General features: G+C 72.4%; 106 protein-coding genes, 1 pseudogene and 1 riboswitch (1 of these 108 cut by a window edge). Of the genes and pseudogenes, 33 read left to right on the forward strand and 74 right to left on the reverse strand.

The genetic code is table 11. The annotated features are described in order from the left end of the window. Window positions 1–600 (forward strand): transposase (locus A4R25_RS27285; protein ID WP_197494978.1); only part of this gene is annotated, 600 nt, incomplete at its 5' end. Window positions 601–695: 95 nt separating this feature from the next. Here the strand turns inward: A4R25_RS27285 and A4R25_RS27290 are convergent. The 7 genes from A4R25_RS27290 to A4R25_RS27315 all read right to left on the reverse strand — a co-directional run bounded on the left by A4R25_RS27290 (window position 696) and on the right by A4R25_RS27315 (window position 9,380). After that, window positions 696–1,640: a thiopeptide-type bacteriocin biosynthesis protein gene (locus tag A4R25_RS27290; protein WP_064448552.1), complete on the reverse strand. Its 945-nt coding sequence runs from the start codon at window positions 1,638–1,640 to the stop codon at window positions 696–698. Between the two features lie 13 nt (window positions 1,641–1,653). Further along, window positions 1,654–2,730, reverse strand: a complete 1,077-nt coding sequence (locus A4R25_RS27295; protein ID WP_064448553.1) for a lanthionine synthetase C family protein — start codon at window positions 2,728–2,730, stop codon at window positions 1,654–1,656. After that, window positions 2,727–5,468: a lantibiotic dehydratase gene (locus tag A4R25_RS27300; RefSeq protein ID WP_064448554.1), complete on the reverse strand. Its 2,742-nt coding sequence runs from the start codon at window positions 5,466–5,468 to the stop codon at window positions 2,727–2,729. Before A4R25_RS27300 ends, A4R25_RS27295 begins: the two co-directional genes overlap by 4 nt. 68 nt (window positions 5,469–5,536) lie before the next feature. Next, the gene (locus A4R25_RS30875; RefSeq protein WP_082159628.1) at window positions 5,537–5,674 is read right to left on the reverse strand and encodes an FxLD family lanthipeptide; all 138 of its coding nucleotides are present in this window, start codon (window positions 5,672–5,674) and stop codon (window positions 5,537–5,539) included. Between the two features lie 23 nt (window positions 5,675–5,697). Further along, complete coding sequence (fxlM, locus tag A4R25_RS27305; RefSeq protein WP_043330488.1) at window positions 5,698–6,936, reverse strand: methyltransferase, FxLD system; 1,239 nt, start codon at window positions 6,934–6,936, stop codon at window positions 5,698–5,700. Between the two features lie 432 nt (window positions 6,937–7,368). Further along, window positions 7,369–7,911 (reverse strand): flavoprotein, encoded by a 543-nt coding sequence (locus A4R25_RS27310; protein ID WP_046569670.1) that lies wholly within the window; start codon window positions 7,909–7,911, stop codon window positions 7,369–7,371. Beyond that, window positions 7,908–9,380, reverse strand: coding sequence for a helix-turn-helix transcriptional regulator (locus tag A4R25_RS27315; protein ID WP_051611166.1), 1,473 nt, complete (start codon window positions 9,378–9,380; stop codon window positions 7,908–7,910). Before A4R25_RS27315 ends, A4R25_RS27310 begins: the two co-directional genes overlap by 4 nt. Before the next feature lie 346 nt (window positions 9,381–9,726). Here A4R25_RS27315 and A4R25_RS27320 point away from each other — a divergent pair, with 346 nt between their 5' ends. Beyond that, window positions 9,727–10,074 (forward strand): hypothetical protein, encoded by a 348-nt coding sequence (locus tag A4R25_RS27320; protein ID WP_091113588.1) that lies wholly within the window; start codon window positions 9,727–9,729, stop codon window positions 10,072–10,074. A 5-nt stretch (window positions 10,075–10,079) separates the two neighbouring features. Further along, a complete protein-coding gene (locus A4R25_RS27325; RefSeq protein ID WP_157539168.1) occupies window positions 10,080–10,556 on the forward strand; it encodes a hypothetical protein in 477 nt (158 codons plus the stop codon). Between the two features lie 422 nt (window positions 10,557–10,978). On the opposite strand, the gene A4R25_RS27330 is transcribed toward A4R25_RS27325, so the two are convergent. Continuing rightward, window positions 10,979–14,431 carry a M28 family peptidase gene (locus A4R25_RS27330; RefSeq protein WP_373888020.1) on the reverse strand — a complete coding sequence of 1,151 codons (3,453 nt, stop codon included), beginning with the start codon at window positions 14,429–14,431 and terminating at the stop codon, window positions 10,979–10,981. A 287-nt stretch (window positions 14,432–14,718) separates the two neighbouring features. Here A4R25_RS27330 and A4R25_RS27335 point away from each other — a divergent pair. Then, window positions 14,719–17,373, forward strand: a pseudogene (locus A4R25_RS27335) (LuxR C-terminal-related transcriptional regulator); the annotation flags it as partial. Here the strand turns inward: A4R25_RS27335 and A4R25_RS32270 are convergent. From A4R25_RS32270 to A4R25_RS27345, 3 genes are all read right to left on the reverse strand, one after another. Further along, window positions 17,359–17,478 (reverse strand): IS3 family transposase, encoded by a 120-nt coding sequence (locus A4R25_RS32270; RefSeq protein WP_223201434.1) that lies wholly within the window; start codon window positions 17,476–17,478, stop codon window positions 17,359–17,361. The pseudogene A4R25_RS27335 and the gene A4R25_RS32270 sit on opposite strands and share 15 nt — an antisense overlap. Window positions 17,479–18,118: 640 nt before the next feature. After that, on the reverse strand, window positions 18,119–19,270 hold the full coding sequence (locus A4R25_RS27340) for a hypothetical protein (RefSeq protein ID WP_064448558.1): 1,152 nt from the start codon (window positions 19,268–19,270) through the stop codon (window positions 18,119–18,121). Window positions 19,271–19,276: 6 nt separating this feature from the next. Next, entirely contained in the window at window positions 19,277–19,588 is a 312-nt protein-coding gene (locus A4R25_RS27345) for a hypothetical protein (RefSeq protein WP_231915649.1), read from the reverse strand. A 61-nt stretch (window positions 19,589–19,649) separates the two neighbouring features. Here A4R25_RS27345 and A4R25_RS27350 point away from each other — a divergent pair, with 61 nt between their 5' ends. The 4 genes from A4R25_RS27350 to A4R25_RS27360 all read left to right on the forward strand — a co-directional run bounded on the left by A4R25_RS27350 (window position 19,650) and on the right by A4R25_RS27360 (window position 21,946). Next, window positions 19,650–20,330 carry a hypothetical protein gene (locus A4R25_RS27350; protein ID WP_231915650.1) on the forward strand — a complete coding sequence of 227 codons (681 nt, stop codon included), beginning with the start codon at window positions 19,650–19,652 and terminating at the stop codon, window positions 20,328–20,330. Then, the gene (locus tag A4R25_RS31940) at window positions 20,327–20,635 is read left to right on the forward strand and encodes a helicase (end) (protein ID WP_082931159.1); all 309 of its coding nucleotides are present in this window, start codon (window positions 20,327–20,329) and stop codon (window positions 20,633–20,635) included. The genes A4R25_RS27350 and A4R25_RS31940 overlap by 4 nt, the downstream gene beginning before the upstream one ends. A gap of 94 nt (window positions 20,636–20,729) precedes the next feature. After that, window positions 20,730–21,296 carry a hypothetical protein gene (locus A4R25_RS27355; protein ID WP_064448560.1) on the forward strand — a complete coding sequence of 189 codons (567 nt, stop codon included), beginning with the start codon at window positions 20,730–20,732 and terminating at the stop codon, window positions 21,294–21,296. Between the two features lie 2 nt (window positions 21,297–21,298). Beyond that, complete coding sequence (locus tag A4R25_RS27360) at window positions 21,299–21,946, forward strand: nucleotidyl transferase AbiEii/AbiGii toxin family protein (protein ID WP_064448561.1); 648 nt, start codon at window positions 21,299–21,301, stop codon at window positions 21,944–21,946. Between the two features lie 831 nt (window positions 21,947–22,777). On the opposite strand, the gene A4R25_RS27370 is transcribed toward A4R25_RS27360, so the two are convergent. From A4R25_RS27370 to A4R25_RS27415, 11 genes are all read right to left on the reverse strand, one after another. Next, complete coding sequence (locus A4R25_RS27370) at window positions 22,778–24,217, reverse strand: alpha/beta hydrolase (RefSeq protein WP_158559964.1); 1,440 nt, start codon at window positions 24,215–24,217, stop codon at window positions 22,778–22,780. 340 nt (window positions 24,218–24,557) lie between these two features. After that, entirely contained in the window at window positions 24,558–25,790 is a 1,233-nt protein-coding gene (locus A4R25_RS27375) for a hypothetical protein (RefSeq protein ID WP_064448564.1), read from the reverse strand. After that, the gene (locus A4R25_RS27380; protein ID WP_043330679.1) at window positions 25,777–26,310 is read right to left on the reverse strand and encodes a SigE family RNA polymerase sigma factor; all 534 of its coding nucleotides are present in this window, start codon (window positions 26,308–26,310) and stop codon (window positions 25,777–25,779) included. Before A4R25_RS27380 ends, A4R25_RS27375 begins: the two co-directional genes overlap by 14 nt. A 237-nt stretch (window positions 26,311–26,547) precedes the next feature. Further along, complete coding sequence (locus A4R25_RS27385) at window positions 26,548–28,035, reverse strand: glycosylase (RefSeq protein WP_064448617.1); 1,488 nt, start codon at window positions 28,033–28,035, stop codon at window positions 26,548–26,550. Continuing rightward, on the reverse strand, window positions 28,032–29,057 hold the full coding sequence (locus tag A4R25_RS27390) for a hypothetical protein (RefSeq protein ID WP_043330681.1): 1,026 nt from the start codon (window positions 29,055–29,057) through the stop codon (window positions 28,032–28,034). The genes A4R25_RS27385 and A4R25_RS27390 overlap by 4 nt, the downstream gene beginning before the upstream one ends. A gap of 23 nt (window positions 29,058–29,080) precedes the next feature. After that, entirely contained in the window at window positions 29,081–30,217 is a 1,137-nt protein-coding gene (locus A4R25_RS27395) for a glycosyltransferase (RefSeq protein WP_064448565.1), read from the reverse strand. A 119-nt stretch (window positions 30,218–30,336) separates the two neighbouring features. Continuing rightward, complete coding sequence (locus tag A4R25_RS27400; RefSeq protein ID WP_064448566.1) at window positions 30,337–31,350, reverse strand: glycosyltransferase family 4 protein; 1,014 nt, start codon at window positions 31,348–31,350, stop codon at window positions 30,337–30,339. Continuing rightward, entirely contained in the window at window positions 31,347–31,520 is a 174-nt protein-coding gene (locus tag A4R25_RS31600) for a hypothetical protein (protein WP_176722769.1), read from the reverse strand. Before A4R25_RS31600 ends, A4R25_RS27400 begins: the two co-directional genes overlap by 4 nt. A gap of 51 nt (window positions 31,521–31,571) precedes the next feature. After that, window positions 31,572–32,372, reverse strand: coding sequence for a SigB/SigF/SigG family RNA polymerase sigma factor (locus A4R25_RS27405; RefSeq protein WP_082931161.1), 801 nt, complete (start codon window positions 32,370–32,372; stop codon window positions 31,572–31,574). A gap of 128 nt (window positions 32,373–32,500) precedes the next feature. Next, window positions 32,501–33,232 (reverse strand): GAF and ANTAR domain-containing protein, encoded by a 732-nt coding sequence (locus tag A4R25_RS27410; RefSeq protein ID WP_043330684.1) that lies wholly within the window; start codon window positions 33,230–33,232, stop codon window positions 32,501–32,503. Between the two features lie 97 nt (window positions 33,233–33,329). Next, on the reverse strand, window positions 33,330–34,310 hold the full coding sequence (locus A4R25_RS27415; protein WP_197494979.1) for a GAF and ANTAR domain-containing protein: 981 nt from the start codon (window positions 34,308–34,310) through the stop codon (window positions 33,330–33,332). A gap of 280 nt (window positions 34,311–34,590) precedes the next feature. Between A4R25_RS27415 and A4R25_RS27420 the strand changes: the two genes are divergently transcribed. Further along, on the forward strand, window positions 34,591–34,893 hold the full coding sequence (locus tag A4R25_RS27420) for a lipopolysaccharide assembly protein LapA domain-containing protein (protein WP_197494980.1): 303 nt from the start codon (window positions 34,591–34,593) through the stop codon (window positions 34,891–34,893). Window positions 34,894–34,973: 80 nt separating this feature from the next. Here the strand turns inward: A4R25_RS27420 and A4R25_RS27425 are convergent, their stop codons facing one another. From A4R25_RS27425 to A4R25_RS27460, 9 genes are all read right to left on the reverse strand, one after another. Next, window positions 34,974–35,402 (reverse strand): STAS domain-containing protein, encoded by a 429-nt coding sequence (locus A4R25_RS27425; RefSeq protein ID WP_043326971.1) that lies wholly within the window; start codon window positions 35,400–35,402, stop codon window positions 34,974–34,976. A 135-nt stretch (window positions 35,403–35,537) separates the two neighbouring features. Next, window positions 35,538–36,599 carry an acyl-CoA desaturase gene (locus tag A4R25_RS27430; protein ID WP_043326973.1) on the reverse strand — a complete coding sequence of 354 codons (1,062 nt, stop codon included), beginning with the start codon at window positions 36,597–36,599 and terminating at the stop codon, window positions 35,538–35,540. Between the two features lie 360 nt (window positions 36,600–36,959). After that, entirely contained in the window at window positions 36,960–37,517 is a 558-nt protein-coding gene (locus tag A4R25_RS27435; protein ID WP_051611247.1) for a DUF5994 family protein, read from the reverse strand. Window positions 37,518–37,798: 281 nt separating this feature from the next. Beyond that, complete coding sequence (locus A4R25_RS27445) at window positions 37,799–37,990, reverse strand: hypothetical protein (protein WP_043326977.1); 192 nt, start codon at window positions 37,988–37,990, stop codon at window positions 37,799–37,801. A gap of 347 nt (window positions 37,991–38,337) precedes the next feature. Next, window positions 38,338–38,475, reverse strand: coding sequence for a hypothetical protein (locus A4R25_RS31605; RefSeq protein WP_197494984.1), 138 nt, complete (start codon window positions 38,473–38,475; stop codon window positions 38,338–38,340). Further along, window positions 38,459–38,593, reverse strand: coding sequence for a hypothetical protein (locus A4R25_RS32040; protein ID WP_255358612.1), 135 nt, complete (start codon window positions 38,591–38,593; stop codon window positions 38,459–38,461). The genes A4R25_RS31605 and A4R25_RS32040 overlap by 17 nt, the downstream gene beginning before the upstream one ends. Window positions 38,594–38,677: 84 nt before the next feature. Then, complete coding sequence (locus A4R25_RS27450) at window positions 38,678–38,959, reverse strand: hypothetical protein (RefSeq protein ID WP_043326979.1); 282 nt, start codon at window positions 38,957–38,959, stop codon at window positions 38,678–38,680. A 226-nt stretch (window positions 38,960–39,185) separates the two neighbouring features. Beyond that, window positions 39,186–39,389, reverse strand: coding sequence for a cold-shock protein (locus A4R25_RS27455; protein WP_016815249.1), 204 nt, complete (start codon window positions 39,387–39,389; stop codon window positions 39,186–39,188). A gap of 415 nt (window positions 39,390–39,804) precedes the next feature. Continuing rightward, window positions 39,805–40,101, reverse strand: a complete 297-nt coding sequence (locus A4R25_RS27460; RefSeq protein ID WP_043326983.1) for a helix-turn-helix domain-containing protein — start codon at window positions 40,099–40,101, stop codon at window positions 39,805–39,807. A 697-nt stretch (window positions 40,102–40,798) separates the two neighbouring features. Here A4R25_RS27460 and A4R25_RS27465 point away from each other — a divergent pair. Further along, entirely contained in the window at window positions 40,799–41,290 is a 492-nt protein-coding gene (locus A4R25_RS27465) for a DinB family protein (RefSeq protein ID WP_157539173.1), read from the forward strand. Between the two features lie 17 nt (window positions 41,291–41,307). Here the strand turns inward: A4R25_RS27465 and A4R25_RS27470 are convergent, their stop codons facing one another. Both A4R25_RS27470 and A4R25_RS27475 read right to left on the reverse strand, forming a co-directional pair. Continuing rightward, window positions 41,308–41,877, reverse strand: a complete 570-nt coding sequence (locus A4R25_RS27470) for a nucleotidyltransferase family protein (RefSeq protein WP_064448569.1) — start codon at window positions 41,875–41,877, stop codon at window positions 41,308–41,310. A gap of 14 nt (window positions 41,878–41,891) precedes the next feature. Continuing rightward, window positions 41,892–42,512: a TetR/AcrR family transcriptional regulator gene (locus A4R25_RS27475; protein ID WP_064448570.1), complete on the reverse strand. Its 621-nt coding sequence runs from the start codon at window positions 42,510–42,512 to the stop codon at window positions 41,892–41,894. Window positions 42,513–42,623: 111 nt separating this feature from the next. On the opposite strand from A4R25_RS27475, the gene A4R25_RS27480 reads away from it, so the two are divergent. Together A4R25_RS27480 and A4R25_RS27485 are read left to right on the forward strand one after the other, a co-directional pair. After that, on the forward strand, window positions 42,624–43,310 hold the full coding sequence (locus A4R25_RS27480; RefSeq protein WP_064448571.1) for an SDR family NAD(P)-dependent oxidoreductase: 687 nt from the start codon (window positions 42,624–42,626) through the stop codon (window positions 43,308–43,310). A 28-nt stretch (window positions 43,311–43,338) separates the two neighbouring features. Continuing rightward, complete coding sequence (locus A4R25_RS27485) at window positions 43,339–43,992, forward strand: NADPH-dependent F420 reductase (protein ID WP_064448572.1); 654 nt, start codon at window positions 43,339–43,341, stop codon at window positions 43,990–43,992. A 9-nt stretch (window positions 43,993–44,001) separates the two neighbouring features. On the opposite strand, the gene A4R25_RS27490 is transcribed toward A4R25_RS27485, so the two are convergent. Beyond that, window positions 44,002–44,199: a hypothetical protein gene (locus tag A4R25_RS27490; protein WP_064448573.1), complete on the reverse strand. Its 198-nt coding sequence runs from the start codon at window positions 44,197–44,199 to the stop codon at window positions 44,002–44,004. Window positions 44,200–44,393: 194 nt separating this feature from the next. Next, window positions 44,394–45,779, reverse strand: a complete 1,386-nt coding sequence (locus A4R25_RS27495) for a glycoside hydrolase family 6 protein (RefSeq protein WP_064448574.1) — start codon at window positions 45,777–45,779, stop codon at window positions 44,394–44,396. A gap of 153 nt (window positions 45,780–45,932) precedes the next feature. Between A4R25_RS27495 and A4R25_RS27500 the strand changes: the two genes are divergently transcribed. After that, window positions 45,933–47,201 carry a GAF domain-containing protein gene (locus tag A4R25_RS27500; RefSeq protein ID WP_064448575.1) on the forward strand — a complete coding sequence of 423 codons (1,269 nt, stop codon included), beginning with the start codon at window positions 45,933–45,935 and terminating at the stop codon, window positions 47,199–47,201. Window positions 47,202–47,206: 5 nt separating this feature from the next. Here the strand turns inward: A4R25_RS27500 and A4R25_RS27505 are convergent, their stop codons facing one another. The 6 genes from A4R25_RS27505 to A4R25_RS27530 all read right to left on the reverse strand — a co-directional run bounded on the left by A4R25_RS27505 (window position 47,207) and on the right by A4R25_RS27530 (window position 53,982). Beyond that, window positions 47,207–48,274: a DUF2855 family protein gene (locus A4R25_RS27505; protein ID WP_064448576.1), complete on the reverse strand. Its 1,068-nt coding sequence runs from the start codon at window positions 48,272–48,274 to the stop codon at window positions 47,207–47,209. A 96-nt stretch (window positions 48,275–48,370) separates the two neighbouring features. Further along, on the reverse strand, window positions 48,371–50,503 hold the full coding sequence (locus tag A4R25_RS27510) for a radical SAM protein (RefSeq protein WP_157539175.1): 2,133 nt from the start codon (window positions 50,501–50,503) through the stop codon (window positions 48,371–48,373). Between the two features lie 10 nt (window positions 50,504–50,513). Then, window positions 50,514–51,911 carry a TfuA-like protein gene (locus A4R25_RS27515; protein WP_064448578.1) on the reverse strand — a complete coding sequence of 466 codons (1,398 nt, stop codon included), beginning with the start codon at window positions 51,909–51,911 and terminating at the stop codon, window positions 50,514–50,516. Continuing rightward, on the reverse strand, window positions 51,904–53,070 hold the full coding sequence (locus tag A4R25_RS27520) for a YcaO-like family protein (protein WP_064448579.1): 1,167 nt from the start codon (window positions 53,068–53,070) through the stop codon (window positions 51,904–51,906). Before A4R25_RS27520 ends, A4R25_RS27515 begins: the two co-directional genes overlap by 8 nt. A 30-nt stretch (window positions 53,071–53,100) precedes the next feature. Next, window positions 53,101–53,475 carry a hypothetical protein gene (locus tag A4R25_RS27525; protein WP_043327003.1) on the reverse strand — a complete coding sequence of 125 codons (375 nt, stop codon included), beginning with the start codon at window positions 53,473–53,475 and terminating at the stop codon, window positions 53,101–53,103. Between the two features lie 144 nt (window positions 53,476–53,619). Beyond that, window positions 53,620–53,982 carry a hypothetical protein gene (locus tag A4R25_RS27530; protein ID WP_124778775.1) on the reverse strand — a complete coding sequence of 121 codons (363 nt, stop codon included), beginning with the start codon at window positions 53,980–53,982 and terminating at the stop codon, window positions 53,620–53,622. Window positions 53,983–54,349: 367 nt separating this feature from the next. Between A4R25_RS27530 and A4R25_RS27535 the strand changes: the two genes are divergently transcribed. Further along, the gene (locus tag A4R25_RS27535; protein ID WP_158559965.1) at window positions 54,350–55,096 is read left to right on the forward strand and encodes a MerR family transcriptional regulator; all 747 of its coding nucleotides are present in this window, start codon (window positions 54,350–54,352) and stop codon (window positions 55,094–55,096) included. 7 nt (window positions 55,097–55,103) lie between these two features. Here A4R25_RS27535 and A4R25_RS31610 read toward each other — a convergent pair whose 3' ends face one another. The 7 genes from A4R25_RS31610 to A4R25_RS32130 form a co-directional block, all read right to left on the reverse strand. Beyond that, window positions 55,104–58,136, reverse strand: coding sequence for an ATP-binding cassette domain-containing protein (locus A4R25_RS31610; protein WP_197494981.1), 3,033 nt, complete (start codon window positions 58,134–58,136; stop codon window positions 55,104–55,106). A 24-nt stretch (window positions 58,137–58,160) separates the two neighbouring features. Then, window positions 58,161–60,344 carry an NHLP family bacteriocin export ABC transporter peptidase/permease/ATPase subunit gene (locus A4R25_RS27545; protein ID WP_064448580.1) on the reverse strand — a complete coding sequence of 728 codons (2,184 nt, stop codon included), beginning with the start codon at window positions 60,342–60,344 and terminating at the stop codon, window positions 58,161–58,163. Further along, complete coding sequence (locus A4R25_RS27550; protein WP_064448581.1) at window positions 60,341–61,150, reverse strand: HlyD family efflux transporter periplasmic adaptor subunit; 810 nt, start codon at window positions 61,148–61,150, stop codon at window positions 60,341–60,343. Before A4R25_RS27550 ends, A4R25_RS27545 begins: the two co-directional genes overlap by 4 nt. Next, window positions 61,147–62,652 (reverse strand): SagB family peptide dehydrogenase, encoded by a 1,506-nt coding sequence (locus A4R25_RS27555; protein ID WP_064448582.1) that lies wholly within the window; start codon window positions 62,650–62,652, stop codon window positions 61,147–61,149. Before A4R25_RS27555 ends, A4R25_RS27550 begins: the two co-directional genes overlap by 4 nt. A 35-nt stretch (window positions 62,653–62,687) precedes the next feature. Next, complete coding sequence (locus A4R25_RS27560) at window positions 62,688–64,964, reverse strand: TOMM precursor leader peptide-binding protein (protein WP_064448583.1); 2,277 nt, start codon at window positions 64,962–64,964, stop codon at window positions 62,688–62,690. Between the two features lie 140 nt (window positions 64,965–65,104). Next, complete coding sequence (locus A4R25_RS27565) at window positions 65,105–66,130, reverse strand: hypothetical protein (protein ID WP_157539176.1); 1,026 nt, start codon at window positions 66,128–66,130, stop codon at window positions 65,105–65,107. 151 nt (window positions 66,131–66,281) lie between these two features. Further along, window positions 66,282–69,146, reverse strand: coding sequence for an AAA family ATPase (locus tag A4R25_RS32130; RefSeq protein ID WP_082931165.1), 2,865 nt, complete (start codon window positions 69,144–69,146; stop codon window positions 66,282–66,284). 494 nt (window positions 69,147–69,640) lie between these two features. Here A4R25_RS32130 and A4R25_RS27575 point away from each other — a divergent pair, with 494 nt between their 5' ends. Continuing rightward, window positions 69,641–70,801: a peptidoglycan DD-metalloendopeptidase family protein gene (locus tag A4R25_RS27575; RefSeq protein WP_064448586.1), complete on the forward strand. Its 1,161-nt coding sequence runs from the start codon at window positions 69,641–69,643 to the stop codon at window positions 70,799–70,801. A 39-nt stretch (window positions 70,802–70,840) separates the two neighbouring features. Continuing rightward, window positions 70,841–71,281, forward strand: coding sequence for a hypothetical protein (locus A4R25_RS27580; protein ID WP_064448587.1), 441 nt, complete (start codon window positions 70,841–70,843; stop codon window positions 71,279–71,281). A 7-nt stretch (window positions 71,282–71,288) separates the two neighbouring features. Here A4R25_RS27580 and A4R25_RS27585 read toward each other — a convergent pair whose 3' ends face one another. Genes A4R25_RS27585 through A4R25_RS27605 form a run of 5 tightly spaced genes read right to left on the reverse strand, consistent with a single transcriptional unit; the run spans window position 71,289 to window position 76,407 of the window. Continuing rightward, window positions 71,289–71,999 (reverse strand): ABC transporter ATP-binding protein, encoded by a 711-nt coding sequence (locus A4R25_RS27585; RefSeq protein WP_064448588.1) that lies wholly within the window; start codon window positions 71,997–71,999, stop codon window positions 71,289–71,291. Beyond that, the gene (locus A4R25_RS27590) at window positions 71,996–72,964 is read right to left on the reverse strand and encodes an ABC transporter ATP-binding protein (protein WP_064448589.1); all 969 of its coding nucleotides are present in this window, start codon (window positions 72,962–72,964) and stop codon (window positions 71,996–71,998) included. The genes A4R25_RS27585 and A4R25_RS27590 overlap by 4 nt, the downstream gene beginning before the upstream one ends. Next, window positions 72,961–73,827 carry an ABC transporter permease gene (locus A4R25_RS27595; protein ID WP_064448590.1) on the reverse strand — a complete coding sequence of 289 codons (867 nt, stop codon included), beginning with the start codon at window positions 73,825–73,827 and terminating at the stop codon, window positions 72,961–72,963. The genes A4R25_RS27590 and A4R25_RS27595 overlap by 4 nt, the downstream gene beginning before the upstream one ends. Further along, window positions 73,820–74,812 (reverse strand): ABC transporter permease, encoded by a 993-nt coding sequence (locus tag A4R25_RS27600; protein ID WP_043327026.1) that lies wholly within the window; start codon window positions 74,810–74,812, stop codon window positions 73,820–73,822. Before A4R25_RS27600 ends, A4R25_RS27595 begins: the two co-directional genes overlap by 8 nt. Beyond that, window positions 74,809–76,407, reverse strand: coding sequence for an ABC transporter substrate-binding protein (locus A4R25_RS27605; protein ID WP_064448621.1), 1,599 nt, complete (start codon window positions 76,405–76,407; stop codon window positions 74,809–74,811). Before A4R25_RS27605 ends, A4R25_RS27600 begins: the two co-directional genes overlap by 4 nt. A 143-nt stretch (window positions 76,408–76,550) precedes the next feature. Between A4R25_RS27605 and A4R25_RS27610 the strand changes: the two genes are divergently transcribed. Beyond that, window positions 76,551–77,819, forward strand: coding sequence for a PP2C family protein-serine/threonine phosphatase (locus A4R25_RS27610; RefSeq protein WP_197494983.1), 1,269 nt, complete (start codon window positions 76,551–76,553; stop codon window positions 77,817–77,819). Here the strand turns inward: A4R25_RS27610 and A4R25_RS27615 are convergent. Together A4R25_RS27615 and A4R25_RS27620 are read right to left on the reverse strand one after the other, a co-directional pair. After that, window positions 77,799–78,140, reverse strand: coding sequence for an STAS domain-containing protein (locus A4R25_RS27615; protein WP_231915651.1), 342 nt, complete (start codon window positions 78,138–78,140; stop codon window positions 77,799–77,801). The two genes, A4R25_RS27610 and A4R25_RS27615, sit on opposite strands and share 21 nt — an antisense overlap. A gap of 104 nt (window positions 78,141–78,244) precedes the next feature. Then, entirely contained in the window at window positions 78,245–79,525 is a 1,281-nt protein-coding gene (locus tag A4R25_RS27620; RefSeq protein WP_064448591.1) for an MFS transporter, read from the reverse strand. Between the two features lie 108 nt (window positions 79,526–79,633). Here A4R25_RS27620 and A4R25_RS27625 point away from each other — a divergent pair, with 108 nt between their 5' ends. The 4 genes from A4R25_RS27625 (at window position 79,634) to A4R25_RS27640 (ending at window position 84,114) form a co-directional block, all read left to right on the forward strand. Beyond that, window positions 79,634–81,052 (forward strand): PLP-dependent aminotransferase family protein, encoded by a 1,419-nt coding sequence (locus A4R25_RS27625; RefSeq protein ID WP_064448592.1) that lies wholly within the window; start codon window positions 79,634–79,636, stop codon window positions 81,050–81,052. 87 nt (window positions 81,053–81,139) lie between these two features. Beyond that, entirely contained in the window at window positions 81,140–81,649 is a 510-nt protein-coding gene (locus A4R25_RS27630) for a SigE family RNA polymerase sigma factor (protein WP_043327033.1), read from the forward strand. Next, a complete protein-coding gene (locus A4R25_RS27635; protein WP_064448593.1) occupies window positions 81,646–82,485 on the forward strand; it encodes a hypothetical protein in 840 nt (279 codons plus the stop codon). The genes A4R25_RS27630 and A4R25_RS27635 overlap by 4 nt, the downstream gene beginning before the upstream one ends. Before the next feature lie 36 nt (window positions 82,486–82,521). Beyond that, complete coding sequence (locus A4R25_RS27640) at window positions 82,522–84,114, forward strand: DUF4139 domain-containing protein (RefSeq protein WP_064448594.1); 1,593 nt, start codon at window positions 82,522–82,524, stop codon at window positions 84,112–84,114. Window positions 84,115–84,186: 72 nt separating this feature from the next. On the opposite strand, the gene A4R25_RS27645 is transcribed toward A4R25_RS27640, so the two are convergent. The 10 genes from A4R25_RS27645 to A4R25_RS31955 all read right to left on the reverse strand — a co-directional run bounded on the left by A4R25_RS27645 (window position 84,187) and on the right by A4R25_RS31955 (window position 95,520). Continuing rightward, window positions 84,187–84,456, reverse strand: coding sequence for a GlsB/YeaQ/YmgE family stress response membrane protein (locus A4R25_RS27645; RefSeq protein WP_043327037.1), 270 nt, complete (start codon window positions 84,454–84,456; stop codon window positions 84,187–84,189). A 110-nt stretch (window positions 84,457–84,566) separates the two neighbouring features. After that, window positions 84,567–85,493, reverse strand: a complete 927-nt coding sequence (locus A4R25_RS27650; protein ID WP_043327039.1) for an ion transporter — start codon at window positions 85,491–85,493, stop codon at window positions 84,567–84,569. 132 nt (window positions 85,494–85,625) lie between these two features. Continuing rightward, window positions 85,626–86,732 carry a magnesium and cobalt transport protein CorA gene (locus A4R25_RS27655; RefSeq protein WP_064448595.1) on the reverse strand — a complete coding sequence of 369 codons (1,107 nt, stop codon included), beginning with the start codon at window positions 86,730–86,732 and terminating at the stop codon, window positions 85,626–85,628. 58 nt (window positions 86,733–86,790) lie between these two features. Then, window positions 86,791–87,471, reverse strand: coding sequence for a response regulator (locus A4R25_RS27660; RefSeq protein ID WP_064448596.1), 681 nt, complete (start codon window positions 87,469–87,471; stop codon window positions 86,791–86,793). Then, a complete protein-coding gene (locus tag A4R25_RS27665; protein ID WP_064448597.1) occupies window positions 87,468–90,014 on the reverse strand; it encodes a DUF4118 domain-containing protein in 2,547 nt (848 codons plus the stop codon). Before A4R25_RS27665 ends, A4R25_RS27660 begins: the two co-directional genes overlap by 4 nt. A gap of 81 nt (window positions 90,015–90,095) precedes the next feature. After that, on the reverse strand, window positions 90,096–90,977 hold the full coding sequence (locus A4R25_RS27670; RefSeq protein WP_064448598.1) for a potassium-transporting ATPase subunit C: 882 nt from the start codon (window positions 90,975–90,977) through the stop codon (window positions 90,096–90,098). After that, window positions 90,977–93,151, reverse strand: coding sequence for a potassium-transporting ATPase subunit KdpB (gene kdpB / locus A4R25_RS27675; protein ID WP_064448623.1), 2,175 nt, complete (start codon window positions 93,149–93,151; stop codon window positions 90,977–90,979). Before kdpB ends, A4R25_RS27670 begins: the two co-directional genes overlap by 1 nt. A 20-nt stretch (window positions 93,152–93,171) precedes the next feature. Continuing rightward, complete coding sequence (gene kdpA / locus A4R25_RS27680; protein ID WP_064448599.1) at window positions 93,172–94,827, reverse strand: potassium-transporting ATPase subunit KdpA; 1,656 nt, start codon at window positions 94,825–94,827, stop codon at window positions 93,172–93,174. Beyond that, window positions 94,827–94,916, reverse strand: coding sequence for a K(+)-transporting ATPase subunit F (gene kdpF / locus A4R25_RS27685; RefSeq protein ID WP_036343797.1), 90 nt, complete (start codon window positions 94,914–94,916; stop codon window positions 94,827–94,829). The genes kdpA and kdpF overlap by 1 nt, the downstream gene beginning before the upstream one ends. Before the next feature lie 184 nt (window positions 94,917–95,100). Beyond that, window positions 95,101–95,520 carry a hypothetical protein gene (locus tag A4R25_RS31955; protein ID WP_223201253.1) on the reverse strand — a complete coding sequence of 140 codons (420 nt, stop codon included), beginning with the start codon at window positions 95,518–95,520 and terminating at the stop codon, window positions 95,101–95,103. A gap of 172 nt (window positions 95,521–95,692) precedes the next feature. Between A4R25_RS31955 and A4R25_RS27695 the strand changes: the two genes are divergently transcribed. Then, the gene (locus A4R25_RS27695; protein WP_157539178.1) at window positions 95,693–95,947 is read left to right on the forward strand and encodes a hypothetical protein; all 255 of its coding nucleotides are present in this window, start codon (window positions 95,693–95,695) and stop codon (window positions 95,945–95,947) included. An 8-nt stretch (window positions 95,948–95,955) separates the two neighbouring features. Here A4R25_RS27695 and A4R25_RS27700 read toward each other — a convergent pair whose 3' ends face one another. Further along, window positions 95,956–96,174 carry a hypothetical protein gene (locus tag A4R25_RS27700; RefSeq protein WP_030503492.1) on the reverse strand — a complete coding sequence of 73 codons (219 nt, stop codon included), beginning with the start codon at window positions 96,172–96,174 and terminating at the stop codon, window positions 95,956–95,958. Between the two features lie 84 nt (window positions 96,175–96,258). Here A4R25_RS27700 and A4R25_RS27705 point away from each other — a divergent pair, with 84 nt between their 5' ends. Both A4R25_RS27705 and A4R25_RS27710 read left to right on the forward strand, forming a co-directional pair. After that, window positions 96,259–97,014: a cyclopropane-fatty-acyl-phospholipid synthase family protein gene (locus A4R25_RS27705; RefSeq protein ID WP_064448601.1), complete on the forward strand. Its 756-nt coding sequence runs from the start codon at window positions 96,259–96,261 to the stop codon at window positions 97,012–97,014. A gap of 38 nt (window positions 97,015–97,052) precedes the next feature. Next, window positions 97,053–97,478 carry an ATP-binding protein gene (locus A4R25_RS27710; RefSeq protein WP_043327055.1) on the forward strand — a complete coding sequence of 142 codons (426 nt, stop codon included), beginning with the start codon at window positions 97,053–97,055 and terminating at the stop codon, window positions 97,476–97,478. A gap of 15 nt (window positions 97,479–97,493) precedes the next feature. Here A4R25_RS27710 and A4R25_RS27715 read toward each other — a convergent pair whose 3' ends face one another. Then, on the reverse strand, window positions 97,494–98,336 hold the full coding sequence (locus tag A4R25_RS27715) for a DUF3152 domain-containing protein (RefSeq protein WP_082931167.1): 843 nt from the start codon (window positions 98,334–98,336) through the stop codon (window positions 97,494–97,496). Window positions 98,337–98,474: 138 nt separating this feature from the next. On the opposite strand from A4R25_RS27715, the gene A4R25_RS27720 reads away from it, so the two are divergent. The 3 genes from A4R25_RS27720 (at window position 98,475) to A4R25_RS27730 (ending at window position 101,374) form a co-directional block, all read left to right on the forward strand. After that, window positions 98,475–99,665, forward strand: a complete 1,191-nt coding sequence (locus A4R25_RS27720; RefSeq protein WP_064448602.1) for a DUF2786 domain-containing protein — start codon at window positions 98,475–98,477, stop codon at window positions 99,663–99,665. 99 nt (window positions 99,666–99,764) lie between these two features. After that, on the forward strand, window positions 99,765–100,127 hold the full coding sequence (locus A4R25_RS27725) for a YciI family protein (RefSeq protein ID WP_205796229.1): 363 nt from the start codon (window positions 99,765–99,767) through the stop codon (window positions 100,125–100,127). Then, on the forward strand, window positions 100,124–101,374 hold the full coding sequence (locus A4R25_RS27730; RefSeq protein ID WP_064448603.1) for an RNA polymerase sigma factor: 1,251 nt from the start codon (window positions 100,124–100,126) through the stop codon (window positions 101,372–101,374). Before A4R25_RS27725 ends, A4R25_RS27730 begins: the two co-directional genes overlap by 4 nt. 64 nt (window positions 101,375–101,438) lie before the next feature. On the opposite strand, the gene A4R25_RS27735 is transcribed toward A4R25_RS27730, so the two are convergent. From A4R25_RS27735 to A4R25_RS27750, 4 genes are all read right to left on the reverse strand, one after another. Beyond that, the gene (locus A4R25_RS27735; protein ID WP_043330702.1) at window positions 101,439–101,612 is read right to left on the reverse strand and encodes a CsbD family protein; all 174 of its coding nucleotides are present in this window, start codon (window positions 101,610–101,612) and stop codon (window positions 101,439–101,441) included. 67 nt (window positions 101,613–101,679) lie between these two features. Continuing rightward, the gene (locus A4R25_RS27740) at window positions 101,680–103,932 is read right to left on the reverse strand and encodes a cation-translocating P-type ATPase (protein WP_064448604.1); all 2,253 of its coding nucleotides are present in this window, start codon (window positions 103,930–103,932) and stop codon (window positions 101,680–101,682) included. 17 nt (window positions 103,933–103,949) lie between these two features. After that, window positions 103,950–104,906 carry a hypothetical protein gene (locus A4R25_RS27745; RefSeq protein ID WP_064448605.1) on the reverse strand — a complete coding sequence of 319 codons (957 nt, stop codon included), beginning with the start codon at window positions 104,904–104,906 and terminating at the stop codon, window positions 103,950–103,952. A 35-nt stretch (window positions 104,907–104,941) separates the two neighbouring features. Further along, window positions 104,942–105,148 (reverse strand): heavy-metal-associated domain-containing protein, encoded by a 207-nt coding sequence (locus A4R25_RS27750; RefSeq protein WP_064448625.1) that lies wholly within the window; start codon window positions 105,146–105,148, stop codon window positions 104,942–104,944. A gap of 80 nt (window positions 105,149–105,228) precedes the next feature. Between A4R25_RS27750 and A4R25_RS27755 the strand changes: the two genes are divergently transcribed. The 4 genes from A4R25_RS27755 to A4R25_RS27770 all read left to right on the forward strand — a co-directional run bounded on the left by A4R25_RS27755 (window position 105,229) and on the right by A4R25_RS27770 (window position 108,626). Beyond that, window positions 105,229–105,528: a metal-sensitive transcriptional regulator gene (locus A4R25_RS27755; protein WP_013283780.1), complete on the forward strand. Its 300-nt coding sequence runs from the start codon at window positions 105,229–105,231 to the stop codon at window positions 105,526–105,528. Window positions 105,529–105,653: 125 nt separating this feature from the next. After that, entirely contained in the window at window positions 105,654–105,863 is a 210-nt protein-coding gene (locus tag A4R25_RS27760) for an SHOCT domain-containing protein (protein WP_043327065.1), read from the forward strand. A 164-nt stretch (window positions 105,864–106,027) separates the two neighbouring features. Beyond that, window positions 106,028–107,311 (forward strand): YibE/F family protein, encoded by a 1,284-nt coding sequence (locus A4R25_RS27765; protein WP_064448606.1) that lies wholly within the window; start codon window positions 106,028–106,030, stop codon window positions 107,309–107,311. Between the two features lie 154 nt (window positions 107,312–107,465). Next, window positions 107,466–107,597, forward strand: a riboswitch (cyclic di-AMP (ydaO/yuaA leader). Window positions 107,598–107,600: 3 nt separating this feature from the next. Further along, complete coding sequence (locus tag A4R25_RS27770; protein WP_043327069.1) at window positions 107,601–108,626, forward strand: hypothetical protein; 1,026 nt, start codon at window positions 107,601–107,603, stop codon at window positions 108,624–108,626. A 61-nt stretch (window positions 108,627–108,687) separates the two neighbouring features. Here A4R25_RS27770 and A4R25_RS27775 read toward each other — a convergent pair whose 3' ends face one another. Then, on the reverse strand, window positions 108,688–109,347 hold the full coding sequence (locus tag A4R25_RS27775; protein WP_043327072.1) for a carbonic anhydrase: 660 nt from the start codon (window positions 109,345–109,347) through the stop codon (window positions 108,688–108,690). Window positions 109,348–109,506: 159 nt separating this feature from the next. Between A4R25_RS27775 and A4R25_RS27780 the strand changes: the two genes are divergently transcribed. Together A4R25_RS27780 and mycP are read left to right on the forward strand one after the other, a co-directional pair. Beyond that, complete coding sequence (locus A4R25_RS27780) at window positions 109,507–109,848, forward strand: MarR family winged helix-turn-helix transcriptional regulator (RefSeq protein WP_043327074.1); 342 nt, start codon at window positions 109,507–109,509, stop codon at window positions 109,846–109,848. A gap of 56 nt (window positions 109,849–109,904) precedes the next feature. After that, window positions 109,905–111,143 (forward strand): type VII secretion-associated serine protease mycosin, encoded by a 1,239-nt coding sequence (gene mycP, locus A4R25_RS27785; protein WP_231915653.1) that lies wholly within the window; start codon window positions 109,905–109,907, stop codon window positions 111,141–111,143. Between the two features lie 112 nt (window positions 111,144–111,255). Here the strand turns inward: mycP and A4R25_RS27790 are convergent, their stop codons facing one another. Further along, complete coding sequence (locus A4R25_RS27790; protein WP_043327076.1) at window positions 111,256–111,537, reverse strand: WXG100 family type VII secretion target; 282 nt, start codon at window positions 111,535–111,537, stop codon at window positions 111,256–111,258. Between the two features lie 28 nt (window positions 111,538–111,565). Further along, window positions 111,566–111,868, reverse strand: the 3' portion of a protein-coding gene (locus A4R25_RS27795) for a WXG100 family type VII secretion target (RefSeq protein ID WP_043327078.1). The gene runs 6 nt beyond the window's last position; the window shows 303 of its 309 coding nt (coding positions 7–309); its start codon lies beyond the right edge, outside the window; its stop codon occupies window positions 111,566–111,568.

The raw sequence follows: 111,868 nt of genomic DNA on the forward strand, positions 1-111,868 counted from the left end.
ATCCTGCACGCCAAACAGCACGGCACGTGGGTGCCCGCCCTCGACACCGACGGCGAACCCCGCGACGGCGCCCACGTGGCCGAACTGACCGGCCTGGTCCCCGCCGACGGCTTCCCGGCCGGAACCCGGTTCATCGTGCGCCGCGAACGGCCGCATCCCGGCGCGCAACTGAGCCTGTTCGACAGCATCGAAGGCATGCGACACCAGGTCCTGGCCACCGACACCCCACCCGGCCACGGCGCCATCCAGTACCTGGAGGCCCGCCACCGCGGTCACGCCCGCGTCGAGGACCGCATCCGCTGCGGCAAGGACACCGGCTTCGGCCGATTCCCCTCCCGCGTGTTCGCCATCAACGCCGCCTGGCTGGAAGTCGCCCTCACCGGCATCGACCTGCTCGCCTGGACCCAACTGCTACTTCTGGACGGCGAACTTGCCGCAGCCGAACCCAAGAAGCTGCGCTACCGGCTACTCCACGTCGCCGCCCGACTCACCCGCTCGGCCCGCCAGACCCGGCTACGCATCGCCCAGCACTGGCCCTGGGCCGACGACCTCGTCACAGCGTTCAACCGCCTCGCCGCGCTACCCCGACCGATCACCTGAACCCGACACCCCGACCCGCCGAGCACCCTCGGAGGAACCCGGCCACGCGCCGGGCCACCACCATGCCCACACCACCACGGGCCATCCCGAGAAGATCAACAGGACGCCGACAAGCCTTGATCAACAATTAGCGAAAGACCGAGGCTAGCCCCCTCTGTGAGGAGTCTGCTGTGTCTTGAACTTGCAAGCGCCGCGCGACTGGGCGCATCGACCTCTGTTGGCGGTACCGCAGATGGTGGTACGGGTTCGACCGGGCGTGGCCACTGCTCGCCTGGCGGCACGGGGGCACGGCCGAAGATGGCTTCCGCGGCTGCTTGGGCGAGGACGGCCTGGGTTGTGGCGGGTATCCCGATCCGGTTCCAGTGGAAGATCACGTGCTCTGCGATCACGGCGCGTAGCCCACGGGTGAGTTTTCCTGTGTCGCGTAGGTGGCGGAGGGCTGTGCCGGCGTTCTCGAAGGCGGTCTGCCAGTCGCTGGTGGTGCGGGTGGTGCCGAGTTGCAGGTGACGGACCTTGCCGGTGAAGGCTTCCCAGGTGGCGGGGTCGGCGGCGGGGGGCCAGGTGCGGTGTTCCAGGCGGTGTCGGGCGACTCGCGCCCATACGTCGCCTTGTTCGTTGAGGTCGAGTCCGGTGGCGCGCATGAGTGCCGTGCACAGGATGAGGGAGCGTTCCCGTCGGTCTGCCGGCTGATGGTGAAGGTAGGTGAGGAGGTGGCGGCTGTCGTGGTGGAACAGGGTGTGTGCGGTGTCCATCGCGTCGGGGCCGCCGAAGGCGTGGATCTCGGGTTCGTAGATGTCGCTGGTCCAGGCGCGCGTTCCGGTGAGCAGGTCGTGTACCGGGCCGGGGTCGGTGTCGGGCGTGGTGGGCAGGTAGCGGATGCGCCACGGTCCTTTGCGGATGAACCACCAGGAGGTGATGAGGCCGGCGGTCTCGGCGGCGGGTAGGACGCGGTGGAGGTGGGGTATCGCGTGTTGTTCGCGTTCGTGGCGGCTCTGGCCAGGGTAGGTGATGTTCACCTGTTGCCAGGGGGTCTCCTTCATGGCGGGCCTTTCGTCAGCTGAGTAGGAGGCAGGCGTCCCACGAGGTTGAGGTTGTGGAGGCTGCGGCCAGGGCGTGACCGGCTGTGCCGTCAAGTAGTCCGGTGGGTTCGTCCGCGGCGGGGGTGGCGTGCAGGTGGAGGCGGGTCAGTGGGGCGAGGGGTGTCGGGGTGAGTGCGTCGGCGGCGATGCGCCGGCCGGTGGCGAGGAGGCCGGCGGTGCCGTGGCAGAGGCTGCGGTCGGTGAGACGGCGGATCTGTGCGGGGTCGTTCACGCAGGTGGTGAACGCCGTCTCGGCGAGGAGCTGCCGGGCGGTGTCGTGCAGGGCGAGGGCGGCCAGTTGTTGGGCGCGGGCGATTCCGGGGGTGCCGTAGCACCAGGAGGGGCGTAGTGGGTGTTGTTGTGCGGGTGCGCCGTGGTGCAGGTCGTCGAGGGTGAGGGTCTGCGGCCACCAGATGGTGTCGGCGGTGTGCTGCTGCCAGGTGTCCAGCCATCGGCATATCCGCAGGATCGCCTCGGTGTGTCCGTCGACGGTGATGCCGGCGCGGTGGGTGAGGGCGAGTAGCGCGAGTGGGCCGGTGATGCCGTGGGCGATCCCGTGGTTGGCGTGGCCTCCTGGTGGTGGTGGCTGGTGTCGGTCGGGTCCGTTCGCGCACCACCAGCCGGGGAGGTCGTTGACCGGTTCGGTGAGCCGGACCAGGTAGGTGAGTACCTGGCGGAGCAGGTCGTGGTCGCCGAGGCGGTGCAGGGCGACGCCGAGGCCGGTCAGGCCGCGGATGAGGTCGTACTCGGCGTAGTGGGGCCGCTGGTGGGAGTCGATGCGGCGGTGGGCGGCGTGCAGCCGTCGGCGGGTGACCGTGGCGGTCCCGGTGGGGGCGATCGATCGTGCTCGGGTGAGGCCGGGTTGGTTGGGGGTGGCGAGGACGAAGGCGAGTGCGGGTGCGCCGTAGAAGAGGCTGGCGCCTGCGGTGATGCTGACGCCGTTGGCGGTGGCGGCCCGCAGTGCCGCGTGGGCGGCGGGCCGGTTGCCGGTTTCCAGGTGTAGAAGGGCGACGCCGGCCGCCCCTTCGGCGAGGGACTGTGCTGCGGTCACGGCGTCGCCTGGCGGGTGCGGGCGACGGCGCGGGCCAGGCGGAGGCAGTGCCGTTCGGAGGCGGGGTCGACGCCGATCATGCGGGCGTGGTGCAGGTGCAGAATGTCGGTCAGTACCTGGTCGAGGTCGAGGTTGTCGGCGTGGGCCAGTGTCCGGTAGGTGGCCAGTGCCTTGTCCAGGTCGTCGTCGCGGTAGGGGGTGCGGGCGAGGTCGAGCTGGACGGGTTCGAGTCGGGGGCCGCGGTGGTGGGGGACGTGTTCGGCGAGCCAACGCGGCCCGTCGCCGGTGAAGGCGTCCGCGATGGCGATCATCGTGGCGGCGGTGCTGGCCTGGCGGTCGCCGGTCAGCCGCTGCAGGGTGGCGCGGGAGTCAGCGGCGAAGACCGCTTCGGCGGCGGTGAGGGTGGGGCCGGTGCCGTGGCGGGTCTCGGGCCGGTAGGTGCGCAGGCTGTAGTCGTGCAGGACGCGTTTGTGCTCCAGTTGTTGCGCCCATTCGGCGAGGCATGCGGCGGTGGCAGCGAAGGTGGTGTCCTGGAGTGGGATGCGTAGCCGCAGGTGGGGCTCGGGGTCCGGGTACCGGAGGAACCACCAGCCCGCCGCCGGGAGGTTGCCGGTCCGGTGGGCGAGGTCGGTGAGGATGTCGTCGGCCCGGCCGTACAGGCGGGCCTCCAACCACGGTGACTGGCCGGGCCGATGCTGTTGTGCGGTCACGGCCCGCGCTGGTCGGCTCGGGTGGGTGGCCGGACGGGTGTGCGCGAGGGTGAGGAGGAGTTCGGCGGGTCGGCCGCCGATCCAGCCGGCCGGGCCGGGAGCCTCGGTGAGGGTGGTGCGGGCGTGCCGGTCGACGTGCCGGCGCAGCACTGCCAGGTGGGTGTTGTCGTTCAGGTCCAGACGTACCTGCACGTCGTCGGCGCCGACCAGGACCTCGTCCGGGAGCCGGTGCTGTTCACGGTATCGCTGCCAGGCGTCGCGCCAGTGGGACCATGCCAGGGTGCGGGCGGGGAGCGCGGTCCGGTCGATGGTCCAGCGGGCGGGGTGCACGATGCTGCGTCCGCGTCGCAGGCGTGGCAGGAACGGCAGGCTACGCGCGTGCCCCCAGTCGAATCGGCTGCACGGAGCCGTCCACGCCGTCCAGATCTCGGTCAGGAACCGCATCAGGGGCTGCTGGAGGTCGGGTAGCAGCACGCTGTTGAGCAGCAGCGGCTCGACCGGTCGCCCGGAGGTCCGCGACACCAGCCACAGCCGCTGGCCGTCGCCGGTCACCGCGAGGTCCGCGAGCGTCCACGGCGGGTCCGGGTGGAAGTCGCCGACGGGCAGGACGGGCAGCACCGCAGGTGTCCGGGCGACCGCGGCCAAGCGGGCATCCAGCGGCGGGCCGGACAGTTGCACCGTGTCCGCGCCGGGCAGGGCGGTCGGCAGGTTCCGGTAGACGTGCTGGAACGACGCCAGCTCGGCGGGAGAAAGCAGGTGCAGGAACCGGCCGGCGGCGACCCCGGCGTGGCGGGCTCCGCTGACCACCGTCAACGTGAACGCGCCTCGGTCCAGGTCCTGTGGGGTCGCGGCGGCGAGGGTGAACCGTAGTTCGGTGTGTGGGATCGGCGGCCGGTCGTCATCTCCTCGTAGGCGGCCTGTCAGCTCGTCGTCGAGGATCACCTCCGTACAGTCGTTCAGCGCCGACTGCTGGGCGAGCTGCGCGAGGAGCCGGTCGCGGGCGGTGAACACCGCAGGTACACGCCGGGTGGAACCCCGGTATCCGGCGGGAAAGCCCAGAACGTTCAGGACGTCGCGTAACGGCACGGCCGCGCCCGGGCCCCACCGCTGAATGAACGCGCCGTGGTATTCCGCCCATCCCGGCAGGGGCGCTGCCACCGCCACCAGCGTCGACGCGGCACGGGCCGCCTCGTGGAGCACCGCCGGTGGCAGCGTCACCGAGGCGTCGACACGCAGGTCGACCGCGACCCGGTCGCCGGGATCGGGCATCGGGACGTGACGGGCCAGGTGGGAGGCCGGGTCGGTGACAGTCGTCGCCGGCCGCAGCGCCGACAGCAGGACACCCGCCTGGACGAGCGACGCCAACATCCGTTCGGCCGCCCCGGTAGCGGCGGGCAGCGGCCCGGCGACCCGGGCGGCGAGGTCACCGAACATGACCGGGGAACGCGCCGCGCGGATCGCCGCCCGCACCGGCCTGGTCAGACGGATCTCTATGTCCCACCTGCGGTCGCCGTCGCCGCGCAGGCAGGGCAGCACCCACACCTCGCCGCGCTGGTACCCCACCGAGTTCGTCACCACCGCGACGTCGCGCAGCGCCGCCAGGTCCTGCTCGGCGCGCCCGGTGTGCTCGGCGACGAACGTCCCGTCAGGGCGGGTCACCACCTGATGCGCCTCGCCCCACCGAACCGATGCGCGGGCGCCGAACTCGACCGGAGCCACCCCGGCGAAGGTGCCGAACGGTGTCGCCCGGGTGGTCCACCTCAGCAGGTACCGGACCGTCGAGTCGACCATGCGCCCGAACCGGCGGTCGGTGGTCGGCGCACTGGCCACGGTCCGGGTGATCTGTTCGGCCAACTGGGGTGTGGCAGCGGCGACGGCGGTGGCGAATCCCGGCAGCGCCCACACTGCGGCCAGCCACTGCCGCCACTGCTCGGGCTGATCCGTCGTCAGGTCGGGCCACGCGGGCAGGGTCAGACCGCTGGGGTAGGCGGCAACTCTGATCAGCGCCGCACCGGCCGTGGGGAACATGAACGCACCCTCGAAGACGGGGGCCCGGCGCTGGAGACGCCGGGCCCGGGGTGGATCGTCAGGGACGGTTACTTGCTGCCGCCGGAACAGGCGTTCGAGCCCGTGTTGCCCGAGCCGCAGCCGTCGTCGGTGCTGGTGGCGTACCCGCTGGCAGCGGGGCCGGCGTCCACCAGGGTGATGTCCAGGTCGAACTCCTCGAGTTCCATGGTCTCCACTCGCGTGTTCCTTCCTATGCGGAGGTGAAGGTGAGGACGAGGCGACTGTGTCGCTTGTCCAGCACCGTCCCGGCCGGCAGGGCGCCGTCGGGAGTACCTGCGGGTAGGACGTGCAGCACCGGAGAGGGCTCGCCAGCGTCCACCCACGCGCGCATGTGCCCGGCCATCCGTCCCGCCGCCGCGGCGGCGTCGGGCCCGTGAGCGCAGGCGCCGAGGTCGAACGTGTCGTCGGTCCAGCGCAGCGTCGACCGGTAGGAGAACGTCCCCTCGTGCAGGGCGGCGGGCGTACCGAACCGCCAGGCAGGGGCGACGATGCCGGCGTCGACGGCCTCCTGCTGCGCCGAGAGCACCACGAACTGGTCGACCTCATCGGCGAGGCGGGCCGCCAGCCACAGGTCCAGGTCGGCCAGGACGCTACGAGGCGGCAGGCCCACCCCTGCCCATGCCTGCTCCTGCGGCTGCGACAGCAGCCCACCGACCGATTCCGGGTCGACCTGCTGGCCCTCATCCAGCCGCAGGTGGACACCGGCGGCGATGTCGACATACCGCATCTCGTGGGCTCCGGTGCCCCGCATCGCCACGAACCCGCAGAGGCGCTGGCTGTGGCTGACCAGCCGGTCACCGACCCGGCGCAGCGCCCACGACCGGGTCATCCCGAACGTCCGTAGCGGCACCACCAGCACGCCGTCCTCGGCGAGCTGCGCGATCCACGCCGCGGGGATGTCCCACGCCCCGGCCGTCACGATGATCAGGTCGTAGCAGCGCCCCAGGTCGATCGGCTGCTCCGCGTCCGCGCACACCACGCTGACATCGCCGTAACCTGCCACCGCCAGACACGCCACCGCCCGCTCGGTCACCTCCGGGTCGATGTCCACGGTCGTGACCGAACCCGACGGCCCGACCAGCTCGCGCAGCAGCGACGCGTTGTAGCCGCCCGATCCGATCTCCAGCACGTGCCGGCCGTGCAGGCCACCGGTGAGGGCGTCAGCCGCCTGCCCGAGCATCTCCGCGATCAGCCACGGCGCGGACACCGAACTGACGGTCTCATCACCGAGCCGCTTGGTGACGACCGCGGTGTCGCTGCGGTACGCCTCCTCCATCGGGACACCCGGCGTGTACAGCTCGCGGGGAACCACCCGCAGTGCCGCCTCGACCTCGGGCCGCATCGTCAGCCCCTTGGCCGCATGGTCAGCGACCAGCTGGTCGACCATCGCGTCACGGAGGTCGTCGCTGCTCATCGTGTCGACGCTCATGTGCGCGTCACTCTCCTGTTCGTCAGGACCGCCGCCGTTGCGGACGGCCCGCACTTTCCGTTATCCGCCAAGGACGAACACGGCCTCAGACGCCCGAGGACTGTTCCCCTGCTGGGCAGGACGCAGGCCGAACTCACCGGGTGCCCAACCGGCAAGGCGACGCAAGGCGGCCCGGGTTCGATCAAGCCGCAGTCAACGTGAGGTCCGAGCCGTCCCGGCCACCAGCGGTCCCGGATTCCTCGGCAGCGGCGAGAAACTGCGGTACAGGGTCACACGGATCAACTCCCCTCGGGTTGGGCGGTGCCGGGGACCCCTGAGCGGCGGGCGCCGAGCGGTCATGTCCACCACTCAACGCCGGTCTGACCGTGTCGAACACCCTCGACACGGGATTTCGACACGGTCAGACCGGCCCCAGCGCCTCTCGGGGGCCGACTACGACAGGCGGGCGGACAGCCTGTGGAGTTCGTCGAGGATCACGTTCCAGCGGAAGGGCTGATCGTCGTGAGCTGGTCGCAGCGCCTCGGTGGCGGTGAGGCGTACGCCGTGGTCGGCGAGGAGCCGCAGGTGGGCGTCGAACGCGGGGTGGCGGGCGAGGGTGGGTTTGACGTACGGGGAGACGATGATCGGCATGCCTGCGCCGAGAGCTTCGTTGAGGATGCCGAGGGCCAGACTGTCGTTGATGCCGGTGGCCCACTTGTTGATGGTGTTGAACGTCGCCGGAACGACCGCGACGGCATCGGCGCGTGGCAGGACGCTCGGTTCGTCAGGATGCCGCTGCCGGTAGCTGACGGGCCTGCCCGTAACGGCGGCCAGCCGATCGTTGGGAAGCCAGGTGTGCGCGGTTTCGGTCGCGATGACGTACACATCCCAGCCGTCGCGCCGCACCGCCTCGACCAGCTCGACGATGCGGCGGGCCGGTGGCGCGGCACAGACCACCAGGTAGAGCAGACGGGCATTCGCGGATCCGGACGTCACGCGGCGATTCCGGCGCGTTCGGCGAGTGCCCGCAGGCCGGGGGTGACGGCGCGCCGCTCACGGGTGAGCAGGTCGCCGATCAGATGGCGCGTCCGGCCGTGCACGTGCACCGTCTGCGGCGCGATGCGTTCGGCTTCGAGCAGGTGCAGCACGGCTGCGGGATCGTTGCCGGGCGAGCAGGCGTAGGCGGCGGCGAGGTCGAGGTGGACCCGGGCGCGGCGGCTCACCAGGGCCGCCGGCAGCGACGAGGTGTCGAGCTGTTCTCCAAGGTGGATCGCCAGCTGAGGCTGGTCCGTTCGGGCGGCGATGCTGATGCGGTGGATCATCACGTTCGTCGGACCGAACCCGGTCCACAGGTCGTTACGATCGGCGCCGAGCCGCCGGGCCAGGGCGTTCGCGTCGTCGAGGTGCCGCTCGACAGCGGCGGGCTGGGCCTGCCGGGCGGCGATCAGCGCCGCGAGCAGAGTCAACGCCCCGTGGGCCGACAGGACACGCGGACCCGTCGACGCGGAGTCCCTCGTGTCCGTCACACCATCGAGAGCGGCCAGCACCACCTCCTCGGCATCGCCGACGCGGTCCGGCATCGCCAGCAGCGCAGTACCCACCGAGAACGCCGCCGCAGCGACGAGCGCAACATCCTCGGCCTGCTCGGCGGCGACACGAGCGGCACGGTCCGCCGCCACCCAGGCAAGGCTGGGATCGCCGAGTTTCACGGTGAGTTTGGCGGCGGCGAGATTCGCCGCCGCCAGCGACCCGACGGCCAGGGCGCGCTGCGTGCCGGTGCAGGTCCGGGTCAACAGGTTCGCCTGCTCGAACGTGTCGGGCAACGCCCGGACCGCCTCGGCATAGTTGCCACGCTGGTAAAGGCTATGGAGATGGGCCACCCGCTGACGGACCTCCGAAAGCGTGAGAGGCTCGACCGGCTGTTTCGGTGCGGCAGGTGCGAGCAGGTGCCGGCGCAGCTCGGCCAGCAGTCGCGACCTGGCATCGTGGTCGGCTTCCTCGCCACGGCCTGCTACCGCGTTGACGACTGAGACCTGCCCGGTTCGTGTGGTGCGGCCCGCCTCCGGGCGCTCGCCGTGGAACCGGTCCGGCGGGCGTCGATTGTCGCCGACTTCGCCGTACCTTTCGCCTGTGGCCTCGCCGGCTGCCATCACCGCCTCGGGTACCGCTCCCCACCGCGCCCGCTGTGCCGCCTCGGCCTGCTGTGCCTGGAACCGGGACTGGAGGTGTCGGTAGGCGTCGTAGGCGGCGAGTAGCTCGCCCTGGGCGTCCAGCAGGGTGTCGCACTGCAGCCAGAAGATCCGGTCCACGACCTGCCGGCCCCGCTCGACCATTCCCAGGGTGCTGCGCGTCGTGTGCACCTGGCGTGCGAGGGCTTCCTGAATGAGTCCCCTCGACCTACGCAGGGCGGCGAGCTTACGGCCGAGATCGTCCCTGGCCTGTTGAAGATCCTGGCGATCAATCATGGGCTCGCCTTTCCGTTCGCATCGACCTGCGTCGAGCCGACTGTTGCGGCGCCCCGACGCACGGCGATTCGACGTTAGCGGATCGCACGCGACCTGGGCGTGGAGCTGGTGCGAATGGCGTGCTGGCCTGGCAGAGAGGGCGCCTGTGTCGAAAACCGGGGGGAGCGGGGTTGGCACCTCGAACGTCAGCCACGATCACGGCGGAACACACTTCAGCCATCCCCACTCCCGGCCCAACGGGCACGGCAACCTCAGCCTGCCGCCGTCACCGACAGACACCCCGGACACGATGTGCGAGTTCGGTGGGCATCGGCCCTCTTCGACGAGCGCGGAAGAGCGTGCGGTGATGCCCATAAAGGGCGCGCGGCGCCAGCCCTGCCGCAAGGGCTTTCGGCGGTTCAGTAGCCCCACCGGTGCCGGACGCGGGTTTCGCGTACCGGGATTTCGGGGTGGGGACTTCGGGTTCGTCGCCTACGCCGACACCGACACCGCCCAGGACGTCCTGGTCCGCGTTGTCGGTGGCGACACCGACCCGGGAGCCCAGACCGCCCCCCTCGCACGCGCCCGCGAGTTGTGGTGGCTCTCCCGCGCCGTACGGGCCAAGTACACCGCCATCTCCCGCGCCGTGCCGCTGCTGCTCGCCGGGTACGCCGGCGCCGCCACCACCGCAGCCCTGGCGATCTGGGCCCGGTGACCACGATGACCGCGACCACCACCCTCGTCGTGCAGGACCCCGTCGACGCCTACGAACTGTTCGCCCACGCCCGCACCACGCTCGGGCTGCCCCTGGACGGCCGATGGCACCTGGTCGACCACGGCCATGTCCACATGCTGCAGACTCTGCCCGGACAGGGCGCACCGGCCCTGGCTAGCGTGCACTTCTCCGTCGACGGCAGCCGGCACCCCGGCGAGCCCGACGCCGGGATCCCCGGCGGCTACGCCCTGCTCGCCTTCACCACCGACAGCGCTGACACCAACAGGACCCAGCGCCGGCACCGCGACCTCGCCGGCCAGACCGGCGCGTGGCTGACCCACCGACGGCTTCGCTGGACCTGGTCACACGCCGACGGGCCCTTCACGACCAACCACGCCGGCCCCATCCGCAGGGGCTTTAGTAACGATCTTGCGACCAGGGGCCAAATAGTTGATCTTTTTGGGGGTCTGCGCGGTCCCTGATCGCTGCCACGATGGTTGACCGCTGTGAGTCGATCTCCTCTGAGCATCGGCGAGCTGGTCGAGCACTGGACCCTTGTCCCTGCTGAGCTGGACCTGGTTGCGTCCAAGCATGGCGAGATACGGCCGGGTTCGCGCTGTTGCGGAGGTTCTACGACCGGTACGGCCGCTTCCCGCGAGGTTGGGCAGATCTGCGCCCGGAGGCGATGGACTTCGCCTCTCGCCAGGTCAAGGCGGAGCCGGGTTACTTGGCGTTCTACGGAGACCAGGGCCAGCGGATCCATCACACCCCCAATCGGCTAGATCAACCCGACAACGCACCCAGAATCCAATCCACGGATTCAGGCTAAGGTCCGGTCCGGCAGCGGAACACGGGCGCAGGACCTGCGGCAGGGTGGGGCGAGCGCCCCACCCTGCCGTTGAACTCAGCCGATCTGCAGGGTCACGTCGTCCAGCACGAAGCTGGTCTGCAGGTAGGCGTCCTCGGTGCCGGTGAAGGTCAGCGTGACCGTCTGGCCGGCGTACGCGCCGAGGTTGACGGTGCGCTGCGTGTAGCCCGTGGCAGCGTTCATGTTGGACAGCGACGCCACGGTGGTGCCGTTGGCCTTGATCGTGAACACGTCGTAGGCGAGCGCCCAGTACTCGCTCGTGTCGATGTGCAGCCAGTAGGTCAGTACCGCACTGGTGCAGCCCGACGGGATGGTGACGGTCTGGCTGATGGCCTCGGTCGCGGTGTAGCCGTTTCCGCCGAGCCACGCGTACCGGGTGCCGCTGCGCGGCACCTGCCCGATAGAGGTGCCGATCACGCCGGTGGAGCCGGTCCACGGCGAGGTGCCGCTTTCGAAACCGCCGTTGAGGATCAGCTGGGCGGCGGTGCAGCCGCCCGGCCCGCCGGTCACGGTCAGCGTGTACGTGGTGCTGTGCGACACCGAACCCGCGCCGGTGATGGTGATGGTGTAGGTGCCGCCGGCCACCGACGAGCCGACCGCGATGGTGGCGGTCGACGAGCTGCCGGAGGTGACCGACGACGGGCTGAACGAGACCGTTACGCCCGTGGGGGCGCCGCTGGCGGTCAGGGTAACCGTCTGGGCGCTGCCCGAGGTGGTGGCGGTGCCGACGGTGGTCGTGGTGCTGGACCCCGCGTTCACGGTGCCCGACGCGGGGCTGGCCGAGATCGAGAAGTCGTTGGTCGGCGTCGAGGTGCCGACCGCCCGGTTCCACAGCGTGTAGGCGATGCCGTCGGCAGCCCGGTTCAGCGCGGTGGCGTCGATGTTGCTGAGGGTGTCGCACGAGGAGTGGTAGCAGGAGTCGTAGGACTGACCGGCCGTGCCGCCCCACTTCGACGCCTGGGCCGACGTCTTGGTGGCGCTGGCGCCCATCGCGTAACCGGAGGTCGGGATGCCCGCGTTCTGGAACGAGTAGTCGTCGGAACGGCCCTGGCCCTCGACGTTCTCCTCCGGCTGCAGGCTGAGGGAGTCCCAGTACGCCTTCATCGGCTGCGACGCGGTCGAGGTGATGTTGTTGATGAAGTAGCCGCCGTTCTTCGACGCGATCATGTCGAAGTTGTAGTAGGCCTTGATCGCCGTTCGCTGGGTACTGGTCAGCGAGTTGACGTAGAACTTGGAGCCGTTGAGGCCCTGTTCCTCGTCGGTCCACCAGCCGAAGCGGACCTTGTTCAGCATGGTCGGGTTCTGCGCGGCCAGCGCGAGGGCGACCTCGAGCAGCGCCGCCGAGCCGGAGCCGTTGTCGTTGATGCCCGGACCGACCGAGACGCCGTCCAGGTGGGCGCCGAACATGTAGACGTTGCTCGCGTTACCGCCCGGCCACTCGGCGATCAGGTTCGGGCCTGCACCGCTGGTGCAGCCGGAGGTGCAGGGCTGCTCGGTGACGGTGAAGCCGGCGGCCTGCAGCTTGCCCTTGACGTACGCCACCGACTGCAGGTAGCCCTGGCCGGTCGAGCGGCGGGTGCCGCCGTTGTTGGTGGCGATGGTGCTGAGCTGTGTCAGGTGCGCCTGCACGTTGGCGACGTCGATGTCCGGCGCGGTGCCACCGGGGGTGCCGCCGTTGACCGTGAGCGTGTACTGCGCGGTGTGGGTGATCGAACCGGTGCCGGTCACGGTGATGGTGTACGTGCCCGCAGCCGCACTGGAGGTGGTCGCCACCGTCATCGTGGAGCTGTTGCCCGACGTCACCGACGTCGGGCTGAACGACACGGTGACCCCCGACGGGGCACCCGAGGAGGTCAGCGACACGGTCTGCGCGCTGCCGGAGACGGTCGCGGTGTTGACCGTCGCGGTGACCGAGGAGCCCGCGTTGACGCTGCCCGAGGTGGGGCTGACCGAGACGGAGAAGTCGGTGCTGGAACCGGTGCAGGTCGGGTCGCCGGTCTGGGCCGGGACCGCGACCGCGTTCCACGCGTCCTTGGTCCGGTTGAACAGGACGCACGAGGAGTCCAGGTTCTTCGCGGCGGTCAGGGTCGCGGTGCGGTACTTCTTGTGGGTCATGCCGGAGGTCTTCAGCAGCATGCCGCCGTAGAAGATCTTTCCGGCGGACTGGATGCCCACGCCGGTGACCGACGACGGGCCGCCCGAGCAGATGGGGCTGTTCGGCTTGCCGCCGCCCGGCGCGCTGCCCTCGGCGAGCAGGTAGAACCAGTGGTTGAGCGGACCTGCGGCCGCGTGTACCTCCGTGTTCGGGATCGACGAGGAGTAGCAGTTCGGGTGGCCGCCGACCAGCGAGGGGTTGTACATGTTGCGGATCGGGCCGTCGCCGACGAGGTCGATCTCCTCACCGACCAGGTAGTCGGGTTCGTCGTAGGCGCTGGACTGGTTGGCGTATGCCTCGGTCAGGGCGCCGAAGATGTCGCCGGTGGCTTCGCCGAGGCCGGCTTCGGAGCTGGTGCCGCCGGGGGTGTTCTGGTCCATGCCGTGGCCGAACTCGTGACCCACCACATCCATCGAGGAGATCCAGTTGCCTGCCGAGTTCTTGCCGATCGTGATCGTCGAGCCGTCCCAGTAGGCGTTCTGCTCGTTCAGGCCGACCTTGATCGGCCAGCTGCCGCCGTTGCCGTTGTGCCCGTTGCGGCCCAGCCAGGCCGACAGCATGTCCCATTCCTTCTGCGCCGAGTACAGTGCGTCGACGCAGCCGGTCTCCTTGCTTGTGCCCACTCCGTTGCCCCAGCTGTCGTCGGCGCCGGAGAAGACGGTGCTGGTGCTGTAGTCCTGGCAGTTCAGGCCGGTGCGCGTGGTGTCGCGCAGGTAGTACGTGCTGCCCGACTGCGACGTGGTGATCGACAGTGGGCTGGGCCCGTTCCACTTGCCGGTGCCGGAACCGGCCGCGGCGTCCTCCTGCTTGGCCAGCACCTGGCCGTTGCGCGCGTCCACGAAGACATGCAGGTGGCTGGGCGCCGAGGCGGTGCGCCCGGCGACGACGACCTCCCACGCGAGTCGCGCGGTGCTGTCCTTGACGTGCACCACGAGGGTGCGCGACTCGACCTGGTCGACCTTGGTGAGCAGGCCCTTGGCGGTCTGCTCGGCGCGGTCGGCGGCGACCGTCGGCACGACGGAGACGTTGATCTTCGTCTTGGTGGCGGCCGAGATCGCCCGGATGGCGCCCCGGCCGTCGGCGAGTACGGCGGCGTCGCCGCCGACCACCGGCAGGCCCCGGTAGGTGCGCTCGTAGGCAATGGAGAACAGGCCGTCCACCCACGGGATCACCATGCGACGGTCGTACTGCTCGAAGGGGCCTTTCGCCAGCGCGTCGTGACCGCCGTCGGCAGCGCGGTCGGCTGCAGAGATCGCCAGCGACAGCGGGCTCTGCGCAACCGTGGGTGTAGGGGGCGGGGTGGCTGCGGTCGACTGGGTGGCCACCCCGGTCACGGTGCCCAGGGTAAGCGCAACCGCGACAGCGGCCGCCATGGCAGTTCTTCGATACATCGCAATCCTCCCGCCGAGATGGGTTGAGGGGTGTGGCAGCAGGGCCCGTGTTGATGGGATCTCCGGCAACCGGTGACAGCTCGGCTTTGGCGATGACACTAGGAACGGCGGAGGCTGGCCGAAATCAGGGCAACCCCTTGCTCTGGTGCGCGAAGGACCGTCGGGCGCACTATGATCCGGTGCCAGATTCTGCGACGGCAGTGAATGCGCATCAGGGGGCCACCGGCACCATGCTGCCGGTGGTACCGGGCGTCGTGCGCGGCGCCCGTCGGGTGGTGCTGTTCGGTCCGCCCGGGATCGGCAAGACCGCTGCGGCCGGTGTACTCGGGCAGCAGCTGGGCATGCCTGTCCTAAGGCTGGCTCCGAGCCCACAGGACGCCCAGGTCCCCTACACCGGACTGCTCGAACTCGCACTGGCCCTCCAACCGCTGCCGGCCGCGCGGGAACTCGCGACCGGAATCGACAAGGCCGTCGGAGTGCCGGGCTCTGCCGATCCCGCCGGGACCGCTCTACGGCTGCGCCGGTTGACCGCCACCCTGCTGCTGGACACCCCGCCTCTGACACTGGTGGTGGACAACGCCCAGTGGCTGGATACGGCCAGCGCGGCCGTCTTGCGTTGGGCACTGCGCCTGGCTCCCGACCTTCCCGTCATAGCCGCAGAGCGAATCTGGCGCCCGGGGAGCGAAGGCCACTGGTGCGGCGAGGACCCCTGTGCGGTACGCATCCCGGCGCTGACACCCGATCAGGTCGCAACCCTGCTGTCGCCGTACCGGCTAACCCCCTACGAGGTCACGCAGACCCACATCCGCAGCGGAGGGAACCCGGCCCTAGCCCTCGCATTCGCCGGGGCCCGCAGCCGCGCCACCGACCTGCCGGCCGCTCAGGGTCTCGTAGACGACCTGGTCCTGCCGCCGGCCGCCCGCCGACTGGTGAACGAATGGCTGGGCACTGTGTCGGCCGAAGTTCAGGAACTGTTGACGGTCGCCGCACTCGACGACCGGCCCGACCGCGAACTGCTGAGCCGCCTCGCCGGCCCGCCCGCCGAAAACCTTCTCGCAGAGGCCGAGGCAGCCGGACTGATCAACATCGGGCAGGTCGACGGGAAGATCCGGTTCGCCGCCGCCGCGATCGGTGCCGAACTCGCGGCCCGACCGCCGGTCGCCACACGCAGGCTCCTGCACGCCCGCCTGGCCGAAGCCAGCCGCGACAGCATCCGCCGCGACCGTCACATCACGCTGGCGGCCGACACCAACGACCCGCAGTCGGCCGACTGCGCCGACCGCGCCGCCGCCCGCGCCCGGCTGCGCGGAGAACCCGCACTAGCGGCCGAGCTCTCCCTGCTCGCCGCCGAACGTACCCCGGAGACCGACGCCGACCTGCTCACCGAACGGGCGCTGACCGCCGTACGCGACGCCGCCCACAACGGCGACCTGCCCCGCGGCCAGGCTGCCGTCCGCCTCGTCCTGAACCACGACAGCAGCCCCGCCAACCGCGTCAACGCCCTCATCGCCCTGATCGACTCAGGCGGACAGCACCTGTACAACGGCGACAAGCTGTTCGCCGACGCACTTCACGAAGCGGCCGGACATCCGGACCTGACCGCGCAGATCCTCGTCCGCCAGGCGATCTGGGCCAACGTCAACGGCGATCCCGACCGGGCGTGCGCCCAGGCTGCCCGGGCCGCCAGCCTCGCCCGGAGCGCTGGCGACACCGCCACCACCGCCATGGCCCTCACGATGCAGGCCCGCATCCAACGCATCCTCGGCCGCCCCCAAGCCGAGACCACGCTCGGCCACGCCCTGTCCCTGCCACGCAGCACTCACATCCCCGTCAACGCCAGGCCCGAACAGCTCTCCGCCCGGCACGCCATCTTCGACGACCGTCTGGACGAAGCCCGCAGCGCACTGCTGCCTCTGCTCGTCGAAGCCGAGCGGACCGGAGACGCCGAAGCCACCGTGGATGTCCTGCGCAGCCTCGCCGAAGTCGAGATCCGCGCCGGACGGTGCGGACTGGCCCTCGACTACGCCGGCCGCGCCCTGTCGCTTACCGACAGAGCCGCCTTGGACCCCGCACCAACGTGCTACACCTCCGCCCTGGTCGAGGGCACCGCCTCGTGCACCGACTCCGCCCTCGCTCACGCACGCCGCGGGGCGGACACCTCCCGCCGGGAGGACAACAAAGTCTTCCTCTCCCGAAACCTCTTCGTCCTCGGACATCTTCTCCTGGTCACCGGGCGTCCGAAAGAAGCCCTGGAGGCGCTGGAAGAGGTCCGTACGCTTGAGAAGCGCCAGCAGGTCCGCGACCCGTCCGTCCTGCGCTGGCACGCCGACCTCGCCCAAGCCCTCATCTCCCTCGGCTACCTCGACCAAGCCCGCAAACTGCTGACCGATACCCGTCGCACCGCGACTGATCTAGATAGAAGCTGCGTCCTCCCCGTGCTCGACCGCTCCCAGGCACTCCTGGAAGCCACCCTGGGCAACTACGATGCGGCCGCCGACCTCCTCACCGCAGCAGCCGACCACCTCCGCCACCTGCCCATCGAACACGGTCGAACCCTCCTGGCCCTCAGCCACACCGAACGACGCGGACGCCGACGCGCCAGCGCCCGCACCGCGGCGCAGAGCGCCGCCGACCTCTTCAGCACGCACCAGGCACACCCCTGGATCGAAGCCGCCACCCGCACCCTCCACCAACTGGAGCCCGTCCCCGCGCACAGCAGTACGCTCCCCTGCCTCACCTCCGCCGAACAGCGCTGCGTCGAGCTCGCCGCCAGCGGAGCGACCAACCGCGACATCGCCACCGCCCTCACCATCAGTGTCAAAACAGTCGAAGCAAACCTCACCCGCGTCTACCGGAAGCTCGGCATCCACTCACGCGTCCAACTCGCGCACCTTGCAGCCCTGACGGCAGCGCCGGCAGAAGCCCTGCAGCCCGGCCTGGCGCATCAGCCTGGCAACGCGTTTGCGCCCACTTCCGACTCCGGTGCCCAGGCGTAACTCGGCGTGCGGCGTAAAGGAGCGGGTTGGGCGAGGATCGCACGTGCTTCCCCGGACAGCATCCTCGCTACGTCAAGTCGCAAAATGCCGTGACGAGGATTTAGAATCGAGAAAGTTGACACAAAAAGCAACAGAGGCGGCCGGTTTGCTACTGTAACCGCCAGCAACGGAGCGCAGCAGCTATCCAATGCGACCAACAAACAGAGGTAATGAACGGCTGAATCGCAGGCAGTCGGCCTACCGACATGCATAGATGACGGTCTTAGGAAACCGATGCTCTATCCCCTGAGCTACGAGGGCGCGAGGGCACAGTCTAGCGACCTGGGGTTCACCTGGGGTGGCAGGGAGTGGCCCCCGTTCACCCACGTTCCCCGGACCGCCGTTCTCCCAGCCCAGGAGCACACCTGAGCACACGAACCCCGGTTTGCGGCCGGCGGTCGGCCATGGTGACCCTCGTTGGCACCGGTCCACCCCGGTCGGCATCCGCTGGAGGAGTCTCCAGGTGACTCTGGTTGATCTTGGCGGGCAGGATGAAGTGGCCGGCGTCGACTGTCTGGGGCGTCACGCTGACACGCCGCACCGGCCCTCCACGATCCTTGCCACACCTTGGCGACGGTCAGCGAAGAACCATGCGTCAGGTGTCGAGGCCTGCGAGGTTGAGGCGTTCGAGCAAACTGGGCTTGCGGGCATGCGCCGCCCGGAGCTCGGCCAGCCGGTGCTGGAACGACGAACTGTCCCAGTCGCGTTCGCTGAGTTCGCGCAGGTCGATGAGGAGTTGCACGGCGGTGTCGTACTCGCGGGGTTTCTTGGTGGCGATGAGCTCGTCGACTCGCTGCCAGGCGGCGGGTTGGTCGACTGCGAGGGTGTCGAGGTGCCGTTGCCGGGCTGCTGCGGCGGACCGTTCGCGGCGGATCCGGTCGCGTTCGCGTTGCTCAGCGTCCCGTCGTTCCCGTTCGGCGCGCAACCCCGCGGCGGTGGAGAGCAGTTCCCCGGCGGTACGGGCGGCTGCCGGGGTGGGCGTATCAGTGCGGTGTGCGTCGCGGTAGCGGCGCAGCAGTCGGTTGCGCAGGTGGCTGTCGCCGCCGGTGATCAGGTCGGTCAGGATGGCGTCCTTGTCCCGAGCGGGCAGCCCGACGACCCAGGTGCGTAGTTGCGCAGCGGTCGGTTCGCCGGAGGTGGCCGGCGGCGGTCCGGCCGCCGCGGCCGCGATCAGGTCGGGGTCGATGCGTAGGAACTCGGCGACGGCGGTGAGGGACGCGTCGAGGGTCCCCAGCCGGGCGGGGACGGGCGGTTCAGGCTCGTCGTCGGCGATCTCGGCGGACTGTACGCAGCGCAGCCAGGCCAGGTACAGCAGGCGCAGGTCGCCGGCGGCGAGGCGGGCCCGGACCGGGATGACGGAGGCGAGGAGGCCGTGGCCGTCGAGGTCCCACTCGTCGGTGCCGTCCTCGTCCTCGTCGTGCAGGTCGATGATGACGTGCTTGCCGGTGGTCCACGCGGATGCGCTGTCCCCTTGGCAGTACTGGGAGACGGTGGCGGGGTCGAGCACGTGTTTCGGTAGCCGCAGCATGAGCTGGCGGGTGCCCCAGTTCGTCAGGTACAGGTGCGCGTCGAAGTACCGCTCCATCAGCGTGCGCGGGTCGCCCTTGAAGTCGCCCCACTCGTAGGTGTTGACGAAGCTGGTGGCGGTGATGTCGGCCCGGGTCGACAGCGACCGAAGCTCGGCCCGCTCCCGGCCGGTGAGGGGCCGGTCGACGGCGGTGAACTCGTAGTACTGGTACTCGCTCACCGTGGCCTACCGTCCGGCCCAGTGCCGGTAGGCGTCGATCCACGCGGCGCCGTCCGGCGCGGGGGTGAGCAACGGCAGGTCGAGGAGATCGATCCTCTGCCGGTGGCGACCTCGGGCGCAGACCGCGACGATGTTGTCCGCCGCCAGCTCGGCCTTCCGTACGGTGGCCTCGACGCCGAGGACGGTGGTGGTGAACGGCACCGCCAGATGCTCCTCGATCATGGTGAACAGGCCGGCGCGCTCGTCCTCATGACCGTCCGTGTCGGCGGTGGCTTCCTCGATCATCGCCTCCAGCGCGGCGTTGTCCTTCGATGCCATCGGCGGAGGATAGCGGACCGGTGCCGGGATGTTCGACGCCCGATGCGCGAGGATGGTCGGCATGGGTTCGGTGGCCGAGTTCGTCGATCTTCGGCGGGAGGTGGAGCGGTTACGGGCAGAGAACGCCCGACTGGGACGTCTGCTGGAGCTGCGCGGCCAGGACACGACTGCGGCGCCGGAGCAGTTGTCCGCGCCGGTTGAGCCGCCAGGGCTGGTCACCATGGCTTCGCCGACTCGGGACAAGCTGGCGTTGTTCGCCGACCGGTTCCGGGCCCGGGCCGACGTGTACGCCGTGCGGTGGGACAACGCCCGTACCGGCGCTGCCGGGTGGATGCCCGCAGTCGCCGGTGGCTGGCGTAAGGGTATGGACCGGCGCGGTGCCACCTACCTGCCCCGCACGACGGAGGTCGTCGCGGCGCATCTGGTCGGCGACGTGTTCATGGGCCTATACCCGCTGATGCCCGGCAACACCTGCCACTTCGTCGTGGCCGACTTCGACGGGCCGACGGCGATGCTCGACGCCCTCGCGTACGTGAAGGCGGCGCGAGCCAGCGCGGTGCCGGCCGCGTTGGAGGTCTCCCAGTCAGGCCGTGGTGCCCACGTGTGGGTCTTCTTCACCGGTGCTGTTGCCGCGGCCACCGCGCGGGCCGTCGGCACGGTCCTGCTGCGGGAGGCGATGGTGCTGCGCGGGTCGATGGACCTCCGCTCGTACGACCGGCGCTTGTGCTCCAAGGCGCGATGAGCACCCGCGAACGGCGGACAGTCGTTGACCGGCTCGACGGCGCCAAGGCCGGCCTGCTCGTCATCGGCACCACGCCGTTCATCGGTGAGGGCTTCGACGCCCCCGCCCTCGACACCCTCTTCCTCGCCGGCCCGATCTCCTACGACGGCCTACTCGTCCAATGCGCCGGCCGCGTCATCCGCGCCGCGCCCGGCAAGGACCTCGCCGAGGTCCACGACTACCACGACCCGGCCACTCCCATCCTCGCCGCCTCACTCCCACGCCGCATGCCCGGATACCGGGCCCTCGGCTTCACCAGAACATGAGTACATCCCCTCGCGATCATCATGACTGGTCCGCCGGCTTCCGAAGAATGACGTACGCCAAGCGTGCTGGGCCTAGCCTGGTAGGCTAAAGGCCATGGGCCGGTTCTCCGAGGATGAGCTGCAGGCGGTTGTCTCCCGGTATGAGGCGACGCGGGCCGCCGCGCTGACCGAGCGGGACGAGCAGCTGCGGGCGTTTCACGCGGCCGGATGGCGGCCGGTGGATCTGCAGCGCGTCACCGGGTACAGCCGGGAGACGATCCGTCAGGCGCTACGACCGGAAGTCCGGCGGGCGACGAACCTCAGCCGGCGCAGGATGTCACCCCAGCCGCCAGCGGACTACCAGCCCTACGGCGACCGGAAGCCCTACGTGGTGGCCGAAACCCTCGCCGATCTGCACGGCCCGACCGACGGCTCCGTGACGCTTCCGCGTCACCTCGACTGGTCCGGGCATGCCGAGTACGACCTGAACCGGCCCGCACGCCTGGCCAGCATGTACAAGGTGGTGCTCACCGAAGCCAGCACCGTCGAGGACCTGCACACCTGGCTCGATGCCGACCTCCTCCGGCGGCTCTGGCCCACTCTCTGGCTGCCATCCCAGCTCCGCCAACGCTGGGAGGACGCCTTCCCCGAACTCGCCGCCACACGCAGCAACGCGGCATAGCGGTGGACCCCTTCCACGAACGCCTCGCCCGTACCGGGCTCGCGGCGGCCGACCGATACGGCTTCGCGCTGGCCGGCGGTTACGCGGTCCAGGCCGCTGGGCTCCTGGAGCGGCCCAGCGAGGACGTCGACCTGTTCACCGCCTGGGACCGCCGCGACGAATTCACCGCCGCAGTCGCCGCCGTCGTACACGCCTACCGAGACGACGGCCTCACCGTCGAGACCGAGCGGCAGTACGACACCTTCGCCCGGCTCACAGTCACCGATGGCGCGCGGGTTTCCAAGGTCGAACTCGGCGTGGACTGGCGCGCCAACGAACCGATCCTCATGGCGATCGGACCCGTCCTCCACCCCGACGACGCGGTCGCGAACAAGATGAGCGCCCTCTACGGACGAGCGTTCGCCCGCGACTTCATCGACATCGACGCCACGCTCCGATCCGGCCGCTACACCCGCGACGCCCTCCTCGCCCTCGCGCAGCGCGCCGACCGTGGGTTCGACCCGCGCATCTTCGCCGACGCCCTCGCACAAGCCACCCAGCTCGATCCCGACGACTTCGCCCAGTACGGCGTCACCGGCCCAGCGCTGGACGATCTCTTAAGCCGATTCGCGGAGTGGCGCCGCGAACTGCTCGACTACGAGGAAGGGTGACTCGGCTTCCGACTCACGGCAACGTTGAGCCTGCACCCGCAGTACCCACACGTTCACCTACGTTCCTCGGACCGTCGTTCGCCCAGCCCAGGACCACCCGCGGAGCACACGAACCCCGGGTTGCGACCGGCGGTCGGTCGCGGTGACCCGCGTCGGCACCGGTTGACCCGGGTTGGCATCCGCTTGAGCAGTCTCCATGTGACTTCAATTGATCTCGGCGGGCAGGGTGGGCCGGCTGGCGCGGATGGGGTTGCGTCGGCGGCGAGCAGCCTGGTTCAGGCTGCGGCGCGGATCACCGGTGCCGGTCGAGTGAATTCTTAAGGTCGCGGATGAGTGCCCGGACAACGTCAACGCGCGTCACCAGGCGAGAGCGAGGATGGCTTGCCGATGGTTTCTTTCCTTGCTCGCGCGGTCCGCCCATCAACACCGAGAGATCGGAGTGTGCAATCGCCGAAATGCCCGGCCCGTTGGGTTGTCCCGCGACCGGCCGGGCTGGCTGCGCGACCGGCAGCCTGGCCGATGGCGGTTACCGCATCGGACTCGAGGCCCGGGACACCGTCACCGGCCAGATCCTCGGCCGGGCCGACGTTACGCACGGGCGGGAACAGCGGGCCCACACCACCTCAAGGTGATCAACCAGCGCGCGTACTCCGGCGGTATCTACCGTGGCGCGGGCGCAAAGTGCGCTGGGCACGGCGACCTCCAGGTCGCCGTGCCCGCGGGTCTGCGCGCCGTGGAACAGATCCACCACCTGGCCAGCCGTGACGTACCACGGAACTGCGGAGGCGTTCGGCCAGAACGGCGCGGATGTCAAGCCCTCACGCGTCGACATCAGGAGGGCGCACGACCACCAGCCTGAAGCGGACGAGGGATCCGGCCAGACAAGAGAGTCGTCTGCTCGTCGAGGGACGGGCGGTCGCCCTCACCCACCCGCGCCGAACCATCCGTCGGAACCTCGGGGACCGGCGTTCCCTCGCACTCCGCTCCCCGTTTCGGCAGCTTTCCGTTCAGCAGGTAGTCGTCGATGGCGGCGTCGACGCAGGCGTTGGTGCCGTGGACGACGTGGTAGCCATCGCGCGGAACGCTGAGGAGCCGGTGCCCGAGCAGGTCCGCCATCGCCCGACCGCCCTCGTACGGCGTCTGCGGGTCGAACTCCTCCTGCACGACCAGCCCTGTCGGGTAGCCGCTGCGGCGCAGCTTCACCAGCGGCTCGACCCGCTCCACCGAGCCGAAGGTGCACTCACGCGGAGAAACCGCCGAAGCACCCCAGCCGTAGGGGAAGTGCTCGGAGAAGTAGCGCATGTCCGCGTAGTACACCTTGAGGTCGGCGGGCCATTCGGCCTCGCAGTTGACTGCCTCCCAGACGCCATTGCTGGTCGGCGGCGGGTCGGCCTGGATCTCTTGCTGAAGAGCCAACGCCCGGCCCAGGTCACCCGGCACGTCCGAGGGTGTCTCGACCTGCTGACGCAGCCGGCTCGCCGTCGCTGCGAAGAAGTCCCAGTACGCCACCTCGTTGGTGGCCCCGACGAGGCCGTCGAACTCGGTGCCGTCGTACACGAAATCACCCTGGTCGATCGGGCGTTGCTCCAGCTTCGCCCGGGTCCGTTCGATCGTGGTGCGCACCTGCGACCGGGTGGTTCCCAGCCCGTAGATTCCGTTGCGCTCGGCCACCCACGTCATCCAGGCGTCGGCGGTCCTACGTTGGGCGATTGCCTGTTGCTTCCACGCCTCCCGCCATATCCATTGCGGGTGGATCGCGGAGTCCAGGACGTTGCGGTTCAGTCGCTTCGGAAAAAGCGTGCCGTAGACGGCCGTCACGTACGTGCCGTAGGACTTCCCCATCAGGTTCAGCTGACGCTCACCCAGGACCGCGCGGACGATGTCGAGATCTCTGGCGTTGTTGGCGGTGGTGAAGTAGGGACGCCGGGCACCGTCCGCGCGTTCGCATTGCTGATCACGCCTGCGGAACTCCTCGGTGTACGCCCGCATCTGCGCGTCGGTGAAGCGCGTCCTACCGGACACCTGCACGCTCGTGCCCTCGCACAGCAGAGGCTGCGACTGCCCGACACCGCGCGGGTTGTACCCGATGATGTCGTACCGCGTTGACAGCGCCTCGTACGCCGGGTCCTCCGGCGCGTAGATTCCCTGCCCGCCCGGCCCGCCGGGGACCTCGACCAGTACGCCGAGCCGGTTCGGCTGATCGCTCGCCAGGCGCCGGGAGAGCTCGACGGTCTCCCGGGGACCGTCCGGTCGCCGGTAGTCCAACGGCACCCGCACAGTCGTGCATTCCACCGCCGGGGACGCGCTCCCGGCACGGGGAAGCGCGGACGCCGAAGCATCCGGTGACCGCCTCGGTGGCACCGGCGGGCGGGGGCAGGGTCCCCACGCAGGACGCTGCGCGTAGAACTCCGCCAGTCCGACCGGCACCGCGTCGGACTTCGGCGCGGTGTTCGCCTCGGCGAGAGGCACCACCTGTACGCACAGAGCCGCTGTTGCCGTGGCAATCAGACCGGCCTTTGCTCTGCGTCTCATCCCAAGCCTTCATTCTTCGCGACAGGAGCCGCTGAAGCGGCCCTGCGGAACAGCACCGTCGTGGTGCCGGCGCTGGCCGTCATGGCCGCAGGGCGGTCGCGGCCGGAGTCCAGGTCGACTCGTCCTCGACGTCGGCGACCGTGATCCCCTTGGCGATCTTCTCCAGCTCGACCCGCGGCAGCGTGTTACCGGCACCATCGGGGCTGACCTCGACTACGACTGCGCCGTCGGCGCTCCGGAACTGGCACCAGATGTCGACCTGCGGGCCGTCCCACCCGGGCCGGTCGGGTACGTCGTAGCACTTCGTCACACCGGGCTCCGGCGTCTGGTTCGCGCTGCTGCTCGGGATGACCGAGATGTGGAACCCGTCTTTGATGCCACCCTCGCTCGCCTCGTACGGTGCGGTCAGCCCAGTGGTGGGCGCGGCGGACCTGGTGTACGTCGCGCCGCCGTAGTCGCCGCCGCGGGCCGCGGCGATGCCGCCGAGGCCCGCCGTGGCGTGGGTGCCGATCTGCAACGGCACGTAACCGTCCGGCAGGTAGCCCACCGTGAAGGGCACCAGGGCCGGCGTCGGCCTGCTGGGCTTCAGGCCTTCGACCAGGCCGCCCAGCTCCTCGAAGCTCGGCGTGGCCTTGTCGCCGGAGTACGACGTGACAGCCGCCCAGGCGTTGTCGGCGTACTCCCAGGCGAAGAGCTTGTTGCCGCCATCCACCGGGCGTTGCGGGTCAAGGCCGACCGGCAGCGTCGCCTGCACGGCCCTGCGCCCGGCCACGGTGACGTTCGCGCCGTCCTTGATCCCGGCCGGGTCGAAGGCACCGGGCCGGTAGACGGTCAGGTACGCCAAGAGGGCCGGCTTCCCGTTTTCCTTGTTCCGCAAGAACGCGTCGCCCTGCTCCTCCACCTCCTGGCGGGTCATGGGCTTGTCGTTCGAGGTGTGACCGTCGGAGTAGACGGGAGCGATCTGGTACGCGGTGGACGCGACGATCGGGTCCTGCACATGCAGCGTGCCGGCGTCGTACCCGGTGAAGGTGAAGGTGAACGACGCGGCGTCGGGCCACTCGGCCCCGGCCGGCTCGGACGCCGCCGCACCGGCCACGAACGGCGCGGCCGGGGGGCTCTGCTGCGCACCCAGAGCCGGTACCACGAACGCACCGGCGACCACGGCCACGACGAGGCCCGCCGCGCCGGCTGACGCGAATCCGGCCCGACGGCGGCGCTGCGCCCGCCGCCCTGCCGTGATGATGTCGTCGACGGTGCGGGACATCGGCGGCTCATCGCCCGTTACCGCGTCCACGAGATCATGCAACCGCATGGGTCCACTCCTTTATCGATGGTCCGTTGAGATCGGTACGGTCGCCGCCGAGTGACTCGCGCAGCTTCGCCAGGCCACGGGACACCTGACTCTTGGCCGTGCCCACCGTGCAGTTCAGGACGCTGGCGGTGTCCTCCAGGCTCAGATCCAGGTAGTGCCGGAGCACGACCGCGGCTCGCTGCCGGGGTGGCACCGAGTCGAGCGCCGCCCGCAGGCGCATCCGCTCGTCGCTCGCACCGGCGGGGTCGCGCAGCGCGATGTCCGGCATGGCGTCACCGGCCGACCGCTCGCGCCGCCACGGCCGACGGGTCTCGTCGACCGCGGCCCGGTAGACCATGGTCTTGACGTAGAGATCGGGCCGGTCCAGCTTCCGCCAGCGGGGATAGAGCTTGACCAGAGCATTGGCCACGGCGTCCTCCGCCGCGTGCCAGTCGCCGCAGGTCACGTACGCCAGCTTGCGCAGTGACGCCATTTCTGACGTCACGAACTCGCGGAATGCTTGCTCGTCTTCGGCTATCAAGTGCGCTGCCTCCTCGTGACGGAGGTAGAACGGAACCGCCCACCCGGAAAGTTGCACCACTCGAAGAAGTTGGCGGATCAACAGGATGATCGAGCGGGTTCTACGGTCGCGCCGACGCGCTCTGAAGAGAGCGTCGTCGCGGTCGAGCAGGTAGTGGTCGCCCGCCGGTCCAGGCCGTCCACACCCGAGCAGGATTCGGCCGACACCGACCGTCCGGATCGTCGTACCGGCGGCCGCTCATCCGTCCCGGCCGCCCGGAGCGGATTCCACCATCGCGGCGAGGAGCGTGGCCACCGGCACGGTGGCGAACCCGACCCGGTTGTCGCCGGCCCCGTACGGCAGCCACAGCTCGCCGTCGTGTACGAGCGCGCCGCAGGAGTAGACGACGTTGGGGACGTAACCGTCCTGCTCGGCCTCGTCGGGTGACAGGAGCGCGCCGGGCAGCCGCGCGATCACCCGTTCCGGCCGGCGCAGGTCGAGCAGGAGCGCGCCGATGGCGTACCGGCGCATCGGGCCGACGCCGTGGGTGAGCACGAGCCAGCCGGCGTCGGTCTCGATGGGCGATCCGCAGTTGCCGACCTGGATCAGTTCCCAGCTGTCCCGGGGGGCGTGCAGCGGCACCGGCCTCCGCCACCGGTTCTCACGGTCCAGGCTGGTCAGGCCGATGGTCTCGCCGTCCGCGCGGCACAGGGCGAGGTGCCGTCCGGCCACGGTACGGGGGAACAGCGCGACGCCCTTGTTGCGGACGCCCGGCCCGCGCATCGGGGTGCTGTCGAATCGGCGCAGGTCCACGCTGGCAAGCGTGCGGGTGGCGATGCGCCGTCCGTCGTAGGCGGTGTAGGTCGCCCGGTACAAGGGTCCGGACTCGCCGGTGAACCTGACGAACCGGGCGTCCTCCATGCCGTTGCCCTCCGCCGGAACGGCCGGCCAGAGGACTCGTTGATGCAGGGCGGTGTCGGCGGGGAAGATCGTGGCGTAACTGGCGGCGTTGGTGCGGCGTACCTGTTCGAGGGTGTCCGGTCCGGTGCTGCGGGAGAGCAGGTCCGGTGGCAGATCGCCGATCACCCGGTCGAAGGTCGCCTCGTCGTAGCGTTCGGGCAGGGCGTGCAGCACGGTGGCGGTGATTTCGTTGTCGCAGTCCACCTCGGTCAGGCCGGCGGCGAGGAGGTCCCGGCGGTGTCGTACGGCCGTCCGCTGTCCGACGACCGGCGGCCCGGACCGGTCGGCGACGGTGAGCCGGAGTCCGGGTCCGAGGACCGCGGTGGCGAACCCGATGGACGACAGGTGCCCCTCGCCGATCTGGCGCAGGCTGATCGCGACGCGCAGTTGCCCGGCGATCAGGCCGGTCTGGTCCGGATGGGCAACCATCGACGGGTTGCACAGGGCCGCCGCCTCGACCGCGTACTCGTGGCTGAAGTAGGCGCCGATCAGGAGCCGGGTGGTGGGGGAAAGGTCCCGGCCCCGGGCGATGCGGTGCCGGACGAGGTCGTAGTGGTGGTGGAACGTGGCGTCCAGATCGCGGTGCCGGGTGCCGAACCGGTCGAAGGTCTCCCTCAGCAGCCGGCCGGTCTCCTCGTCGTCGAGGTGCGCGACGCGGTCGATGAGCGCCCGCGCTCGGCTGCGTACCAGGGCGGCGTCCTCACCCGGGACGAAGAGCTTGACGACGACCCGGCGTGGATCCGGGGCCAGGATGGCGCCGTGCCGGACGGCCAGGGTGTCGGTCACGACCACCGCCGGGCGTGCTGCACGGTGGAGATCAGCGCGAGGGTCGATTCGGCGCCCTGGTTGAGGTTGGGTCCGTGCGGGGTCAGCCCGTCGTAGCCGCCGCCGGTCGCCGGATCCCACATCCGCGTACCGACGTCGTTGTCGCCGAGGAACCACCCCACCGCCTGCCGGACGCCGGTCTCCCAGCCGGGGTCGCCGGTGACGGCGGCGGCGGTGGCGCAGGCGTCGGCGAACGCGGCTACCTCGATCGCCTGCTGGTCGTGGCGCAGCCGCGCCGCGCCGCGCTGCCACCCGCCGGCGGGTACGACCGACAGGTGTCCATCACGGAGCTGGACGTCGCGCAGCCAGGTCAGCATCCGCAGGCCGTCGTCGAGGGGCGGGCCGTCGTGGCGTAGCTGACTGGCCGCGATGACGACCTCCGCGAGGGCCGCGTTGGCATAGGTCAGGCACGGCTGCGGCCAGGGCCAGAGCGGGTCGGGGCCGGGGGCGCCGATCGTGGCGGCCGCGTCCATGAGCAGTGTGGCCGCATCGGCGTGGCCCGGGTGGCGGCGCAGCACCTCGATGGCACCGAGCCCGGCGAAGGCCATCGCGTGCGGGGCCGGGGAGCGCCGTCTGGCGCCCCGGCCGAAGGCGACGAGTGCCTCCTCCCGGATCCAGGGCGCGGGGCTGCGGGCGGCGGCGGTGCCGAGCCCCCACAGCGCCCGCCCCCACCAGTCGCCGAGCCCGGGGGCGTCGGTCCACCGCCGGTCGTGGCCGAGCCGATTGCGGAAGGCGCCCCGGGTGTCCTGCGCGTGGGTGAGGAACGCGAGGTAGCGCTCCGCCAGCCCGAGCACCTCCGGGGTCGGCTCCGGCTCCCGGCTGGTGACGACCAGCCCGCGCGCGGCGTCATCGGTGCAGTAGCCGTGTTCGCGGCGGACGATGGCGTGTCGGGCGTGCTCGAACAGGCCGGTGTCGTCACTCAAACGGCTCAGGTGCGCGAAGCTCGGCCGGGGCGTCGGATGCCGGCCACCGCTGCCTGACATGTTGGACAGATCGGTGGTCGCGGTCACGCCGACGCCGCGCTGACCGCGGAGAGGCGGGCGGCGACGAGCCGCTCGGCGAGCGTGCCGTAGCTGGCCGCCACCGCCGGCCAGCGCAGGTCCGCGGCCGGCGGCCGGACGCGGCCCGCCAGCCGGGCGGCCAGGCCGGGCTCGGTCAGGATCCGCCGGATCGCGGCGGCCAGCGCCGCCGAATCCTGGTGGGGTACGACCAGACCGGGCCCGCCGTTGAGCAGCTCGACGGCATGCGGGAAGGCCGTGGCCACGACGGGCACCCCGGCGGCCACCGCCTCGATGAGCACGCCGGAGGTGACCTGTTCGCGGGAGTCGTAGGGCAGCACGACCACGTCGGCGGAGCGGATCAACCGGGCGAGCGCGGGTTGGTCGTGGTAGACGTTCTGGTAGTCCACGGCGTGGGCGATGCCCAGCTGGGCGCCGAGCTGGTGCAGTCCCGCCCGGTACGCCTCCCCCTGGTGCTCGACCACCTTCGGATGGGTCCGGCCGGCAATCGTGTAGGTGGGGGTCGGTTCGAGGTCCTGCAACCGCGCGAGGGCCCGCAACGACCACTCGACGCCCTTGCCCGGGCCGAGCAGTCCCCAGGTCAGCAGGTGCGGGCGGGTACGGCGGTCGGCGGGCACGTGGACGTGTTCGGCGGCGCCGTGCGGGATGACCGTGACCTTGTCCGGACGTACGGCGTAGCCGACGAGCAGCCGGTCGTGAGCCGTGCGGGTCATGGTGACGACCGCTCCCGCGGCGGTGACGATCTGCTCCAGCAGGGACTTCTGCCTGGGCGAGGGCCGGCGGAGCACGGTGTGCAGGACCACGATGCTCGGCACGGTGAGCCGGCGCAGCAGCGGCAGGACGTCCTCGCCGTCGGCGCCGGGGTAGATGCCGTACTCGTGCTGCACGACGGCCACGTCGAAGGTGTTGAGGACGGCCGCGGCGTCCCGCCAGCCGGTCTGCGTACGGGCCGACCAGGTGTGCACGACCCCGGGTCCGGCCCGCAGGTCGTCGCCGTGGTCGGTGACCCGGACGATGCCGCCGCGCGTGCCGTCGGCGGTCAGGTGGGTGGCGAGGGCGGAGTTGAAGGTGGCCAGTCCGCATCGGGTCGGTGGGTGCGTGCTGAGGAAGCCGTAGCTGGGCATGGGTGTCGGGCCTTCCGGTTGTCGGCCGCCTCGGAGTGGGGGCGGCCTCACGCGGTGTCGGCGCACGCCGGCCAGCGTGTGTGGCCGGCGGAACGGATCGGGCGGTGGTGGCCGGGGGTTCAGCGGTGCGACCGACGGGTGAGGCGGTCGTAGACGGTCAGGTAGTCGGTCACCATGCGGTCCGCGCCGAAGCGTTGCCCGGCCCGGGTCCGACAGGTGGCCCGGTCCAGCGCGGCAGCCCGGCCGACGGCGTCGACGGCCTGCTCGGCGGTCCGCACGAGGAACCCCGTCACCCCTTCGTCGACGACCTCCGGCATCGACCCGCGCGCGTACGCGACGACCGGCGTGCCGCAGGCCATCGACTCCACCACCGAGAGCCCGAACGGCTCGTCGAAGGCGATCGGGTGCAGCAGCGCGGCGCTCGCGCCCAGCACCTCCGCACGCCGCCGAGGGCCGACCGAGCCGAGGAAGACGACCCGGTCGCCGTCGATGTGGGGGGCCACCTGCTCGGCGAAGTACCGCTCGTCCTGAACGATGCCGCAGATGGTCAGCGGCCGTCCGGCGCGGCGGGCGATCTCGATGGCGGTGTGGGTGCCCTTGTCGGGGTGGATCCGGCCGAAGGCGGCCAGTCCCGGGCCGGCGTCGCGGGTGAACGGCAGCCCGGTCAGGTCGACACCGTGGTGCACCGTGGCGACGTAGTCGAGGTCCGCGTTCCGGTCGGCGTCGGAGATCGAGACGTAGGACGAGCGGGCCCGGGCGTACGCGGGGAGGATGCCCGCACCGGAGAAACCGTGCACGGTGGTGAGCAGCGGCGCGCGGCAGTGTTCGGCGAAGGCGAGCGGCAGCCAGTCGAGGTGGCTGTGCACCAGGTCGAACTCCGACGAACGGGCCATCGCGTGGGAGACGTGCATCGCCTCCCACACCCGGCCGTCCATGGCCGGGTCGTCGGCGTACCCGCGGGGGCACACACCGTCGAGGGCGGCGGAGGTGACGGAGTCCAGCGTCGCGAACAGGGTCACCTCCACGCCACGGGTGACCAACCCCTCCGCGAGCAGCCCGGTCACCTGCTCCCAGGGGCCGTAGTGGTGCGGGGGTGTCCGCCAGGCGACCGGCCCGAGCAGGGCGACCCTCACGGGGACGGCGAGTCGGCGAGGTCGGCCGGATCGAGACGCAGGGTCGCGAGCAGCCCCACGTGCTTAGCGGGGTCCACCCGCTCCGGTAGGTCGCGCTCGACCCAGTCGGCCCTGGCGTGCTGACCGCGCTCGCGCAGCGCCGCGACGATCCGGTTTCTGGCGATCCCCATCATCTGCCTCTCGAGAAGCTGTTCGGAGTGGTTCCGCGTGCCGGCGCCGGGTCAGCGGAGGAGCCCTGTTCTCAGTTGAGCCAGCGAGCGCTTCAGCAGCCGGGAGACGTGCATCTGGGACAGCCCGACCCGGGCGGCGATCTGCGCCTGGGTCAGGTCACCGGTGAACCTCATGGTCAGGATCCGGAGTTCGCGTGGGGGAAGCGCCGCGAGGAGCGGCCCGAGGGTGAGGTGGTCGTCGACGGCCGCGTAGCCCGCATCGACGGTGCCGCTGCGCGCGTGGCGTTCGATGCGGTCGGCCGCGAGTCGTGGCTCGTTCAGCGATGCCAGGCGATAGACACCGAGGGCGACGACGGCGGCCAGGACCTGGGCGACGGTCACCTCCAGGTCGTCGGCGAGCTCTCGATCGGTCGGCTGGCGGCCGTGTTGCTGCGCCAGCCTGCCCCGGGCCTCGGGCACCCGTGCACCCAGTTCCTGGGTCGGACGCGGAACCCGGATCGCCCAGGCCGAGTCGCGGAAGTGCTTCCGGATGCCGCCGAGGATGGTCGGGACGGCGTAGGCGGCGAACGGCACGCCACGACCGCCGTCGTATCCGTCGACGGCCTTGATCAGGCCGAGCGCGCCGATCTGCGCCAGATCGTCGTAGGACTCCCCGCGACCGGTGTACCGGCGGGCCAACCGACACGCCATCGGCAGATTCGCCTCGATGACCCGATTTCGTAGCCGTACGCGCTCGGGATCGTCGACGGTCAGGGCGGCGCGTCGACGCAACATGTCTTCATTGATCCCCGAGGCCGGGTTCGGCGTCGGAGGGGAGAAGGTGGCTGTGGGTGTCACGGCGGAGGTGACCATTGTTCCAACGCCCCTAACGGGCTGGTGGCGGCAAGACTGGCGCCACCGGGGACCCGGGCGACACCGTCACCGTACGCCTTCATCTCCAGGACCGACACCCGAACGGGTTCCGGGTGCCGAACCGGTCGTCAGGCGGACCCGTGGTCGACCGGGCCCAGCGTGATCTGCTCGGAGCCGTCGACGATCGCCTGGGACAGGTCGGACAGCCGCCGGTTGCGGCTGCGGGCGCCGTCGCGCAGCAACGCGAAGGCCTGACCCACGTCCACCTGGAGGCGTTCGGCGAGGACTCCCTTGGCCTGTTCGATCAGAACGCGGCTGTTCAGGGCGGTCTGCAGCTGCTCGGCGAGCATGTCGCGCCGGTGGATGGCGCGCTGTTGCAGCAGCCCGATGGTGGCCACGTCGGCGAGCGCCTGACCGATGCGGAGCTTGTCCTCGTCGACAGCTCCCGGCCGGACATCGAAGAGGTTAAGCGCGCCGATGACCTCGGAGCGCAGGCGCATGGGCAGGGCGTGCACCGCGGCGAAGCCGACCTCGGCCGCCGCGGCGGCGAACCTCGGCCACTGTGCGGTGGTCAGTCCCAGGTCGGCGACCGACACCGGTCGGCCCGTACGGAAGCAGTCGAGGCAGGGCCCCTGGTCGGTCTGAAGCTGGAACAGCTCCAGCAGCCGGGTGCGTTCGGAGGAGGCGGCGACCACCTGCAGCCTGTCCCGCTGGTCGGTCAGGAGCAGCCCGGCCGCCGACACACCCAGCAGATCAACGCACCTCTCGGTCAGCACGTGCAGGAACTCGATCACGTCGAAGTCGTCGACGAGAGTGTCGGCCATCTCCACGAAAACGTCGGCCAGCTGGGTTTCGGCCATGTCGGTCACCTCGCCAATCAATGGTTCCACCGGTCACCCGACGGGACGGTCCGTGCGGCGCCCGTCCTGGCGCCGATCCCCCGTTCACCCCTTCCGGTCACCGTGTCCGGTCCGGGCCGAGACGCAGGCGCCGGGCGACGATGTCGGTCGCCACGTCCCGCAACCGCCGGTCCCGGGAGTACGCGTGGGCCAGCATCCGGGCGAGTGCCACCGCCGCGGGCACCTCCAGCTGGGCCATGATCATTCCGGTAGCCTGGTGCACCTCGGGGTGGTGCAGGCCGGTCCCCTCGGGCCACCGATCGTTCCGGTCCGCGCCGTGGCTCGTCGCGCCGTCCAGCAGCACCGCGCATGCCGTGTCCGCCAGGATCAGCACGTCGGCCAGCTCCTCCGCCGCGAGGTCCTCGGCGCGGGCCCGGTAAAGGTCCAGGACACCGAGGTTGATCCCGCCCACCCGTAGTGGCAACGCGAACACCGCACAGGCCCCGACGCGCACCGCGGCCGACGCGAACGCCGGCCAGCGCTTCCGGCATTCCGGCAGGGTCAGATCGGCGGCAAGGACAGGCCCGTGTGTGGTCGCGTCCACGCACGGCCCCTCGCCGAGGGTGAGGCTCAGGTCTTCCAGATCCGCAGCGCTTCGATCCGTCGCGTGCACCAGTTCGCGCGGCGTGGCATCGAGGACGACGGCGACGGCCGCGGAGTCGACGTCGGCGGCCGAGACCGCAGCCGCGCAGACATGACCGACCGTGACCGCGCCACCTCGGGCGGCAGCGCCGAGAGCGGCCCACAGCCGCAGCCGGCGATCGGAGGTCGTCGGATCGCCGTGCCCGGGGTTGTCCGTGTCCACCACTGACTCCGACCCGGATCGCTCGAAGCGGACGTTACGGACAGCGCCAGGGACCCGGGCGAAGGGCAAACGGTACTCCGCATGACGCCGCCGCGCTACCGGCGGCAACGGACGCGACGACGCCGAGCCGATCGAGGCAAGGGAGCGTACGCTGGCAGTGTCGCTCGGGACCCCGGTGGCTGACAGCCCGCCGCCGACGGACGCCCCGTTCGCGACGCCATCCCGACCGGTCAAGTCGCGGGGCCTACCCTCGCTCCCGGCAGGGCACCGTCCACCGCACGTCGGACCGCGACGGTCTGTCACAGGCCCGCAATCAACCAGACGCGCCGGCGCACCACCGCGCTCAGGCCGGCCGGATACTCCTCGGAAGGCGGCGGTTCTCATGACCGCACCCCGGAACAGTCATGTTCGATTCTTCCCGCGCGACGGTCACCGCGGCACCGATGCCTCTCGCCCGATTCCCCCGCGACCGGCGGTGAAGCGCTCGCGGGTCGGGGGTCTGTGGGTCGCTGCCGTGGTGTTCGCGGTCGTACTCCTGCTGCTGCTCGTCTTCGTGCTGCAGAACGGGCAACCCGCCGAGGTGTCGTTCCTCGGCGCGCACGGCACGCTGCCGATGGGGGTGGCCCTGCTGCTGGCCGCGGTCTCCGGGGTCCTGCTCGTCGCACTCCCCGGCACCGCCCGGATCGTGCAACTCAGATTGCTGGGTCGCCGTCGCATGCGGGAAGCCGGCGCGCCCGAGCATCGTCCGACTCCCCCGCCGGTGAACGGCATCACGGTAGTCCCGCTGCCGCCCCGCGCAGCGGATCAGGACGACTGAGCCGTGTCCGCGGGATCAGGCGTGGGGAGCGGAGCGGCTGCCGGCCTTGGCCAGGCCGCGGCTGACCAGGTAGCCGATGGTCAGCATGGTGACGTAGAGCCGGGCGCGGTCGGCGCGGAAGAAGGGGCGATCAGCGACGCGGCGCTGCTCGGCGTCCAGTCTTCGGCCACCGGCAGGTCAGGACGCAGCGTCACCAGCTCTTCCATGTTCGTGATCCGCAGCAACCGCAGGATGCTGCCCCCGGGCCGGCAGACGACGAGGGCGGAATCAGCCGCGAGCGCGATATGCGCCCGGGCGAGGAAACTGGGCAGCGCGGAGGAGGCGAAGGTGACATCGGCCAGATCCACGACGACCTCGGTCGGCGCGATGATCGACAGGCGCTCCACCACGCCCGACAGTGCCGGGTCGGCCTCCATGTCGATCTCACCCGCCAGGCGGATCAGGGCGCTGGGACGTCGAGGCGAGATCAGTAGGGTGATGACGAAATGCGCGCCGGACACCTGGGCCATAGCCTCACCTCGGCATGAACGACCTGATGCCGAGGGCTGGGGCAACGACCTGAACAGGCCGTGTCCTGATGCTACCGCCCGGCGACCCGATGCCGACAGCCGATGTGACCGGGCGGGACGCGGCGGTCCTCCGCCTCACCGGTTGTCGCGCAGCGGCGCACCGACCTCGTGCAGGTGCCGCAACGCCTGCCGGTACGACTGGACCAGGCTGGCCTGCTCGTAGGCGACTCCGATCTCCCTGCAGTAGGCCTCGACCATCGGTTGCGCCCGGCGAAGGTTCGGTGTCGGCATCGCCGGGAACAGGTGATGCTCGATCTGATAGTTCAGACCGCCCAGCGCGGCGTCGGTCAGCCGGCCACCGGTCACGTTTCGTGAGGTCAGCACCTGCTTGCGCAGGTAGTCCTCGGTGCCCTCCGGATGCGGCATGCCCTTGTGGTTCGGCGCGAACGTCATCCCCAGGTAGACACCGAACACCGCGTGGTGAACGGCGAAGAACGCCAGTGCCTGCCAAGGGGTGAGCACCAACAGCAGGGCGGCGACGTAGGCAGCGAGGTGAAGGCCCATCAAGCCGGCCTCCAGACCGCGGCGCTTCATCCCGGGGGCCAGCAACGCCCTGACGCTGGACACCCGCAGGCCGATGCTCAGCAGCGTCAGCAGCGGGAAGAACAGACCGGCCTGGTGACGGGTGACGTATCCCTTCAGCCCGCGTCGCCCCCGGGCCGACCCGCTGGCCCAGATCAGCACCTCCGACGCCACATCCGGGTCGAGATCGTCATGGTTGGGGTTGTTGTGGTGGCGGGTGTGCTTCTCCATCCACCAGCCGTAGCTCATCCCGACCGCGATGTTGGCCGCGATCCGGCCCGCCCGCTCGCTGAGCTTCCCGGTGCGGAACACCTGCCGGTGCGCCAGATCGTGGGCCACCAGAGCCGCATGCGAGAACGCGACACCCAGGAAGGCGGCGACGGCGAGGGTCCACCAGGACGCTCCGACCAACCACAACGCTGTCCATCCGGCCACCAGCATCGATGCCACCGTGACCATCCGTACGGCGTAGTAAGTGGGACGCCGTTCGAGCAGACCGGCCCGGACGACCCGTCGGTTGAGCACGGCGAAGTCACTGCCGCCCGCGGGCTTCCGGTGCGGAGGTGAAGTGTCGGCGAATTCGGTGACGGGAGGACAGGCAGTCGAGCTCGACATGGGACTCCTCGGATCTCCCACCGCACAGGAAGGTTCACGTCTCCGAGTGCGGCAAGCGTGTGCGGGAGGTGCGGACGACAGGCCGCGGGAGTCCGGGCGACCGCCGCGATCCGGCTAGGACGTCGGATGCAGCCTGAGGTCAGTACCCTCGTCGGCGACGTAGGAAACGGATCGTCTCACCCAGCAGGGTTACCACGTCGACTCCCGGCGTGTACCGGATCGGTGCCGCGCGCCGGCCGGACCGGCGCCGTCACAGTGGGCACGAACACCATCGACGCCCCCGTCTGCCTGCATCTGATGGTCACCTGCAAGGGCCCGGGCGGGATTCGGTCAGTGGTGGCTTCGGCAGAGTCGGAGCGTTCAGGTCCGGGCCGGCGCGGTGGGTGGGCGATCGCGCTGAACGTGGCCGCCTTCGGTCTCCCAGCCGGCGACGTCGTCGTCGGCTCGCGCCGACCGTCCCTGGCGGGGGTGGGACGGTATGGACGTCTCACCAGTGGCGCGCGTGCTGTCGGCGGGACGCGAAGCCGCGAGCATGGTCGCCGTCGCCACGGCATGGGTGGCCCCAGGTGCGACCACGGCCAGGTCGACTCGCAGATCCCGTGGGCCTGTAAGAATCACCAGCTCGGCCGCGAGACTGGTGAACCAACCCACCCTCACCACGGCACCACCGACGCCGATCCGGCCGGGGTGCCGGTCCCAGGCATCGGGCTGAAGCATGATCCGTTCGATCACGCCGCCACGCCGGGCGGTGAGCGCTGTGACGAGGCTGCACAACTCGACAACCGGTTCTCGTGACGTCGGCCACCAGCCGCCGTCGAGCATCGACCGGCTGGACGGCGAGTCGGCCAGCCGCAGGCGTGCCACCGGCGGCTCACCGGTGCAGACCCACGTCATGCGGTCCTTGGCAGAGCGGACCATCAGATCCGCCTCTCCGGTACGCCGGCGTCCGGGCGGGCGCCGGGAAGGTCCGAACGGGTGGTGGTGCAGGGGGTGACGCGGTGCACGAGGGTCACCGGGCTCCCGGCACGGCCGTCCGGCGTAGGCCGTGGCCGATCGTTGATCTCGGGGCCGGACTGCACACCGGTGGGGACGGGACCGAACCTGACCATGCGCGGACCTCTTTCGATGGTGGTGGGCTCCTGGGGAAGGGAGCAGGGGGCGTCGACGGGCCGGCCGGTTGGTCAGATCGCTCTCGGCGGTCAGGCGGACGGTCCGAGCGGAGTACGAGGCGGGTCGACGAGATCGGCCGGGTCGAGGCGCAGGATGGCGAGCAGCCCGGCGTGCTTCTCCGGGTCTATCTGCTCCGGCAGTTCCCGCTCGACCCAGTCGGCCCTGATCCGCTGGCCGCGTCGGCGGAGAAGACTGACGATCCGCTGTCTGGCGATGGTCATAGGACGCTCTCCCCTGCGGAGCCGTCCGAGAGGATCGCACTCACGGGCGGCCGTGCGAAAGCACTGTCTGGATCGCACCACAGGCTTGCCACGATGAGAGTGACGGTCGGGACCGACCGGGCAGAGTGGTGGCGACGGCTTGGCGGCCACCGGGGACTCGGGTGACATCTTCACCGTACGCCTCGCGGCGTGCTTCCACACCCCCGGTCACCGGGTGCGGCACCCGGGGTGCCGGCCTGGGCGCGGACGAGCCCGGGGGCGCGGGTCGGCGAGCAGGTTGAGCTCTCGTCAGGGCAGCCCTGGCCGGTGGGACGGTCGAGGCCAGCACGGCTGCGGGACATCGCGACTCACGATCGCCAGCCGGGTCGGGTCCGCCCCGCGTGCTTGTCGTAGCCGACGTGGTCGGTGATCTCGCCGCCCAGTGCCGATTCGAGGACCCGCTTCGTCATCTGCTGCAGCAGTCCACCCTCATCGGTCAGCTTCAAATCCGTCACCGCGAGCCCGATCGGCCAGCATCGCGATCAACTGCTCGTCCGTGACCGCATCCGCCGGCCTGGCGGCCGGCTCCTGCCCCGAGGTGATCTCGGCCGTCATCTGGCGCACGGGGGTCATTTTGAGGCGGAGCCGACAGAGCCAGGTGCGCGCACGCGTCGAGCCGCGATGTAGCGGCGGCCGTACGGCGTACCATCAGAATGGTGCGGGTCCGCGGCCTGCCAGCGACATCAATACCTGCGTGGCGAGTAGCTTGCGTATGCGGGTGACGGCGACTGTCCCTACCCGATCATAGGGCAGCTCCAATTGCAGCCCCTGGTCTGCGTTGCGAAGGTCTGTCGTGATCTCGTCCGGACGGAACGTGCCGCCCCAGCCGTTGAGTCCTCCGCGCTGGTTGGTACTGAGGGAAGCCATGCCGGAGATGCAGGCGCCGTCGACCAGGATCAGCCTCGCAGGGCCGGAGTAGGTCGTCGTCATTGTCATCAACCCTTCAGAATGTAGCGCCGTGCACAGAGGAAGGCGTCGAGTCCGACCATGGCGTGCTCCAACTGGACCGCGACCGTACGTGCCTCGACCGTCAGGGCGGCGGCAGTGCGGTATCCGGCTCGTGAGGGACAAGGGTCGATGCTTGGCCGTGGTGAGCGCATGAGACGCCGAACGGCGGCCCGCTGAATCAGTCGGGCCGCCGTTCGGCGGGTGTGGATCAGAGCGGGCGGATGTTTTCCGCCTGCGGGCCCTTCTGGCCCTGGGTGATGTCGAACTCCACCTTCTGATTCTCGTCGAGGCTGCGGAAGCCGCTCGCCGAGATCGCGGAGAAGTGGGCGAAGACATCGGCGCCGCCGCCGTCCGGGCTGATGAAGCCGAAGCCCTTGTCGGCGTTGAACCACTTCACGGTGCCTGTAGCCATGTCTGCTCCTTCGCAGGCTGTTAGAGACCGCACGGTGCGGACCCTTACGCCGCCGCGTTGATGACCCGCGTCGAACCGACACGAAAAACGAAAAGCGCCTGGATGGGTTTCAGATGCCCCATCAGGCGCCGGAAAACGTCTACGGAAATCAAAACTGCAACCCGGCCACCGTAGCACATGATCCGTCGTTGAGCCGATGGCGACGAGTAGATCCCCACGGAGCTTGCTTCCCTGCGGAGGCGCGCCCGGATCCACGCCGTGCTCGGCCACCGGCGGCCGACAGCCGCCTCGACCGCCGGTTACGAACAGCAACATCCCGGCCGATGGCCGGGATACGAAGAGGCGCGCAAGCAGGAGTACGTGCTACCAGGACCGAGCCGGGAGCGGGCCGGCCAGTCTGCCGCCGTGGCCCACGCTACTGCTTCTCGTTCTGCCGCAGGGCTTCCTCGAGCTGGTCTTCCAGGATGATGATCCGACAGGCGGCTTCCAGTGCGGTGCCCTGATCCACCATCTCGCGGGCCCGGGCGGCCAGGCGCAACTGGTAGCGGGAGTAGCGGCGGTGCCCGCCGGCAGAGCGGTGCGGGTTGATCAGTTTCGCCTCGTCCAGGCGGCGCAGGAAGTCCTGCGTGGTGCCGAGCATCTCTGCGGCCTGACCGATGGTGTAGGCCGGAGTGTTCTCGTCGCCGAACATGTCATCGGGGTTTCGCCCCATGTCACCTCCACATCGAGGGCCCCGGCGCATAAGCGCCGGGGCCCAGGGTTAACGGGTCAGAACACCATCTACCGACAGGAAAGTCGGCTTGTCGTATCCGCACCAGCCATCGAAGGCTTCGGGTGCGAGGATCGCATATGCGTGACCGGAGACCACCTCTCGTTCGATGGAAACTGCGGTGTCCGCCGAGCCTGGAATGACGGCTGCTGGCGGGCGATCCAACGGTGTACGGCCCTCCCTTTCCTCTGCTACTTCTCACCCTTGCGGTCGTACGGTCCGCCGGCGCCGGAGCCCACGCGACTTCATGGCCCCGACACGTGCGGCGAACATCAGCTGGAGCCCTGAGCAAGCCTTGGCCCCACCTGCGTGCCCCATCGTGCGTCACACGTTGAGGCTGACGTGCTCCTACTGCCGTTCCAGGCGGAACGAATTCCGCTTCTCACCGTCCGTCGTGACCTCACGGCCGGGCGGCCCCGTCTGCGTCTTGACGGATCTTCTCTCTCGACTCGAAGAAGATTATTCCACGCTGCAGAGGATGTCTAGTCGTTCCGACCCAGATTTTCTGGTCGACCGCCGTCAGGGTCAGCGGTGTGTCCCAGCAGGCACGTGCGGGCCGCGCCGGCGGCTGAGCCCACCGCGCACCTCATCGGAGATCACAACCCCCGGAAGTGTCGGCGTCGGTCGCTAGCCTGCCGGCGTGACGAAGATCGATGCAGAGAAGGCCGCGCTGTGCGAATTCCTCGAATACCAGCGCGCCAGCGTCCGAGCCATCCTGGCTGATCTGGACCCGACCGCGCTGCGGACGTCCGTCCTGCCCTCCGGCTGGTCGCCGCTCGGCCTGGTGGAGCACCTCGGTCACGCGGAGCGCCACTGGTTCCAGGAGGTCTTTCGCGGTTCGGTGGAGCCACTGCCCTGGCCGGACGAGAACACACCGCTGCGCACGTCTCGATCGCCGGACCAGGTCTTCGACTTCTATCGCGACCAGTGCCGGATCTCGGACGCGATCATCGCCGCGGCGCCGTTGACGGCGGAACCTGTCGGCCGGCACCCGGAGGAGCCGCTGGCTTCGCAGACCACTGACCTGCGCCGGATTGTTCTGCACGTCATCGAGGAGACCGCCCGACATGCCGGCCACCTGGATGTCGTGCGCGAACTCGTCGACGGGCGGACCGGGCTGGGCCCGCGCTGAGCCGGGCGAGCACCGGCTCAGGTCACGACGCGGACGCCGGGCCAGCGTTCGGCGGGGCGGTGACGGGCCAGTCGCTGCCGGGAGATCTCCGGGCTGACCCGGGCCCGGTTGCGTCGCCACACGCCGTCGAGCAGGTCGTCGAGGCCGTGCGGCGCACACACCGCGATCTCGTCGTACGTGTCGAGGCGTACGGCCACGGCGGTGGCGTACTCGGGCCAGGTGGCGACCGCGTCGGCGACGGTGCGCAGCGGTGTCACCGGGCCACCGCCGAACTTGGCGGGATACCAGGTGTGCACGGCGGCCTGGTTCTTCGCCTCCCACGGCGGATCCGACCATCCCGCCACCAGTCGCCGGGTGGCCCGGTCGTCGTTGTCACGGCTCAGGTCCGCCGGGTCGAGGAAGACCACGTCGACGTCGCGCACGGACGAGAGGTCGAACCCGTGGCCGTACCGCTCGCCCCAGACGAGGTCGCGGATGACGCCCGCGCCGATCCAGGCGTCCGGGAGGCCGCAGTCCCGAACGACGCCCAGCGCCCGGATCAGCCAGGGGCTGCGCCGCACCAGGTCCCGCAGTTCGTCCTCCCGCATCGGTTCTCCTGAGATCAGGTGGGAGTCGCCGGGCCGGGTGCCAGGTTGAGCACCCGCAGCGCGACGTCGACCGAGGCCTGGAGGTCTTCGCGGCTCGCGCCGGCTGCGGCGTGCACGGCGTGGCCCTCGCTGAGCGCCATCACGAACCGGGCGAGTGCCCGGCTGTCGACGCCTTCCGGGAGGTCGCCTTCCTTCGCCGCGCGGGACAGCCGTTCCTCCAGAGCTGTCTCGGTGGCGGCCCGGCCGGCGGCCAGCATCTCGGAGATGCGGGTGTTCTCCGGGGAGCAGGAGAGCCCTCCTTGGATGGAGAGGCAGCCGGCGGGGTGGTCGTCGGCGGTGAGCGCGTCGGCGCTGGCGCGCAGGAAGCTCTCCACGGCGGCGTACGCGGTGGGTTGCTCTAGTGCGGCGCGGGCGTTGGCCAGGTTGGTCTCGTGGTAGCGGGCGAAGGCACGCCGGAACAGCTCCTCCTTGCTGCCGAAGGTGGCGTACAGGCTCGGCCGGTTGATGCCCATGGCGCTGGTGAGGGAGCTGAGCGACGCGCCTTCGTAACCGTGCCGCCAGAAGACCTCGGCGGCCCGGTCGAGGACCGTCTGCTCGTCGAAGGCTCGCGGCCGTCCCGGTGTCGAAGTGCCCATGCACCTACTCTACCGCTCGGTACAGAAGTGACGCAGCGCACCAACCGATCGGTACGGAACCTTGCTACGGTGACGTCACAACCGATCAGTACAAAAGACCGAGGGAGACGCATGACCGTCACGTTGATCACCGGCGCGAACAAGGGCATCGGTTTCGCGACCGCCGGGCAGCTTCTGGACCTGGGGCACACCGTCTACGTCGGGGCGCGCGACAAGCGCAAGGGCGAGGAGGCGGCAGCGACGCTCGGCGCGCGGTTCCTGCACCTGGACGTGACCGACGACGCCTCGGTGACCGAGGCCCTGTCGACCATCGACGCGGCCCACGGCCGGCTCGACGTCCTGGTCAACAACGCGGGCGTCGCCGAGGAAGGCCCCGTCGACGGACCCACCGCGCTGCGCGTGTTCGACACCAACGTGGTCGGGATCATCCGGGTCACCGAGGCGGCACTGCCCCTGCTGCGCAGATCCGCCAATCCCACGGTGGTCACGGTGTCGAGCAGCGCGGGCTCCTTCTGGGCGACGAACAACCCGGACCGGCCGGAGTTCGATCTCGGGTTCCCGCTCTACTCGGCGTCCAAGGCGGCCGCCACCATGATCACCCTCAAGTACGCCCGGTCCCAGCCGGGCATCAAGTTCAACGCGGTCGAGCCGGGCTTCACCGCCACCGACATGACCGCCGCGCTCGGCGGTGGCAGGTCACCGGCCGAGAGCGCCCGGATCGTCGTACGTCTGGCGACGCTGCCCACGGACGGCCCGACCGGGACGCTCCAGGACGAGTTCGGGCACCTGAACTGGTAGCCGCAGCCGACAGCCGGGAGGGGAACCCATGACAACCATCGGCATCATCGGCGCGGGCGAGGTCGGCAGCCAGATCGCACGGGCGGCGATCGCGGCCGGGTCCTCGGTCGTCATCGCCAACTCGCGCGGGCCCGAGACGTTGGCGGGCCTCGTCGCCGAGCTGGGTCCGTCGGCGCGGGCAGCGTACGCCAGGGAGGCCGCGGCGGCGGGCGACTTCGCCGTCGTCGCCGTACCTCTGAAGGTCGTCAACGACATGCCGGCCGAGGAACTCGCGGGCAAGATCGTCCTGGACACGAACAACTACATGGTCTGGCGTGACGGGCACATCCCGGTCCTCGACTCGGGTGAGAAGACGGTCCACGAACTGCGTCAGGAGCAGCTCCCCACGTCGAAGGTCGCCAAGGCGTTCACCCACATCCAGGCGCCCCGCCTGCTCACCTCCGCCCGGCCTGCCGGCGCCCCTGACCGGCTGGCGCTCTCCGTCTCCAGCAACTTCCCGGAGGCGGTTGCTCTGGTGACGCGGCTGTACGACCAGTTCGGCTTCGACACCGTGGACAACAGCCCGCTGAGCGAGTCGTGGCGCACCGGCCCGGGTCAGCCCGCGTGGATCCGGCACGCGCACCAGAACCGTGAGGAGCTGGCCCTCAACCTGAGGAGAGCGCGGCGCCACGCGCCGGCGTGACTCTCGTCGTCAGCGCGCGGTGGACTCCAGGCCCCGCTCGCGGGCGGGCTCCTCCGCGGCGAACGGGCTGCGCAGGCGGGTCATGGAGGCGGCGCTGATGTCCGCGGCCGGACTGCGCTCCTCGTCGGTGGCCTTGCCCCCCTCGATGCTGAAGGGATTCAGGGCGAACGTCTTGTCGGGCACGTCGTGCTCCAAGGGAATCTGCACGGCAGCACTCGACTCAGTCGTCGCGGCTGGGAAACCGTGGGAAGGGCAGGGGGTCGGCGATCAGCCGTCGACATCCCGCATCGACAGCCTAACCCCCGTCGGCCGCCTGGGCGAGCCACGTCGACCAGGAGCACGGGGACGGGCCCGGCGCGGAGGAGTGTTCCTCCGTGCCGGGCCCGCAGGTGTCGTGCGGGTCAGGCGGCGCAGGTGGCCGTCGCGCCCTGACCGGTGCCGGTGCCCTGGAAGCCGAAGTTGGTCGTCTGCCCGGCGCCGACCTGGCCGTTGTAGCCGACGTTCGTGAACCGGACGGTGCCGCTGGTGCCGCTGGCCTGGGCGTTCCAGGTGCCGGTGATCGCCGCGCCGCCGGGCAGCGCGACGGTCACGGTCCAGCCGTTGATGCTCGCCGAGCCGGCGGTGACGTTCACGCTCGCGGTGAAGCCGCCGTTCCACTGGTTGATCGCGACCGACGCGGAGCAGCCGTTACCGCCCGGCGGCGGCGTGGTCGGGGGCGCCGTGGTCGGCGGCGCGGTCGTCGGCGGCGCGGTGGTGGGCGGAGCAGTGGTCGGCGGGTTGGTCGTCGGCGGCGCGGTGGTGGGCGGGTTGGGCGCGCCGTTGGCCAGGCTGAAGGCCAGGTCCGGCTGGAACGAACCGGCCGTGTAGCGGCAGCCGTCCGCCTCACCCGGCGGCTTCACCCAGAGGTACGCATCGATGTTGGCGTCGCCGGTGTTCGTCGTGGGGTACTGCCCGATGCGCCGGTCGGTGTTGTCGTCGGCGCACCAGTCCCCGGCCGCTCCGCCGTTGCGGCTGGTGTCGATGACCTGCCGCTTGCCGGAGATGCCCATGCCGTTGAGGGCGGAGATGACGGCCCGGCCGAAGTTCGCCTCGCTGGACGTGGGGTTGAAGTTCGACACGTTGGTGAAGAAGCCGTCGGCGTACTGCACGCCGGCCGCGCGGAGCCGGTTGGCCGTGTCGTTCGCGCTGTTCCAGGTGGAGTGGCCGCCGTCGAGGTACACCTTGGCGTTGGGGTTGGCCGACTTGATGGTCTGGGTCGCCGTGGTGAGCGCCTGGTTGCGGGCGTTCAGCTCGCTGGTGCTCAGGCAGGTCTGCAGGGCCAGCGAGTCGGTCTCCAGGATGATCAGGACCGTCTGGTTGCCGAGCCCGCGGGCGAAGTTGGACACCCAGGTCTGGTACTGGTTGAGGTCCGGCGCTCCACCGGCGCTGGCGCCGCCGCAGTCGCGGTTGGTGATCTCGTACACCGACAGCACCGGGATCTGCTGCGCCGAGTTGGCGGCGCCGATGAAGCTGGAGACCTCGGACTGGATGGTCGACGGGTTGAAGTTGGCGTACCAGCGGGCCTGCGGCTGGCTGGCGATCTTGTCGCGGATGACGGCGGCGCGGGAGTCGCCCGGGTTGGCGGCGACCCAGCGGACGACTGCCGAGGACGGGTCGCGGTAGAGCGATCCGGACACGGTGCCGGCGGACGCGCCGCCGACGGCGAGGCCGACGCCGGCGGCGGCGAGACCCGCTACGGCCGCCACGCTGATGGCCGCTGACCTGCGGCGGGCGGAGAGGATAGCCACGACGTGTTTCCTCCTGATCACATCGACGTATCTAAGTTCGTGGGAGCGTTCCCACGACGGTAACGGAGGCGGACGTCGATGCCAAGATGTGAACGTCGGTCACTGACCCGTAATCTTGCGACGGTCGACGAAGCGGCGGGAGGAAGACCAGGCATGACGGCGCTATCAGGCCAGGACCTGCCCAGGCCGGCGGACGAGGATCTGCGGACGCTGTTCGGCAAGTCCATCGCCGTCTTCGCGGCGCTCGCCGGGCCGACGCACGTGGTGGAGGCGGCGAACCCGGCATTCTTCGCCGCCATCGGTGAGGAACGCGCACGTACCGGAGTTCCGCTCGCCGAGTTGATGCCGGAACTGGACGGCCAGGGCTTCATCGCCCTGCTGGACGAGGTCTACCGGACGGGCGAGTCCTACACCGGTCACGACGCCCGGATCATGCTGGGCACCGGCTCGCACGCGCGGGAGGCGTTCTTCGACTTCACCTACGAGGCGCGCCGCGACCCCGCCGGCACGGTGACCGGGATCCGCGTGATCGGGGTGGAGACCACGCAGGTCAAGCACGCGCAAAGGCTGATGGCCGAGCACCGCGCCATGCTGGAGCAGATCGCCCGGCAGGCGCCCCTGACCGAGGTGCTCGACGGGATGGCCCGCTGCATCGAGAACCTCGCGCCGCAGGAGGTGCTCGTCTCCGTCCTGCTCGCCGACGCCGACGGCCGGCACCTGCGCCACGGCGCCGCGCCCAGCCTGCCCGACTTCTACAACGAGGCCATCGACGGGATCGCCACCGGTGAGGGCGTCGGATCGTGCGGCACCGCCGCGCACCGGCGGGAGCCGGTCGTCGTCACCGACATCGCCACCGACCCGTTCTGGGCCGACTTCCGCGATCTGGCCGAGCGGGCCGGACTCGCCGCCTGCTGGTCCACGCCGATCCTGGCCCGCGACGGCAGCCTGCTCGGCACGTTCGCCATGTACCACCGCACCCCGCGCGTCCCGCGGGACACCGATCTGGCCCTCGCCCGGGTCTTCACCGGCACCGCCGCCCTGGCCATCGAACGTCACCACATCGAACAGGCGAAGTCCGAAGCGGACGCCCGTGCGCGAGCCGCCCACGACGAGTTGGCCCGGGTGGTGCGGGCGGAGCGGGAGCTACGGGCCGAGGCGGAACAGCGCGCCGCCGCGGCGGCGGAACTCACCGCCCGGCTGCGCGCCGCCGCCGCCGCGCAGGCCGCCACTCCCCGCCCCGAGCGGTGTCAGCTCGGCGGCAGCGACGGCTGCGCCGCGCCCGCCGAGATCAAGGTCGCCGACTCGTGGGGCGACTCGGCGTGGGGCTGCCCGGTGCACGTCGAGGAAGCCGTCATCAACGTCCGTTCGGTCTTCATCGCCAACGAGGAGCTCGGCGGCCTGTCCGCCTACCTCGACCGCTGACGCTCTCAGAGCTGCACGACGTGGCCCACCCGGGGCGGCGTACGGCCGGCGAGGACGTCGAGCCAGGCGTCCCGCAGCGCCTCCCGACCGGCGCCGGCCCGCACGTCGAGCCATCCGCTCACCACCTGCGAGAACCGCTGCCAGGCGTCGGCGAACCGGGCGTCGAGGCCGTCGCGGCCCCAGTCCCGGCTGCGCTTGCGCATCTGCACCGGCGCGAAGAAGACCTCCTCGGCGGCGTCGGCGTTCGGCGTCTGCCGGGTCAGGCCGACGGCGATGTCCCGGACGAGCCGGTCGCCGAGGTGGGCCCGCAGGGCGGCCCGGTGCGCGGGCGCGCCGGACAGGTCGAGGTAGACCGTCGGCACGACGTCGAGCGCCGCGATGTCGTCGTACGCGAGGACATCGTCGTAGCAGCCGAGCGACCTGGTGAAGGCGAGGTTGCCGGGTGAGGTGAGCCCGATCAGGCGATGGCCGCGGCCGTGCAGCTCGAACGCGGCGGCGTACGCCGTCTTGCTCGACGCCGACGACAGCACCAGCGATTCCGCGCCGTACCAGTCGTTGTCGACGACCTGGTCGGCGAGCATGAACGAGGTGAAGAACAGCGGCCGGAACAGGATCAGCAGGTCCTCCTGCTCCGCCCGGTACGCGGGGTCGCCGGTGGTCGACCGGTAGGAGTTGTACGGCGAGGGCAGCCCGGCCCGGTGCGGGCTGGCGTCCCGGAAGCCGGTCCCGTCCACCCGCTCCGGGCGTACCACCAGGTGGCCGGCGGGCGGCAGGTAGCCGTAGATCCGCACGCCCGGCTCGACTCCTGACACTGTGGATGCAACCACCTCGGCGAAGCCCCACAGCGGCGGCAGTCCCCACCGCTGGTCGAGCCCGCGCGGCTCGGGCGGGAAGAACTCCCAGTAGCGCATCGCCTCGCCGAGCACCGCGTACGTCACGTTGTTGGCGGTCAGGCCGACCCGGTCCACGCGCAGCAGCGCCTCCCCGTCGGCGAGGGCGGGCGCCGCGCCGTCGGCGAGCGTGGTGCGGGCGAGGTCGTCACGGGCCACAGCGAACGTCCACGAGTCAGCCATGACCTGACGCTAGGCAGCAGCGAAACCGGAAACAAGTGCACTGGGAGTGCAAAATCCCACTCGGCGGGGTGCGCCGGCCCGACCGACGCTCGGGGGTCACCGCGTCGGCCGGGCCGGGGCCGGGAGCTGGTGCCGGCGGATCAACCGCTGCCCGATGAACGTGCGCCAGACCCGGTCGGCGACCGCCGGTTCGACGATCCAGAGCCGACGCTGCGCCTCGGCGAGCGTGAGCGGCGTGCTGAACAGGTCCAGGAACAGACGGCTGCTGCGGTTGAGCGCGAACACCTGGCCGTCGGTGCGGCGGAACAGGTGCCGGTTCGCCGGCAGGTCACCGGGGACGCCCTCCTGCTCGTCGGACCGGATCCGCCGGTACGCGTCCCAGACCTGCTCGTCGTCGCGGTCCACGAACGCGCCGTTGGCGAGGAACTCGGTCCGGTCGTCGGTGTCGTGCCGCACCCGGTCGTGGGCGAGCACACCACGTACCGCGGTGCCGTACCGGTCGTGGTAGAAGAACGTGTGCGGGGTGTCGGTGCTGCCCAGCCAGGGACGGTGGAAGTGTCCCGGGTTGAGGTCGGCCTTGGCCCGGGCGACCTCGGCCTGCGCCGCCTCGGTCACCGGCTCGTCGTACCGGAGCATCCGGACGATGTCCGAACCCTCCACCGGCCGCACGTTCGTGATGCCGAACCGCTCCGGCTCCTTGGCGACGATGGCGCCCGGGGTCAGCATGAAGTCGCCGAGCCCGCCGAGGGTCCACAGGTCGGGGTTGTCGCGCAGGAACGCGATGCTGTCCAGCGCCTCGTCGCGGGTCTCGGTGGGAAAGCCCGTGAAGCCCATCATCTGCACGCCGATGTTGGCCTTCGTCATCGCGGTCATGGTGCGCCGTACCTGCTCCGGTCTGGTGCCCTTGTCGATCAGGTCGAGGATGCGCTGGTTGCCGGACTCGAAACCGACCGACACGGCCACGCATCCGCTGCGCCGCAGCAGCTCGCAGCGCTCGTCCGACCAGTACTTCTCCAGCCGGATCTCGGCGCCCCAGCGGAAGTCGAGCCCGCGCTCCACGACCTGCTCGGCGAAGCGCAGGATGGTCGCGGGAGCGAGCACGTCCACGGAGAAGTAGATGAACTTGGCGAACTTCGACAGCTCGGTGACGTCCGTGATCATCTTGCCGACCGTGTCCTGCCGCCACGGGCTCGTCGGGCCGTCGGTGTTCAGGCCGTAGTCGCAGAACGTGCACTTGTTCCAGTAGCAGCCGCGGGTCGGCGAGTAGTAGACGAACCGTTCCGGGCTGAGGTAGAGGTCCCAGGGCAGACCGGAGAAGTCCGGGACCGGCACCTGCGCCAGACGCTCGTAGCGCAGGGGCAGCTGGCGCTGGCGGCCGTACTTGGGGTGCAGGCGGACGTTGGGGTGCCCGGCCGGCAGGGTGCCGGTCGCCACCGCGTCCAGGATCTCCGTGTACGCGCTCTCCCCCTCCCCCACCACGATCGCGTCGAAGTCGGCGAGCACCTGGAAGACGTACTCGGGTCTGCTGGCGCACTTCCAGACGTCGGAGATCTCCGTGCCGCCCGCGACGAGGAAGACGTCCGGGCAGGCCCGGCGGACGAGCCGGGCGATCCAGAGCGCGAACGGAAGCTGCCACTGATAGGTGGCGCTGATCCCGATCACCTGGTGGCCACCGGCGGCCAGCCGCGGGATCAGCACGTCCTCGTAGTACGGCTGGAAGGGCTTGTTGAGCCGGCCGAGCAGCGCCTCGTCGGTGAGCGCGGCCACCGAGCCGATCGAGATCATCGGCGGTGGCTGCAGCCGGAAGCCGGCGCGGAACTGGCCGGGGAACCCGACCGCGCCGAGCGCGTCCATCCAGGAGATCACGCCTTCGACCGCGTCCTGGTAGTGCCGGTAGTCGTAGAACAGGTTCGGATCCTGCAACACCCCGATCGACCGGCGCAGCCGCTCCGGATCGGGGTCGGGCAGGCCGAGGTGGTTCGCCCGGGCCATCAGCGCGTCCGGGCCGCTGAGGTCGTCGGTCGAGGACCGGGACAGCTCCCGTCGCAGCCACTCGTACGCCGACGGCGTGTACGAGTGGTGGAACGCCTCGATGTTGGCGTCGATGATCTCCGCCGGCCGGTGCCCCTGTGCCCGGGCGTACGAGTCGAGGTAGTTCAGGGAGTGGTACCCCGAGGTGGGGTCGGTCAGCGGGGGGTAGACCAGTGCCGCCTTCACCGTTCCGCTCATCGACGCCTCCTCAGCCGACCCGGGCCGTGCAACCGGCCGGAATGTCCTCCTGCGCGCCCTGCGCCACCGCCGGCAGTCGCGGGGCGCCGAACGCCTTGACGTACGCCACGAGCGGCTCGGCGGCGTACCGGAACGACGCCAGGCCGTCGAAGCCCCGGTCCCACGCCGCCGACTCCAGCCCGTCGGCGTCGCAGCCCCACAACCGCGCGAAGCACTCGTCGACCACCTCGGTGCGGAAGTGGAGCCGGCCGCCCGGGCGGCGGTGTCCCGTCGTACGCGGGACGAGCGTCTCGTTCAGCGACGCCGCGGTCGCCGCGACCTGCCGCGCCGCGGCGAGCAACGCGGGGGTACGCAGCGGCGCCGCGACCATCCACAGCGCCAGGCTGCGGTACGGCGTGGTGCCGAACGCCCGCACCAGCACCCGCAGCACCGCCTCGCGGTCGCCGATGCCCCGTTCCCGGTCGGTGAGCCAGTCCCACCCACCCGGCGCCGTGCCGGTCAGGCCGCGCTCGCACGCCGCCTGGTGGGCGCGTTCCTCGACCGCCGGGTCGGCGATGTCGACCTCGGCCAGCCCGGCCAGCACCCCACGCCGGTGCCAGGCCGGCGCCTCGGGGTGCAGCAGCATCAGCACCGCCGCGGCGTCCCGGTCGCTGACCCAGTGCCCACCGACCGGCTTCCCGGCGAACCGCGACCGCCAGCTGTCGAGGAAGCGGGTGTGGAGGTTGTCGATCGGCTGGTCGCCGGCGTGCGCCGGGCACAGCTCCGGCGCGTCTGCCGCCGCCATCGACAGCAGCAGCCGCGCATCGGTGCCCTTGGCGTCCCAGGGGTCGCGCCGGCGCCAGGTCAGGAACCGGTCCACCACGGCCGCGGCCCCGGGTGGCGCGGTGCGCTCCAGCGCGCGGTACGACCGCCGCCGGAACGGCAGGTCCCGGGCGACGTCCAGCAACAGCGTGGCCTCGGCCTGGCCGAGCACCCCGGCGGCGACGGCGCGGCGCAGCTCGACCCGGATGTTCACGAGCGGCTCGCTCAACGTGCGGTGGCCCTCCTCGGCGGGCCCGTGCACCACCGCCACCTCGTCGTCGCCGGTGACGACACCGTCGCGGTAGAGCTGGAACACCTCGCCCACGCCACGCATGCCGAACGGCCACAGCTCGGCGGCGCGCAGCGCACCCATGCTGGCCGCGCCGGCCACTGTCACCCCGCGGTCGAGCAGGTCGAGGATCTCCCGGTGGCGTACGGGCGGGTGTTGCAGGAAGAACCCGTCGACGACGAGGACCCGGTCGCCGGGGCCGACGTCCAGGCGGAGCAGGTCGCCGTGCGCGACGGGCGGCAGCACCACCGCGTCGGGCAGCAGCCGGCCGACCTCGTCGGCCGGCAGGCTCGGACCGATGAAGACGACGTCAGTCACGGGGCACTCCTGGTCGGGTACTCAGGGCCCGCTCGTCGAACATCCGCAGGCCGGGGGCGAACACCTTGCTCACCGGGATGCCGATGTCGTCGTGCGTCAGGTCGACGCTGAACGGCTCGACGCCGGTTATCCGCTGCACCCGCGACGCGAGCTCGCGCAGCACCTGGGTCACGTCCCCGGCGGGCGGGGGGTCGCGGCGGACCGGCCGGACCGGCCGGTCGACGGTGGGTGGCGGCACCGGCGGCGCGCCGACGTCGTGGTACGCGGTGGCGTCGATGTCGTCCCGGGCCCCGGAGACCATGACCAGCCGCGACTGTGCCGCCTCCGACATGGCCCGGCCGACAGCGATCTCCGGGTCCACGTGGCAGCCGAAGCCGCCGAAGGTGACCGGCAGGTCGGGGGACCAGATCGAGGCGGCGTAGCAGGGCACGCCGACCGCGTTCGTGATGTCGCAGACCTCCACCCAGCAGCCGGCCCGCACCAGCGCCTCGTGCACGGTGCGGGTCATCGCGTTCGTGGCGGTGCTCGGGTCGGTGTAGGTGCGCTCGGCCAGCGGCGAGGTGCAGTACGGGGCGATGCAGTCGCGCTCGACGACCTCCAGCAGGGCGTGCAGGCTGGCCTCGGCGAAGGTGTTGCCGGTGGCCAGCCCGTTGCTGCTGGGGGTGAACAGGGCGCGGTCCCAGCCCCGCCGGACGGTGAAGTCGAGTTCGATCGTGGCGCGCGGCACCAGGCAGGGCGCTCCGGTCACCAGCCCACGGCCGGCCACCCAGTCGAGTTCGACGGCGGGGGTCAGGGGCGACCGCTCCGCCAGGTGCAGCCACCGGACGTCGTACGGCAGGTCGAGCGCCTCGGCCGGGGACCGGACGGCGGTCCCCGGCCGGAGGTTCTCGGCATGCCAGGACTCGATGCTCTCCATCACCGCGCTGACCCGGGACTGCGTCGCCGTGGCGCCGGTGCCGACGCTCACCGCCATGGTGGCTCCGACCGGCCGGTAGGCGACGTGCACCGGTAGGCCGATCTCGTCGAGCCGGGTGATGTCGGCGACCCGGGTGATCCGGAACCGGTCGAGCATGCCGCCGACCCGTGCCCAGGTCTGCTCCACAGTGGCCGTCCGGTAGGTGCCGGATCGGAACGCGATGGTCTCGGTCGTGTCAGTCATCGAGGCTCCCGGCGGGGTGCGGAGGGGAACTCAGACGATGAGGACGGCGATGATGTTGACGTTGTTGTCGGCCGCCGGCGCCACGCCGCCGGCGACGGTCTCCAGCTCGGCCTCGGTCAGCTCGTTGAGGTCGACCAGCGGCACCTCGGGCACGTGCAGCACGTGCCGGCCGGGCGTACCGGACCAGTCGGCGACGATCTGCTCCTTGGTGTAGAGCGTGGCGGGCTGGGCGCGGTCGACCTCGACGGTGGCGCCGGGGGCGACCGGCAGGCCGGCCGCCGTCGCGTAGCCGGTCGGGTCGGCGAGGAGCCGCTGCAGTTCCTCGTCGCTGCGCCACACCGCGGTGACCAGTTCCGAGTACTTGGTCACGAATCTCGCGCCGTATTCCTGCTCGTCGTTGCTCATCGTTCGGTCCTTTCCTGGGGCTGCGGGCCGGGCGGTTAATTGCTGTGGCGAGAACGCTAGGAAGATCGAGGTTCGGCAATCAAGGATTTCCGCTGACTGCCATCAGAATCTGCCGTGCCGGCCGGCGGGCGGCAGACATCGGTGTCAGGTGCAGCAGCACGGGCAGCAGCACGCGCAGCTGGAGTCCAGGCCGGCAACGACGCTGTCCAGCTCGTCCTCGGCCAGCTCCGCCTCGGCCACCGGCAGCAGCGAGGGCACGAAGAGCACGAAGGCGCCGCTGGACTCCGCCAGCTCCCACGACTTGACCTGCACCTCGAGGTCCGGATCGGCGTCGGCGACGTCCCGGACCACCCGGACCTGCACCTCTTCGGGCAGGTGAAGGCCGTAGCCGGCGAGGAACCCCCGTGGGTCCCGGTCGAGCGCCTGCTCCTTGGCCGGGTCGGCCCAGACGTCGGCGACCAGCCGGCTGTACGCGGCCACGAAGACCGCTCGATCGACATTTGTCACACCCCTGCTCCCTTCGACGGTCGGCCGCCCACGACGACACCGGGGGCGGCGACAGGCAGCGCGGGAGGGTCCGGGCCGCCGGTTCCGATTCATCGTGGGCCACCGGCCGTTCCGGCCCGCCCGACGAGTGGGAATTTCATCGAATGCGGCCGCGACCGGTCCGCGCCGCGGCGAAAGCCGGGTAATGGAAATCAACGGCGTGACGCGGATTGGCGATTCTAATGATTGTCATCAGTGTGAACAAGTAGTAATTCCTCGCCTGTCACCCGCGCGGCGCCCGCACCTACGCTGCGATCGTCGGATCGCCCACCGTGACAGCGGTCCGGCGGCTGCCGTGTTCCGTCACCGAGTGCTGCCGGAGGCCACCGTGACCATCGACGAGGTGACGACGACACCCGGCGGCCCGGCCGGGTACAGCGTGGACGAACTCGCCCGCAAGGTCGGCATGTCGCCGCGCAACATCCGCGCCCACCAGGCCCGGCGGCTGCTGCCCCCACCGGTTCGGCACGGCCGGGCCGCGCTCTACGACGACTCCCACGTCCGCCGGCTGGACGCGATCCTCGCCCTGCAGCGGCAGGGCTTCAACCTGGTCTCGATCGAGGCCATGCTCGGGGTCCGGGCCGGTGACGAGGCGCCGGACGGGCTGACCGCGATGCTGCAGCGCCTGGCCGCCGACCGTCCCGCGCTGGCCCATGCGCTGACCCGGCACGGCGTGATCGGACGGGCCGACGACGGCACCGTCCGCACCTCCCGGCCACGTCCGCTGCGCGCCGCCCTGGACCTGCATCGGGTACGGGTGGGCACGGTGCCGGCGTTGCAGACCCTCAGCGAGGTGCTGGACAGCCTCCGGCCGGTCGCCGACGATCTGGTCGCCGCCGTCACCGCCCGGCTGCTGGCCCTCGCGCCGGAGCTGGTGCGCAGCGGCAACCGATCGTCCTGGGCCGACCTCGACCGGGAGACCCTGCTGTTGACCCAGGGCGTGGTCGGCGTGCTCACCGAGGCGTTCCGGCTGGCCGTGGAGAACCAGGCCGAGGCGCACGTCGCGGAACTGCTGGAGAACCACCTCGGCACGGACGTGTGCGTGGAGGACGGCGCGGTCATCGACAACGGCTGACCGGCCCTCAGCCCGTCGCGGGCTGCCCGTCCGGCTGCCGGCTCTCCACCACGGCGTCGGACCGTTCCGGCTGGTCCACGAGTTGCCGTCGCGCCAGCCGGTGGAACAGCCCGTCGGGCTGGTCCATCAACTCGTCGTAGGTGCCCCGCTGGACGATCCGCCCCGCTTCGAGCACCACGATGGTGTCCGCCGCGCGGACCGTGGACAGCCGGTGGGCGATCACCAGCCGGGTCGCGGCCAGGTCCGCGGTGCTCCTGGTGACCACCTCCTGGGTCCGGTTGTCGAGCGCGCTCGTCGCCTCGTCGAGGAAGATGATCCGGGGCCGGGGAGCCAGCGCGCGGGCGATCAGCACCCGCTGACGCTGCCCGACGGAGAGCGTCCCGCCGCCGAACGGCACCATGGTGCTCATCCCCATCGGCAGCGCCTCCAGGTCGTCCGCGAGGCCGGCCATCCGCGCCGCCTCCCAGACCTGGTCCAGCGGGAAGCTGCCGGCGCCGCAGATGTTGTCCCGCACCGAGCCGGCGAAGAGCTGGCCGTCCTGCAGGACCACCCCGCACTGCCGGCGGACCGCGTGCACGTCGAGTTCGGCGAGGTCCTGGCCGTCGTAGAGCACCGCGCCCTGCTGCTGGCGTTCGAAACCGAGCAGCAACCGGAGCAGTGTGGACTTCCCGCAGCCGCTCGGCCCGACGATGGCGACGAACTCACCCGGGCGCACGTGCAGGTCGATGTCGACGAGCACCGGCGGCTCGTCCGGCTGGTAGGCGAAGGTGACCCGGTGCAGTGCGACCTCACCGCGCAGCTCGCCCGGGTCCACCCGGTCCGGCCGGGCCTCGGGGTCGGCGCGCAGGATGTCCCGCAGGCCGCCCAGGCGGGGCACCGCCGCGATCACTTCGACCCCGGCCGACACCAGCACGAGCAGCGCGCCGAGCAGCATCGCGAAGCTGACGTTGAGGACGAAGAAGTCGGCCGGCGTGACCCGGCCGGCGAGCGGCCCCATCAGCACGGCGAACAGGACCAGTTGACCGGCGACCGGCAGCACCGTGGCGAACGCGACCAGGCCCGCCTGGCTCTGCCGGACCCGTTGCAGCGCCGCCCGGGCCACCGCGGCCACCTCCGACCAGCGGGCGTGCGCCCGGGCCTCGGCGGCCGCCACCTTGATCTTGACGATTCCCCCGAGCAACTGGTTGGTCATCGCCGCCGCCCGGTGCTCGGCCGGAAGCGCGATCCGTTGCCGGCGGACGATCAGGACGGCGAACGCGCCGAAGGCCAGCATGGTGACGGCGACGATCCCCGCCCCCCACAGCCCGAGCACGGGCTCGACCACCAGGAGCAGGCCGAGGGTCACCGCGACGGTCGCGGCCGCGGAGACGAGCTGCGGCAGCAGCGCGCTCAGCGCCTCGCCGACGAACGAGATCCCCAACATCGAGTTGGCGATCTCACCACTGCTGCGACCGGTGAAGAACCGGGCGGGCAGCCGCATGAGCCGGTCCCAGAGCGCCAGGTGCGCGCCGGACTGCAACCGGCCCTCCAACCGCAGCAACCGCAGGTTCTGCACCACGCCGACCAGTCCCGCGACCACAGCGGCGCTGAGCATCAGCGCGAGGAAACCGAACAGGCCGTCCACCTCGCCCTGCCGGGCCAACTGGCCCAGCACCTCGCCGGTGGCCAGCGGCACGCCCAGGCCCAGCAGCGCCACGCAGGCGGCGGCGACGAGCAGCCCGCGCACGTCGCGGGCCGCACCGACGAGCCCGGCCCGCAGCAGGTGGCGCATCCGGGCGGCCTGCGGCAGCGGCGCCTGCACCTGGGTCGCCTCGGCGGCGAACGTCGCGGCGATCGTCGCGTCGATCGGCCCGTACGCCCGGGTCTCCGGGTCGACGTGGTGGTAGCGGCCCCGGCGGAACACCAGCGGCACCGCGACGGCACGGGACGGGTCGTCGCCGGTCCGCCACCCCACGAGCGGCCCCAGGTCCCGCCGCCACCACCGGTCCGGAAGCCGCACCTCGCGCAGGAACAGGCTGGACGCCCGGGACACCGCACGCACCGCCACCCGGTCGTCAAGTGGCGCGCCGCTGCGGTCGGCCGGCTCGTTGACCGGGCTGCCCATCCCCTCGGTGACCACCCGGACCACCGAGGCTGCCCGCCCGTACCTGTCGAAGCCGGCCTCGGTGTCCGGAACCGGGAGCGAACCGCCCGCGCCGATCACCCCGAGCGACCGGCGGGCCGCCGCGGCGAGCACCTCGGCGTCGATCTGCCGGCGCCGCTCCACGCCGCTCAGCAGGGCCGCGTCGGCCTCCTCGACGCGGGTCTCCACCATCCGCAGCAGCCGCACCACGTGCTGGTCGACCGCCGACCGGAGCTGACCGCTGACCAGCAGGTCCCAGCTGCCGTGGCTCTCCACCGCGCACGGCGACTCGGCCACCACCCAGTCCCGCTCGGCGACCAGCAACAGCTCCCGCTCCCCCGACATCTCCGCCGGACCGCCGTCGTTGCGGCGCAACTGCCCGCCGGCGCTGCGCAGCCACCAGGCACCGCCGGTGGAGACGAGGGCGCTCCCCTGCGCCAGCGACACGATCTCGCGCCCGCTCAGGGTGGACGCCTCCCGGGGCGCCTGCCCGCGGCGCAGCGCGTCGGCGACGGCCACCAGCACCAGGTCCACCGCCGCGACCAGCTCCGCCGCGGCGCGCCGCGCCCGCGGCGACACCTCCTCGTCCGCCGGGAGGCCGGGCCGTACCTGCCGCTCCAGCAGCGACAGGTGGGGCCGGGACAGCCCGCGCAGGTCCGTGCCGGGCAGCGGCACCAGGATCAGCTGCCACACACCGATCGCGGTGGACGTCGGCACCAGGCCACCCGCCGGCAGCCGGGCCACGTGGTGCCGGCGCGACGGGTTCGTCCCGGCCCGGCGCACCGCGAACAGGTCGGCCTCGCCGCCGGTCACCAGCCAGCCCGCCACCGGGTCGTCGAGGCGGCAGACCTGGCGTACGCCGTCGGCGCAGAAGCCGATCAGATTGCCGGGCGAGGGATTCTCCACCGCGCCGCTCATCAGCGTCTCCTCGGGTCGTCGTGGTCAGTGGTCCCGGACCAGGCGTGCGTACGCGCCGTCGCGGGCGACCAGTTGCTCGTGGGTGCCGCGCTCCACCTCCCGGCCGCCGTCCAGCACGACGATCAGGTCGCAGTCGCGGACCGTGGACAGGCGGTGGGCCACGATCAGGCAGGTCGCCCCCCGCCGCCGCAGGTGCCTGTCGATCTGGCGTTCGGTCTCGGCGTCCAGCGCGCTGGTCGCCTCGTCGAGCACGAGAACCCGGGGATTGCGGACGAGCGCGCGGGCGATCTCGAGCCGCTGCCGCTGCCCGCCGGAGAAGTTGCGGGCGTTCTCCCGTACCGGGCTGGCCAGGCCGCCCGGCCGGGCCGCCACCTCGTCGTAGAGGCAGGCGTCGGTCAGCGCGGTGACGACGTCCTCGTCCGCGACGGTGAGGTCCCACATGGTGACGTTGTCGCGCACCGTGCCCTCGAACAGCCGCTGGTCCTGGTCCACCATGGCCACCGTGGCCGCCCAGAGGCCGTCGTCGGTCCCCGGCCGTTCGAGGCCGTCCACGGTGACCCGCCCGGTCCACGGGCGGTAGAGCCCGGCCACCAGCCGGCCCACTGTCGACTTGCCGCTGCCCGACCGCCCGACGAGCGCCACCCGGGCACCCGGCGGCAGGTCCAGGCTGAAGTTCTCCAGCAGCGGCCGGCCCAGCGGGTTGTAGCCGAAGGTCACGTCCTCGATGCGCAGGTGCCCCTCCATCGGCGCCAACGGCCCGGCGGGCCGGTCCCCGGCCGACGGCAGCGGGTACCGCTCCACGTCCCGCAGCCGGTTGAGGTCGGCGCTCATGTCCTGCAGCCGCGAGCCCAGCGCGGTCAGGTTGCCCAACGGCCGGTTCATCGCGGCGGCCAGGCTCTGCATGCCGACCAGCACGCCGACGCTCATCGCCTCCGCCACCACCTGCCGGCTGCCCAGCCCCAGCAGCACGGCGGTGGTCCCGGAGGCGAGGAACGCGGGCAGGACGGAGAGCACAGCGGTGGGCACCCCCAGCCGCTGCTGGCGGGTGGCGACTGTGGCGTGGCGCGCCGCGAACCGGGCCACCGCGCGTTCCTCCTCGCCGCCGGCCTTCACCGTCTCGATCATCTGGACCGTGGTGTAGACGGTGGTCACCAGCTTGCTGCGGTCCGCCTGGAGCCCGGCGACGGCTGTCGACCGGGTCGAGGCGACGTAACGCAGCACGCTCACGTTCAGCCCGGCGAGGACCGCCGCGCAGAGTCCGAGCAGCAGGTCGTACTGGCAGAGCAGCGCCCCGTACGCCAGCACCAGGCCGGTGTCCACCACCGTGGTGGCCGCGCGGCGGGTGAGCACCTCGGCGACCACCTCGTTGCCCCGGACCCGCTGGCTGAGGTCGGCGGCCTGCCGCTGGTCGAAGAAGGCCGGCGGCAGCCGCAGCAGATGTCGGAAGAACCGGGCCGCGCTGCTCAGGGCGAGCGCCGTCTCCGCGCGTACGGTCAGGCGTTGCTGGAGCAGGCTGGCCAGGAAGGTCAGCACGGTGGCCACCGCCACCGCCGCCACCAGGCCGGCGAACGCGGCCCGGTCCTCCTGGAGCAGCACCCGGTCGACGAAGACCTTCGCCATCACCGGGATGGTCAAGCCGACCACGGCGATCAGCAGGCCGAGCAGCAGCATCTGCGCGATCGCCGAGCCCGGGCCGCGCCACCGTTCGGCCAGCGCCCGCACCAGCCGGTAGCGGGTGCCGCCCGGCCGGAACTCCGGGCCGGGCTCCATGGTGAGCGCGATGCCGGTGAAGGCGCCGTCGAACTCCTCCCAGCTCACCGCGCGGGGGCCGGTGGCCGGATCGTTTATGAAGACCTTGCGGCCGAGCCCCTCCAGCACCACGAAGTGCTCGAACCGCCAGAACAGCACCGCCGGAAGCGCCACCGTGGCCAGGCCGGCCAGGTCCATCTGGAAGCCCTTCGCCACCATCCCGTACCGGCGGGCGCCCCGGAGCACAGTGGCCGCTGTGGAGCCGTCCCGGCTCACCCCGCACACCCGGCGCAGCTCCTCCAGGGGTACGTGCCGGCCGTGGTGGGCGAGCAGGATGCCGAGCGCGGCGGCGCCGCACTCCACCGCCTCCATCTGGATCAGGGTGGGCGTACGGACCCGTCGACGCCGGATGCGGGGAGGCTCCGGCGTTCCGGTGGCGGCGGTCGGGGGCGCGCTCATCGTCCCAGCAACCAGTCGATCGGGTGTTCCTGGTCCACTGTGAACCAGGCGGTGACCTCGCTGGCCGAGTTGAGCTGGAACGGCGGCGGGGACTTGGTCCAGCGCAGGCCACCCGGGGCCGCCGGGTCGGGCTCCAGGGTGACTGTCACCCGGACCACGCTGCCCCGGGCGAGCAGCCGCCGGACGTCCGGCCCCGTGCCCAGGAAGGCGCGCAGCGAGGCCTCGGTCTCCGGGAAGGCGCCGATGGTGGTCACCCGGCCGGCCAGGGTGCCGAACACGTTGCGGGGCGCCGCCGCGGCGGCCACCTCGACGGGTACGCCCGGTTGCAGCAGGGGCGCGGCGACGGCGGGAGCGTAGACGACGGCCTGCAACGCGTCCCCGGCGGTGTCGAGCCGTTCCAGGTCGGCCAGGTGCGTGCCGGGGGTGACGATCTCGCCCTCCGAGACCAGCCAGGCCACGACGTACGCGTCACCCGGCGCGTTCTCCACCCGCACCTTGCCGTCCATGGTGCGCAGGCTGTAGAGGGGCGTGCCCTTCGTGACCCGCTGGTGCGGCGACGCCCACACCTTGGTGACCTGGCCGCTGTCGAGCGCGTCGAGGGCGGAGATCCCGTTGGAGTGGATCAGCACCCCGGCGGCCTCGACGGTCCGGGGCACCACGGTGCGCACCGACCAGACCCCGGCGGCCACCACGACGATGACCAGCGCCACGGTGGCCAGCCAGTTCGGCACCGTGGTCAGCCGGACCGCGCGGTCGAGCTGCTCGGGCGCCTCCAGCTGACGCAGCGCCTGCCGCCGGAACTTCACGGCCGGGCCCCCGTGTCGGCGGGACGGCGGGAGCCGAGCAGGAAGTCGGCCACGCTCGGTTCGACGAGCGGATCGAGCCCGGACAACTCGGCGAAGGCCTGGGAGTCCCCGGCGCCGAGGGCGCACGGCGCCAGCCCCATGGCGGTGGCGACGAGGTACATCTGCTGGGTCAGCACACCCGCGTCCTTGAGAATCATGGCGTAGCTCATCCCTTCGTACTTCCACATCAGCCGCTGGACCCGGGCGGTGACCACCAGGACCGTCTGCGGCGGCCGGGGCATGGCGCCGGCCGCCCGGGCGTACGCCAGCAGCCGGTCGGCGGCCGCGCCCCAGCCGGCGACCGGCTCCAGCCGGTGCCCGACGCCGTCGTAGTGGTAGAGCCCGGGGTCGAGCCCGGCGCAGCGTGCGACAAGCGGATAGATCTCCAGCTCGTAGACACCGCCGCCGCCCGGGTAGGGCCGGTGGCCCACCTCCTGTCCACCGGCCTCGCCGACGACCGTGGTGTGCTGCGACCGGTACAGGAACTCGGCCAGCCGCTCCAGGGGCAGCGGCGCCGTGTCGTCGTGTTCGCGCACGCTGCGCCGGTCCGCGACGACCTGGCTGAACGCGGGATCCGCCTTGGCGATCGTCGCCAGGTCGGGCAGCGGCAGCTCGACCGCCCGGCCCCCGTCGTACGGGCGGCGCAGCGGCTGCGGCGCGAAGCGTTCCCGCATCCGGTAGGTGCCGCCCACCGGCAGCGCGTGCCGGCCGGCCCGGGAGCGGTGGTGCAGCCGCAGCTCCTCCGGCGACCAGTAGGCGAGCGGCGCGTCGTCGTGCTCCGCCTCGTACTCGGCGTCGGTGACCAGGATCCGGGCGGTGGCCAGCTCGTCGAGCACCCGCCCGGCGGCCTCCGGCGGCACGCCGAGCATGCGGGCCACCGTGTCGGGTCCGAGGCCCGGCACGGCGGCGGCCAGCACCGCGCCGACGGCGGCGTCGGCGCAACCGACGGTGAGGGTGCTCAGCGACGACGCGGCCATCAGCATCCCCCGATCGTGCTGGAGGGTGGCGAAGCGGGAGAGCCGGTAGCGGACCCCCGGGGTGTGCGGGCGGCTCTCCGGCAGGCTGCCCCGGCCCAGCCCGGTGGGCACGAGGTCGAGCAGCGCCCGGTCGTCGACCTGGACGCGGCGCTCCAGCCAGGAGTGGGCGAGCAGCCGGCGCAGCAGCAACTGCGCCGGCAGCACCCGGCTCTCCCCCTCCAGACCGCTGATCAGCCGGCCGACCTCGACGTCGCCGACCCAGTCGGCGGCGAGGCGCAGCAGCAGCGCCCGCCGGCCCATGCCGGGTCGCTCCAGGGTGAGCCGAAAACGGGTCTGCCGCAGCAGCAGCGAGCCGTCCTCACCGAGCCGCAGCTCCGCGTCACGGCGCAGCCGGTACGACTCCTGGACCGGAGGACCGCCGCCGGTGCCGTTCACGACGACCGCCGCCGACCGGTCGGGTCCGCCACTGTGGTCATCCCCCACCATCCCTTCCACGTTCACCGGCGGGCCGGGAGCGCCGGCTAGAAGAACACGTTCAGCGGGTTGGCCGACGTCTCGTCGGCGGCCAGCGGGTCCCGGCCGAGGCGGCCCGGCACGTCCCACAGCCGACCGGGGCCGAGCCGGCGCCAGAAGTGCCGCAGGCCCGGCACGACGACCTTCACCACGGCCAGGTCGACGTCCGGGCGGGACTGGTCGACGACGATCACCTCCAGGCCGGCCCGCTCCGCCCGGCGTACGCACCGGCGCACGTCGTCGCCCACGTCGCCGGTGGTCAGCGTCGGGTGGTCGGCGGCGGTGCGCGGCGGCCGGGTCGGATCCGGGGACAGCCACTGCTGTTCGGCGACCCGCACCGTGCCGAACCAGCGCGCGGTGTCCGGGTCGTCGCCGCCGTACCGGTTGCGCTCGGAGGTGGGTCCGGGCACGGCGGGCAGGAACTGGTTCACCTCGGTGAGCGCGCGGGTCAGCGCGACCCGCGCGTCCAGGTGCGCGCCGAAGCCGACCAGGACGTCCTCCGTCCCGCCGTCGGCCCGCCGGGACACCGCGGCGAACGTGGGTACGCCGAGGTCGGCGGTCAGATCGAGGGCCCACAGCTCGCGGCTCAGGGCGGTGGCGTGGTGGTCGACGCAGGCGGTGGTCCACGGGTCGGCGAACGAGGCGAGGTCCACGCCGGGCATCCGGGAGCGGTGGTACCACCACAGGGCGACGCTGTCCCGCTCCACGAGTTCGCAGAAGCCCTGCAGGATCGCCTCGGACAGGTTGCCGCCGGCCGCGCAGCCGTTCGAGTCGGCCGAGCACACCCCCAGACCGGTCAGCTCCGGGTGGCCGTACCAGCAGTACGCGGCGGGCAGCTCGCGCGGCGTCTGCCGGGTCAGCGACCAGCCCGTCGTCCAGTCCAGCTCCACGTCGTCCGGCAACGGGCGGGGAACGCGGTGCAGATGGCCGAGGTCGCGGTTGAGCCGGTCCCGGTCGGCGTACTGGCGGTCCGAGAACAGCAGCAGCTCGCGCAGGTGCACCGCGCGGTCCGGACCGAGCTGCCGGTAGGTCGCCCGGTGCACCGGTCGGTCGCCACGCCACACCCCGCAGTAGCGCTCCACCGCCTCCCCGATCGCGCTCATCCGGGCCTGGAGGTCGGTCCGGCCCTTGCCGCCGCTCTGCCCGCGCAGGTTGCGGCGCAGCCCGGCGAGCTCGCGGGGCTGGGCGAAGTTGTGCCCGGCGGAGTAGGTGTGGGTGACGCCGTTGTCGGTCGCCTCCAGCGGGGTCAGCCGGCTCACCACGCCCAGGTACCGGCTGACGTGGTGGGCGAGTGCCGCGTACGTCTCGGCGGGTTCCCGGGTACGGGAGTCTCCGGCCCGGCTGGGCTGGGCGCCGCTCGGTGGCAGGTCGATCCGGGGCTCGGCCTTGCGGACGAGGTCCGGGTCGCCGCACGCGGGGCACTGCGGTTGGCGTACGAGCTGGTGGCTCTCCGTGCTCAGGTCCCGGGTGTCCAGGGCCACCATCCGGCCGGTGAGGCGGGGCGACGTACCCCGCACGGCGAGCACGGCAAGTTCGGCGGCGAGCAGGCCGGCGGCGGTGGTGGCCAGTCCGGGCAGGACCGCCCGTCCGGGCTGCGGCAGCGGACCGGCCAGGTCCTGCCCGCCGAGGAACGCGTTCACCTGCTCGTTCTCCTGCCAGCGTTGCCGCAGGCAGGCCCAGCAGCCGGTACGGCCCGGCACCAGGTGCGGGCCGAGGAAGACGACGTTGCCGTGCGGCCGGGCCAGGGTCCAGGCGCGACCGGCGGCCAGGTGGCGGTCGTTCATCGACGCCAGCCGGGGGTCGAGCATCGACGACGGCAGCACCAGCACCTGGGCGTCGTCCGGGCCGGGGTCCGGTCCGTCCGGCCCGACCACTGTCACGGCGAGTCCGAGGGCGCGCAGCGCGTCGGCGGTCTCGGCCACCCGGGGCGCCCCGAGGTCCACGACGGTGACCGGGCCACCGGCCATCCACCGCCGCCCCGCCTCGGGCGGGACGCCCCGGGCGTCCCAGCCGGCGGCCTCGGCCGGCGAGGTGTGCGCCGGGCCGGACGTGAGCAGGCCGTGGTCACGCAGCCGGGCGAGGGCGGTGGCGACGGCGGCGACCGGGTGCCGGGTGGCCAGCCGGGCCACCACGTCGGCCAGCGGCGCGGCGCCGTCGAGCTGGTCGGCCAGGTCCGCGGCGACCGGATCGTCGACGAGCAGGCTGCGGGTCTCCCCCAGCACCACGAGCGGGCCGTCGGGCAGCCGCACCGGCACGTAGTCCGATCGGAAGCGCGGACGCCACATGGTTCCTCCCGAGCCTGGTGGCCGGGCCGCGGGTACCACCGGCCCCGCCGGCGATCACGGCTGCTGTCATCGTCGCGGTCCGCGGCCTCCGATCCCGAGTGATGCCACCGGTTTCTGCCGTCGGCGGGGTCGGTGCGCGGTCAGCCGGCGGTGACCGTCAACGCGGTGTCGTTGAGTCCCAGCACCGACGTGCCGGTGGTCTGCTCCGGAACGAGCAGCAGGAAGGTCTCCACCCGGTTGACCCGGATGGATTTTCCGCTCACCGCCGTGCGATGACCGGTGGCGATCAGGTCCGGGCTCTGCGGCACCATCCGGACGGTCGCCGGACCGCCGGGCGCCGGGCGCAGCGTGTCGGTGGCGTGGACGGTCAGGAAGGTCAGCGTGCCGGTCGGCGTCGTGACCGCGCAGTCCGACCACTCCGCCCGGTCCAGGGTTCGCCGGACCTCCGCGCCGACGCCGGCGAGTTGCTGCCCGTAGACCTCCCAGCCGCCGGCGAACTGGCCGTCGAGCAGCGGGCTGGACGCGATCAGGGACCGGTTGCCGGTGGTCGACCCGATGCTGCGGGCGAACACCTCGGCGGCGAGCGCCCGGCGGCTGGTCTCGTCCAGGGCGGTGCCGCCCTCGGTGGCCGGCCGGCCGTCGATGCTCCGGGCGGCCACCAGCGCAGGCTGGGTGACCTGGACGTTGTGGCTGAGCTTCCACTGGCCGTCCGTGCCGAGCACGAACTGGCTGACGTCGGTGGGGGCCAGCTCTGAGCCGGCCAGCTTGAGGGTGGCCGTGACGAGGAAGCACGCCGGGTCGCCGGGCGGCACCGCGAACGCCGGGTTGATGTGCTGGAACGACGGTTGCGCCTGCTGGTTGTAGGCGGCCCGGCGGACCGCGGCGACGCTGAGGTCCAGCGAGGGCGGAACCTCCTGGGTCCGCAGCGTCTCGATGTCGCCGGCCACCGAGGCGGCCGAGTCGGCCTGGTCGAAGGCGGTGAGCACCAGCGCGGCCCGGTCCCGGCCGAAGCCGGCCGAGCCCTCGGGCGCGGGGGTGGCCGCGTCCACCGGTTCGCCGCCACAGCCGGTCAGCATCAGCAGCGCCGCAGCGGCGGCGGCGATCGGCATCGCCGGCACCGGCGCGGCGAGGGTACGCGGGCTCCTGACGGATCTTCTGCCCAGCATCTCGTCCTCCATCCACAGCCGGTGCGCGGGAATCGCGCCCGATGCAGTCGAGTATGTGAGCGACCGTCGGCCCGGGCCGGTGGCGGCGCGGCCTCGTGCTACCCGGTCCGCGGGCGTTGCACGGAACGATGTCATCCGGCCCGGACAGCGGTCACCGATCGGTGTCGTCGAGCCGGGCGACCCAGGCGACCAGGCCCGACCGGGACGCGACGCCCGCTTTGCGGTAGATCCGGGTCAGGTGCGCTTCCACCGTGCGCGGGCTGATGTTGAGCTGCCGCCCGATCAGCCGGCTGGTGACTCCGGTCGTCGCCAGCCGCGCGATGTGCCATTCCCGGTCGGTCAGCGCGGCGGCCTCGCGCGGGCCGACCGGACGCGCCAGTCGCAGGGCGACCCGTTCCGTGCCGCACCACCCGGCCAGTTCCAGCGCCCGGCGGCGGGCCCGCGCCGCCGGGCCGGGCTGGTCCGCGGCTTCGGCCGCCCGGGCCAGGGAGGCCAGCGCGAGGCTGCGCCGCAGCGCCATGCCGCCGGAGCGGAACAGGTCGGCAGCGGTCTCCAGGTGGAGCTGCGCCGCCGGGACCTCGCCGCGGGCGAGCAGCACCTCGCCGTACGCCGACTCGGCGAAGCCCCGCTGCCCCGGCAGGCCCACCTGCTCCGCCTCGGCCATCGCCTGCCGGGCCTGCCGCTCGGCGTCGTCCACCTCGCCCGCGGCGAGCGCGGCGGCGCAGAGCAGCTCGTGCCACATCGGACGGAGGGTGGTCTGGAGGCGGCTGAGCCGGCTGTCGCCGCCGGCCGAGCGCACGAGTTCGGCACAGGTCGCCGGATCACCGGCCAGCAGCGCCGCCGTCGCCAGCGCGGTCGCGGCGGTACGACCGCACCAGGTGGCGGGGTCGGTGGCGATTCCGACGGCGCTGCGGGCCAGCGCCACCGCCCGGTCGTCGTCCCGAGGACCGCCACGCCAGGCGGTCGCCTCCGCCTCGAACGCCAGGGCGAAGCTCAGCAGGTGGCGGCTGCCGATGCGCCGGGCGACGATGCCGGCCTCGGTGGCCAGTCCGATGGCCGTGCTCAGCCGGCCGGCGTGGTACGCCACCTCGGTGCGCGCGAGCAGAAGCTGACACAACCCGTCGTCGCGGTGCGAGGCGCGGACGAGCGTCAGCCCGCGGTCGAGGTGCCGCACCGCGTCGGCCTGCCGTTCGAGGTACAGCTCGGTCAGGCCGAGCGCGGTGAGGCAGTCGGGGTGGTCCCGCAGGTCCCGGTCCGGCAGCGAGTCGACGATCCGGGCGCCGGCGTCGAGCAGCCCACGGGCGTCGTCGAGCGCGCCGTCGTGCACGGCGGCCAGGCCGCGTACGGCCAGGAGGCCGGCCCGGTCCACGCCCGGGCCGCCGGGATCCGCGGTGAACGCGTCGGGCAGCCCGGCCACGGGACGGCCGGCCAGGATGCCGGCGACGCCGATCTCGGTGGCGAGCCGGTAGCCGCCGGCGGGCCCGGTGCCGGCCGGCAGCGCGGCCAGCTCGCGCCGGCTGATCGCCACCGCCTCCGCGTAGTTGCCGAGCAGGCGTTCCACGCGCGCCCACAGGGCTACCGCCTGGGCCCGTCGTCCCTCCGGGTCGGCGGGGAACAGCGGCACGATCTCCTGGAGCAGTGCCCGGCTCTCGGCCAGGTCGCCCGCCTCGCCGGTGACCTGGGCCAGCGCGAGTGACACGTCGCGGCGACGTTGGGCTTCACCGGCCGTCGGCCGCAGCGCCCGCAACGCCAGCCGCAGCCAGCGGATGGCCAGGTCCGGTGTCTCGCGCCGGATCTCCTGGGCGGCCCGGGAGAGCACGTCGACGCAGCGTCCGGCCCAGCGGCCGTTCGGCAGGGCGAGCAGGCGCTCGGCGTAGCGGGCCCGGTCCGCGGCTGGCGCGCCCAGGTCGACGAGCGCGGTGAGCGCTCGCGCGCAGGCGTCCACCCGCCACGCCGGGTCGGTGTCCTGGGCGACCGCCATCCGCAGCACCGGGTGCCGGAAGGCGAAGCGTCCGGTGCCGGGGACGCGGCGGATCAGGTCGAGCCGGGCCAACCGCCAGCCGGCCGCGACCGCCAGTGCCGCCGGCACCTGCGCGACCTCGGCCAGCAGGTCCGGGGCGAAGGGCGCATCCACTATCGCTCCGGCTCGCAGGCAGGCCAGTTCGACGGACGGCAGGTCGGCCCACTCGCGGCGCAGCACGGCCACCGCCGCGTCGGGCAGCCGAACACCAGGCGCCTCCCGGAGCGGGTCGCTCCCGGCCGGAGCGGGGCCGGCCGGGAGCGCCGCCAGGTAACCGGGGTTGCCGCCGGTCAGGTCGTACCGGGCTCGCAGCTCCGCCTGGTCGACGTGGGGGTGCAGGAGCGCGACCTCGGCGAGGCCGAGCGGGCGGAGTTCGATCCGGTCACGGGACGTCGGTTCCGGATCGGCGTTCTCGTCGGATTCCGGTGGGCCGAACGGCATCGGGGTCGCCATCTGGCGCGGGCGGTAGACGAGCACGAGCAGCAGCGGCGCGGGCACCGGATACCTCAGGAGGTGGGCGATCAGGCCGGTGGAGGAGGCGTCCGCCCAGTGCAGGTCGTCGAGGACCAGCACCAGTCCGTCCCGGGCGGCCAGGCCGATCAGCCGGCGGGCCGCCTGGTAGGTCCGGAACCGCCGGGCGTCCGACGCCGGTGGCACCGCGCCCGCGGGCTCCGCCCAGGTCGGTGCGGGTCGCCCGGCACGCAGTCCGCGGCGGGGTGGCTGGCCCTTCGTGAGGGCGTGCCGGAACACATGGAAGGGAACTCCTCGCTCGTCCGGCGCGCACGTCCCGACGGCCCACGGGACCGTGGGGGCGCATCGTTCCAGGGCCTCGCGGACGAAGCGGGTCTTGCCGATGCCCGGCTCTCCGACCACTTCGCAGACCATCTGCCGGCCGTGGCCGAGCGCGGCGGCCTGGGCTTTTCCGATACGCGCCAACTGTGCTCCCCGCCCGACGAAGCACGGGCCCGTTGGCGCATTTTCCAGCCCAGGTGTCATCACGCAGATCAGACGCTTTCCGGCACTCCATAGGGGATGGTCGCACTATACCGTCGGGAGCATCGGGAGATGTCGAAGATCTCGAATACGGCAGGCCTTTGTTTCACCGGATGTCGGAACGCCGATTCTTTCCGACATCGCACCACAACCCACAGAAAGGGACTGGTCACCACAATGACGGAACGATACCGACATCACTACGATTACGTGCGGCCGCGCGAACCACCCGAAGCGGTCAAATCTCTACTCAACCGTCGGCCGGCATTGTCACTTCCGCCAATCTTTGAAGGCGGATCAGAAATGGCGACCGGAAACGGATGCCGCGCCGTCGAGCCGCGCGCGACAGCGCCGGCCTCGGAACCCCGCCACCCGGAAGATCCACTTCCGGGTACGCCCCGATGCATAGATCCTTCACCGTCGCATCGATAGTCGTAGACAACTTTCACCGCCGTCGATAGCCTCCATTCAGTGACACATGTCGATAAGGAGGCTCCATGCGACGGCTCATGCTCTCCTGCGCCCTGGCGGCCATCGGCGCCTGGGCAACAGCCCCGGCACCCGCGACCGCCGCTCCCCGCCCGGCACCCGGCCCCGTCGCCGACGCCGTGACCGCGAAGCTTCTCGGCTCGGCCGACGCCGCCGCCCGTACGGCGGACGCGCAGCAGGCCCGGATCAGCGTCACCCGCTCGAACGGGCGGTGGGCCTTCGGCACCGCGGTGCTGCCGGCGGACCGGTCCGCCGACGCGCACCCCACCGGCTCGGTCTTCCTCGCCCGGGCCGACGCCCGGGGCTGGACCGTCGCGTTCGACGGGGAGGCCGCGTTCGGCGACCTGGCCGCCGCGTCGCCGCTGGTGAGCGAGACCGAGAAGGCCGTCTTCACCACGCCTGTCACACCGACGTACGCGGGCAGCGACTTCCGCACCGGCATGGCGCTGCCGTTCGCGGTCGGGCAGACGTGGACGCTCACCTCCGGGCCGCACGGCTGGGGCGGCGCCGCCGCGCCGTGGAGTTCGGTCGACCTCGCCGGCGGCGACCAGGTCGTCCGCGCCGCCCGAGCCGGCACCGCGTACACGATGTGCACCGGCTGGATCCGGGTCATCCACGACCGGGGCTACTCGACGGACTACTACCACCTGTGGAACAGCATCTCCGTCAACGGCGCGGGCGTCGCCCAGGGCGCGTTCCTGGGCCACACCGGCACCGATGTCACCTGCGGCGGCTCCGCCACCGGCCGGCACGTGCACTTCGGACTGCGACAGAACTCGGCGTACGTCCCGATCGCCGGGCACGGCATCGGCAAGTGGGACTTCGTCAGCGGCGCGGCGGCGTACCAGGGCGGCGCCCGGCACGGGTCCGCCTACGTCGGCGCGGGCGGCGGCGTCTACAACTACGGCGCGCTCGGCTTCAACCAGGGCGTCGTCGACGCCAACGGCGGCGGCACGCTGACCCGGCGCTCCGGACCGGGCACCGGGTACGGCGTCCTCGGGTCGGTCGCCGACGGCGCCACCGTCACCGTCTCCTGCTCCGCCAACGGCACCTCGCACACCGGCCGCTACGGCACCACGGCGCTGTGGGACCGGCTCAGCGACGGCAGCTGGGTGTCCGACGCCTACCTCTCCACCGGTGTCAACGGGCCGGTAAACGGCTGGTGCTGACCCTGCGCGTGGATCATGGCACTGCTACCTTCCGGACGCATGGACGACTCCCCTCGCTGGTACCGCCCGGCCCCCGACGTGCTGCTCCTGGTCGGCAGCGCCACCGCGCTGCTCGGCTACCTGGTCCCGTGGTTCCGCGCCAGCCGCATGCACCAGTGGTCGTACTCGGGCTGGGCCTATCTGGAGACCGAGGGCGGCTGGACCTGGCTGGTCGTGGTGGCCCTGGCGATTGCCGTCCTGGCCGGCCTCTGGGCCGGGCGGAGCGTGGCGTGCGCCAAGCTCTCGGTCGGCGCGGCGGTGGCCGGGATGTTCCTCGCCGGCGCGGTGGTCGCGGTGAGCCTGGGCGCGCTGCCCGAGCGCGACAGCATCAACTGGGTCGGTGAGCTGCCGTTCGAGATGGGGATGCCGCTCATGGCGGTCGGATTCGGGACCGTCGTCGCCGGGGCGCTGGGCACCGTACGCCGCCCGGTGCGGGAGTGACGCGACGTCACGCCGCCGGCAGGTCCACCACCCGGGTGGCCCAGCGGGCCATGAGCGCCGGGTCGTGGGTGATGACCAGGACCCCGGCGCCCTGCCGGCGCTGGTAGTCGCCGATGACGGCGGCGACGTGCGCCTGGGTGGAGGCGTCGAGCATCGCGGTGGCCTCGTCGCAGAGCAGGTAGTCCGGCCGGTGCACCAGGGCGCGGGCGAGGCAGGCGCGTTGCAGCTGCCCGTCGCTGACCGCGTGCGGGCGGCGGGTCAGCAGGTCGGTTGTCAGCCCGACCAGGTCGGCCAGTTCCGCCGTACGGGCGGCGGCCTGCTCGCGCGGCGTGCCGGTGGCACGTAGCGGCTCGGCGACGATGTCGGCGAGGCTGAGCCGCGGGTCGGTGGCAGCGCGCGGGCTCTGGAACAGGATCGCGACACGCGTGCGGACGGAGGCGGGCAGCCGGTGCCGGGCGCCCCGGACGGGACTCCCGTCGAGCGTGAGGTGCCCGCTGTCCGGTGCGTGCAGCAGGGCGAGGACGCGGGCGAGTGTGGACTTGCCGCTACCAGACGGTCCACGTAGCCCGACCGTCTCGCCGGGGGCGATGCGCAGGTCGACCCGGTCGAGGACGCGCTGCCGGCCGTACGCGACGGAGACCTGGTGCGCGGCGAGCCCGGCGGCCGGCGCGGCGCCCGGGGCGACGGCGTCGGTGGCGTCCGGAACCGTGACCGTCATGCCGGTACCTCCTCGCGCAGCGGATGGTGGCAGGCGACCCGGCCCGCGCCCTCGGCGTCGAGGCGGGGCACTGTCGCGCAGGTGTCGGTGGCGCGGGCGCAGCGCGGGGCGAAGGCGCAGCCGCCGGGCAGGTCGGTGAGCGCCGGCGGGTGGCCGGGTACCGGCACGAACGCGCGGTCGGGCAGCGCGTCGAGCAGCCCGGCGGTGTACGGGTGGGCCGGGGCGTCGAACAGCGCCCCGGTGGGGCGGTGCTCGACGATCCGGCTGGCGTACATCACGGCCACGGTGTCCGCGACGCGGCGCGCGGCGGCCAGGTCGTGCGTGATGAGCAGGACGGCCGCGCCGGTGTCGCAGCGGCGGCGCAGCAGGTCCAGCGTGTGGTCGACGAGCGGCCGGTCCAGGCCGGTGGTGGGTTCGTCGGCGAGCAGCACCGGCGGGTCGGGTGCGAGCGCCAGCGCGGTGGCGAGCCGCTGGGCCATGCCGCCGGACAGTTCGTGCGGGTACCGGTCCAGATCGGCCGGGTCGAGGCCGACGTCGGCGGCGATCCGGTCGGCGGCGGCCGGCGCGTCGCGCCGGGTGTGCCCGTGCGCGCGCAGCGTCTCCTCCAGCAGCTTCCGCCCGGTACGCACCGGGGTGAGCGCGGTGGCGGGACTCTGCGGGACCAGCCCGACGCCCCGGCCGCGTACGTGCCGGGCGAGGTGCCGCTCCCCCGCGCCGATCAGGTCGACGTCGTCGCGTCCCGGCGCGCGCAGGCGGGCGTGCCCGGTGACTGTGGCGTTGCGCGGCAGCAGGCCGAGCAGGGCGTGCGCGAGGACGGACTTGCCGCACCCGGACTCGCCGACCACCGCCAGCAGCTCGCCGGGCCGCAGCGTGAGGCTCAGGTCGGTGACGGCGTGCACGAGCGCGTCACGCAGCCGGAAGCGGACGGTCAGCCCGTCGACGGTCAGCAGCGCCGGGGCGGTCACAGCTGCAGCTCCGCCCGTACGCGCGGGTCGAGGCGGTCGCGCCACCGGCCGGTGAGCACGGCGAGCGCCAGCGTGGCCGCCACGAGCAGGAGGCCGGGCACGATGCTGGCCCACCAGGCGCCGGTGAGCAGCGACCGCTGCCCGTCGTTGATCATGTTGCCGATCGAGGCGAGGTGCGGCGGCAGGCCGAGGCCGAGGAAGGACAGCGCGGTCTCGTGCCAGACGGCGTGCGGCACCATGAGCGTGGTCGCCAGCGCCAGGCGCGGCAGCACGTGCGGCAGCAGGTGCCGGGTGAGCACCCGGGCCCGGCTCGCGCCGCCGGAGATCGCGGCGTCCACGAACGGCCGGTTGCGCAGGCTGAGCAGCTCGGAGCGGACGATCCGGGCGGTGGACAGCCAGTGCGTCAGCGCGATGGACGCGATCACCGCGCCCAGGCTGGGGCGCAGCATCGCCACGATGAAGATGCCCAGCAGCAGGTGCGGCAGCGCGGCGACGGTGTCCACGACGCGCATGAGCGCCCGGTCGACCCAGCCGCCGACGCTGCCGGCGAGCGCGCCGACCAGCCCGCCGATGACTGCGGCGACGAGCGCCGCGACCGCGCCGACAAGCAGCGAGACGCGCAGGCCGTAGAGGCTGCGCAACGCCACGTCGCGGCCGAGGTCGTCGGTGCCGGCCAGGTTGTCGGCCGACGGCGCGAGCCGGGTACGGGAGAGGTCGACCGCGCTCTGGTCCAGCGGCCACAGGACCGGGGCGAGCAGCGCGGCGGCCACCACACCGGCGAGCACCACGACGGCGACAGTCGTGCCCGCGCTGCCGGGGCGGCGCAGGCGCCGGACGCGCGCGGGGAGGGCGAGTTCAGTCATCGAGGCGTACCCGGGGGTCGGCGGCGGCGTAGGCGAGGTCGGTGAGCAGGTTCGCGGTCAGCACCACGACGGCGGTGGCCAGGGTCGTGGCCGCGAGCAGCGGGAAGTCGGCGCCCAGCGCCGCCTCGACGGTGACCGCGCCGAGGCCGGGCAGCGAGAACACGGTCTCCACCAGGACCGCGCCGCCGACGAGTTCGGGCAGGTGCGTGCCGACCAGGGTGAGGAACGGCAGCAACGCGGTACGCAGCGCGTGTCCGAACAGGACGACCCGGCCGGGCAGTCCCCGGGCGCGGGCGGCCAGGACGTGGTCGTCGCGCAGGCTCTCGGCGACCGCGTCACGGACGAACAGGACGAACCACGGGGCCTGGGAGATCGCCAGCACCGTCACCGGCAGCACCAGGTGCCGGGCCACGTCGGCCGGGTCGGTGCTCGTGGCGGTGATGTCGGTGAGCCCGCCGGCGGGCAGCCAGCCGAGGCTGAGCGCGAACACGGCGATCGCCGCGAGGCCGATCCAGAACACCGGCATGGACTGCACGGCGTACGCGACGGCGCGCAGCGCCCGGTCGAACCAGCCGCCACGGCGGTACGCGGCCAGCGTGCCCAGCAGCACGCTCGCCACCAGCACCAGGGCCAGCGCGGTGCCGACGAGCAGCAGCGTCCATCCGGCCCGGGAGGCCAGCACCGAGGTGACCGGCTCGTGCCGGCTCGTCGACCAGCCCAGGTCGCCGCGTAGCAGGTTGCCGACCCAGCGGGCGTACTGCACCGGCAGCGGGTCGTCGACACCCCAGTTGGCGCGGATCTGCGCCAGGTTCTCCTCGCTGGTGGTGAACGCCGCCGCGCCCGCGTACTGCTGGGCCGGGTCGATCGGGGAGGCGGCGCCGAGGGCGAACATGCCCATGCTGGTGGCGGCCAGCACCGGCACGGCGACCAGCAGCCGCCGCCGGACCACTGTGCCCGCCCCGGCCAGCCGCCGCCGTCCGGTCACGATTCCTTCGTCCAGGTGTGCACGTTCCACCAGATGCTGTTGGCGACGTCGTGCTCGTGCGGCTCGACCCGCGGCGTCACTCCGGTCACGGCGTCCTTCAGCACGTAGGTGTGCTGGAGGTAGGTGAGGAACACCCACGGCACGTCGGCGGCGAGCTGCTTCTGGAACGTGGCGTACGCGGCCTTGCGGGCGGCCGGGTCGGCGTTGTCCCGGCCGGCCTGCAACGCGGCGTCGGTGACCGCCGAGCGGTACGAGCCGGGGTTGAAGAAGCCCTGCCCGGCGAAGGCCGAGCTGAACAGCTTGTAGGAGACGAAGTCCGGATCGTACGGCGTGCCGTAGCCCATGATCAGCGCGTCGCGCTTCATCCGCGGCGTGATCGCGTCCCAGGTCAGGCCCTCCGGGGTGACAGTGATGCCGACCTTCTTCGCGTCGGCGGTGACGGCCAGTGCGAGTTCCTTGCGCAGGCTGTCGGTGGCCGGGTACAGGATCGTGAACGCGGCCTGCCGCCCGTCCTTGACCCGGATGCCGTCCGGGCCGGGCTTCCACCCGGCGGCGTCCAGCTCCGCCGTGGCGGCGGCGACGTCGGCGCCGGGCTTGCCGGCGATCGTCGGCTCGGCGTACTCCGACGTGGGCGGCACCGGCCCGAACGCGGGCTCCCCCGCGCCGCCGAGCACGCCGGTCACCATGGCCTGCCGGTCCACCGCGACGTTCAGCGCCTTCCGGATCGCGGGGTCGCCGGTGACCGGGTTGCCCATCGGCAGCATGACGCCCCGGTAGTCGGCGGTCGGCACCTTGTGCACCCGGTAGCCGTCGCGGCTCTCGAAGCCGGAGGCGAGCTTCGGCGCAAGCTCCGCCGCGTCGAACTCGCCGGCCCGCATCCGCTGGGCGCGGACGTTGTCGTCGGCGACGAACGCCACCACCACGCCCGAGTTCGCCGGTTTGCCGTCCCAGTACGTCTCGTTCGCCGCGAGCACGAGCCGGTCACCCGGGGTCCAGGAGGTGAACCGGTACGGGCCGGTGCCGACCGGCTTGCGGTTGAAGGTCGCCTTGTTGATGTCCTGCCCGGCGAACGCCTTCGCCGGGACGATCCCCAGCGCCAGCCGCTGCAGGAACGGCGCGTACGCGTACTTCAGCGTGAACACGACCGTCGCCGGGTCGGGCGCGGTGACGGAGGCGAGCATGTCCAGATCGGACCGCAGCGTGGAGTCGACGGCCGGGTCGAGCACCGCCTGGTAGGTGAACACCACGTCCTGCGCGGTCAGCGGGCTGCCGTCGTGGAACAGCACGCCTTCGCGCAGCTTCGCGGTGACTGTCTTCCCGTCCGCCGAGACGGTGGGCAGCTCGCGGGCCAGGGCGGGCACCAGGTCGTTGCGGGCGTCCCGGGCGACCAGCCCGTCGAAGATCAGCGACGCGCCGTCGACGCCGTAGTTGAGCACCGGGTTGAGCGTGTCCGGCTCGCCCGCGGTGGCGACCACGAGCGTGCCGGAGTTGCCCGGGCCGCCGGTCGACGCCGTGGGTGACGAGCAGCCGGCGGCGACGAGCAGGGCGGCGGCGAGCACCGCTGCCACGCGTACGGGCTTGGGCTTGATCGCCACCGGCAACTCCTCGAACAATCGCTACCGCCATAACTCCGTAGTTGCCAACTCTATGCAATAACTGCCGATCGATGAGGGACGACCCGCCGCGCCCCGGCATCGCTCGCGAGGCGGACGTGCGGCGCGCTGAATATGCTCGGAGCGTGGAGGACAGCGAACAGGCCGTGCTGGCCGGGATGTTGCAGTCGGCCGAGGACGCCGCCCCGGTGGAGGCGGTCGAGGCCGTCACCGGCGTCATCGCCACGGCGCTGAACGCGCGCGGCGTCTCGCTGCTGATCGCCGACCTCAGCGGTCGCGCGCTGGTGCGGCTGACCCACCAGCCGGACGGCGGCGGCGCCGGGCGACGCCACGGCGAGGAGGAGGCCGAGGTCCTCCCGTTCGACGGCGGGCCCTACGAACGCGCCCTCCGTCAGCAGGCCCCCGAGGTCGTCCCCGGCGACGGCACGTGGACCGTGCTGGCGCCGGTCACCGACCGCGGTGAGGCGATCGGCCTGCTGGAGATCGACCTGCCCGACGAGCCGGACGGCGACGTGGTGAACTGGGTCGCCCGTACCGCGCACGCGCTGGCGTTCGTGGTCATCGCCAACCGCAGGCACACCGACCTGTTCGAGTGGGGACAGCGCACCACCCCGTTCACCCTCTCCGCCGAGATCCAGCGCCGCCTGCTGCCCGCCTCGTTCACCTGCGAGGCCGGCGCCTTCGCTCTCTCCGGCTGGCTGGAACCCGCCGCGAGCGTCGGCGGCGACACCTTCGACTACAGCCTGGCCCGGGACCTGCTGCACCTCAGCGTCACCGACGCGATGGGCCACGGCGTGGCGAGCGCGCTCACCGCCACCCTCGGCGTGGGCAGCCTGCGCAACACCCGCCGGCGCGGCCTCGGTCTCGTCGCGCAGGCCGAGGAGGCCAACCGGGCGGTCGCGGAGCACGCCAACGTACGCGGCGCGTACGTCACCGCCGTGCTGGGCCGTATCGACCTGACCACCGGGCGCTGCGAGCTGCTGAACGCGGGGCACGTCCCGCCGCTGCTGGTCCGGGACGGCCGGGTCGTACCCGTGGAACTGCCGGGCAACTTCCCGTTCGGGATGTTCCCCGGCGAGAGCTACCGCAGCGCGGAGCTACCGCTGCTGCCCGGCGACCGGCTGGTGGTGGTCACCGACGGCATGCGCGAACGCAACGCCGCGGACCTCGACCTGGCCGCCGCCCTGCTCCGCCTCGCCCACCTGCATCCCCGCGAGGCGGTCCGGGCACTGTCCGACGCGATGCTGGAGATCGCCGGGCCGGCTCTGGCCGACGACGCCACACTGCTCGTCGTCGACTGGTACGGCGGCCACGGGCCACGCCGCAGCACCGCCGGCGCGGACAGCGCCCGCGTCAGCCCGGACGAGGAGCGCTCAGCGCACCGCCGTCGGTGAGCCGTCCTCGGCCTCGCGGACCGTGCCGAAGAGCGGGATGACGCGGTCCACCGAGGTGATCGAGAAGACGTTGCGGATCGACTGGCGTACGACGGCCAGACCGAGCCAGCCGTCGCGCTCCCGCAGGTTCTTGTAGACGAGCACCAGCGCGCCCAAGCCGCTGGAATCCACGAATCCGACCTGGGTCAGGTCGACGACCACCGTCCGCGCACCGGTCTCCACCACCTCGAGCAGCCGGTCACGCAACTGAGGCGCGCTGGCCATGTCCAGATCGCCGACGACCTCGATCACCGGGCCGACGCGCCCCTGCCGGGTCGTCACCGAGAACTCCACCACGCCCCCTCTACCGCGCCGCCGACGGCACCACACTTCTACCCACCGTGCCAGATATCCGCCCTGATCGCCTCCCGTAGGTGCGCGACGGCTCAGCGGCCTCGCCGCAACGTGGTGGAGGACCCCTCAGTGCCGGTCGAGCCCGGTACCGGAGCGGGGATCCACACCTCGGCGGCGGCCCGGCGGCGCTCGGCGAGGCGTACCGCCGGCCGCATCGCCAGGCCGGCGAGCACGAACAGCCCGCCGAGCACCAGCCAGCCCGGGGTGCCCCAGCCGAGCAGCAGCGAGGTCAGCAGCACCGGGCCGAGCATCCGGGCGAGCTGCGGCGCCATGCCGAAGAAGCCCTGGTACTGCCCCTGCCGGTCGGGTCGGGCCAGGGTGAAGCCGACCTCCCAGCCGCTGGCCGCCTGCACCATCTCGCCGAACACCTGCACCAGTGCCGCGCCCAGCAGCACCGCCGAGGCCACCCACGCGCCGCCGACCATCCCGGAGACCGCGTACGCGCCGCAAGCGACAAGCAGCACCCAACCGGCGTGCCCGCTGGCCCGCGCCGCCGTGCCCGGATCGGTCACCCGGCGGGCCACCCGGACCTGCCACAGCACCACGCACAGCATGTTCACGGTGAGCACGATCGCGCCCATCGGCGCCGGGGCGTCGGTCCGTTCCGCGATCCACAGTGGCAACGCCAGGCTGAGCAGCGGCATGTTCAGGCACATCACCGCGTTCAGCAGGGTGATCAGCGCGTACGGGCGGTCGCGCAGCACGGCCAGCCGGCCCGGCTCGGGTCCGGCCGGGACCGGCGCCGCCGCCTCGGGCAGCCGGCGCACCAGCAGGGCGGCGGCCAGGAAGCTCGCCGCGTCGAGCGCGAAGGCGGACAGGTACGCCGGGCGGCTGTCCGCCCAGAGCACGAGCGCGCCCAGCCCGGCCCCGGCGGCCAGGCCGGCGTTCGAGACCGACTGCAACCGGGCCCGTACCGCGGTGCGCCGCGCGGGCTCGATCAGCCCGACCAGCAGCGCCTGCCGGCTGGCGGTGAGCCCGGCTTGGCAGGCGGCGTAGCAACATGCGAGCAGCACGAACAGCGGGAAGGAACGGATCACGAGGAAGCCGCTGAGTGCGGCGGCGGTGGCGACGGCGAAGACGACTGTCATCCGCCGCGCGCCGTAGCGGTCTGCCAGCTGGCCGGCGGGCACCCCGGCGAGGATGCCCGTCGACCAGCCCACGGTGAGGGCGATCCCGACCTGCGCCGGGGACAACCCGACCACCCGGATGAAGAACAGCGCCGAGCAGGCGTAGAACGCGCCGTCACCCACCGAGTTGGCGAGCTGGGCCAGGGCCAGCACCCGGACCCGGCGGCCGGTGTCGACATCGGTCATTGCTCGTCCCCCGTTCGCCGTGCTCCTTCCTCCATCCAAGACCTGCGGATTGGCTCACAGAAGCGCCGATTCCAGGCGATTCGATTGGGCCAATGTAGGGTCGTCGCGGTGGACGTACACGTGAGCCTGGCCGGCCCCGGCGACCGCGCCACCCGGATCCACAGGCAGTTGCTGGAGGCGATCCTGGACGGCCGGCTGCGGCCCGGCGAACGGTTGCCACCCAGCCGCGAGCTGGCCCGGCGGCTCGACGTCTCCCGCAACACGGTCGCCGTCGCCTACGAGCGGCTGACCGCCGAGGGCCTGCTCACCGCCCGGGTCGGCGCGGGCACGTTCGTCGCAGGCGAGCCGGTCGCCCGCGCCCGGCCCCGTCCGGCACCGGCCGGTGGCGTACGCCCGCGGGGGTTCTGGGCGTCCGCCGCGCCGGCCCCCACCGCCGCGCCCCGACCGGGCCACGACTTCCGGGCCGGCACCCCTGACACCGGGCTGTTCCCGCTGGCCACCTGGCGGCGGCTGGTCGCCGGGGAACTGCGCACCGCGACGATCCGGGGCGGATACGCCGACCCGGCCGGGCACCAGGGCCTGCGTACCGCCGTCGCCCGTTACGTGGGACTCGCCCGCGCGGTACGGGCCGCGCCCGAGGACGTCGTCGTCACCCACGGCGCCCAGCAGGCGTTGGACCTGATCGCCCGGGTGGTGCTCGAACCGGGCGACCGGGTGGCGGTGGAGGAGCCCGGCTATCCGCCCGCCCGGCGGCTGTTCGCCGGCCACGGCGCGCGGGTCGTGCCGGTGCCCGTCGACGACCAGGGCCTCGACGTTCGCGCGCTACCAGGCGACGCGCGGCTGGTCTACGTCACCCCGTCCCACCAGTTCCCGCTGGGCGTCCGGATGTCCCCGGCCCGCCGGGCGGCGCTGCTGGACTGGGCGGCGGCCCGGGACGCGGTGGTCGTGGAGGACGACTACGACACCGAGTTCCGCTTCTCGGCCCGCCCGCTGGACCCGTTGCAGACGCTGGACCGGGCCGGGAAGGTCGTCTACGTCGGCACGTTCTCCAAGACCCTGCTGCCCATGCTGCGCCTCGGTTTCCTGGTCGCCCCGGCGTCGCTTCGCCCGGCGCTGCTGGCCGCCCGGCAGCTCACCGACTGGCACGGCGACCACACCACTCAGGCCGCGCTGGCCCGGTTCATCGACTCCGGCGAACTGGCCCGGCACATCCGCAAGGCGACCCGGGTGTACGCCGAGCGGCGCGACCTGATCGACGCCGCGTTGCGATCCGACCTCGCCGACTGGCTCGACCCGGTGCCGTCGACGGCGGGCCTGCACCTGTGCGCGCGGCTGCGCCCGGAGACCGGCGTCGACCTGCCGGAAGTCGTCGCCCGGGCGGCGGAGGCCGGCGTCACGGTACGCGAGATCGCCGGTTACCGGGCGGGCCCGCCCGGCCCGACCGGTCTGGTGCTCGGCTACGGCGCCGTCGGCACCGCCGACGTGCCCGACGGGCTCCGGTTGCTCGCGCGCAGCTTCCGCGGCTGACCGTCGGCGACGCGGATTCCTCCGGGCTTCGAGCAACCCCGGGAGCCCCACCTGGCGTGACTATCCCGAATCTGATCGGAGGTCCGGATGAGTGATCGCGACACGGCGTTCGCGGAGTACTTCTCGGCGAGGCACCGCGCCATGCGCGCCACCGCGTATCTGCTCTGCGGTGACTGGCACCGCGCGGAGGACCTGGTCCAGACCGGGTTCACCAAGCTGTACCTGGTCTGGAACCGGGTCGACCGGCACGACGCGCTCGACTCCTACGTGCGCCAGATCATCGTCCGGTCCTTCCTCGACGAACGGCGGCGGGGCTGGTGGCGGCGGGAACGGGTGGGCACGCCCGACGCCGATCCACCGGCGCCCGCGAGTCCGTCCGAGGACCGGCTCGTGGTGCTCCAGGCGCTCGCCGCCGTACCGCCCCGGCAGCGCGCCGTCCTGGTCCTCCGCTACTGGGAGGACCTGCCGGTCGACGAGGTGGCGGCGCTGCTGAACTGCTCGCCGGGAACGGTGAAGAGCCAGTCCGCCCGGGGCCTGGACACGTTGCGCGGCCTCCTGTCACCCATGCACTCATCGAGCGAGAAGGGGCAACGATGAACGGAGACCAGCTGCGCGAGGCGCTTCGCGACGAGATGCTCGGCGTCGCCGCGCCGCCGCGACCGAGCACGGACGGCATGCTGCGCTCCGCCCGCCGGGCACGCAACCGGCGCCGGGTCATCCGGGCGTGTGCCGGATCGGCGACGGCGGTACTCGCCGTCGCGGGTGTCGTGGCCCTCGCCACCCCGGACGGCGGCGACCGGCGCCCGCCCGCCGCGCTGCCGCAGACCGCCCCGTCGCCGGACGACAGCGCCGAGCCGATGCCGACCGGGCCCGACGGCCTGCCCCAGGAGGACCGCACCGCGCGGGCGGGCACCCGGTACCACAAGGCCGTCCTGCTGCTCGACCAGCTCGTCACAGTGGTGCCCGCCGGCTACACCGCTGAGAAGACCGTCTCCAGCAAGACCGGGAAGGAGACGCTGGGCACGCACGAGGCCAACTTCATCGGACGGGCCGACGGCGCCGAGCTGTGGAGCTACACGGCCTCGGTCGACGTGGCGAAGGGGACGTGGAGGGGACGCCTGCTCACCGAGGTGCACACACCGGGGAACCCGCTGCCGACCGAACCGTGTGGCCTGGCGCGCGCGTTCTGGGGCATGGGGGGCATGGGGGGCGAGTGCCAGCCGATGACCGTCGGCGACGCGACTGTGGGTGTGGTGGTTCGTCCCGGCGCGGACGACCGGTTCGACCAGTGGGCGGCCTACCGGCACCCCGACGGCATGGTGGTCTTCGTGGCGCAGGGCGCGTACGACAGGCAGACATCCGCGTCCCCGCTGCCGTTCACCGCGCGCGAACTGGCGACGCTCGCCGTCGACCAGCGGCTGCACCTTGGGTAGCCCCGAGGTGGGCGCGGCTGAACTACCCTCGCGCCCGTGAACACTGTGGAGATCGATGCGCCAGTCGTCGGTGTGACCGTCTACCCGGACCGCGCGCGGGTCACTCGCCGGGGTGGTCTCCGGCTCGCCGCGGGGGAACATCGGGTACGCGTCGCGCCGCTCCCGCTGGGCCTGCGGCGGGACTCGATCCGGGTGGGCGGTCACGGCCCGGCCACCGTGCTCGGCGTCGACGTGACCGCCCACCGGCAGGCCCGCAGCACCGACGCGCAGGTCGTCGAGCTGGAACGGCGGCGGCGGGAACTCGCCGACGAGGTGGCCGAGGTCGAGGACACGGACGCGATCGAGGCCCAGCGCGGCGAGTTCCTCACCCGGCTGGCCGAGCGCGCCGGTGGCACGTACGCCCGGGCCCTGGCCGCCGGCGACGCGGCCCCCGCCGACGTCGCGGCCTTCACCGAGTCGGTGTCCGGTCAGCTCGCCGAGTCCCGGGCCCGGCGGCGCGGGCTGGCCCGGCGGCGCACCGACCTGGCGGAGGAGCTGGCCGCCGTCGACCGCGAGCTGGCGGCGGCGCGCGGCAAGCGGACGCCGGACCGGCTGGCCGCCGAGGTGTCGGTCTCGGTGGACGCCGACGACGCCGAGGTGGAGCTGGAGCTGACCTACCTGGTGGACGGCGCCCGCTGGACCCCCTCCTACGACCTGCGGCTGGTCGGCGACACCATGACCGTCACCTGGTTCGGGCTGGTCAGCCAGGGCACCGGGGAGGACTGGCCGGAGTGCGAACTCCTGCTCTCCACCGCCCGCCCGGCGGCGGCGAGCGGCGTACCCGAATTGTCGCCCTGGTATCTCGACCGGCTCCGCCCGCAGCCGCCGATGGCCGTGTCGGCCGCGTCGTTCGACGGCATGGTGCCGCCCCCGGCGCCCGGCGCGGCGCCGCCGCCGGGCCGGGCCGGCGTGGCCCGATCGGCGGCGGTCCGGCCGGCCGTGCGGGAGAGCGTGGCCGAGGTCGAGCAGGGCGTCACGGCGGCGACCTACCGGCCCGCCCGGCCGGTGGCGGTGCCGGCCGACGGCAGCGCGCACCGGGTGACGGTCGCGGCGCTGGAGCTGCCGGCCCGGCTGGACCACGTCAGCGTGCCGGTACGCGCCGCCGAGGCGCACCTGCGGGCGACGGTCCGCAACACGTCCGACCACACGCTGCTGCCCGGCCCGGCGTCGGTGTTCCACGGCGCGGACTTCGTCGCGGCGACGCGGTTGACCATGTGGGCGCCGGGCGAGGAGACCGAGCTGGCGCTGGGGGTCGACGACCGGGTACGGGTGGAGCGGAAGCTGCACCGGCGCACCGAGAGCAGGGCGACGCTCGGGTCGACGCGGCGGCGGGAGGTGGAGTACCGGATCACTGTCGCGAACCACACGCCCCGCCCGGCCACTGTCGAGGTGCGCGACCAGTTGCCGGTGTCCCGGGACGAGTCGGTGGTGGTACGCGAGACGATGCTGACGCCGCCGCCCGCCGAGCGTACGGAGCTGGGCGAGCTGACCTGGCGGCTGTCGCTCGCGCCGGGCGAGAGCGGCGAGATCGCGCTGGGCTTCCGGGTGGAGCTGGCCAAGGGCGTCGAGCTGACCGGCTGGCGGGAGTAGCCGCACGCAGGCGTTAGGAAGGGCCCCTTCTTATGCAGAATGCGTTAAGAAGGGGCCCTTCCTTCGGTCCGGTCAGACGCGGCGACGACCGTACAGGCCGGCGAAGATCGCGACGCCGATGGCCGCGAAGCCGACCTGGAGCGCCAGCTCGATCCAGTCGATGCCGGGAGTGTCGGCGACGCCGAACGCGCCGGCCACCAGGGTGCCGACGAGCGCGGCGACCACACCGATGAGCAGGGTCAGCCAGATCGGGATGTTCTGCTTGCCCGGCACCACCAGGCGCCCGAGCGCACCGATGACCAGGCCGATGATGAGCGCGGTGAAGAAGCCCGTGATCTCCACGAGAGGCGTCCCTTCCCTCGGATGTGTTGGCGCCTCGCTGGTTGCCCCGATCAACCGTCCGGCCAAACGTACGGTCCGATTTCGTCACAGAACTGTCATGACCGGGCCGGTCAGTGCTCCGAGTGCTGGCGGCGGCGCGGCGCGCCGGGCGGCTCGTCCCGGTCGATGCGCAGTTCCCGCTCCAACTCGGCGATGACCATGCGCAGGTCGTCCAGGCGCTGACTGATCGCGATCCGGTCCACCTCGTCCGGTATCCCGTCGCCGTCTTCGTCGTAGTCCGGCGCCAGCCCCTCGGTCATCTCCAGCCGGCGCGCCTCCTCCATCGAGTTGACGATGACCGCGATGAGGATGTTCAGCAGCAGATTGACCGCGATCATCACGAAGCTGACGTAGTAGAGAAGCGTCCACGGTGACACCTCAAGGCCCTGTTCCAGCAGGTCCGGCAGCGTCTCCAGGGACAGCAGCACGAACAGCGTGACGAGGGAACGGCCGATGTCGCCGTACTGCTCGGGGTAACGGTCGCCGAAGATCAGCCAGCCGGCCATGCCGTACACGTAGAGCGTGACGGCGGCGAGCGCGAGGAACCCGGCGACGCCGGGCAGGCTGCGCCACAGCGCCGTGACGATGGTCCGCAGGCCGGGCGAGAAGCGGACCAGCCGCAGCACCCGGGCGACCCGGATGAACCGCAGCACGCCCGAGTCGCCGTGCAGTCCCGGGATGAAGATGGCCGCGGTGACCAGCAGGTCGAAGACGTTCCAGCCGTGCCGGAAGAAGTCCTGCGGACGGCGGCCGTACGCGAGGATCCGGATGGTGATCTCCACGACGAAGGCGGCCCGGAACATCAGCTCCGTCCACCGCAGCACCGGCCCGGCGGCGCCCAGGTTCGGGTACGTCTCGATACCCAGCACCACTCCGTTGGCCATGATGAGCACCACGATGGCCACCTCGAACGGCCGGGACGCGACGAGCCGGGCACAGTGGCCCGCCAGCCCTCGCCTCCCCGTGCTCGTCCGGCGACCGCCGCGCGGGGTCGGCACCGTGTCCCCGATCAGCGCCTACCTCCACGACACGAGGTCCGGGCAACGTACGGACGACGGGGGGTAGTCACCCGGACACTTTAGTGGATCACCGACGGCGCGCGGTCACGGCCGAGGCCCGGCCGGCCCGGCTCACAGCCAGCCGCGGCGCTTGAACAGCAGATAGAGCGCGCCGCAGACGGCGAGCATCAGGGCGAGCGCGAACAGATAGCCGTACCGCCAGCCCAGCTCCGGCATGTGCCCGAAGTTCATCCCGTACACGGTGCCGATCAGGGTCGGCGCGAACAGGATGGCGGCCCAGGCGGAGACCCGCTTGACCTCCTCGTTCTGCTCGAAGCTGGCGGCGGTCAGGCTGCGCATCTCCTCGTTCTGCGCCTGCGATAACAGCGTGGCGTTGACGGTGAGGATGTTCTGGAGCAGGTGCCGGAACCCGTCCACCCGCTCCACCACCTGGGTGAGGTGGTCGGCCACGTCGCGCAGCCGACGGCGCAGCTCCTCGTCCGTGCCGTACTTGTCGAACCCGTGTGCCAGCTCGTCCACCACCTTCAGCAGCGGGCGGGCGGCCCGCTGGAACTGGATCACCTCGCGGCTCAGCTCGTAGATGCGGCGGCTGGCGTTCGGGTCGCCGCCGAACACCTCGGTCTCGACCTCGTCGATGTCGTTCTCCAGCCCGGCCACCACCGGCGCGTAGCCGTCCACCACCCGGTCGAGCACGGCGTAGAGCACCGCTTCCGGGCCGAGCGCGAGCACGTTCGGCTCGGCCTCCAGCCGCCGTCGTACGCCGGCCAGGTCGGGCGTGCCGCCGTGCCGCACGGTGATCACGAATCCGGGCCCGAGGAACAGGTGCAGCTCGGCGAACTCGACCGCGTCCCGCTCGTCCAGGTAGCGGGCGGCGCGCAGCACCACGAACAGGGTGTCGCCGTAGCGTTCCAGCTTGGGGCGCTGATGGGCGTTGATCGCGTCCTCGACGGCCAGGTCGGGGAGCTGGAACTCGGCGGCGAGCGAGGCGATCTGCTCGCGGCCCGGCCGGAGCAGCCCGATCCAGGCCATCGCGTCGTCGAGCTGCTGCAGGCAGCGGTACGTGTCGGCGAGGCTGACCGGCGACGCCCGCCGTACCCCGCCGACGTAGACGCCGCTGTCGACCAGCCCGTCGGGGCGCTCCGGCTCCGCCGCGCCGGCGTCGATGGCGTGTTCGTCCAGTTGCCGGCCGAACCCCTCCGAGGACCGGTTGCCCGCCATGCCCCTCCCCCGCAGCCCGACCGGCTCGCCGAGTCCCCCGCCGAGGCGGTCGCAAACGTCAGGGGCGGTAGCGGTAGCCCATCCCCGGCTCGGTGATCAGGTGCCGGGGCCGGGCCGGATCGTCCTCCAGCTTGCGCCGCAACTGGGCCATGTACTGCCGCAGGTAGTTCGTCTCCTGGTGGTACTCCGGCCCCCACACGTCGTGCAGCAGCTGACGCTGGCTGACCAGCTTGCCCGGGTTGCGCAGCAGCTTCTCCAGCATCGCCCACTGGGTGGGGGTCAGCTTGACCTCGACGCCGTCGTCCCGGGTGACGGTCCGGTCGGCCAGGTCGACCGTGTTGCGGCCGATCCGCAGCGCTGGCACGGCGGGCGTGGCCGGGGCGAGCCGCCGGGTCACCGCCCGGATGCGGGCCAGCAGCTCGTCGACCCCGAACGGCTTGGTGACGTAGTCGTCGGCGCCCGCGTCGAGCGCGGCCACCTTGTCCTCGCTGCCGGCCCGGCCGGAGAGCACGATGATCGGCACGGTGGTCCAGCCGCGCAGGCCCCGGATCACCTCGGTGCCGTCCAGATCCGGCAGGCCCAGGTCGAGCACCACCAGGTCCGGCGGGTGCCCGGCGGCGGCCTTGAGCGCGGCGGCGCCGCTGCCTGCGACCTCCACGTCGTAGCCCCGGGCGCGCAGGTTGATCCGCAGGGCGCGCAGGATCTGCGGCTCGTCGTCGACGACCAGGATCCGGGTCATTCCTGCGGCCCTTCCGCGTGCGGGGCGGCCGGCAGCCGCAACACCATGGTGAGCCCGCCGCCGGGCGTGGTCTCCGGGGTGATGCTGCCACCCATCGCCTCGGCGAGGCCCCGGGACAGCGCCAGCCCGAGGCCGACGCCGGTCTGGTTGTCCCGGTCGCCGAGGCGCTGGAACGGCAGGAAGACGTGCTCCCACTGGTCCTCCGGGATGCCCGGCCCGGTGTCGATCACCCGCAGCTCGACCTGCCCGGCGTGCGCGCTGCCGGTGATCGTCGGCGGGCGGCCGGGCGGGCTGTGCCGCAGCGCGTTCGACACCACGTTTACGAGCACGCGCTCCAGCAGGCCCGGGTCGGCCAGCGCCGCCGGCAGGTCGGCCGGGATGTCCGTGGTCACCTCGGCCGCCGCCGGGCCCAGTTCGTCGAGGGCCCGGGGTACGGCGTCCTCCAGCCCGATCGCGGTGGTGGTGACGCCCAGCGCGCCGGCCTGCAGGCGGCTCATGTCGAGCAGGTTCGCCACCAGCCGGCCCAGCCGGTCCAGCGACTCGTCGGCGGTGGCCAGCAGTTCCTCCCGGTCGTCCGGGTCGAACTCGACGTCGTGGCTGCGCAGGCTGCTCACCGCGGCCTTGGCCGACGCCAGCGGCGTACGCAGGTCGTGGCTGACCGCCGCGAGCAGCGCGGTGCGCATCCGGTCGGCGGCGGCCAGCGGGCGGGCGGTGGCGGCCTCCTCGGCCAGCCGTTCCTGGCGCAGCGCGACGGCGGCCTGCGCGGCGAACGCCTCCACCACCCGGCGGTCGGCCGCCTCCAGCCGCCGGCCGGCGAGCACCACGCTGAGCCGGTCGTCGACCGGCACCACCGTCTCGCCCGCGCCCGGGCTACCGGGCGGCCGCTCGCCGACGCTCGCCACCACCCGCCAGGCGTCCGCGTCCCGGGCGCGCGCCGGGCGTCCGCCGGCCTCGTCGGTCAGCTCCAGCACGCTCACCGCCCGCAGCCCGAACGTCTCCCGCAGCCGGTCCAGCAGGGCGGGCAGCGGCCGCTCGCCGCGCAGCACGCTGCCCGCGACGGTGGCCAGGGTCTGCGCGTCGGCGGAGGCCCGGGCCGCCTCCCGGGTACGCCGGGCCGCCACGTCGACCACCCAGCTCACCGCGATGGCGACACCGACGAACACGCCGAGAGCGAGCAGGTTGTCCGCCTCGGCGATGGTCAGCGTCCGGTACGGCGGGGTGAAGAACCAGTTGAGCAGCAGCGAGCCGCCGAGCGCGGCGACCAGCGCCGGCCAGAGCCCGCCGACCAGCGCCACGCCCACCACACCGGCGAGGAACAGCAGGATGTCGTTTGTGAGCGTGAGGTCGGGCAGCGTCCGCAGCAGCAGCGTGAGCAGGGGCATGCCGAGCAATGCGAGCGCGTACCCGATCAGTCGCCGGCGTCGCGACAGCGCGGCGGGCACCGACGTGCCCCGGCGCCCGCGGCCCGCCTCGGGGTGGGTGACCAGATGCACGTCGATCGGGCCGGACAGCGCGGTGGTGGTCACCCCGACGCCCCGGGCGAACACCTGCGCGAACCGGCCCCGGCGGCTCGCGCCGAGCACGAGCTGGGTGGCGTTGACGCCCCGGGCGAAGTCCAGCAGTGACGCCGGGATGTCGGTGCCGAGCACCTGGTGGTACGTGCCGCCGAGGCTCTCCACCAGCACCCGCTGCCGGGCCAGCTGGGCCGGGTCGGCGCCGGCCAGCCCGTCGCTGCGGGCGACGTGCACGGCGAGCAGGTCGGCGCCCTTGCTGCGGGCGGCGATCCGGGCCGCCCGGCGGATCAGCGTCTCGCCCTCCGGGCCGCCGGTCAGCGCGACGACCACCCGTTCCCGCGCCTCCCAGGTGTCGGAGATGCCCTGCTGGGCCCGGTACGCGTCGAGCTGCTCGTCGACCTTGCCGGCCAGCCAGAGCAGCGCCAGTTCGCGCAGCGCGGTGAGGTTGCCGACCCGGAAGTAGTTGCCGAGCGCGGCGTCGATCTTGTCGGGCCGGTAGATGTTGCCGTGCGCCATCCGGCGGCGTAGCGCCTCCGGCGTCATGTCCACCAGCTCGACCTGCTCGGCGGCGCGGACCACCTGGTCCGGCACGGTCTCCCGCTGGGTGGTGCCGGTGATCTGCGCGACCACGTCGTTGAGCGACTCCAGGTGCTGCACGTTGACCGTGGACAGCACGCTGATGCCGGCGTCGAGCAGCTCCTGCACGTCCTGCCAGCGCTTCTCGTGCCGGGAGCCGGGCACGTTGGTGTGGGCCAGCTCGTCCACCACGACGACCTCGGGCCGCCGGGCCAGCACGGCGTCCAGGTCCATCTCGGTGAACTCGACGCCCCGGTACGTCATCGCCCGGCGCGGCACCACCTCCAGGTCGCCGATCATCTCGGCGGTGTGCCGGCGCCCGTGCGTCTCGACCAGGCCGATCACCACATCGGTGCCGCGCTCGGCCCGGCGCTGGGCCTCCTCCAGCATCGCGTACGTCTTGCCGACGCCCGGGGCGGCCCCGAGATAGATCCGCAGTTCACCCCTGCCCACAGCGTCCATCCTCCCTGAGTGCAAGGAAGGGCCCCCTGTTAACGCCTCGCGAGGTGAAGGGGGCCCTTCTTAACACTTCCGTCAGCGCGCCGGGAACGCCTCGTCCAGCGCGAGGTTGAGTTCCAGCACGTTCACCCCCGGCTCGCCCATGAAGCCCAGCGCCCGGCCGGTGGTGTGCTCGGCGACCAGCCGCCGTACCGCCGCCGGGTCCGCACCGCGCTCCCGCGCCACCCGGGCCACCTGGAGCCGGGCGTACGCCGGGGAGATGTGCGGGTCGAGGCCGCTGCCGCTGGCGGTGACCGCGTCGGCCGGTACGGCGGGCCGGGCCGGGGCGTCCCCGCGGACCGGGGTGACGATGCCGCCCTCGGCCACGTAGTCGTGACCGGGCCGCGCCGCCTCCACCGGTACGCCCTGCCAGGTGGCGACGAACGGCGTTGCGGGCGCGGCCTGGTTGACGCTCACCACGCGGGTGATCCGGCCGGTGAGCCCGTCGGCGCGGAACACGGCGAGCACCGCGCCCACCCCGTCCGGCGTGCAGTACGGGCGCCGCCCGTCCACGCCGTCCAGTTCGCCGACCGCCTTGCTGCGGGCGCAGACCTGGGTGAGCAGGCTCGACGTGGAGTCGGCGGGGTCGGCGGAGAGCGTGTCCACCACGCTCTCCGGGCCGAGGTTGCCGGCCGCGGTGGCGGTCGGGTCGTAGCCGTCCCCGGCGGCCGACGGGCGGGACTGGAAGTAGCGCGGGATCGGGTTGCCGTCCGCGTCGGTGAACGACTGGCCGATCAGCGAGCTGCCGACGGTACGGCCGTCGCCGGTGAGCAGTGACCCGTCGGCCCTGCCGTCGAGGCCTGGGAGCCGGCCGGCGGCGACCAGGGCGAGCGGGTAGAGCAGGCCGAGCAGCACGGTGAAGACGAGCACCGCGCGCAGGGCGGCCAGGTGCTGGGAGAGCCAACTGGGAAGGCGCATCACGAGATCCCCGGGACGAACTGGACGAGCAGGTCGATGAGCTTGATGCCGACGAACGGCACCACGATGCCGCCGAGGCCGTAGAGCCACAGGTTGCGGCGCAGCAGCGCGGACGCGCTGGCCGGGCGGTACCGCACACCGCGCAGGGCCAGCGGGATCAGCGCCACGATGACTATCGCGTTGAAGACGACGGCGGAGAGGATCGCCGACTCGGGGCCGGCCAGCCGCATGATGTTCAGCCGGTCCAGCGACGGGTAGATGCCGGCGAACATGGCCGGGATGATCGCGAAGTACTTCGCGATGTCGTTGGCGATGCTGAACGTCGTCAGCGCGCCCCGGGTGATCAGCAACTGCTTGCCGATCTCTACGATCTCGATCAGCTTGGTCGGGTCGGAGTCGAGGTCGACCATGTTGCCGGCCTCCTTCGCCGCCGACGTGCCGGTGTTCATGGCCACGCCGACGTCCGCCTGGGCCAGCGCGGGCGCGTCGTTCGTGCCGTCGCCGGTCATCGCGACCAGCCGGCCGCCCTCCTGCTCCTTCTTGATCAGGGCGAGCTTGTCCTCCGGCGTGGCCTCGGCGAGGAAGTCGTCCACGCCCGCCTCGTCGGCGATCGCCTTCGCGGTACGCGGGTTGTCGCCGGTGATCATCACGGTGCGGATGCCCATCCGGCGCATCTTGTCGAAGCGCTCCCGCATGCCGGCCTTCACCACGTCCTTGAGGTGGATGACGCCGAGCGCCCGGGCCGGTTCGCCCGCCACGTGCTCGGCCACCACCAGCGGCGTACCGCCGGTGCCGCTGATCGCGTCGACCAGTTCACCGACCTGTTCGGTCGGGTGACCGCCGTTGTCGCGTACCCACTTCATCACCGCGGCGGCGGCGCCCTTGCGGACGTGCCGGACGCCGCCGCCGGCGTCGAGGTCGACGCCGCTCATCCGGGTCTGCGCGGTGAACGGCACGAACGTGGCGTGCGGGATGAGGCCGGGCTCGCGCTCGCGCAGCCCGTACTCGTTCTTCGCGAGCACCACCACCGAGCGGCCCTCGGGGGTCTCGTCGGCCAGGCTGGACAGCTGCGCCGCGTCGGCGAGCGTGGCCGCGTCGACCCCGGTCACCGGCAGGAACTCGGCGGCCTGCCGGTTGCCGAGCGTGATCGTGCCGGTCTTGTCCAGCAGCAGCGTGTTGACGTCGCCCGCCGCCTCGACCGCCCGGCCGCTCATCGCCAGCACGTTGCGCTGCACGAGCCGGTCCATGCCGGCGATGCCGATAGCGGACAGCAGCGCGCCGATGGTGGTCGGGATGAGACAGACCAGCAGCGATACGAGGACGACGCCGGTGACGCCGGAGTCGGTGATCGCCGCGGTGTCCGGCGCGGCGGCCTGGTAACCCTTCGCGAAGATCGCCATGGGCTGGAGCGTGACGACGGCGAGCAGGAAGACGATCGTCAGCGCGGCCAGCAGGATGTTCAGCGCGATCTCGTTCGGCGTCTTCTGCCGGTTGGCGCCCTCGACCAGCGCGATCATCCGGTCGATGAAGCTCTCGCCGGGCTTCTGGGTGATCCGCACGACGATCCGGTCGGAGAGCACCCGGGTGCCGCCGGTGACCGCGCTGCGGTCGCCGCCGGACTCCCGGATCACCGGGGCGGACTCGCCGGTGATCGCCGACTCGTCGACGCTGGCGATGCCCTCGACCACGTCGCCGTCACCGGGAATGACCTGCCCGGCCTCGACCAGGACGACGTCACCCTGGCGCAGTTGCGGCGCGGGCACCGCCTCGTCCCGGAACGCGTTCGCGGCGGCGCCGGGAGTCCAGCCGACCAGGCGGGTGGCGACGGTGTCCTGCTTGGCCCGGCGCAGCGTGTCGGCCTGCGCCTTGCCACGCCCCTCGGCGACCGCCTCGGCCAGGTTCGCGAAGATCACCGTGAGCCAGAGCCAGACCGTGATCGCCACGGCGAACACCGACGGGTCGGTCACCGCGAGCACAGTGGTGAACAGCGCGCCGATCTCCACGATCAGCATCACCGGGTTGCGCCACAGCGTGCGCGGGTCGAGCTTGCGCAGCGCGTCCGGCAGCGACGCGATCAGCTGGCGAGGGTCGAGCAGCCCGCCGCCGACCCGGTCGTCGCGGCGCCCCGGCGTACCTGCCACCGGCGCGTCGGCGGTCTGAACAGGTGCTGTCATGTCCTTGTCTCTCATGGTGGTCACAGCCCTTCGGCCAGCGGGCCGAGCGCGAGCGCGGGAAGGAAGGTGAGCGCGACGAGGACCACCGTGACGCCGACGACCATGCCGACGAACAGCGGCCGGTGGGTCGGCAGGGTGCCCTCGGAGGCGGGTGTGGGTTGCTGGCGGGCCAGCGAGCCGGCCAGCGCGAGCACGAAGATGATCGGCAGGAACCGGCCGAGCAGCATGCAGAGCCCGAGCGCGGTGTTCCACCACGGCGTGTTAACGGTGATGCCGGCGAACGCGGAGCCGTTGTTGTTGCTGGCCGAGGTGAACGCGTAGAGCACTTCGGACAGCCCGTGCGGCCCGACGTTCAGCGCTGTCGAGGCGTTGCCGGTGGCGAACGCTGCGGCGGTGCCGGTGAGCACCAGCGCCGGGGTGATCAGGAAGTACATCGAGGCGAACTTGATCTCGCGCGAGCCGATCTTCTTGCCCAGGTACTCCGGGGTGCGCCCGACCATCAGCCCGGCCACGAACACCGTGATCACCGCGAGGATCAGCAGCCCGTACAGGCCCGCGCCGACGCCGCCGGGCGCGACCTCGCCGAGCATCATGTTGCCCAGCGTCATCATGCCGCCCAGCGCGGTGTACGAGTCGTGGAACGAGTTGACGGCGCCGGTCGAGGTGAGCGTGGTGGCCGCCGCGAAGGTGGCCGAATTCGACACGTCGAAGCGCACCTCCTTGCCCTCCATCGCCGCGCCGACCGCCTGCGGCACCGTGCCGTCGCCGGTCAGCTCGAAGACGTTGGTGAGGGTGATGCTGGCGAGCGCCAGGATCGCCATCACGGCGACGATCGCGTAGCCCTGCCGCTTCTGCCCCACCATCCGGCCGAAGACCCGGGGCAGGCTGAACGGGATCACCAGGATCAGGAAGATCTCCAGCCAGTTCGTCCACGCGGTCGGGTTCTCGAACGGGTGGGAGCTGTTGACGTTGTAGAAGCCGCCGCCGTTGGTGCCCAGCTCCTTGATGACCTCCTGGCTCGCCACCGGTCCGCCGGTGACGGTCTGGGCGCCGCCGGTCAGCGTGGTCACGTCGGTGCCGCCGGAGAGGTTCTGCACCACGCCGCCGAGCATCAGCGCGAGCGCGCCGAGCACCGCGATCGGCAGCAGGATCCGCAGCGTGACCCGGGTCAGGTCGACCCAGAAGTTGCCCAGCTCGCCAGTGCGGCTACGGGCGAAGCCCCGGACCAGCGCCACCGCCACGGCGATGCCGACGGCGGCCGAGACGAAGTTCTGCACCGCCAGCCCGGCCATCTGGACCAGGTGGCCCATCGTCGACTCACCCGAGTACCACTGCCAGTTCGTGTTGGTCACGAACGACACAGCGGTGTTCCAGGCGCCGTGCGGCACCACCGGGTCGAAGCCCAGCGAGAGCCACAGGTGGTTCTGCAGCCGCTGGAACGCGTACAGGAACAGCAGGGAGACGGCCGAGAAGGCCAGCACCGAGCGGGCGTACACGCCCCAGGTCTGCTCGGCGGCCGGGTCGACCCCGACCAGGCGGTAGATCCCCCGCTCGACCCGGGACGACCGGGTTCCGGCGACCACCCGGTACATGTGGTCGCCGAACGGCCGGTGCACGGCGACCAGCGCCACCACCAGCGACAGGACGAAGAGCACGCCGGCTGTGGTCATGCTCATCAGAAGCGCTCCGGGAACAGCAGGGCGACGACCAGGAACACGCCCAACCCGATCGCCAGCACCAGGCCGACGGCGTTGACGGCGCTCACAGCTTCTCCACGCCCCTCACCACGAGGGCGAGAGCCGCGAACAGCCCCACCGTCAGCAACACGAACAGCACGTCAGACACGGCTGATCTCTCCTAGCGGAAGATGTCCTCGCGACCGCCTCCCGGCCGCGCCGGGCAATCACAACGCCGTATCCGCCGGACCGACAGGGGTCTTGACGCGACCATCACGCGCGACGGCGGTTTCTTGACGCGCTTTTCACGCCGCCTCCGTGGGCGGTGATCCGGGTCACCGGACGGGCCTCGGCCCCGATCGACCGGAGGTGCCGGTAGCCGGTGCCGAGCACCGCGGCGAACCCGATCGGCACGGCCTGGGACCAGGCGTCACCCGGGCCGGTCAGCTCGCCGTAGCGGTGGGCGAGGAACCCGACGAAGACCGCCGCACCCAGCGCGGCCACCGCCGCGACCGCGCGCAGATCGGCCACCACAGCGGCGTACGCCCCGACGACGCCCGCCATCACCAGGACCCGCCCGGGTCGCTCGTCGGGTGTGAACACCCCGGCCGCCACCAGCGCCGCGCCGACCACCACGACGGCGCCGGCGGCCACCCGGAATCCGGTGCACCCGTCCGCCCGTTCTCGTCCCATGTCCGCCTCCCGCGTCGGTACGTCCCTCGCGGGCCATACCAGCCGGGCCGGGTGGGCACGGTCGACGGCTTTGACGGATCCGGTACGGGCGGGCCGGGACTTTTCACGCCGCCTTCACGGACCGCCCGGCGCGGGGACCGTGACGGGCCGGTCCGCCGCCTACGCTGGCCCGGTGACCACCGAACTGACCATGCTGTCGGACGAGCTGGGCGCCGACCTGATCGTCCGGACCGCCACCGGTTACCGGCTGCCGCTCACCGACGCGCAGGTGGACGTGAAGGCGGTGCTGCGGGTGCTCGACGGCTGCGAGCAGGGTGGTGCGAGGCGTCGCGGAGCCCGTGACGGCCGGCGGGATCAGCGCGGTTTACGACGGTTTCACGCCGCCGGGTCACCCGTCGATCGCGCGGTGCACGGGCCTCGTGACTGAGCGCGCGGTCAGCGGGGCATCGCCCGCCAGCCGGAGCCGCTCGCCCGCCACGCCCCGGCGAGGATGCTCGCCGAGCCGCGGCTCGGGCACTGCTGGATGCGGGACCGGCCGCTGGCCCCACCGATCTGCGCCTGGACCTGCCACTGGCTTCCGTCGGTGCGGATGTAGACGTCGCGCCGTCCGCGAGGGTTGCTGACGCCGTTCCACCAGTGTTCCTCGACCACCATGCCGTGACCGTACCGCAGGAGACCCGGAGCAGCACAGACGCAAATTGGTTGCCACCGCCGGCCGTACGGCGGGACGCTCCCCGGATGACAGCACCGGACCTGCCGCGCCAGTTCACCATCCGCGAGGGCGACCTGCGGATCCTCAACCCGTTCGACGACGTCAAGCTGGCCACGCTGGGCCGCGCGATCCGGCTGCGCCCCGGTGACGAGCTGCTCGATCTGTGCAGCGGCAAGGGCGAGCTGCTCTGCACCTGGGCCCGCGACCACGGGATCACCGGCACCGGCGTCGACATCAGCAGCGCCTTCACCGCCGCCGCCCGGGAACGCGCCGCCGAACTCGGCGTCACCGACCGGGTACGTTTCGTGCACGGCGACGCGGCTGCGTACTCGCCGGAGCGGCCGGTCGACGTGGCCGCCTGCGTCGGCGCCACCTGGATCGGCGACGGGGTGCCGGGCACGCTGGAGCTGCTCGGCCGGGCGCTGCGGCCGGGCGGCATGGCGCTCGTCGGGGAGCCCTACTGGCGGCGTGACCCGCCGGACGAGGAGGCCGTCACCGGGTCGCACGCCCGGTCCCGGGACGAGTTTCAGGATCTGCCCGGTCTGGTCCGGCTCTTCGGCGAGTGCGGCTGGGACCTGGTCGAGATGGTCCTCGCCGACCAGGACAGCTGGGACCGGTACGCCGCCGCGCACTGGCTGAACCTGCGTCGCTGGCTGGACGCCAATCCGGACGACGAACTGGCTCCGGAGCTGCGCCGGGAGCTGACCGAGGATCCGCTGCGATACGTCCGTTTCCAGCGCGAGTACCTGGGGTGGGGAGTGTTCGCGCTGCTGCGCCGGTGAGCTGCTTAACGAACGGCTACGCAGGGTAAAGACAGATCATGGGACAGTTGCGCACCTCGCCTCCGCCGCCGGAGGCCACTGAGCTGGAGCAATGGGTGCTGGACAGTCCCGAGGATCTACGCGGTCTGCGCGCCTCGCTGCGGGACGCGCTGAACCGGCACGGGCTGGTGCAGGGCGAGGACCTGGACGAGGTGCCGCACCTGGTCGTGCTGGTCGCCACCGAGCTGGCCAGCAACGCGCTGCGGCACGGACGGCCGCCGACCATCGTCACGCTGCTCGCCACCGACGACCGGTTCCTGCTGGACGTCGCCGACCACGACGTCAGCTCGGTGCCGGAGCTGACCGACATCAGCCCGACCGACTCGGGCGGGCGAGGGCTGTTCCTGGCCCAGTCGGTCTCGCTCGACGTCGGCTGGTACGCCACCGACGCCACCAAGAACATCTGGGCCGCGTTCTCCCGCTGACGGCCCGCCGCCGGTTCAGCGGTCGCCGGCCGGGACGGGGTCGTCGTACTGGCCGGGCGGTCCGGTGAGCGGTTCGGCGCCCACGATCGGCCACGGGTTCGGCGTGCACCCGTGCAGCCCGAGCGTCTGCTGCACCATCACCGGCGCCGGACCGCCGGCCCGGGGGCACAGCTCGTGTCCCCGGCCCAGCCGGTGGCCGACCTCGTGGTTGAGCAGGTACTCCCGGTAGCGGGAGAGGTCGGCCACGTGCGGCACCCCGTACACCCAGCGGGCCACGTTGATCACCACCCGGTCGCCGTTGCGGCAGGACGTGTAGGTGTCGCTCGGGTCGCCGCAGAGCCGTCCCCGGGTCACCGGCGTGGTGAGCAGCACCGTGAAGTCGGCGCGGTCGTCGCGGCCCACCCGTTGCAGCCGCCACCGGCCGTCGCCGGTCCAGCCCCGCCGGTCGGCGAGCGTCGCCGCGACCTCACTGGCGAAGCGTTCCACGTCCACGTTGCGGATGCCGTCCTCGACGGCGACCCGGTAGCGCAGCAGTTCGCCGGAGCGCCCGGCCACCGCGCCGACGGTGTCGGCGGTGCGGAAGGTGCCGCCGCCCCGGGTCGGGTAGACGATGCCGGGTACCACCCGCCCGGCCGCCGGGACCGGCGTCGGCACCGTCGTCGGCGCGGGACGCGCGTCCGGCGGGGTCGGTGCCGCCGCCTGCACGGTCCGCCGCACGTCGAGGCGGTCCAGCAGGTCCGGGTGCCGGGCGGCGTATCCGCCGGCGGCGAGCGCGGCCCCGACCAGGACCACCGCCAGGATGCGCAGTGATCGCGGCCTCTGCCGTCGCCGGTGCAGCCCTCGGTCGTACCCGCCCACGTCGATCTCCGTCCGTCGCCCCCACGCGCTCGGGCAGGAGTACGGACGGCAGGCCCGGACGGTTGAACGGGCCGGCCGGGTACCGTCGGTGCCGGGGTGAGCGAGAGGCCGCCTGCCGGAGTTCAGGGAGAGCCACCCGTGTCACCAGCCGACCGACTGCTCGACGACGCCGTCGCGACGGCGCGCGGCACCGACGTACGCGCCGCCGAGCGGGCCCTCGACGGGCTGGTGGTGGCCGACGGCGCGGCGGTGGACGCGGCGCTGCTCGCCCGGCTCACGCGGGACGTGGGCCGGCTCTGGCCGCGTGGCTGGCAGCCCGCCGACCTGGATCGGCTCGCCGTCCGGCGGCTGACCCCGCGCGGTGCCCGCCTGCTGCGCGACGCCATGGCCGCACAGCGGCGCACGCTGCCGGCGCCGGTCCCGGACTGGTTCGACGCACAGCTCACCGACCTGGGCGCGACCTGGGACGGCGACGCGGGCTGGCTGGACCGGCGCGCCGACGGCGACCGGATCACCACGTTGCGGGACGCGGTCGACGCGCTCGTCCTGGTGGCGGGGCTGCCGCCGATCGCGGCGCTCCGGCCGCCGCCCGGCTCGGCGGGCACCGCACCCGCCACCGCGACGCCGAGCGGCTCCCGGATGCTCGACCGGGTACGCGCGCTGCTCGCCAAGGCCGAGTCGACCGCCTACCCGGCCGAGGCGGAGGCGTTCACCGCCAAGGCGCAGGAGTTGATGGCCCGGCACAGCATCGACGCGGCGCTGCTCGACGCCGCCGCCGAGCGCTCCGGCGGTCCGGGCGGCGTCCGGATCGGGGTCGACGCCCCGTACGCGGCGGCGAAGGCGCTGCTGGTCCAGGAGGTGGCGGCGGCGAACCGGTGCGAGTCGGTCTGGTCCGACGACCTGGGCTTCGCCACCGTGCTCGGCTTCCCGGCCGACCTGGCGGCGGTGGAGTTGCTGCACACCTCGCTGCTGGTGCAGGCCACCGCCGCGATGCTGCGCGGCCGGCGCGAGCGCGGAAAGGCAGGCGGGCGGCGCACCAAGGGCTACGACGAGTCGTTCCTCAACGCGTTCGCGCTGCGGATCGGCGACCGGCTGCGGGAGGCCAGCGCGGCGGCGGCCGGACAGAGCGACGACGACCGCCTGCTGCCGGTGCTCGCGGCCCGCTCGGACGCCGTCCGGGAGCGGGTCGACCAGCTCTTTCCCGGCACCACGCGGCACCGGCTCCAGGTGCGCGACGAACAGGGCTGGGTCTCCGGCACCAGCGCCGCCGACCGCGCCTCGCTCGATCCGGGCCGCCCGGCACGCCGCCCGGTGCGCGGTTCTCGCTGACTTCCTGGCCGATGATGTCGGTTCGGGCGGACCGGCTCCGACCCGTCTGCGAGGCGCCACCGACGGTGGCCCGAACCCGAGGAGTGCACGGTGAAGTACATGCTGCTGATCTGGAACCGGCCCGGCTTCGTGGAGGAGCTGTCCGAGGCGGAACGCAACGCGATCTTCGGCGAGGTCGACGAGATCATGAAGGAGCTGTCCGAGTCCGGTGAGCTGGTCGGCGGTGAGGCGCTGGCGCACCCGTCGCAGGCCCGTACGGCCCGTCCGGCCGCCGGTGGCGGCACCGAGATCACCGACGGGCCGTTCGTGGAGAGCAAGGAGCAGTTCGCGGGCTACCTGACCGTCGACTGCGAGACCCCGGAGCGGGCTGCCGAGATCGCCGCGCGCTGGCCGGACGTGCGGCACGGTTTCGGCGTGCTGGAGGTGCGAGCGGTGATGGAGCAGGCCGGGACGGAGATGTGACCTCACCTGCGGTCGAGGACCTGCTGCGCACGCTCGCGCCGCAGGTCCTCGGCGTGCTCGTGCGCCGGCACGGCCAGTTCTACGCCTGCGAGGACGCGGTCCAGGAGGCGCTGCTGGCCGCCGCCGTGCAGTGGCCGGAGCAGGGCCTGCCGGACCATCCCCGAGCGTGGCTGGTCACCGTCGCCACCCGCCGGCTCACCGACGAGTGGCGCGGTGAGCACGCCCGCCGGGCACGCGAGGTCGCGGTGGCGGTCCGGCAGCCCGCGTACGCGACTGTCGCGCCGCCCGCCGACGAGGAGCCGCCCGGCGGGGACGACACGCTGAGGCTGCTGTTCCTCTGCTGTCATCCGGCGCTGCCGGTCAGCGCGCAGGTGGCGCTCACGCTGCGTGCGGTGGGCGGGTTGAGCACCGCCGAGATCGCCCGCGCGTACCTGGTGCCGGAGGCGACCATGAGCCAGCGGATCCGGCGCGCGAAGCAGCGGATCGAGGCGGCCGGCGCGCGTTTCACGCTGCCCTCGCCGGCCGACCGGGACGAGCGGCTGGGCGCGGTGCTGCGCGTGCTCTACCTGGTCTTCAACGAGGGGTACGCGGCGTCGAGCGGCGAGGCGCTGCACCGGGCGGAGCTGACCGCCGAGGCGATCCGGCTGGCCCGGGAGCTGCGCCGGCTGCTCCCGGACGACGGGGAGGTGGCCGGGCTGCTGGCGCTGATGCTGCTCACCGACGCGCACCGGGCGGCGCGTACCGGGCCGGACGGCGAGCTGGTGCCGCTGGCCGAGCAGGACCGCGGCCGGTGGGACCGGGCTGCGATCGAGGAGGGGGTGGCGCTGGTGACCGAGGCGCTGACCTGGTCGTCGCCGGGCCCGTACCAGGTGCAGGCGGCCATCGCGGCGGTGCACGCGGAGGCGCCCACCGCCGGGACCACCGACTGGCCGCAGATCGTCTCGCTCTACCGGGTGCTGGCCCACCTCGCGCCGAACCCGATGGTCACGCTGAACCAGGCGGTCGCGGTGGCCATGGTGGACGGCCCGCGCGCCGGGCTCGCGCTGCTGGAGCCGCTCGACGCCGACGGCCGGACCGCCGGCCACCACCGGCTCACCGCTGTCCGCGCGCATCTGCTCGACCTGGCCGGGGACCGGGCGGACGCGCGGGCCGCGTACCTGGCCGCCGCCCGGGCCACCACGAGCCTGCCGGAACGGCGGTACCTGCAGGCCCGCGCCGCCCGCCTGGCCGGTGACGGGCCGCGCTGATCCGCGCCCGGACAGCACGCCGGGCCGGCCCGTGGGCCGACCCGGTGGGTGTGCGTCGCGTACGTCAGCTCTTGAAGGCGTCCTTGATCTTCTCGGCGGCCTGCTTGAGCTTGGCGCCGGCCTGGTCGTTGCGGCCCTCGGCCTCCAGGCGCTCGTTGTCCGTGGCGCGGCCGACGCCCTCCTTGACCTTGCCGGAGACGTCCTGCGACGTGTTGTCGATCTTGTCGTCGAGACCCATGATGACCTCCACTGATGCGATTGCCTGACGACAACTGGTTACCCCGTCGACCGCCCGCCCAATCCCCTCACCCGATCGGGCGGAAGCGCCGCAGCCGCAGGCTGTTGCCCACCACGAAGACCGACGAGAAGGCCATCGCCGCCCCGGCGAGCATCGGGTTGAGCAGCCCGGCGGCCGCCAGCGGCAGCGCCGCGACGTTGTAGGCGAACGCCCAGAACAGGTTTCCCTTGATGATCGCCAGCGTGCGCCGGGAGAGCCGGATGGCGTCCGCGGCGGCGGTCAGGTCACCCCGGACCAGCGTCAGGTCGGCGGCCTCGATGGCCGCGTCGGTGCCGGTGCCCATGGCCAGCCCGAGGTCGGCCCGGGCCAGCGCGGCGGCGTCGTTGACCCCGTCGCCGACCATCGCGACCACCCGGCCCTCGCCCTGCAGCCGCTCGACCACCGCGACCTTCTCGGCGGGCAGCACCTCCGCGATCACCTCGTCGATGCCGACCTCGGCGGCCACCGCCTTCGCCACCGTGGCGTTGTCGCCGGTGAGCAGCACCGGGGTGAGCCCCAGTTCGCGCAGCCGCGCGACGGCCGTCCGGCTGGTCGGCTTCACCGCGTCGGCCACCGCGAGCACGCCCCGGGCCCGCCCGTCCCAGCCGGCCAGGATCGCCGTCCGGCCGGCGGCCTCCGCGCCGGTCGCGGCCCGCGCGATCTCCTCGGGTACGTCGAGACCCCGCTCGCGCAGCAGCCGTGCCCGGCCGACCACCACGGTCCGGCCGTCCACGGTGCCGGTCACGCCCAGCCCTTCGGCGTTGGCGAACCCGCCGACCGGCGGCAGCGGTCCGGCTTCGGCCGCGGCCTCGGCGACGGCCCGCGCGATCGGGTGCTCGGAGGCGGCCTCCAGCGCGCCGGCCACCCGGAGCAGTTCGTCGGCGTCCTCGCCGTCGGCTGGCAGCACCTCGGCCAGCGCCATCCGGCCGGTCGTGACGGTGCCGGTCTTGTCCAGCACCACGGTGTCGACCCGGCGGGTGGACTCCAGCATCTCCGGCCCCTTGATCAGCACCCCGAGCTGCGCGCCGCGTCCGGTGCCGACGAGCAGCGCGGTCGGCGTGGCCAGGCCGAGCGCGCACGGGCAGGCGATGATCAGCACGGCCACCGCGGCGGTGAACGCGGCGGTCGTACCGGAGCCGGTGCCGAGCCACCAGCCGAGCGTGCCGGCGGCCAGCGCGATCACGATCGGCACGAAGACGCCGGAGATCCGGTCGGCGAGCCGCTGCACGGCCGCCTTGCCGGTCTGCGCCTGCTTCACGAGCCGTGCCATCTGGGCGAGCTGGGTGTCGCCGCCGACCCGGGTGGCCCGGACGACCAGCCGGCCACCGGCGTTCACGGTCGCGCCGGTCACGGTGTCGCCCGTCCCCACCTCGACCGGCACCGACTCGCCGGTGAGCATGCTGGCGTCGACGGCCGAGGTGCCCTCCTCGACCACGCCGTCGGTGGCGATCTTCTCGCCGGGCCGGACCACGAACCGGTCGCCGACCGCGAGCCGGTCGACCGGGACCCGGACCTCCTGGCCGCCGCGCAGCACCGCGACGTCCTTGGCCCCGAGTTCGAGCAGGGCGCGCAGCGCCGCCCCGGCGGTGCGCTTGGAGCGGGCCTCGAAGTACCGCCCGGCCAGGATGAACACCGTCACCCCGGCGGCGGCCTCCAGGTAGATGTTGCCGGCGCCGTCGCCCCGGGTGATGTCGAGGCTGAACGGGTGCTTCATCCCGGGCATGCCGGCGTCGCCGAGGAACAGCGCCCAGAGCGACCAGCCGAACGCGGCGAGCGTGCCCAGCGAGACGAGCGTGTCCATGGTCGCCGCGCCGTGCCGCAGGTTGACCAGCGCGGCGCGGTGGAACGGCAGCCCGCCCCAGACCACCACGGGGGCGGCCAGCGTGAGCGAGGCCCACTGCCAGTAGTCGAACTGCCAGGCCGGGACCATGGCGAGCACGATCACCGGCAGCGTGAGCACGGCGGAGACCCAGAGCCGGGTACGCGCGACACGCAGCTCGTCCGCCGGCTCCCCGGCCGCTGCGGCCGCCTGCTCGGGCGGGGGCGGCACCACGGCGGTGTAACCGGTCTTCTCGACGGTGGCGATCAGGTCGGCCGGCGCGATGTCGTCGGCGTACCGGACGGTGGCCTTCTCGGTGGCGTAGTTCACTGTCGCCTCGACGCCGTCCATCCGGTTGAGCTTCTTCTCGATCCGGGCGGCACAGGACGCGCAGGTCATCCCGCCGATCGCCAGTTCAATCAGGTTCGGCGCGGTGGACAGCGTCTTTCCCGTGGCAGTCATCGCGGCACCTCCGGCGCTCAACTGTGCCCGTGCCCCGGCGTGCCGTGTCCGGCGTCCGGGGTCGGTGCGGTGGTGGATACCGGCGCGGTCCGGTCGCCGGCCAGGACGGTGAATTCGGCGGTGTGCACCGCGTCGCCGTGCCGGAAGTCCAGGTAGAGACGGTACGCCCCGGCCGAGGGCACCTCGGCGGCGAACGTGATCGCCGGACCGGCGGGGGTGCGCCCGTCGCCGGGTGTGCCCTCCGGGTGCACGTGCAGGTACGCCAGATCGCCCTGCCGCAGCGCCACCAGGTGCCCGTACGCGCCGAGGTAGGGCTGAAGGTCGGTGACCGGTCTCCCGTCGCGGCTGACGGAGAGCGTGAGCCGGCTGGTCCGGCCCGGCTCCGGCGTGCCGGTCAGGGTGACTGTGTAACCGTCGACGGTGGTGCTGGTCACCGGCGCCGGCAGCGGCCGGGCGGCCAGCTCGCCGGGGACCGTGACGTCCAGGCCGAGGGTCAGCGGCTCGCCGCCTTCGGGCGTGAAGTCGGCGAACGCCCGCCACACCCCGGGGCCGTCGAGCGGGGAGGCGACCCGCCAGGTGCCGTCGCCGGCCATCTCCGGGTGGACGTGCCGGAAGCCGGACAGGTCCCGGCGCGCGACGATCAGGTGCATGCGCTTGTCGTGGGCCACCTCGAAGCGGGTGACCGGCGTGCCGTCCGGGCCGGTGATCCGGAAGGCGAACTGCCCGGCCGGCGCGGTGGCGGGCTGGAGCGTGTAGCCGCCTTCGGAGACGAGCAGCCCGCCGGGCAGGTGCGCGTCGGCGCCGTTCTCGTCACCGTGACCGGTGTCGCCGGTCCCGTGGTCGCTGCCGCTGTCGTCGTGGCGGGTCTCGGCGGCCGGGGCGACGGGATCGGCCAGGTTGCCGATCCCGTACGCCGCGCCGAAGACCGCCACGAGGCCGAGCGCGAAGCCGCTGAGCTTCGTCGCCGTGTTCATGGTTTCTCCTCGGTTCTGCGGGTCCCGTGGACCCGTCACGCACCGACGAGGTCGTAGCCGGCCTCGTCGACCGCCGCGCGGACGGCGTCCGTGTCCAGCGGGTTCTGACTGGTGACGGTGACCCGGCCGGTGGCCAGGTCGACCTGGACGCCGGTGACGCCCGGAAGCGCGCTCAGCTCGGTGCTCACCGAGTTGACGCAGTGGCCGCAGGTCATGCCGCTCACCTGGTAGGTGCTCTCCATGTCGCCCTCCGATCTCATACCCCCTGGGGGTACAGCCGGAACGTTAGCATACCCCCGAGGGGTACGCTATCCTCGTTCTCATGACCGCTCCGTCCAGCCCGACCCGGGGCTACACCGCCAGCAAGGACCAGCTCCTCGCCCGGCTCCGCCGGATCGAGGGTCAGGTCCGTGGCATCGAGAAGATGGTCGAGGACGACCGTTACTGCATCGACGTGCTGACCCAGATCTCGGCCATCCAGGCGGCGCTGGACAAGGTCGGCCTCGGCCTGCTCGACGGGCACGCGCGGCACTGCATGCACGAGGGCGCCGCCGAGGGCCGGGCCGACGAGATGGCGACCGAGATGATGGCCGCCGTCGGCCGCCTGATGAAGCGCGGCTGAACGGGACCTCCGCCCCTCCGAGCAGGGCACATCGACCCGCGCCGACGCGCCCGTGCGGCCGTACCGTCGAAGTGGCGGGCAGGCCGGCCCCGGCGGACCCGCGGTGACGGACGGAGGGCGGCCCGATGATGTGGCAGAGCCCGATGATGGGCTGGATGTGGATCTGGTCCCTGGCGGTGCTGGCGGTGCTGGCAGGGCTCCTCTGGCTGGCCGTGCGGTGGACCGGCCCGCAGCGGTCCGGGCCGACGGCGGCCCGGCGCATCCTCGACGAGCGGTACGCCCGCGGCGAGATCGACGAGGACGAGTACCGGCGACGCCGGGCCGGACTGGCCTGACCCGCGCGGGGCGCGCGTCACCGGTCACGGTGTCCGGGAGCACCCAGCCGGGCTGCCTACCATGTCGGGGCGACGACCCGGACGTGGTCGACACGTCCGCGCCGGCCCGGTGACCAGACCGGTCCGGCGGACCAGGCGTCGCCGCGACCGTTGGGAGAGACGCCTTGGGTGCCGACCACACCCGCCCCGCACCGCCCACGCCACCGGGCGTACGGCGGCTGCTCGTCGCCGTGGTGGTGCCGCTGTTCGCGCTCACCGTGATCGCCGCGCTGGTGCTCTGGCCCCGGCAGGACCGGGAGCCGGTCGGCGGCGCGGACGTCCCCCGCTACCACGGCACCGTGACCCGGGTGGTCACCGAACCCTGCCCGCCGACGCCGGAGGCCCCGGAGGGCGCGGGCGGCCCCTGCGGCACCGCGACCGTCGCCGCCGAGCAGGGCCCGGACGCGGGACGGCAGGTCGAGACGCCGCTCCCGGCCGGACCGGGCGCGCCCCGGGTCGAGGTCGGCGACAAGATCGTCCTGGTCGAGCTGATCGACCCGGCCGACCCTTCGATGAAGTCCTACAACATCGCCGAGCACCAGCGCGGCACACCGCTGATCTGGCTGCTGGTGCTCTTCGCCGCCGCGATCGTGGCGTTCGGCCGCTGGCGCGGGCTCGCCGCGCTCGGCGGCTTGGCGGCCAGCTTCGCCATCCTGCTCGGCTTCGTGCTGCCCGGCATCGGTGGCGGCCAGCCGCCGCTGCTGGTGGCGATCGTGGGCGCCGCGTTGATCATGTTCGTGGTGCTCTACCTGACGCACGGGATCACCGCGCAGACGTCGGTGGCGGTGCTCGGCACGCTCGGCAGCCTGGTGATCACCGGCGTGCTCGGCCTGCTCGCCACGTCCGCCACCCACCTGACCGGCTTCGGCAGCGAGGACGCCACCACCCTGTCCATGTTCCAGGGCGACGTGGACCTGCACGGACTGCTGCTGGCGGGCATCATCATCGGCTCGCTGGGCGTGCTGGACGACGTCACCGTCACCCAGGCGGCCACCGTCACCGAACTCGCGCACGCCAACCCGGGGCTGTCCCGGCGGCAGCTCTACCGGGCGGCGACCCGCGTCGGCCGGGCCCACATCGCGTCCACCGTCAACACCATCGTGCTGGCGTACGCGGGCGCGTCGCTGCCACTGCTGCTCCTGCTGGTCGCCGACTCCCGCCCGGTGAGCCAGATCCTCACCAGCGAGTTCCTCGCCCAGGAGATCGTCCGCAGCGCGGTGGCCACGCTCGGCCTGATCGCCGCCGTACCGCTGACGACCGCACTGGCCGCGATCGTGACCACCGCCGGACGGCGCGCGCCCGGTCCGGAGCCGGCGTCGCCCGTACCCCCGCCGCCCCGTCCGCCGGCCGGACGCGACGACGCGCTGGAGGCGCTCGGCGGCGGAAAGAGTACGGAGGCGACATGGTGACACTCCGCACGGTGACCATCGATTTCAAACGCGACGCTGGTCACGGTGCGCCACGGCGAAATCTCGCTATTGGTCGGCTTCCGGACGTAGATCCGCAGGAGTGCTGTCGGGTAACCTCGCTGCCGGTCACCGCCGAAGGCGCGCACCGGCGCCAGCGGTGCCGCCGCCCAATCGCCTGCGGGCGAGCCGGGGAACCAGGTACATGGGGTGAATCCGCGCGAGCGGTAGGGGCCACTTCCGTCCCGAACCCGTCAGCTAACCCGGTCGGCGGCCGACGGAAGGGAACACTGTGACGCCACCCCTGCGCCGCTGGCTGACACCCCTGGTGGCCGTGCTGGCCTCGCTGGCAGTGCTGGCCGGGCCGAACTCGGCGACGGCGGCCCCCGCCGCGGCGGCCCCGAAGCCGTCCGGGCACGAGGAGGACGGCGAACCACCGCTCATCACCGAGGCGATCGACAGCGCCAACCGGAACTTCCTCCAGGCGAAGGCGAAGCTGGCCAAGTCGCAGGACCGCCAGCGGCGGCTGGCCGCCGAGGTACAGGCGGCACAGGCCGAACTCGAGGCGCTCAGCCCGCAGGTCAACCAGCTCGCCGCCCAGTCCTACCGGACCGGCCGGATGGGCGCGATGGCGATGCTGCTGGAGAGCAACTCGCCCGACTCGTTCGTCCGCCGCGTCAACGCCCTGGACGAGCTGAACCTCCTCAACGCGCAGCGCCTGGCCGCCATCAACGCGGTCAAGAACCGCGCCGAGACGGCCAAGATCGCGCTCGACGCCGAGGTGCGCGAGCAGGAGAAGCAGAAGAACGCGATGGAGCGCGAGAAGGTGCAGGCCGAACGCGCCCTCAAGCTCGTCGGCGGCCTCGGCTTCACCGGCGGCCTGGTCGACGCCACCTCACCGGTCGCCAAGATCGGCCCCGGCCGCACCGCCGACGGCGGCTGGAAGGCCGAGTCGTGCAGCGAGAACGACCCGACCACCTCGGGCTGCATCACGCCGCGGACGCTGCACGCCTACAAGGAGGTCCGGCGCGCCGGCTACACGCGCTTCGTGGGCTGTTACCGGCCGGGCGGGCCGTGGGAGCACCCCAAGGGCAAGGCGTGCGACTGGTCGCTGCAGAACAGCGGCTTCTCACCCTGGCACAACAACGACACCCGCAAGTACGGCAACGACGTGGCCGCCTTCCTCATCCGCAACGCCGACCGGCTGGGCATCTACTACGTGATCTGGAACCGGCAGATCTGGTTCCCGGCCACCGGCTGGAGGTCGTACAGCGGGCCGTCGAACCACACCGACCACGTCCACATGTCGATGCTCTGACCTGGACGCAGCAAGAAGGGGCCGCCCCCGTGGGCGGCCCCTTCGTCGTCCGGCGCTCCGGTCAGCCGGCCAGCGCCGCGTCCGCGTCCGCCGGCGACGAGGGAGCGGGCAGTGACGCCGGGACCTGCGCCACTGTCCGCACCTCGCCGCCGGAGAGCCGGTACGACATCCCCGCCACCGTGCACCGGCCCGCCGCGACCCGCTCGGCCAGCACGGAGGACCGGGCCAGCAGCGTCTCCACGGTCTGCGCGATGTGGACGTCGATGATGCCGTCGAGGTCGTCGATGCCCTGCCGGGCGGCGCGCAGCAGGCTGGGCGAGACCGCGTCCACCACCGCTCCCAGGTGCCCGGCCGGAGCGGCGCCGGTCCGGACCCCCTCCCGGGCGGCCTGGACCGCGCCGCAGGAGTCGTGCCCGAGCACCACCACGAGCGGCGTGCCCAGCACGGTGACCGCGTACTCGACGCTGCCGAGCACCTCGGGCCCGGCGGTGTGCCCGGCGGTACGCACCACGAAGAGGTCACCGAGACCCCGATCGAAGATGATCTCCGCGGCGAGCCGCGAGTCGGAGCAGCCGACGATCACCGCGAAGGGGTGCTGGCCGTCGGCCACCGCCGCCCGGTGCCCGGCGTCCTGATTCGGATGCTGCGGCACACCGGTGACGAACCGGTGGTTGCCGGCACGCAGCTCGGCGAGCGCCTGCTCCGGGCTTCTCGGCGTCATCTGCCTCACCTCGTCTACCTGCGGAACGACCAGGCCGGACGGCCTCGCGACTTCACGGTCACACGGCGTCAGGGGCACGTCAAGATTCGTGATACGCATTTCATACTTTCCCGTGCCGGCCCGCGTCCGATTCGGGTCGGCAGCGTCGATGGCCATAGCATGGCCACCATGGCGACGACACCAGGTGAGGACGGGAGCCGCCGCAACTGGACCTTCCTCACCAATCACGGACATGTGCTGCTGGCGATCGCGCGCAACCCCACGGCGCGGCTGCGGGACGTGGCCGACGAGGTGGGCGTCACCGAGCGGGCGGCCCAGGCCATCGTCGCAGACCTGGAAGCCGGGGGATACCTGCGGCGCACCCGCGTGGGGCGGCGCAACGAGTACACGATCAACCCGAAGGGACGCTTCCGGCACCCGGCGGAGGCCGACCAGCAGGTCGGCGCCCTGCTGGCCCTCTTCGCCGCCGAGCCGGCCGGGGACGTCACCGCCGACCGGTGACCGGTTCCCGCTACCGCGTGCGCCCGCGCGGGCCGGCGCGACGGTAATCTCACCGCGTGCGCGACAGCTTGCGGCCGGGCGCGACAAAAGGGCGCGCCCGGGCCGGACACCCGATCCGGACCGTCCTCTCGGCAGCGGCGGCAGCCGCCCTGCTCGGCGGCGCGCTGGCGGTGCCCGCGCCCGCCGTGGCCGCCCCGAAGTGCGGGCCGACCGGCGGCCCCGCGCCCACCGAGACGCCGTGGGCGCTGAGCCGCCTCGACCCGGCCTCCGCGTGGCGGGTCGGCAAGGGCGCGGGGATCACCGTCGCCGTGATCGACTCCGGGGTCTCACCGTCGCATCCCCTGCTGCGCGGGCGGGTGCTCCCCGGCGAGGACTTCAACCAGCTCGTCCGGCTTCAGGGCCAGTGTGACCTGGTCGGGCACGGCACCATGGTGGCCGGCATCATCGCCGGGCGGGAGGGCACCGGCTCGCCGTACACCGGCATCGCGCCGGAGGCCCGCATCCTGCCGCTGCGCGTGCTGGCCGAGAACAAGGAGAACTTCGACCCGGACGTGCCGGGCGAGATCGGCAAGGCGATCCGCTGGGCGGTCGACAACGACGCCGACGTGATCAACCTGTCCCTGGTCACGCTCGACGACCCGCAGCTGAAATCGGCGGTGCAGTACGCGCTCGGCAAGGACGTGGTGGTCGTCGCCTCCGCCGGCAACCGGCAGGAGAACCGGGAGGACCGGCCGGCCTATCCGGCCGCGTACCCGGGGGTCATCGCCGTCGCCGGTGTGGACGAGCAGGGCGGCCACGTCGGCAGCTCGGTCCGCGGGGACTATGTGGACATCGCCGGCCCCGGGCTGAACATCCTCGGGCCCGCGCCGCAGGGGTCCGGCTACCGGGCCGAGCCGCAGGGCGGCACGAGCTTCGCCACCGCGTACGTCTCCGGTGTCGCCGCGCTGGTGCGGGCCGCGCACCCCGACATCAGCGCCGACGAGGTCGCCTACCGGCTGACCCGCACCGCCGACAACCCGCCCGACGGGCACAACGCCGACGTCGGCCACGGGATGGTCAACCCCTACCGAGCGGTGACCAGCCTGCTCGGCACCCGCACGGACCCGCCGCTGGGCGCCATGCCGCCGCCGGCGCCGCCCACCGATCCGCTGGCCTGGCAGCGCACCGTCGCGATCTGGGTCGCCGTCGTCGGCGGGCTGCTCGCCGGGGTCCTGCTGACGCTGCGGCCGATCCTGACCCGCGGCCGGCGACGCGGATGGCGCCCCGGCCGGCGGGACGTCCCGCAGGACGCCTGACCGGTCGCCTCGCGCCGCACGGCCGGGCCGGAAATACACGAGACAGGGCCCGAATACACGACGGCTCCGCCCGGCACGAGCCGGAGCGGAGCCGTCGTGGACCGATCGGGGGTCAGCTGCCCCAGACCTTGGAGTTGCTCATCTCCGTGGTCATGTAGTTCTCGCGCGCGATGCCCACCGCGCCGCCGATCTCGTTCAGGACCTTGTTGATGTCCCGCACGGCGGCGTCCCACTGGGCCTGGTGCTGCTGGTAGGCGGCCCGGTCCTGGCCCTCCCACTCGAGCTTGGTCAGCATCGCCCGCAGCGTGTCCAGCTTCTCGTCGATGATCCGCGAGATGGCCTGCATCTGCTGGTTGCTGCTCTCCAGAACAGCGTAGTCAACCTTGATGCTCATCGATTCCTCCTCTGCCTGTCTTCGCGGATCACGGGTTGAGAGCAGCGTGGAACTTGTCCAGCATCTGCTGCTGCTCTTCGTCGTTGACCTGGTGCGTGGTGCCCGACTTGTCGAGCAGGTCCGCGATGTTGTCCATCGCGGTCAGCAGCTTGTTCGTGTCCTCGGTCCAGCGAGTCATCAGGCTCTGGAAGCCCGTGGACGCCTGGCCCTTCCAGGCCATCGCGAGGTCGTCGACCACGTTCCACAGCTTCTTGAGCTCACCGTCAACCTCGCTGCGCGTGGACCGCACGTCACTCGCGGCGGTGTGCAGAGTCGCTGCACTGACCTCGAA

The organism is Micromonospora sp. NBRC 110037 (assembly GCF_001652995.1).
In the GTDB taxonomy this organism is placed as follows: domain Bacteria; phylum Actinomycetota; class Actinomycetes; order Mycobacteriales; family Micromonosporaceae; genus Micromonospora; species Micromonospora chalcea.

Excerpts from the sequence above, each read along its gene's own strand:
- A4R25_RS27575 (WP_064448586.1), top strand. The coding sequence starts at position 69,641 with ATGCGACGGCTCATGCTCTCCTGCGCCCTGGCGGCCATCGGCGCCTGG.
- A4R25_RS27750 (WP_064448625.1), bottom strand. The coding sequence starts at position 105,148 with ATGGAGAGCACCTACCAGGTGAGCGGCATGACCTGCGGCCACTGCGTC.
- A4R25_RS27355 (WP_064448560.1), top strand. The coding sequence starts at position 20,730 with ATGGGCCGGTTCTCCGAGGATGAGCTGCAGGCGGTTGTCTCCCGGTAT.
- A4R25_RS27620 (WP_064448591.1), bottom strand. The coding sequence starts at position 79,525 with ATGACCGATGTCGACACCGGCCGCCGGGTCCGGGTGCTGGCCCTGGCC.
- A4R25_RS27480 (WP_064448571.1), top strand. The coding sequence starts at position 42,624 with ATGACCGTCACGTTGATCACCGGCGCGAACAAGGGCATCGGTTTCGCG.
- A4R25_RS27375 (WP_064448564.1), bottom strand. The coding sequence starts at position 25,790 with ATGCGGTTGCATGATCTCGTGGACGCGGTAACGGGCGATGAGCCGCCG.
- A4R25_RS27430 (WP_043326973.1), bottom strand. The coding sequence starts at position 36,599 with ATGTCGAGCTCGACTGCCTGTCCTCCCGTCACCGAATTCGCCGACACT.
- A4R25_RS27760 (WP_043327065.1), top strand. The coding sequence starts at position 105,654 with ATGATGTGGCAGAGCCCGATGATGGGCTGGATGTGGATCTGGTCCCTG.
- A4R25_RS32130 (WP_082931165.1), bottom strand. The coding sequence starts at position 69,146 with ATGACACCTGGGCTGGAAAATGCGCCAACGGGCCCGTGCTTCGTCGGG.
- A4R25_RS27780 (WP_043327074.1), top strand. The coding sequence starts at position 109,507 with ATGGCCACCATGGCGACGACACCAGGTGAGGACGGGAGCCGCCGCAAC.
- A4R25_RS27500 (WP_064448575.1), top strand. The coding sequence starts at position 45,933 with ATGACGGCGCTATCAGGCCAGGACCTGCCCAGGCCGGCGGACGAGGAT.
- A4R25_RS27745 (WP_064448605.1), bottom strand. The coding sequence starts at position 104,906 with ATGAACACGGCGACGAAGCTCAGCGGCTTCGCGCTCGGCCTCGTGGCG.
- A4R25_RS27555 (WP_064448582.1), bottom strand. The coding sequence starts at position 62,652 with ATGGTGGGGGATGACCACAGTGGCGGACCCGACCGGTCGGCGGCGGTC.
- A4R25_RS27710 (WP_043327055.1), top strand. The coding sequence starts at position 97,053 with ATGGGACAGTTGCGCACCTCGCCTCCGCCGCCGGAGGCCACTGAGCTG.
- A4R25_RS27670 (WP_064448598.1), bottom strand. The coding sequence starts at position 90,977 with ATGCGCCTTCCCAGTTGGCTCTCCCAGCACCTGGCCGCCCTGCGCGCG.
- A4R25_RS27700 (WP_030503492.1), bottom strand. The coding sequence starts at position 96,174 with ATGGTGGTCGAGGAACACTGGTGGAACGGCGTCAGCAACCCTCGCGGA.
- A4R25_RS27520 (WP_064448579.1), bottom strand. The coding sequence starts at position 53,070 with ATGACTGACACGACCGAGACCATCGCGTTCCGATCCGGCACCTACCGG.
- A4R25_RS27545 (WP_064448580.1), bottom strand. The coding sequence starts at position 60,344 with ATGAGCGCGCCCCCGACCGCCGCCACCGGAACGCCGGAGCCTCCCCGC.
- A4R25_RS27525 (WP_043327003.1), bottom strand. The coding sequence starts at position 53,475 with ATGAGCAACGACGAGCAGGAATACGGCGCGAGATTCGTGACCAAGTAC.
- A4R25_RS27580 (WP_064448587.1), top strand. The coding sequence starts at position 70,841 with ATGGACGACTCCCCTCGCTGGTACCGCCCGGCCCCCGACGTGCTGCTC.
- A4R25_RS27390 (WP_043330681.1), bottom strand. The coding sequence starts at position 29,057 with ATGTCAGGCAGCGGTGGCCGGCATCCGACGCCCCGGCCGAGCTTCGCG.
- A4R25_RS27585 (WP_064448588.1), bottom strand. The coding sequence starts at position 71,999 with ATGACGGTCACGGTTCCGGACGCCACCGACGCCGTCGCCCCGGGCGCC.
- A4R25_RS27405 (WP_082931161.1), bottom strand. The coding sequence starts at position 32,372 with ATGGTCACCTCCGCCGTGACACCCACAGCCACCTTCTCCCCTCCGACG.
- A4R25_RS27470 (WP_064448569.1), bottom strand. The coding sequence starts at position 41,877 with ATGCGGGAGGACGAACTGCGGGACCTGGTGCGGCGCAGCCCCTGGCTG.
- A4R25_RS27725 (WP_205796229.1), top strand. The coding sequence starts at position 99,765 with ATGCTGCTGATCTGGAACCGGCCCGGCTTCGTGGAGGAGCTGTCCGAG.
- A4R25_RS27565 (WP_157539176.1), bottom strand. The coding sequence starts at position 66,130 with ATGCTGGGCAGAAGATCCGTCAGGAGCCCGCGTACCCTCGCCGCGCCG.
- A4R25_RS27790 (WP_043327076.1), bottom strand. The coding sequence starts at position 111,537 with ATGAGCATCAAGGTTGACTACGCTGTTCTGGAGAGCAGCAACCAGCAG.
- A4R25_RS31955 (WP_223201253.1), bottom strand. The coding sequence starts at position 95,520 with ATGGGACGAGAACGGGCGGACGGGTGCACCGGATTCCGGGTGGCCGCC.
- A4R25_RS27325 (WP_157539168.1), top strand. The coding sequence starts at position 10,080 with ATGACCGCGACCACCACCCTCGTCGTGCAGGACCCCGTCGACGCCTAC.
- A4R25_RS27445 (WP_043326977.1), bottom strand. The coding sequence starts at position 37,990 with ATGACCATCGCCAGACAGCGGATCGTCAGTCTTCTCCGCCGACGCGGC.
- A4R25_RS27315 (WP_051611166.1), bottom strand. The coding sequence starts at position 9,380 with ATGATTGATCGCCAGGATCTTCAACAGGCCAGGGACGATCTCGGCCGT.
- A4R25_RS27560 (WP_064448583.1), bottom strand. The coding sequence starts at position 64,964 with ATGTGGCGTCCGCGCTTCCGATCGGACTACGTGCCGGTGCGGCTGCCC.
- A4R25_RS27460 (WP_043326983.1), bottom strand. The coding sequence starts at position 40,101 with ATGGGGCGAAACCCCGATGACATGTTCGGCGACGAGAACACTCCGGCC.
- A4R25_RS31610 (WP_197494981.1), bottom strand. The coding sequence starts at position 58,136 with ATGAGCGGCGCGGTGGAGAATCCCTCGCCCGGCAATCTGATCGGCTTC.
- A4R25_RS27510 (WP_157539175.1), bottom strand. The coding sequence starts at position 50,503 with ATGAGCGGAACGGTGAAGGCGGCACTGGTCTACCCCCCGCTGACCGAC.
- A4R25_RS27660 (WP_064448596.1), bottom strand. The coding sequence starts at position 87,471 with ATGACCCGGATCCTGGTCGTCGACGACGAGCCGCAGATCCTGCGCGCC.
- A4R25_RS27455 (WP_016815249.1), bottom strand. The coding sequence starts at position 39,389 with ATGGCTACAGGCACCGTGAAGTGGTTCAACGCCGACAAGGGCTTCGGC.
- A4R25_RS27635 (WP_064448593.1), top strand. The coding sequence starts at position 81,646 with ATGAACGGAGACCAGCTGCGCGAGGCGCTTCGCGACGAGATGCTCGGC.
- A4R25_RS27395 (WP_064448565.1), bottom strand. The coding sequence starts at position 30,217 with ATGCCCAGCTACGGCTTCCTCAGCACGCACCCACCGACCCGATGCGGA.
- A4R25_RS27755 (WP_013283780.1), top strand. The coding sequence starts at position 105,229 with ATGACCGCTCCGTCCAGCCCGACCCGGGGCTACACCGCCAGCAAGGAC.
- A4R25_RS27435 (WP_051611247.1), bottom strand. The coding sequence starts at position 37,517 with ATGGTCCGCTCTGCCAAGGACCGCATGACGTGGGTCTGCACCGGTGAG.
- A4R25_RS27410 (WP_043330684.1), bottom strand. The coding sequence starts at position 33,232 with ATGGCCGAAACCCAGCTGGCCGACGTTTTCGTGGAGATGGCCGACACT.
- A4R25_RS27775 (WP_043327072.1), bottom strand. The coding sequence starts at position 109,347 with ATGACGCCGAGAAGCCCGGAGCAGGCGCTCGCCGAGCTGCGTGCCGGC.
- A4R25_RS27475 (WP_064448570.1), bottom strand. The coding sequence starts at position 42,512 with ATGGGCACTTCGACACCGGGACGGCCGCGAGCCTTCGACGAGCAGACG.
- A4R25_RS27505 (WP_064448576.1), bottom strand. The coding sequence starts at position 48,274 with ATGGCTGACTCGTGGACGTTCGCTGTGGCCCGTGACGACCTCGCCCGC.
- A4R25_RS31600 (WP_176722769.1), bottom strand. The coding sequence starts at position 31,520 with ATGGGGATCGCCAGAAACCGGATCGTCGCGGCGCTGCGCGAGCGCGGT.
- kdpB (WP_064448623.1), bottom strand. The coding sequence starts at position 93,151 with ATGACAGCACCTGTTCAGACCGCCGACGCGCCGGTGGCAGGTACGCCG.
- A4R25_RS27485 (WP_064448572.1), top strand. The coding sequence starts at position 43,339 with ATGACAACCATCGGCATCATCGGCGCGGGCGAGGTCGGCAGCCAGATC.
- A4R25_RS31940 (WP_082931159.1), top strand. The coding sequence starts at position 20,327 with ATGAGCACCCGCGAACGGCGGACAGTCGTTGACCGGCTCGACGGCGCC.
- A4R25_RS27290 (WP_064448552.1), bottom strand. The coding sequence starts at position 1,640 with ATGAAGGAGACCCCCTGGCAACAGGTGAACATCACCTACCCTGGCCAG.
- A4R25_RS27350 (WP_231915650.1), top strand. The coding sequence starts at position 19,650 with ATGGGTTCGGTGGCCGAGTTCGTCGATCTTCGGCGGGAGGTGGAGCGG.
- A4R25_RS27595 (WP_064448590.1), bottom strand. The coding sequence starts at position 73,827 with ATGACTGAACTCGCCCTCCCCGCGCGCGTCCGGCGCCTGCGCCGCCCC.
- A4R25_RS27705 (WP_064448601.1), top strand. The coding sequence starts at position 96,259 with ATGACAGCACCGGACCTGCCGCGCCAGTTCACCATCCGCGAGGGCGAC.
- A4R25_RS27735 (WP_043330702.1), bottom strand. The coding sequence starts at position 101,612 with ATGGGTCTCGACGACAAGATCGACAACACGTCGCAGGACGTCTCCGGC.
- A4R25_RS27655 (WP_064448595.1), bottom strand. The coding sequence starts at position 86,732 with ATGGCGGGCAACCGGTCCTCGGAGGGGTTCGGCCGGCAACTGGACGAA.
- kdpA (WP_064448599.1), bottom strand. The coding sequence starts at position 94,827 with ATGAGCATGACCACAGCCGGCGTGCTCTTCGTCCTGTCGCTGGTGGTG.
- A4R25_RS27630 (WP_043327033.1), top strand. The coding sequence starts at position 81,140 with ATGAGTGATCGCGACACGGCGTTCGCGGAGTACTTCTCGGCGAGGCAC.
- A4R25_RS27450 (WP_043326979.1), bottom strand. The coding sequence starts at position 38,959 with ATGACGACGACCTACTCCGGCCCTGCGAGGCTGATCCTGGTCGACGGC.
- A4R25_RS27345 (WP_231915649.1), bottom strand. The coding sequence starts at position 19,588 with ATGGCATCGAAGGACAACGCCGCGCTGGAGGCGATGATCGAGGAAGCC.
- A4R25_RS27300 (WP_064448554.1), bottom strand. The coding sequence starts at position 5,468 with ATGTTCCCCACGGCCGGTGCGGCGCTGATCAGAGTTGCCGCCTACCCC.
- A4R25_RS27425 (WP_043326971.1), bottom strand. The coding sequence starts at position 35,402 with ATGGCCCAGGTGTCCGGCGCGCATTTCGTCATCACCCTACTGATCTCG.
- fxlM (WP_043330488.1), bottom strand. The coding sequence starts at position 6,936 with ATGAGCGTCGACACGATGAGCAGCGACGACCTCCGTGACGCGATGGTC.
- A4R25_RS27740 (WP_064448604.1), bottom strand. The coding sequence starts at position 103,932 with ATGACTGCCACGGGAAAGACGCTGTCCACCGCGCCGAACCTGATTGAA.
- A4R25_RS27320 (WP_091113588.1), top strand. The coding sequence starts at position 9,727 with ATGCCCATAAAGGGCGCGCGGCGCCAGCCCTGCCGCAAGGGCTTTCGG.
- A4R25_RS30875 (WP_082159628.1), bottom strand. The coding sequence starts at position 5,674 with ATGGAACTCGAGGAGTTCGACCTGGACATCACCCTGGTGGACGCCGGC.